At 66.8% G+C, this 103,642-nt stretch carries 97 protein-coding genes and 1 tRNA gene; 30 read left to right on the forward strand and 68 right to left on the reverse strand.

What is annotated here, in order from left to right; translation table 11 throughout:
• Positions 1–53: 53 nt before the first annotated feature.
• The 4 genes from FM104_RS11685 to FM104_RS11700 all read right to left on the reverse strand — a co-directional run bounded on the left by FM104_RS11685 (position 54) and on the right by FM104_RS11700 (position 6,072).
• Complete coding sequence (locus tag FM104_RS11685; protein ID WP_087132425.1) at positions 54–941, reverse strand: bile acid:sodium symporter family protein; 888 nt, start codon at positions 939–941, stop codon at positions 54–56.
• Between the two features lie 150 nt (positions 942–1,091).
• A complete protein-coding gene (locus FM104_RS11690) occupies positions 1,092–3,857 on the reverse strand; it encodes a multicopper oxidase domain-containing protein (protein ID WP_256971634.1) in 2,766 nt (921 codons plus the stop codon).
• Complete coding sequence (locus FM104_RS11695) at positions 3,854–5,245, reverse strand: hypothetical protein (RefSeq protein WP_143738364.1); 1,392 nt, start codon at positions 5,243–5,245, stop codon at positions 3,854–3,856. Before FM104_RS11695 ends, FM104_RS11690 begins: the two co-directional genes overlap by 4 nt.
• Before the next feature lie 173 nt (positions 5,246–5,418).
• A complete protein-coding gene (locus FM104_RS11700; RefSeq protein ID WP_087132427.1) occupies positions 5,419–6,072 on the reverse strand; it encodes a hypothetical protein in 654 nt (217 codons plus the stop codon).
• A gap of 58 nt (positions 6,073–6,130) precedes the next feature.
• Here FM104_RS11700 and FM104_RS11705 point away from each other — a divergent pair, with 58 nt between their 5' ends.
• Positions 6,131–6,460 (forward strand): DUF2249 domain-containing protein, encoded by a 330-nt coding sequence (locus FM104_RS11705; protein ID WP_087132428.1) that lies wholly within the window; start codon positions 6,131–6,133, stop codon positions 6,458–6,460.
• A 94-nt stretch (positions 6,461–6,554) separates the two neighbouring features.
• On the opposite strand, the gene FM104_RS11710 is transcribed toward FM104_RS11705, so the two are convergent.
• Both FM104_RS11710 and FM104_RS11715 read right to left on the reverse strand, forming a co-directional pair.
• Positions 6,555–6,635: transfer RNA gene (locus FM104_RS11710), tRNA-Tyr, on the reverse strand.
• A gap of 86 nt (positions 6,636–6,721) precedes the next feature.
• Positions 6,722–7,642 (reverse strand): carbohydrate kinase family protein, encoded by a 921-nt coding sequence (locus tag FM104_RS11715; protein ID WP_087132429.1) that lies wholly within the window; start codon positions 7,640–7,642, stop codon positions 6,722–6,724.
• A 105-nt stretch (positions 7,643–7,747) separates the two neighbouring features.
• Between FM104_RS11715 and FM104_RS11720 the strand changes: the two genes are divergently transcribed.
• Positions 7,748–8,353, forward strand: coding sequence for a hypothetical protein (locus tag FM104_RS11720; RefSeq protein ID WP_087132430.1), 606 nt, complete (start codon positions 7,748–7,750; stop codon positions 8,351–8,353).
• A 147-nt stretch (positions 8,354–8,500) separates the two neighbouring features.
• On the opposite strand, the gene rpoC is transcribed toward FM104_RS11720, so the two are convergent.
• Together rpoC and rpoB are read right to left on the reverse strand one after the other, a co-directional pair.
• Positions 8,501–12,376, reverse strand: coding sequence for a DNA-directed RNA polymerase subunit beta' (rpoC, locus tag FM104_RS11725; protein ID WP_087132431.1), 3,876 nt, complete (start codon positions 12,374–12,376; stop codon positions 8,501–8,503).
• A gap of 45 nt (positions 12,377–12,421) precedes the next feature.
• Entirely contained in the window at positions 12,422–15,922 is a 3,501-nt protein-coding gene (gene rpoB, locus FM104_RS11730) for a DNA-directed RNA polymerase subunit beta (RefSeq protein WP_087132432.1), read from the reverse strand.
• 212 nt (positions 15,923–16,134) lie between these two features.
• Between rpoB and FM104_RS11735 the strand changes: the two genes are divergently transcribed.
• The 4 genes from FM104_RS11735 (at position 16,135) to FM104_RS11750 (ending at position 18,856) form a co-directional block, all read left to right on the forward strand.
• Positions 16,135–16,647 carry a hypothetical protein gene (locus tag FM104_RS11735; protein ID WP_087132433.1) on the forward strand — a complete coding sequence of 171 codons (513 nt, stop codon included), beginning with the start codon at positions 16,135–16,137 and terminating at the stop codon, positions 16,645–16,647.
• Positions 16,648–16,657: 10 nt separating this feature from the next.
• Positions 16,658–17,524 (forward strand): spermidine synthase, encoded by an 867-nt coding sequence (locus tag FM104_RS11740; protein WP_087132434.1) that lies wholly within the window; start codon positions 16,658–16,660, stop codon positions 17,522–17,524.
• Between the two features lie 246 nt (positions 17,525–17,770).
• Positions 17,771–18,301 (forward strand): hypothetical protein, encoded by a 531-nt coding sequence (locus FM104_RS11745; RefSeq protein WP_087132435.1) that lies wholly within the window; start codon positions 17,771–17,773, stop codon positions 18,299–18,301.
• Positions 18,302–18,367: 66 nt separating this feature from the next.
• Positions 18,368–18,856 (forward strand): SprT-like domain-containing protein, encoded by a 489-nt coding sequence (locus FM104_RS11750; RefSeq protein ID WP_087132436.1) that lies wholly within the window; start codon positions 18,368–18,370, stop codon positions 18,854–18,856.
• Positions 18,857–18,950: 94 nt separating this feature from the next.
• Here the strand turns inward: FM104_RS11750 and FM104_RS16635 are convergent, their stop codons facing one another.
• The 9 genes from FM104_RS16635 to FM104_RS11795 all read right to left on the reverse strand — a co-directional run bounded on the left by FM104_RS16635 (position 18,951) and on the right by FM104_RS11795 (position 28,158).
• Positions 18,951–19,568, reverse strand: a complete 618-nt coding sequence (locus FM104_RS16635) for a DUF3054 domain-containing protein (protein WP_087132437.1) — start codon at positions 19,566–19,568, stop codon at positions 18,951–18,953.
• Positions 19,569–19,645: 77 nt separating this feature from the next.
• A complete protein-coding gene (locus tag FM104_RS11760; protein WP_087132438.1) occupies positions 19,646–20,341 on the reverse strand; it encodes a 2-phosphosulfolactate phosphatase in 696 nt (231 codons plus the stop codon).
• A 214-nt stretch (positions 20,342–20,555) separates the two neighbouring features.
• Positions 20,556–22,040 (reverse strand): FtsX-like permease family protein, encoded by a 1,485-nt coding sequence (locus tag FM104_RS11765; protein ID WP_087132439.1) that lies wholly within the window; start codon positions 22,038–22,040, stop codon positions 20,556–20,558.
• On the reverse strand, positions 22,037–22,798 hold the full coding sequence (locus tag FM104_RS11770) for an ABC transporter ATP-binding protein (protein WP_087132440.1): 762 nt from the start codon (positions 22,796–22,798) through the stop codon (positions 22,037–22,039). Before FM104_RS11770 ends, FM104_RS11765 begins: the two co-directional genes overlap by 4 nt.
• A 271-nt stretch (positions 22,799–23,069) precedes the next feature.
• Positions 23,070–23,705 carry a response regulator gene (locus FM104_RS11775; RefSeq protein ID WP_087132441.1) on the reverse strand — a complete coding sequence of 212 codons (636 nt, stop codon included), beginning with the start codon at positions 23,703–23,705 and terminating at the stop codon, positions 23,070–23,072.
• A 19-nt stretch (positions 23,706–23,724) separates the two neighbouring features.
• Positions 23,725–24,927, reverse strand: coding sequence for a sensor histidine kinase (locus FM104_RS11780; protein ID WP_087132442.1), 1,203 nt, complete (start codon positions 24,925–24,927; stop codon positions 23,725–23,727).
• A gap of 199 nt (positions 24,928–25,126) precedes the next feature.
• Positions 25,127–25,918 carry a class I SAM-dependent methyltransferase gene (locus tag FM104_RS11785; protein WP_087132509.1) on the reverse strand — a complete coding sequence of 264 codons (792 nt, stop codon included), beginning with the start codon at positions 25,916–25,918 and terminating at the stop codon, positions 25,127–25,129.
• A gap of 123 nt (positions 25,919–26,041) precedes the next feature.
• Positions 26,042–27,226 carry an AMP-binding protein gene (locus FM104_RS11790; RefSeq protein ID WP_087132443.1) on the reverse strand — a complete coding sequence of 395 codons (1,185 nt, stop codon included), beginning with the start codon at positions 27,224–27,226 and terminating at the stop codon, positions 26,042–26,044.
• Between the two features lie 20 nt (positions 27,227–27,246).
• Complete coding sequence (locus FM104_RS11795; RefSeq protein ID WP_087132444.1) at positions 27,247–28,158, reverse strand: 1,4-dihydroxy-2-naphthoyl-CoA synthase; 912 nt, start codon at positions 28,156–28,158, stop codon at positions 27,247–27,249.
• 75 nt (positions 28,159–28,233) lie between these two features.
• Between FM104_RS11795 and FM104_RS11800 the strand changes: the two genes are divergently transcribed.
• Complete coding sequence (locus FM104_RS11800; protein WP_256971635.1) at positions 28,234–28,962, forward strand: peptidylprolyl isomerase; 729 nt, start codon at positions 28,234–28,236, stop codon at positions 28,960–28,962.
• Between the two features lie 184 nt (positions 28,963–29,146).
• Positions 29,147–30,124, forward strand: a complete 978-nt coding sequence (locus FM104_RS11805) for an o-succinylbenzoate synthase (RefSeq protein WP_087132445.1) — start codon at positions 29,147–29,149, stop codon at positions 30,122–30,124.
• A 38-nt stretch (positions 30,125–30,162) separates the two neighbouring features.
• Here FM104_RS11805 and FM104_RS11810 read toward each other — a convergent pair whose 3' ends face one another.
• Positions 30,163–30,780 carry a TetR/AcrR family transcriptional regulator gene (locus FM104_RS11810; RefSeq protein ID WP_087132446.1) on the reverse strand — a complete coding sequence of 206 codons (618 nt, stop codon included), beginning with the start codon at positions 30,778–30,780 and terminating at the stop codon, positions 30,163–30,165.
• A 122-nt stretch (positions 30,781–30,902) separates the two neighbouring features.
• On the opposite strand from FM104_RS11810, the gene FM104_RS11815 reads away from it, so the two are divergent.
• Together FM104_RS11815 and FM104_RS11820 are read left to right on the forward strand one after the other, a co-directional pair.
• A complete protein-coding gene (locus tag FM104_RS11815; protein WP_087132447.1) occupies positions 30,903–33,854 on the forward strand; it encodes an MMPL family transporter in 2,952 nt (983 codons plus the stop codon).
• Entirely contained in the window at positions 33,851–35,899 is a 2,049-nt protein-coding gene (locus tag FM104_RS11820; RefSeq protein WP_087132448.1) for a YhgE/Pip family protein, read from the forward strand. The genes FM104_RS11815 and FM104_RS11820 overlap by 4 nt, the downstream gene beginning before the upstream one ends.
• Positions 35,900–36,473: 574 nt before the next feature.
• On the opposite strand, the gene ccsB is transcribed toward FM104_RS11820, so the two are convergent.
• From ccsB to FM104_RS11855, 7 genes are all read right to left on the reverse strand, one after another.
• Positions 36,474–37,472, reverse strand: coding sequence for a c-type cytochrome biogenesis protein CcsB (gene ccsB, locus FM104_RS11825; RefSeq protein ID WP_087132449.1), 999 nt, complete (start codon positions 37,470–37,472; stop codon positions 36,474–36,476).
• Positions 37,473–37,474: 2 nt separating this feature from the next.
• Positions 37,475–39,304 (reverse strand): cytochrome c biogenesis protein ResB, encoded by a 1,830-nt coding sequence (gene resB / locus FM104_RS11830; RefSeq protein ID WP_087132450.1) that lies wholly within the window; start codon positions 39,302–39,304, stop codon positions 37,475–37,477.
• Complete coding sequence (locus FM104_RS11835; protein WP_179206776.1) at positions 39,285–40,055, reverse strand: cytochrome c biogenesis CcdA family protein; 771 nt, start codon at positions 40,053–40,055, stop codon at positions 39,285–39,287. The genes resB and FM104_RS11835 overlap by 20 nt, the downstream gene beginning before the upstream one ends.
• Positions 40,052–40,672 (reverse strand): TlpA family protein disulfide reductase, encoded by a 621-nt coding sequence (locus FM104_RS11840; protein WP_256971636.1) that lies wholly within the window; start codon positions 40,670–40,672, stop codon positions 40,052–40,054. The genes FM104_RS11835 and FM104_RS11840 overlap by 4 nt, the downstream gene beginning before the upstream one ends.
• A 75-nt stretch (positions 40,673–40,747) precedes the next feature.
• Positions 40,748–41,371 (reverse strand): histidine phosphatase family protein, encoded by a 624-nt coding sequence (locus tag FM104_RS11845; RefSeq protein ID WP_087132451.1) that lies wholly within the window; start codon positions 41,369–41,371, stop codon positions 40,748–40,750.
• A 9-nt stretch (positions 41,372–41,380) separates the two neighbouring features.
• Positions 41,381–41,686: a winged helix-turn-helix domain-containing protein gene (locus FM104_RS11850; RefSeq protein ID WP_256971637.1), complete on the reverse strand. Its 306-nt coding sequence runs from the start codon at positions 41,684–41,686 to the stop codon at positions 41,381–41,383.
• A complete protein-coding gene (locus FM104_RS11855) occupies positions 41,667–42,533 on the reverse strand; it encodes a hypothetical protein (RefSeq protein ID WP_143738365.1) in 867 nt (288 codons plus the stop codon). The genes FM104_RS11850 and FM104_RS11855 overlap by 20 nt, the downstream gene beginning before the upstream one ends.
• A gap of 106 nt (positions 42,534–42,639) precedes the next feature.
• Between FM104_RS11855 and aspS the strand changes: the two genes are divergently transcribed.
• Positions 42,640–44,433: an aspartate--tRNA ligase gene (gene aspS, locus FM104_RS11860; RefSeq protein ID WP_087132453.1), complete on the forward strand. Its 1,794-nt coding sequence runs from the start codon at positions 42,640–42,642 to the stop codon at positions 44,431–44,433.
• 129 nt (positions 44,434–44,562) lie between these two features.
• Here the strand turns inward: aspS and FM104_RS11865 are convergent, their stop codons facing one another.
• Complete coding sequence (locus tag FM104_RS11865) at positions 44,563–45,387, reverse strand: sulfite exporter TauE/SafE family protein (RefSeq protein WP_087132454.1); 825 nt, start codon at positions 45,385–45,387, stop codon at positions 44,563–44,565.
• A gap of 26 nt (positions 45,388–45,413) precedes the next feature.
• On the opposite strand from FM104_RS11865, the gene FM104_RS11870 reads away from it, so the two are divergent.
• A complete protein-coding gene (locus tag FM104_RS11870) occupies positions 45,414–45,971 on the forward strand; it encodes a GNAT family N-acetyltransferase (RefSeq protein WP_087132455.1) in 558 nt (185 codons plus the stop codon).
• A gap of 89 nt (positions 45,972–46,060) precedes the next feature.
• On the opposite strand, the gene FM104_RS11875 is transcribed toward FM104_RS11870, so the two are convergent.
• The 9 genes from FM104_RS11875 to FM104_RS11915 form a co-directional block, all read right to left on the reverse strand.
• The gene (locus FM104_RS11875) at positions 46,061–46,816 is read right to left on the reverse strand and encodes an amino acid ABC transporter ATP-binding protein (protein ID WP_087132456.1); all 756 of its coding nucleotides are present in this window, start codon (positions 46,814–46,816) and stop codon (positions 46,061–46,063) included.
• Positions 46,813–47,604 (reverse strand): amino acid ABC transporter permease, encoded by a 792-nt coding sequence (locus tag FM104_RS11880; protein ID WP_087132457.1) that lies wholly within the window; start codon positions 47,602–47,604, stop codon positions 46,813–46,815. The genes FM104_RS11875 and FM104_RS11880 overlap by 4 nt, the downstream gene beginning before the upstream one ends.
• A gap of 30 nt (positions 47,605–47,634) precedes the next feature.
• Positions 47,635–48,456, reverse strand: a complete 822-nt coding sequence (locus FM104_RS11885; protein ID WP_087132458.1) for an ABC transporter substrate-binding protein — start codon at positions 48,454–48,456, stop codon at positions 47,635–47,637.
• 147 nt (positions 48,457–48,603) lie between these two features.
• Complete coding sequence (locus FM104_RS11890) at positions 48,604–48,903, reverse strand: Dabb family protein (RefSeq protein WP_087132459.1); 300 nt, start codon at positions 48,901–48,903, stop codon at positions 48,604–48,606.
• A complete protein-coding gene (locus FM104_RS11895) occupies positions 48,900–49,163 on the reverse strand; it encodes a glutaredoxin family protein (protein ID WP_087132460.1) in 264 nt (87 codons plus the stop codon). The genes FM104_RS11890 and FM104_RS11895 overlap by 4 nt, the downstream gene beginning before the upstream one ends.
• Positions 49,160–49,456, reverse strand: a complete 297-nt coding sequence (locus FM104_RS11900; protein WP_087132461.1) for a rhodanese-like domain-containing protein — start codon at positions 49,454–49,456, stop codon at positions 49,160–49,162. Before FM104_RS11900 ends, FM104_RS11895 begins: the two co-directional genes overlap by 4 nt.
• Before the next feature lie 84 nt (positions 49,457–49,540).
• Complete coding sequence (locus FM104_RS11905; protein ID WP_003792170.1) at positions 49,541–49,639, reverse strand: 30S ribosomal protein bS22; 99 nt, start codon at positions 49,637–49,639, stop codon at positions 49,541–49,543.
• Positions 49,640–49,758: 119 nt separating this feature from the next.
• On the reverse strand, positions 49,759–49,950 hold the full coding sequence (locus tag FM104_RS11910) for a helix-turn-helix domain-containing protein (RefSeq protein ID WP_087132462.1): 192 nt from the start codon (positions 49,948–49,950) through the stop codon (positions 49,759–49,761).
• Between the two features lie 89 nt (positions 49,951–50,039).
• The gene (locus FM104_RS11915; RefSeq protein WP_087132514.1) at positions 50,040–50,456 is read right to left on the reverse strand and encodes an ArsR/SmtB family transcription factor; all 417 of its coding nucleotides are present in this window, start codon (positions 50,454–50,456) and stop codon (positions 50,040–50,042) included.
• A gap of 106 nt (positions 50,457–50,562) precedes the next feature.
• Between FM104_RS11915 and FM104_RS11920 the strand changes: the two genes are divergently transcribed.
• From FM104_RS11920 to FM104_RS11930, 3 genes are all read left to right on the forward strand, one after another.
• Positions 50,563–51,981, forward strand: a complete 1,419-nt coding sequence (locus FM104_RS11920; protein WP_373407850.1) for a TrkH family potassium uptake protein — start codon at positions 50,563–50,565, stop codon at positions 51,979–51,981.
• Between the two features lies 1 nt (position 51,982).
• Positions 51,983–52,645 (forward strand): potassium channel family protein, encoded by a 663-nt coding sequence (locus tag FM104_RS11925; RefSeq protein WP_373407851.1) that lies wholly within the window; start codon positions 51,983–51,985, stop codon positions 52,643–52,645.
• Positions 52,646–52,751: 106 nt separating this feature from the next.
• Positions 52,752–53,822: an alpha/beta hydrolase gene (locus FM104_RS11930; RefSeq protein ID WP_087132465.1), complete on the forward strand. Its 1,071-nt coding sequence runs from the start codon at positions 52,752–52,754 to the stop codon at positions 53,820–53,822.
• Positions 53,823–54,010: 188 nt separating this feature from the next.
• On the opposite strand, the gene proC is transcribed toward FM104_RS11930, so the two are convergent.
• Complete coding sequence (gene proC, locus FM104_RS11935; protein ID WP_087132466.1) at positions 54,011–54,850, reverse strand: pyrroline-5-carboxylate reductase; 840 nt, start codon at positions 54,848–54,850, stop codon at positions 54,011–54,013.
• 76 nt (positions 54,851–54,926) lie between these two features.
• On the opposite strand from proC, the gene FM104_RS11940 reads away from it, so the two are divergent.
• Both FM104_RS11940 and FM104_RS11945 read left to right on the forward strand, forming a co-directional pair.
• Positions 54,927–55,898, forward strand: coding sequence for a cation diffusion facilitator family transporter (locus FM104_RS11940; protein ID WP_087132467.1), 972 nt, complete (start codon positions 54,927–54,929; stop codon positions 55,896–55,898).
• 7 nt (positions 55,899–55,905) lie between these two features.
• On the forward strand, positions 55,906–56,796 hold the full coding sequence (locus tag FM104_RS11945; protein WP_179206777.1) for an alpha/beta hydrolase: 891 nt from the start codon (positions 55,906–55,908) through the stop codon (positions 56,794–56,796).
• 7 nt (positions 56,797–56,803) lie between these two features.
• Here the strand turns inward: FM104_RS11945 and tadA are convergent, their stop codons facing one another.
• Positions 56,804–57,259 carry a tRNA adenosine(34) deaminase TadA gene (tadA, locus tag FM104_RS11950; protein WP_087132469.1) on the reverse strand — a complete coding sequence of 152 codons (456 nt, stop codon included), beginning with the start codon at positions 57,257–57,259 and terminating at the stop codon, positions 56,804–56,806.
• 111 nt (positions 57,260–57,370) lie between these two features.
• On the opposite strand from tadA, the gene FM104_RS16535 reads away from it, so the two are divergent.
• Both FM104_RS16535 and upp read left to right on the forward strand, forming a co-directional pair.
• A complete protein-coding gene (locus FM104_RS16535) occupies positions 57,371–57,520 on the forward strand; it encodes a hypothetical protein (protein ID WP_179206778.1) in 150 nt (49 codons plus the stop codon).
• Between the two features lie 9 nt (positions 57,521–57,529).
• Positions 57,530–58,162 carry a uracil phosphoribosyltransferase gene (upp, locus tag FM104_RS11955; protein ID WP_087132470.1) on the forward strand — a complete coding sequence of 211 codons (633 nt, stop codon included), beginning with the start codon at positions 57,530–57,532 and terminating at the stop codon, positions 58,160–58,162.
• Between the two features lie 188 nt (positions 58,163–58,350).
• Here upp and FM104_RS11960 read toward each other — a convergent pair whose 3' ends face one another.
• From FM104_RS11960 to nadE, 4 genes are all read right to left on the reverse strand, one after another.
• On the reverse strand, positions 58,351–59,121 hold the full coding sequence (locus FM104_RS11960) for a GNAT family N-acetyltransferase (RefSeq protein WP_087132471.1): 771 nt from the start codon (positions 59,119–59,121) through the stop codon (positions 58,351–58,353).
• Positions 59,122–59,134: 13 nt separating this feature from the next.
• Entirely contained in the window at positions 59,135–62,638 is a 3,504-nt protein-coding gene (locus FM104_RS11965; protein WP_256971638.1) for a TM0106 family RecB-like putative nuclease, read from the reverse strand.
• A 201-nt stretch (positions 62,639–62,839) separates the two neighbouring features.
• Entirely contained in the window at positions 62,840–63,523 is a 684-nt protein-coding gene (locus tag FM104_RS11970) for a hypothetical protein (RefSeq protein WP_143738367.1), read from the reverse strand.
• 157 nt (positions 63,524–63,680) lie between these two features.
• Positions 63,681–64,493: an ammonia-dependent NAD(+) synthetase gene (gene nadE, locus FM104_RS11975; protein WP_306298521.1), complete on the reverse strand. Its 813-nt coding sequence runs from the start codon at positions 64,491–64,493 to the stop codon at positions 63,681–63,683.
• Positions 64,494–64,564: 71 nt separating this feature from the next.
• Between nadE and FM104_RS11980 the strand changes: the two genes are divergently transcribed.
• Positions 64,565–65,134, forward strand: a complete 570-nt coding sequence (locus FM104_RS11980; RefSeq protein WP_087132474.1) for a phosphorylase family protein — start codon at positions 64,565–64,567, stop codon at positions 65,132–65,134.
• A gap of 8 nt (positions 65,135–65,142) precedes the next feature.
• On the opposite strand, the gene FM104_RS11985 is transcribed toward FM104_RS11980, so the two are convergent.
• The 3 genes from FM104_RS11985 to FM104_RS11995 form a co-directional block, all read right to left on the reverse strand.
• On the reverse strand, positions 65,143–68,178 hold the full coding sequence (locus FM104_RS11985) for an AAA family ATPase (protein ID WP_087132475.1): 3,036 nt from the start codon (positions 68,176–68,178) through the stop codon (positions 65,143–65,145).
• The gene (locus FM104_RS11990) at positions 68,178–69,362 is read right to left on the reverse strand and encodes an exonuclease SbcCD subunit D (RefSeq protein WP_087132476.1); all 1,185 of its coding nucleotides are present in this window, start codon (positions 69,360–69,362) and stop codon (positions 68,178–68,180) included. Before FM104_RS11990 ends, FM104_RS11985 begins: the two co-directional genes overlap by 1 nt.
• A gap of 99 nt (positions 69,363–69,461) precedes the next feature.
• On the reverse strand, positions 69,462–69,770 hold the full coding sequence (locus tag FM104_RS11995; RefSeq protein WP_087132477.1) for a GNAT family N-acetyltransferase: 309 nt from the start codon (positions 69,768–69,770) through the stop codon (positions 69,462–69,464).
• 337 nt (positions 69,771–70,107) lie between these two features.
• On the opposite strand from FM104_RS11995, the gene FM104_RS12000 reads away from it, so the two are divergent.
• Together FM104_RS12000 and FM104_RS12005 are read left to right on the forward strand one after the other, a co-directional pair.
• Positions 70,108–70,797: a winged helix-turn-helix domain-containing protein gene (locus FM104_RS12000; RefSeq protein WP_087132478.1), complete on the forward strand. Its 690-nt coding sequence runs from the start codon at positions 70,108–70,110 to the stop codon at positions 70,795–70,797.
• A 62-nt stretch (positions 70,798–70,859) separates the two neighbouring features.
• Positions 70,860–71,813, forward strand: a complete 954-nt coding sequence (locus FM104_RS12005; protein ID WP_087132479.1) for a DNA-3-methyladenine glycosylase family protein — start codon at positions 70,860–70,862, stop codon at positions 71,811–71,813.
• Between the two features lie 23 nt (positions 71,814–71,836).
• Here FM104_RS12005 and FM104_RS12010 read toward each other — a convergent pair whose 3' ends face one another.
• The 4 genes from FM104_RS12010 to FM104_RS12025 form a co-directional block, all read right to left on the reverse strand.
• Positions 71,837–72,592, reverse strand: a complete 756-nt coding sequence (locus FM104_RS12010) for an iron ABC transporter ATP-binding protein (protein WP_087132480.1) — start codon at positions 72,590–72,592, stop codon at positions 71,837–71,839.
• Entirely contained in the window at positions 72,589–73,623 is a 1,035-nt protein-coding gene (locus FM104_RS12015; protein WP_256971646.1) for an iron chelate uptake ABC transporter family permease subunit, read from the reverse strand. Before FM104_RS12015 ends, FM104_RS12010 begins: the two co-directional genes overlap by 4 nt.
• Before the next feature lie 83 nt (positions 73,624–73,706).
• Complete coding sequence (locus FM104_RS12020; RefSeq protein WP_087132482.1) at positions 73,707–74,696, reverse strand: ABC transporter permease; 990 nt, start codon at positions 74,694–74,696, stop codon at positions 73,707–73,709.
• A 52-nt stretch (positions 74,697–74,748) separates the two neighbouring features.
• Positions 74,749–75,759, reverse strand: a complete 1,011-nt coding sequence (locus tag FM104_RS12025; protein ID WP_087132483.1) for a siderophore ABC transporter substrate-binding protein — start codon at positions 75,757–75,759, stop codon at positions 74,749–74,751.
• A 99-nt stretch (positions 75,760–75,858) separates the two neighbouring features.
• On the opposite strand from FM104_RS12025, the gene FM104_RS12030 reads away from it, so the two are divergent.
• A complete protein-coding gene (locus tag FM104_RS12030) occupies positions 75,859–76,632 on the forward strand; it encodes a siderophore-interacting protein (protein ID WP_087132484.1) in 774 nt (257 codons plus the stop codon).
• A gap of 128 nt (positions 76,633–76,760) precedes the next feature.
• Here FM104_RS12030 and FM104_RS12035 read toward each other — a convergent pair whose 3' ends face one another.
• Together FM104_RS12035 and FM104_RS12040 are read right to left on the reverse strand one after the other, a co-directional pair.
• Positions 76,761–78,221, reverse strand: coding sequence for an MFS transporter (locus tag FM104_RS12035; protein ID WP_087132485.1), 1,461 nt, complete (start codon positions 78,219–78,221; stop codon positions 76,761–76,763).
• Positions 78,222–78,309: 88 nt separating this feature from the next.
• Positions 78,310–79,644: a M20/M25/M40 family metallo-hydrolase gene (locus tag FM104_RS12040; RefSeq protein ID WP_256971640.1), complete on the reverse strand. Its 1,335-nt coding sequence runs from the start codon at positions 79,642–79,644 to the stop codon at positions 78,310–78,312.
• A 153-nt stretch (positions 79,645–79,797) separates the two neighbouring features.
• Between FM104_RS12040 and FM104_RS12045 the strand changes: the two genes are divergently transcribed.
• Genes FM104_RS12045 through FM104_RS12055 form a run of 3 tightly spaced genes read left to right on the forward strand, consistent with a single transcriptional unit; the run spans position 79,798 to position 84,319 of the window.
• On the forward strand, positions 79,798–81,261 hold the full coding sequence (locus tag FM104_RS12045) for a GH1 family beta-glucosidase (protein ID WP_087132487.1): 1,464 nt from the start codon (positions 79,798–79,800) through the stop codon (positions 81,259–81,261).
• Positions 81,258–82,481 (forward strand): MFS transporter, encoded by a 1,224-nt coding sequence (locus FM104_RS12050; RefSeq protein WP_087132488.1) that lies wholly within the window; start codon positions 81,258–81,260, stop codon positions 82,479–82,481. The genes FM104_RS12045 and FM104_RS12050 overlap by 4 nt, the downstream gene beginning before the upstream one ends.
• 29 nt (positions 82,482–82,510) lie before the next feature.
• The gene (locus tag FM104_RS12055) at positions 82,511–84,319 is read left to right on the forward strand and encodes a sulfatase (protein WP_087132489.1); all 1,809 of its coding nucleotides are present in this window, start codon (positions 82,511–82,513) and stop codon (positions 84,317–84,319) included.
• A 73-nt stretch (positions 84,320–84,392) separates the two neighbouring features.
• On the opposite strand, the gene FM104_RS12060 is transcribed toward FM104_RS12055, so the two are convergent.
• Together FM104_RS12060 and thrC are read right to left on the reverse strand one after the other, a co-directional pair.
• Positions 84,393–84,995, reverse strand: a complete 603-nt coding sequence (locus FM104_RS12060; RefSeq protein ID WP_087132490.1) for a TetR/AcrR family transcriptional regulator — start codon at positions 84,993–84,995, stop codon at positions 84,393–84,395.
• A gap of 102 nt (positions 84,996–85,097) precedes the next feature.
• A complete protein-coding gene (thrC, locus tag FM104_RS12065) occupies positions 85,098–86,516 on the reverse strand; it encodes a threonine synthase (RefSeq protein WP_087132491.1) in 1,419 nt (472 codons plus the stop codon).
• 349 nt (positions 86,517–86,865) lie between these two features.
• Here thrC and FM104_RS16775 point away from each other — a divergent pair, with 349 nt between their 5' ends.
• Positions 86,866–87,222, forward strand: coding sequence for a DUF4870 domain-containing protein (locus tag FM104_RS16775; protein WP_256971647.1), 357 nt, complete (start codon positions 86,866–86,868; stop codon positions 87,220–87,222).
• A gap of 45 nt (positions 87,223–87,267) precedes the next feature.
• On the opposite strand, the gene FM104_RS12075 is transcribed toward FM104_RS16775, so the two are convergent.
• From FM104_RS12075 to folE, 4 genes are read right to left on the reverse strand one after another with little or no spacing between them, the layout of a single operon-like run.
• The gene (locus FM104_RS12075; protein ID WP_087132492.1) at positions 87,268–88,032 is read right to left on the reverse strand and encodes a dihydrofolate reductase family protein; all 765 of its coding nucleotides are present in this window, start codon (positions 88,030–88,032) and stop codon (positions 87,268–87,270) included.
• Complete coding sequence (gene folP / locus FM104_RS12080; protein WP_256971641.1) at positions 88,025–88,885, reverse strand: dihydropteroate synthase; 861 nt, start codon at positions 88,883–88,885, stop codon at positions 88,025–88,027. The genes FM104_RS12075 and folP overlap by 8 nt, the downstream gene beginning before the upstream one ends.
• Positions 88,886–88,944: 59 nt before the next feature.
• On the reverse strand, positions 88,945–90,084 hold the full coding sequence (locus tag FM104_RS12085) for an NAD(P)/FAD-dependent oxidoreductase (protein WP_087132494.1): 1,140 nt from the start codon (positions 90,082–90,084) through the stop codon (positions 88,945–88,947).
• A 33-nt stretch (positions 90,085–90,117) separates the two neighbouring features.
• Entirely contained in the window at positions 90,118–90,771 is a 654-nt protein-coding gene (gene folE, locus FM104_RS12090; RefSeq protein WP_256971642.1) for a GTP cyclohydrolase I, read from the reverse strand.
• 95 nt (positions 90,772–90,866) lie between these two features.
• On the opposite strand from folE, the gene FM104_RS12095 reads away from it, so the two are divergent.
• Positions 90,867–91,367 carry an NUDIX hydrolase gene (locus FM104_RS12095; RefSeq protein ID WP_087132495.1) on the forward strand — a complete coding sequence of 167 codons (501 nt, stop codon included), beginning with the start codon at positions 90,867–90,869 and terminating at the stop codon, positions 91,365–91,367.
• Between the two features lie 40 nt (positions 91,368–91,407).
• Here the strand turns inward: FM104_RS12095 and FM104_RS12100 are convergent, their stop codons facing one another.
• From FM104_RS12100 to arsB, 5 genes are all read right to left on the reverse strand, one after another.
• Positions 91,408–92,229, reverse strand: coding sequence for a hypothetical protein (locus FM104_RS12100; protein WP_143738369.1), 822 nt, complete (start codon positions 92,227–92,229; stop codon positions 91,408–91,410).
• Between the two features lie 99 nt (positions 92,230–92,328).
• Positions 92,329–92,655, reverse strand: coding sequence for a hypothetical protein (locus FM104_RS12105; protein ID WP_087132497.1), 327 nt, complete (start codon positions 92,653–92,655; stop codon positions 92,329–92,331).
• Positions 92,656–92,715: 60 nt separating this feature from the next.
• Positions 92,716–93,123: an arsenate reductase ArsC gene (locus tag FM104_RS12110; RefSeq protein ID WP_087132498.1), complete on the reverse strand. Its 408-nt coding sequence runs from the start codon at positions 93,121–93,123 to the stop codon at positions 92,716–92,718.
• Positions 93,120–93,482 (reverse strand): ArsR/SmtB family transcription factor, encoded by a 363-nt coding sequence (locus tag FM104_RS12115; RefSeq protein WP_087132499.1) that lies wholly within the window; start codon positions 93,480–93,482, stop codon positions 93,120–93,122. Before FM104_RS12115 ends, FM104_RS12110 begins: the two co-directional genes overlap by 4 nt.
• The gene (gene arsB / locus FM104_RS12120) at positions 93,479–94,576 is read right to left on the reverse strand and encodes an ACR3 family arsenite efflux transporter (RefSeq protein ID WP_256971643.1); all 1,098 of its coding nucleotides are present in this window, start codon (positions 94,574–94,576) and stop codon (positions 93,479–93,481) included. The genes FM104_RS12115 and arsB overlap by 4 nt, the downstream gene beginning before the upstream one ends.
• A gap of 166 nt (positions 94,577–94,742) precedes the next feature.
• Between arsB and FM104_RS12125 the strand changes: the two genes are divergently transcribed.
• Positions 94,743–95,762 (forward strand): zinc-dependent alcohol dehydrogenase family protein, encoded by a 1,020-nt coding sequence (locus FM104_RS12125; RefSeq protein ID WP_087132501.1) that lies wholly within the window; start codon positions 94,743–94,745, stop codon positions 95,760–95,762.
• Between the two features lie 264 nt (positions 95,763–96,026).
• Here the strand turns inward: FM104_RS12125 and FM104_RS12130 are convergent, their stop codons facing one another.
• The 7 genes from FM104_RS12130 to FM104_RS12160 all read right to left on the reverse strand — a co-directional run bounded on the left by FM104_RS12130 (position 96,027) and on the right by FM104_RS12160 (position 102,480).
• Positions 96,027–98,078, reverse strand: coding sequence for an ABC transporter ATP-binding protein (locus tag FM104_RS12130; protein ID WP_087132502.1), 2,052 nt, complete (start codon positions 98,076–98,078; stop codon positions 96,027–96,029).
• Complete coding sequence (locus FM104_RS12135) at positions 98,075–99,808, reverse strand: ABC transporter ATP-binding protein (protein WP_087132503.1); 1,734 nt, start codon at positions 99,806–99,808, stop codon at positions 98,075–98,077. The genes FM104_RS12130 and FM104_RS12135 overlap by 4 nt, the downstream gene beginning before the upstream one ends.
• Before the next feature lie 2 nt (positions 99,809–99,810).
• Positions 99,811–100,431 (reverse strand): TetR/AcrR family transcriptional regulator, encoded by a 621-nt coding sequence (locus FM104_RS12140; RefSeq protein ID WP_143738371.1) that lies wholly within the window; start codon positions 100,429–100,431, stop codon positions 99,811–99,813.
• 53 nt (positions 100,432–100,484) lie between these two features.
• The gene (locus tag FM104_RS12145) at positions 100,485–101,045 is read right to left on the reverse strand and encodes a histidine phosphatase family protein (RefSeq protein ID WP_179206779.1); all 561 of its coding nucleotides are present in this window, start codon (positions 101,043–101,045) and stop codon (positions 100,485–100,487) included.
• 19 nt (positions 101,046–101,064) lie between these two features.
• Positions 101,065–101,442 carry a fluoride efflux transporter CrcB gene (crcB, locus tag FM104_RS12150; RefSeq protein WP_087132506.1) on the reverse strand — a complete coding sequence of 126 codons (378 nt, stop codon included), beginning with the start codon at positions 101,440–101,442 and terminating at the stop codon, positions 101,065–101,067.
• On the reverse strand, positions 101,439–101,987 hold the full coding sequence (locus tag FM104_RS12155) for a fluoride efflux transporter FluC (RefSeq protein ID WP_256971644.1): 549 nt from the start codon (positions 101,985–101,987) through the stop codon (positions 101,439–101,441). Before FM104_RS12155 ends, crcB begins: the two co-directional genes overlap by 4 nt.
• A 151-nt stretch (positions 101,988–102,138) precedes the next feature.
• The gene (locus FM104_RS12160; RefSeq protein ID WP_256971645.1) at positions 102,139–102,480 is read right to left on the reverse strand and encodes a VOC family protein; all 342 of its coding nucleotides are present in this window, start codon (positions 102,478–102,480) and stop codon (positions 102,139–102,141) included.
• A 448-nt stretch (positions 102,481–102,928) separates the two neighbouring features.
• Here FM104_RS12160 and FM104_RS12165 point away from each other — a divergent pair, with 448 nt between their 5' ends.
• Positions 102,929–103,381: an HIT family protein gene (locus FM104_RS12165; protein ID WP_087132519.1), complete on the forward strand. Its 453-nt coding sequence runs from the start codon at positions 102,929–102,931 to the stop codon at positions 103,379–103,381.
• Positions 103,382–103,642 lie beyond the last annotated feature (261 nt).

The following is a 103,642-nucleotide window of genomic DNA, read 5'->3' on the forward strand; positions in this document are numbered from 1 at the left end:
CATTTCTATGTCACGACGCTCGCTCAGAACCCAAGCTCATCGGTGAATCGAGGCTAAGAAGACGCACCTGCCGCGACGGCAACCGGGCTCGGCGTGCGCTCACGGATGAGGAATCCGAATCCGAACGCGATGAAGAACATCAGCACGCCGTAGATGGCTGCGGGCAGGCTCAGCTCCATCGAGCCGAGCACCGACTGCGCGATGACGATCGCGAGCGTGGCGTTGTGGATGCCGATCTCGAACGAGGTGGCGATCGATTCGCGCGCGCCGACCTTCAGCATCCGCGGCACCCAGTATCCGACCGCGAGACTGATCAGGCAGAACACGATCGTGATCAGTGCGAGACCGGCGAAGTTCTCGACTAGCAGCGTCCAGTTCGATGCGACCGCACCGCCGATCACCACGACGAGGATGATGACGCTGGCGATGCGCACCGGCTTGTCCATCCCCTTCGCGAACGACGGCCAGAACCTGCGCACCAGCATCCCCACCGCCACCGGCAGCAGCACGATCGCGAAGACCTCCAGCGCCTTCGACCACTGCAGCCCGAGCTGGTCGTCGAACGGCTGGAAGTAGCCGATCGCGAAGTTCGTGATCAGCGGGAGGGTGATCACCGCGATCACCGAGTTCACCGCGGTCAGCGAGATGTTCAGCGCGATATCCCCGCGGAACAGGTGGCTGTAGAGATTCGCCGTCGTGCCGCCCGGTGACGCGGCGAGCATCATCATGCCCACCGCCAGCACCGGCGGAAGCTGGAACAGCAGCACGAGGCCGAAGCAGATCGCCGGCAGCAGAAGCAGCTGGCACAGCAGCGCGATCATCACCGCCTTCGGCTGCTTCAGCACCCGCGCGAAGTCGGCGAGAGTGAGGCTCAGCCCGAGGCCGAGCATGATGATCCCCAGTGCGACGGGGAGTCCGATGGTGGTCAACGCTGATCCCATGGCCTCAGTGTGGCCGAAGGTTCAGCAGTTGTCACGCACCCGCGGTCGAAGCGCGCCCGACCGGGGCCGGGCAGCGCGTCGGAGTGCCACTTGGTCACCATGTCCCGTCGGATGCGACCATATGCGACACCGATGCAACCAGAAGCGGGCTCAGTCCACGGCGAACAGCCCGTGAGCCCCGCGCTCGGCATCGATCATGTAGTGCGTCACGAAGGGATAGTGACCCGCTTCGGGGAACGTCAGCTCGACGAATCCGCCCTGCGCGACCGCCAGCGGCAGCACCTGGGCTCCGGTGTCGACCGCCCGGTTGATGAGGTACGCGCCTTCTGACCAGACCGTGTCGAACTGCCCGCCCACGACGTGGAAGCTGCTGGGGCGCTCGACTCCGGCATCCAGCACCCACACCCGCACCCGTTCGCCGACCTTCGCCGGCAGCGGCGCGTGGTCGTACTGGTTCGCGTAGCCGTTGAACGTCACGAGATCGGGGTTGCGGGTGGCGAGACGGTCCATGTCGACCTCGCCGCCGTCGTGGCCGCCGAGATAGTACTCGCCCTGCACGAGCACGTAGCTGCGGTCGACGACGGGCAGATCGTCGGGTTCGATGATGACTGCGCCGTACATGCCGTTTGCGATATGTGCGCTCATCGGCATCGTCGAGCAGTGGTACATCCAGATTCCCGAACGCGTGGCCCTGAACGTGTAGGTGACGCTCTCGCCCGGTGCGATCGTGCGCATCGGCTGATCGGGCGCGAGAGACCCGGCGTGGAAGTCGATGGAATGCCCCATCGTTCCCTTGTTCACGAGGGTGACGACGAAGGTGTCGCCCACTCGTCCGTGCAGCAGCGGCCCGGGAGCCGTTCCGTTGTACGTCCACAGCGTCTGGGTCACTCCCGGCGCGACCTCGAGCTTCTCGTCGCGGGCGACAAGAGTGACCTCGCGGGTGGTCGGAGAATCGGATGCCGGCAGCGGCGCGAGCTCGGCATCGTAGGGAGTGAAATCAGGGCCGGGCTCACCCATCAGATCGATCGCACCTGGCATGGCGTGATCGGAGTGGTCGCCCTGCTGGTCGCCGTGCTCACCGGCATCCGAGTCTTCGACTGTCGTGCCGCCGTCCCCGCCGGTCGCGACGACCTGCATCGTCATGCCCATCTGGCGGTGGCCGATGATCGAGCACCAGCCGTCGAGGTTCGCGGTGATGACACCGACGTCGATCGTCTCCGATGCGCCGGGTGCAAGGCGCGTGCCGCCGATGCCGTTGGCGAAGACGAGGTCGTGCACCTGCTCAGTGTCGGTGTTGGTGAGTTCGATGATCAGGCGGGTGCCGACCGGCACTTCGATGCGGCTCGGCGTGAAGCGCATGTCGGCGGCTTCGACCTGGACGGTCTGCACCGGAGCATCCGCATCGCCGGTGGGAGCAGCGCTCCACCCCAGGCCGACCGGATCGGCGATCGCCATGCCCGCCGAGACGAGCACGACGGCGAGCAGCCCGGCGACGGCCTGGCCCGCGCGACGGCCCTGGGGGTGTGCGCTCGTCTCCCCCTTCGCCTGCGTCTCCCCCTTCTCCTGCGACGTTGGATCACTAACGTCGCTTCCCGCGGTCGGGAGCCGGCGTTTGTGATCCAACGTCGGAGTGGCAACGGCCTTGGCTCGGCGCTGGGCACGCATCGCGCGCAGCATCACGACCAGGAACGACGCCATAGCGATGAGGTACAGAATCGATGCGACCACGCGCATGAGGCTCGACACCGGAAGCACGCAGACGACGAGCGCCGCGTTGGCGACCGTGACCCGCAGCGGGCCCGCCGCATCGAACACCGCGTTGCCAGCGCGAACGGGGCCGGGGCCACCGCCGAGGACTACCGGAATCAGGTAGCTGAGCGCACCGACGAGCACCTGAGCCGCGAAGCCCGCAGCGAGGTACGGCACTACCTGGCCGAAGAGGGCGGCGAGGGCGGCGAAGCCATCGCCGTTCAGCGTGGTGAATCCAGCGGTGTCGATGGCTGCGACGACCGCGCCGACGACGAGCGTGGCCACCGCACCCGCCCACCAGACGAGCGCCATGCCGACAGACAGAGCGGCGAAACTGCGCGGCGCCTTCTGCCGTGCGGCGCGGAACAGCGAGACGCCGATGATGATGAGGCCTGCGAGGTAGGCGGCGAGCCCCAGCGCGACACCGGGCAGCCATCCGACCGCAGCCGCGACGGCCGCGACGACCACGCCACCAGCGAGTGCGGGCAAGGCACGGGCGGCGCCGAGCGCGGCGTGTTCATCGGCACGGGTTCGCAGGATCGTGGGCCACAGGGTGACGACGGTGCCCGCAACCGTGATTCCGATCCAGCCGAGGAGGTTGAACAGTGCGTGCGCGAGTACGAGGTTCGGGGCATCGTCGCCACGGGCGAGCCAGGCTCCGAGGCCAGCGCCCATCGTCAGCATCGCCGCCGACACGATGTAGTAGCGAGTCGTGCGCCCGAACTTGCCCGGCATGCTCGACCGCGCCCGGCTGATCAGACTGACGGCGTGCCAGATCACAGCGGTGATCAGGGATGCGGCTCCCACGAGCGTCACCGGCCAGACGGCGATCATCACACCGGTGATGACGGCAGCGGCGCCCGCATTCGCGAGAATGAGGCGAATGTTCTGATTGCGGCGCCCGGCCACGGTGAGCGCGCTGCGCAGCAGAGCGAGGGAGAAGTACTGACTCCACACGAGAATCGCGTGGGTGACGGCACCGAGCAGCAGCAGGTGGATCATCAGCCACCCCGGCATCGGCACGAAGCGGTGGATCACCGTCGACACAGCCGCGAGCAGCAGCCACGCCAGCGTCGGAATGTCGCGCATCGGCCAGAATCCGCGCTTCTTCACGACGGCGGAAGGCGTGCCGGGGGCACCGGGTGCGCCGGTGAGGTTCGGAGTCATGAGGCGGGTCCTTCAGGGTTCGCGCGTGGGGCGGAGGGCTTCTCACCCATCGGAGGAGGTTTCAGCAGCATCCGTCCTCCGATGCCGGAGTCCTCCTCCGCTGCGCGCGGGATCAGTGCGGCGGATGCTGCGCGCCCCGCCACTTTCGCCCCCGTGCGCGCCTTCGGCACCCCGAGCAGCGCGCTGGTGACAGCCGTGAGCATGAACAGCAGCAGTGCGATCACGCCGAGCATTCCCCCGATCTGCCAGGCCACCGGCAGTCCGAGGCCGTCGCCGATCCACACGCGCACGATCAGTGCGACCTGGAGCAGCGAGATGGGCACCCAGAACGCGGGCCGATACGGCAGTGGAACGCGCAGCACCGCCGGCAGGATCGTCGTCGCGTGCGCCATGATCATCGAGAAGGTGTACCCGAGGAAGACCGCGTGAATCACCGCGTCGTAAGCGGTCTGCTCGGTCGGCGAGCCGAGCAGCAGAACGAGGCCCGCGACGGCGAGCCAGACGTAGCCGGCGAGGATGCACGCGGCCATGTACCGGGTCACCCCGCTCGCCCGGATGGTGCGGCGCGCGACGTCGTGCACGATCAGCCAGCCGGTCAGTGAGAGCAGCGTGATGCCCAGCAGGATCGCGCCGGCATCCGGGAACACGAGCCCGACGACGAGAGCGCCGGTCACGCCCCAGGCGTGGACGAGGAGTCGGATGCCAGCCTGCGGCCCCATCGTGATGCGAGCGAGCTCTACCCGCTCGGCGGCGATGGTGAGCACTAGGAAGCCGATCATCCAGGGGATGATGCGGGTCATCGTGTCCTGCCCGATCCACAGCACCGCGCCCGCGAGCGCGAGACCGGCTGCGAGCAGTTGGGTGAGGAGGGCGGCGTCGTACTGGCGGCGCCAGAGCGGAACGTACAGCAGGGTGAAGGATGCTGCGCCCGCGGCCAGCACGATCTTCGCGACCACCAGCGGGATGGGCATGACCACCAGCAGGATGCCGCCGATTCCCAGCAGGGCTGGCGCGATGTAGCCGTAGGCGCGGCCGAGCGCGGTGGCACGCTCGAGGCTGATCAGCGTGCCGACGAAGCCGAGCACGAGCAGCATCCCGTGCACATCGGGCAGGCGCTCAGTGGTGACGGGTGCGGGCAGCCCCAGCAGCATCATTCCCGCGTCGAGCCCGGCGAGCAGAGCGAGGCCCGCCGGCAGCATCCAGATCAGGCGCCACGGCGTGCTTCGGCGGCGGACACCCGCCATGCGCGCTCCGCCGTGCGCGCCGACACCGCCGCCACGCGTGCCCGCGCCCGTGCCGCCGCGCGCGCCCGCGCCGCTACGAGAGCCCGCACCTGTAGCGGCACTCGCGCTCGCAGCATCCGCGCCCACACCTGTAGCGGCACTCACGCCCCCAGCATCCGCACCCACACTCGCCGAGAAACCACTTCCCGCATGAGAAACCACGTCTGGGGTGGTTTCTCGTGCAGGAAGTGGTTTCTCGATAGAAATGACGGGCTCGGCAGGAGTGGCCGGCTCGGCAGGGGCGCGGCCCTCGCTAGAGGCGCCGCTGTCGGGGCGGGTCACGAGACGGCCCGCAGGTGCAGCACGCAGGCGCCGGCTGCCTGGAAGGGCTGCAACTCGGCATCCGTTCCTTCTACACGTGATCGTGCGATGCCCTCGACCAGGCCCTCGTGCACCGCGCACACCACATCGGAGCGGCGGGCAGCCGCGGCGAGCAGCGGACAGCTGTGTAGCAGGATGCCGTCGGCGGTGGCATCCGGCGCGAAGCCCTGCTCGCGCATGACCTCCAGCACGAGTTCGTGCGCATCGGCGGCAGCATCCGTGCGCTCTGAGGCGACCTCGGCGCCCCAGCGCACGCCGGCAGCGCGCGCCTGCGCGACAGGGTCAGCGGCGACCTGCGCGAGGGAATCGGCGAGTGCCAGCGCGAGCCCCGCGTAGGGGTTGACGGCGTAGGCCGGCGGGGCCTCCCAGCGCCAGCCAGGCCGACCCCGGCCCTGCGCCTCAGCGCGGATGCGGCGCAGGCGCCCGTCGATGCGAAGGCGCTCGAGGTGCTCGCGCACGGTGTTCTCGTGCAGGCCCGTCGAGGTGACGATCTCGGCGGTAGATGCTGATCCGCGGCTCTCGACTTCACGCAGAATCCGCTCGCGCGACGACGATGAGCGACCGCTCCCGCCGACACGAAGATTATCTCCGGCGTCCCGATGGTTTTCCACGGTCTCTAGTGTAATAAAATAAGAAGTGAATCCTGCACTTCTAGAGACGGAGATAATCATGGGCCACATCGACATCCACCGTTCGCGCTCCGAGGCGACCAACCAGACGCCCACCAACGAGTCCGCCACCGCCGGCTGCACCTGCGGCGAGGTCGACGAAGAGCTCCCCGAGCTCGACGTGCAGACCATCCCGCACGCCGTACGTCACGCGGCGATCTTCGGAGCGATCGAATCGCTGCGCCCTGGCTCGGCCATGGTGATCTCGGCGACCCACAACCCCGTGCCGCTGCTCACCCAGCTTTCGGCCAAGCACGGCCCGACCTACAACACCCGCTACCTCGACGAGGGGCCCGAGCGCTGGCGCATCCTGGTGCGCAACGTGGCGTGACTTCGGTCACGATCGCGTACGCCCGCACGAATGACTGAGGGGCCCCGACCTATCAGGTCTGGGCCCCTCAGTGTTCCGCGTGTTTCCGGTGCGGTGGCAAGTACAGGATTCGAACCTGTGAAGCTCTCGCGGCTGATTTACAGTCAGCTCCCTTTGGCCACTCGGGCAACTTGCCAGGACACCCCCGTCCGGCTTTTCCAGTCAACCGGGGGCGCGAAGACCAAGCATACCGGTCGTCGGCGGTGTCAAGAAATCGAACCGTCAGCTGCCGAAAACGCCACGCTGCGACTCCGCCAGCGACGCTGGAGTGCGCAGCAGACCACCCTCCGCGCGACAGGTCGCCGCGGCAATGAGCATGGCCCGATCAAGCAGTTCCTGCCACCCGGCATCTGACGTCGGGGTCCCCTCGGACAGCCCTGCAGCGACCGCAGCGAGGGTCGCATCGCCCGCACCCACGGTGTCGACGATTGCCCCGGGCAGCGTAGCGATCGGAGCGCTAAAGATGCCCGCATCCGAGTCGAGCACCGCACCATCCGACCCGGCCGTAGCGAGCACGGCGGTCACGCCCAGCCCGCGCAGGCGGCCCCGGAGTGCATCGAGATCGCCGTCGTACAACAGCGCCGCGTCGTCCGCTCCAACCTTCACGAGTTCTGAGCGTGCGGCGAGCCGCTCGAAGCCGCGCACGAACTCGGCACGATCGCTCAACATTCCAGAGCGGGGGTTGGGGTCGACCGCGACGCGCGCATCTCCCAGCGCATCGAGGAGCACGTCGACCTCAGCGGGAACATCGAACGGAAAGCAGCTGATGGCGACGATCCCGGCATCCGCAATCGCTTTCCGCGCGGTGCCGTCGTAGCGGATGCTGCGCCGCTGCGCCGCCTCGTTGAACACGTACTGCGGCTCACCGCTCGGCGACCGGGTCACGACCGCACGGGACGAACCGCGCGGGGCCCGGCTGGAGATCAGCGTCACGTCGTGGTCCTGCAGGTACTCGCGGATGTGGTCACCGGGCTCGTCATCGCCCACCATAGCGATCAGCGTCGTGGTCACACCCAGTCGGCGCAGCCCCACTGCGACATTCAGAGCGGCTCCGCCGACCAGTTCGCGGATGCCGGCAGCATCCCGGATCTCGTCGATCAGCGCATCGCCGATGACGACGACTTCGCGGTTGTCTGTGCTCACCTTGCGAGACTATCGCGTGTACCCCTTTGGCTGCCTCGTGAAGCTAACCGGGTGCGCAACCGCGCGTCGGTCGCGTGTGTCTGACGATGGCGGTACGGTGACGGCATGAAGGCGCGACTTCTCAGTGCGACCGCGGTGCTCATGATGGCCGTTGCCCTCGTCGGATGCGGCCCTATGGGCGACGCGCCCACGACACCGCCTGGGCCCAGCTCTTCGGCATCCGCGTCGCCCGACGGCGAGACCACGCCGCCGAGTGGTGGAACCGCGAGCCCCACGCCGACGCCCACCTCAACCCCCATCGCTCTGCCGACCGACTGCCGGGCGATCCTTTCGCAGGCCGTGCTCGATCAGTTCGCGGACGTGCCGCTCAACGATCCCGCATTCGACCTGTCGGGTCCACGCGAAGACGGCTCACTGCTGTGCGTCTGGGGCGACCCGGCTGCCGATACGACGAACTTGACCACCGAGATCACACGGATCGATCGTGGCCCTGCCCTAGACATGTTGAACATGCTCGTCGCCGACGAAGGATTCACCTGTTTCGCCCCCGATGGCGGCACGCGCTGCGAGAAGACCTGGCAGAACACGCAGTATCCCGTCACCGACGGACGCACCCTGTTCTGGCGCGACAGTGTGCTCATCGACACCCGGTACTCCAACCTCGCGCCCGACGGCTATACGTCCAGCATCATCGAGCACGTCTTCGGCTGACCCTGCGACGGGGACGGAGAAGGCCCCGAGTTCCGAAGAACCCGGGGCCTCTCAGTGGATCAGCTCAACCTCAGCTGTGTTCGCGACTTCGTCGCTCGACAACTTTCAATCGGCTCGGCCGAACGAGCAAGCTCGTCGGCTCGACAATCAGTTGTACGTACCGGGGGTGATGTCGTCCGTGGAGAACGCGTCGAAGTCGACGTAGCCGAAGTCGCCCTCAGCGTACGCGCCGTCGGATGCGAAGATCCGGTTCGGGTAGCGCTCACTCTTGGCTTCTTCCGTCGCCTCGACAGTGATGTCGCGGTATCGGTTCAGACCGGTTCCGGCAGGAATCAGCTTTCCGATGATGACGTTCTCCTTGAGGCCGACCAGCGGGTCGCGCTTGCCTTCCATGGCGGCCTGCGTGAGCACGCGGGTCGTCTCCTGGAAGGAAGCAGCCGACAGCCACGACTCCGTCGCAAGCGACGCCTTCGTAATACCCATCAGCTCGGGGCGACCCGATGCCGGGCGCTTGCCCTCGGACACAGCCTCGCGGTTGATCTGCTGGTAGCGCTTCAGGTCGACCATCTCGCCCGGAAGCAGCGTCGTGTCAGCGTGGTCGACCACGGTGACCTTCCGCAGCATCTGACGCACGATGACCTCGATGTGCTTGTCGTGGATCGGCACACCCTGCGAGCGGTAGACGCCCTGCACGCCGCTGACGAGGTAACGCTGCACCTCGCGGGCGCCCATGACGCGCATGACCTCCTTCGGGTCGAGGGTGCCGACCAGAAGGGGCTGACCGACGGTGACATGCTGGCCGTCCTCGACGAGAAGCGTTGCACGCCTCAGCACCGGGTAGACCACCTCTTCGTCACCGCTGTCGGGCGTCAGGATGACGCGCTTGCCCTTCTCGTTCTCTTCGATCGCGATGCGGCCATCGGCCTCGGCGATGGGAGAGGCACCCTTCGGGGTGCGCGCCTCGAAGAGCTCCTGCACACGCGGCAGACCCTGGGTGATGTCATCAGCCGAAGCCGAACCACCCGTGTGGAAGGTACGCATCGTCAGCTGGGTTCCAGGCTCACCGATCGACTGCGCAGCGATGATGCCGACAGCCTCGCCGATGTCGACGGTCTTGCCCGTCGCCAGCGAACGGCCGTAGCACTGTGCGCACACACCGACAGCGGAGTCGCAGGTCAGCACCGAGCGCACCTTGATGGTCTCGACACCCGCCTCGACCAGCTTGTCGATGAGCACGTCGCCGACGTCTTCACCAGCAGTCGCGACGACCTCGCCAGCCGAGTTGACGGCTTCGGATGCCAGGGTGCGAGCGAACACCGAGTTCTCGACGTTCGGGTCGCGCACCAGCTCGCCCTGCGAGTTCGGAGCAGCGATCGGGAGCTCGAGGCCCTTCGACGTGCCGCAGTCCTCTTCGCGGATGATGACGTCCTGCGAGACATCCACCAGACGACGGGTCAGGTAACCCGAGTCGGCGGTACGCAGAGCGGTGTCAGCCAGACCCTTACGGGTACCGTGCGTCGCGATGAAGTACTCCGCCACCGACAGACCCTCGCGGTACGAGGAGATGATCGGACGGGGGATGATCTCACCCTTGGGGTTGTTCACCAGACCGCGCATACCCGCGATGTTGCGGATCTGCAGCCAGTTACCACGGGCACCCGACGTCACCATGCGGTTGATCGTGTTGTCCTCGGGGAAGTTGGCGCGCATCGCGGCCTGGACCTCGTCAGTTGCCTCGGTCCAGATCTTGATGAGCTCCTGGCGGCGCTCAGCATCCGTCGTCAGACCCTTGTCGTACTGCGACTGAACCTTCGCGGCCAGCTTCTCGTAACGACCGACGATCTCCTTCTTGTTCGGAGGAGTGAGGATGTCGCTGAGAGCAACCGTGACGCCCGAGCGAGTCGCCCAGTGGAAGCCAGCATCCTTGATGCGGTCCAGCGTGGCGGCCGTCTCGACCTTGGGGTATTCCTCGGCCAGCTTGTTCACGATCTGCGACAGCTTGCCCTTGTCGGCCTGCTCACGCACGAACGGGTAGCCCTTGGGGAGCGCGCCGTTGAAGATCGCCTGACCGAGCGAAGCGTCGAGGAGCCCGTGACGCTCGTAGCCCTCCGGAGCCTCGCCCTCAAGGAAGGTGAGACCGGGAACGCGGATGCGAATCTTCGCCTGAAGGTCGAGGGTGCCCTCGTCCTTCGCCAGGATCGCCTCGGAGACCGAGCCGAACGCACGACCCTCACCGGCTGCGCCCTCCTTGACCGTGGTCAGGTGGTGCAGACCGATGATCATGTCCTGCGAAGGCAGGGTGACCGGACGGCCGTCAGACGGCTTGAGGATGTTGTTCGACGCCAGCATCAGCACGCGGGCCTCGGCCTGAGCCTCGACCGACAGCGGCAGGTGCACAGCCATCTGGTCACCGTCGAAGTCGGCGTTGAACGCCGCGCAGACGAGCGGGTGCAGCTGGATGGCCTTGCCCTCGACGAGCTGAGGCTCGAAGGCCTGGATGCCCAGACGGTGCAGGGTAGGTGCGCGGTTCAGCAGCACGGGGCGCTCGCGGATGATCTCCTCGAGCACGTCCCAGACCTCGCCACGGGTGCGCTCGACAGCGCGCTTGGCGGCCTTGATGTTCTGCGAGTGACCGAGGTCGATCAGACGCTTGATCACGAACGGCTTGAACAGCTCCAGAGCCATCTGCTTGGGCAGACCGCACTGGTGCAGCTTCAACTGCGGGCCCACCACGATGACCGAACGGCCCGAGTAGTCCACGCGCTTGCCGAGCAGGTTCTGACGGAAACGACCCTGCTTGCCCTTCAGCATGTCGCTGAGGGACTTCAGTGCGCGGTTTCCGGTACCGGTGACGGGGCGACCACGGCGGCCGTTGTCGAACAGTGCGTCGACGGCCTCCTGCAGCATCCGCTTCTCGTTGTTGACGATGATCTCGGGGGCACCGAGGTCGATCAGACGACGCAGACGGTTGTTGCGGTTGATGACGCGGCGGTACAGGTCGTTCAGATCGCTGGTGGCGAAGCGGCCACCGTCGAGCTGGACCATCGGGCGCAGCTCCGGCGGGATCACCGGAACGACGTCGAGGACCATGGCGGCCGGGCTCATGCCGGTCTCCAGGAACGAGTTGACGACCTTCAGGCGCTTGATCGCGCGAATCTTGCGCTGGCCCTTGCCCTCAGAGATCTGCAGGTGCAGGTTCTCGGACTCGGCCTTCAAGTCGAAGGACTCCAGGCGACGCTTGATCGACTCGGCGCCCATGTAGGCCTCGAAGTACTGACCGAAGCGGTCCTGCAGCTCGTAGAAGACGTCGTCCTCGGGACGAAGAGCACCCACCTCGAGCGTGCGGAAGTCCTCCCACACGCGCTCGAGCTTGGCGATGGCCTCGTCGGCACCCTTGCGGGTGAGAGTCATCTCCTTCTCGGCGGCGTCCTTGACCTTCTTCTTGGCATCCGCCTTGGCACCCTCTGCCTCAAGAGCAGCGAGGTCCTCTTCGAGCTTGGCCAGGCGCTCCGCGATCTTGGCATCGCGGCGGTCGCCGAGCGTCTTCAGCTCGAGACGGATGTTGTTCTCCTGCGTGGCGAGGTCGCGGTGACGAGCATCCTCGTCGACCGAGATCACCATGTAGGCGGCGAAGTAGATGACCTTCTCGAGGTCCTTCGGCGCCATGTCGAGCAGGTAGCCGAGCCGCGAGGGCACACCCTTGAAGTACCAGATGTGCGTGACGGGAGCGGCGAGCTCGATGTGGCCCATGCGCTCACGACGGACGGAGCTCTTGGTGACCTCCACGCCGCAGCGCTCGCAGACGATGCCCTTGAAGCGGACGCGCTTGTACTTGCCGCAGGCGCACTCCCAGTCGCGGGAGGGTCCGAAGATCTGCTCGCCGAAGAGGCCGTCCTTCTCAGGCTTCAGCGTGCGGTAGTTGATTGTCTCTGGCTTCTTGACCTCACCGTACGACCATCCGCGGATGTCGTCAGCGGTGGCGAGGCCGATTCGAAGCTCATCGAAAGTTGTTGATTCGAGCACTAGTTCTCCTGTGTAGAAAATCTGTCGCTAATCGAAAGGACCGGGTCAGATCTCGTCGATCGATGCGGCTTCGAAACGGCTGGAGATGTTGATGCCGAGCTCTTCCGCTGCACGGAAGGCCTCGTCATCGGTGTCTCGCAGGTTGACTGCGGTGCCATCGGCCGAGAGGACCTCGACGTTCAGGCAGAGCGACTGCATCTCCTTCAAGAGCACCTTGAAGGACTCGGGGATGCCGGGCTCCTGGATGTTCTCGCCCTTGACGATCGCCTCGTACACCTTGACGCGGCCGAGGATGTCGTCGGACTTGATCGTGAGGAGCTCCTGCAGCGCGTATGCGGCGCCGTAGGCCTCGAGGGCCCACACCTCCATCTCACCGAAGCGCTGTCCACCGAACTGCGCCTTACCGCCGAGCGGCTGCTGGGTGATCATCGAGTACGGACCCGTGGAACGTGCGTGGATCTTGTCGTCGACGAGGTGGTGCAGCTTCAGGATGTACATGTAGCCCACCGAGACAGGTGCCGGGAACGGCTCGCCGGAGCGACCGTCGAACAGCAGCGTCTTGCCGGATGCGCCGATCAGGCGATCGCCATCACGGGTGACCCGCGTGGAGTCGAGCAATCCGGAGATCTCGTGCTCACTGGCACCGTCGAACACCGGGGTCGCAACCTTGGTGTTCGGAGCGACGTCGCGCGCTTCCTCAGGCAGCTTCACAGCCCACTCGGGGTTGCCCTCGACCTTCCAGCCCTGCTTGGCGATCCACCCGAGGTGGGTCTCCAGCACCTGGCCGAAGTTCATGCGGCCCGGGATGCCGAGCGGGTTGAGCACCACGTCGACGGGCGTGCCATCCGCGAGGAACGGCATGTCTTCGACGGGGAGAATCTTCGCGATGACGCCCTTGTTGCCGTGACGGCCGGCGAGCTTGTCGCCCTCAGTGATCTTGCGCTTCTGGGCGATGTAGACCACGACGCGGCGGTTGACGCCCGAGCCGAGCTCGTCGTCGCCCTCTTCGGCGTTGAACTCCTTGACGGCGATGATCGTGCCCTGCTCACCGTGCGGCACCTTGAGCGACGTGTCGCGAACCTCGCGGCTCTTCTCGTTGAAGATCGCGCGGAGCAGACGCTCCTCGGCCGACAGCTCGGTCTCGCCCTTGGGCGTGACCTTGCCGACGAGGATGTCGCCGGGGCGAACCTCGGCGCCGATGCGGATGATGCCGCGCTCGTCGAGGTCCTTCAGCAGCTCGGGGCTGACGTTGGGGAGGTCACGGGTGATCTCCTCCTTGCCGAGCTTCGTGTCGCGAGCGTCGACCTCGTACTCCTCGATGTGAATCGAAGAGAGGGTGTCGTCCTTCACCAACTCCTGGCTGAGGATAATCGCGTCCTCGAAGTTGTGGCCTTCCCACGGCATGAACGCGACGAGCAGGTTCTTGCCGAGCGCAAGCTCGCCGTTCTCGGTGGCGGGGCCGTCTGCGAGGACCTCGCCGACCTCCACGCGCTCACCGGCGTTGACGACGACGCGCTGGTTGTAGGACGTGCCCTGGTTCGAGCGGTCGAACTTGCGCAGGTGGTATTCCTGCGTGCCACCCTCGTCGAGCATGACGACGATGCGGTCTGCAGAGACCTCGCTGACGACACCGGCCTTGGCTGCGGTGACGACGTCACCTGCGTCGATGGCGGTGTAGCCCTCCATACCGGTGCCGACCAGCGGCGAGTCGGAGCGGAGCAGCGGCACAGCCTGACGCTGCATGTTGGCACCCATCAGGGCGCGCTGGGCGTCATCGTGCTCGAGGAACGGAACGAGCGAGGTCGCCACCGACACCATCTGGCGCGGGGAGACATCCATGTAGCCGATCTCCTCGGGGAGGAACAGGTCGACCTCACCGTTGCCGCCACGGGGGCGGGCGAGAACCTGGTCTTCGCTGAAGCGGTTCTTCTTGTCGAGCGGGGCGTTCGCCTGCGCGATGTTGAAGTCGACCTCTTCGGATGCCGTGAGGTAGTCGATCTGGTCGGTGACCACGCCATCGGAGACACGACGGTACGGCGTCTCGATGAAGCCGAAGGAGTTGATGCGCGCGAAGGTCGCGAGCGCACCGATCAGGCCGATGTTCGGGCCTTCCGGCGTCTCGATCGGGCACATGCGGCCGTAGTGCGAGGGGTGCACGTCACGGACCTCGACGCCGGCGCGGTCACGGCTCAGGCCACCAGGGCCGAGGGCCGAGAGGCGGCGCTTGTTGGTCAGGCCCGCGAGCGGGTTGTTCTGATCCATGAACTGCGACAGCTGCGAGGTGCCGAAGAACTCCTTGATCGCGGCGACGACGGGGCGCACGTTGATCAGAGTCTGCGGGGTGATCGCCTCGATGTCCTGCGTGGTCATGCGCTCGCGGACGACGCGCTCCATGCGGGACAGACCGGTGCGGACCTGGTTCTGGATGAGCTCGCCGACGGCGCGGATGCGACGGTTGCCGAAGTTGTCGATGTCGTCGGTGGCGATCCGGATGTCGGCCTTCTTGCCCGAGCGGATGCCTTCGAACGACTCGTCGCCACGGTGCAGGCGCACCATGTACTTGATCGTCGCGACGATGTCTTCCACCGTCAGAACAGAGTCCGTCAGCGGGGCTGCGAGGCCGAGCTTCTGGTTGATCTTGTAACGACCCACCTTGGCCAGGTCGTAGCGCTTCGAGTTGAAGTAGAAGTTGTCGAGCAGCGCGCGGGCGGCCTCAGCGGCGACCTGCTCGCCTGGACGCAGCTTGCGGTAGATGTCGCGCAGCGCGTCTTCCTTGGTGAGGATGGTGTCCTTCGCCAGAGTCTCCTCGATCGACGGGAAACCGGCGAACTCGGTGAGGATCTCTTCGCTGGTCATGCCCAGCGCCTTGAGGAAGACCGTGACCGACTGCTTGCGCTTGCGGTCGATGCGCACGCCCACCTGGTCGCGCTTGTCGACCTCGAACTCGAGCCATGCACCACGGCTCGGAATGACGCGTGCGGTGACGATGTCCTTATCGGACGTCTTGTCCGGCGTCTTGTCGAAGTAGACACCGGGCGAGCGCACGAGCTGCGAGACGACGACGCGCTCGGAGCCGTTGATGATGAACGTGCCCTTGCCGGTCTGCAGCGGGAAGTCGCCCATGAAGACGGTCTGCGTCTTGATCTCACCGGTGAGGTGGTTCATGAACTCGGCCTCGACGTACAGCGGAGCGGCGTAGGTCTTGCCACGCTCCTTGCACTCGTCGATCGAGTACTTCTCCGGCTCGAGATACGGGTTCGTGAAGCTCAGCTGCATCGTTTCGCCGAGGTCTTCGATCGGAGAGATCTCCTCGAAGATCTCGCCGAGACCGCTGTTCTCGTTGACGTCGGTGCGACCGGCCTTCTTGGCTTCGGCGACCCGGGCCTTCCAGTCGTCGTTGCCGACCAGCCAGCCGAAGGATTCGGTCTGGAGGGCGAGAAGGTCAGGGACCTCGAGCTTGTCGGAGATCTTGGCGAACGAGAGGCGGGAGACTCCGCGTCCGTTCTTGTTGGTGGTGGATGTGGATGCGTTGCGAGCAGCAGCCAAGGGAGTAACCTCCGTGTGCCCCGTGCGAGGGGTGGTCGATTCCTGGACGTCAGTGAAGTGCGCTCGTGAACTCAACGAATGCCGACCACCATATGAGGGCATGGAGAAGCGAGCGCAACTACCAACTATATGCCGAGAATCGCGACATGGCAAGCTCAGTCCTTGACCAATTCGGGAAGCTGCGGTATTGGCACCCTCTGCGACACTGAAGCATGCGCGTTCTGCTGAAGTTCACCATCGACTGCGATCCCGACACCGCGTGGCATGCCGTGCATTCACCGAAAGCAGTGTCGCAACTATATGCGCCCCTGCTGCAGATGCGCGCGGTGCAGGCTACCGGGTTTCCCGAGGCCTGGGCTCCCGGCGATGAAGTGCCGGTGCAGCTCGCGGCGTTCGGATGCATCCCGGTCGGTCGACAGCTGATTCATGTCAGCGAGCGCGTCGTGGAAGAGCCCGACGGTCAGGTGCGGATCTTTCGAGACAGCGGCATCCCCCTCACCGGCCCTCTCAGCGGCCTCGTTGTCTGGGACCATCAGATGGCCATCTCTCCCGCTCCTGGCCAGCCGCACCGAACCCTCTGGCGCGACCGACTCACCTTCGATGGCCCGACCGCACCCCTGCTCTGGCCGGTGCTGTGGGCGAGCTGGCAGGCTCGCGGGTTGCGCATGCGCTCCCTCGCCCGGGCATGGAGCACCGACCCGGATCTCGCGCCGAGCAACCTCTAGGCTCGATCCCATGGGACGAGTGCGTGGACGCGATGTCGAGAACCCGCGCGCGCGGCTCGACCACGGTGGCGTGGCCGAGATCGCCCCGTCGGAATTCACGCACGGCTTCGAGCTGGTCGTCGATGGAACACCGCAGTCGCACGTCGACCTCGATGACCCCACGCATCTGCACTTCGAGTACATCGTGCGCATGGGCGCCGTCATCGATCAGCTCGGCGGATCGCGCTCACCGCTCAGCGTCGTGCACCTGGGTGCGGGGGCGCTGACTCTCCCGCGCTATATCGATGCAACACGCCCTGGTTCACGCCAGCAGGTGATCGAGCTGGAGGGCCCGCTGGTCACGCTCGTGCGCGAGCACCTGCCGCTTCCGCGTGGCGCGGCTATCCGCATCCGCATCGGGGATGCCAGGGAGGGACTCCGCCGTCTCCCGCCAGCCCTGGTCGGCAGCTGCGATCTCGTCGTCTCCGATGTCTTCTCGGGTGCGCAGACGCCCGCACACCTCACCAGCATCGAGTTCTATCAGGAGATCGCCGCACTGCTCTCCCCCACCGGCGTGCTGCTGGTGAACGTCGCCGACAGCCCGGGGCTCGCCTTCGCCCGCCGCCAGGTCGCGACGGTGCAGACGGCGTTCCGCGAGGTCGCGGTGCTGGCTGACGCACAGGTGCTGAAGGGCCGGCGGTTCGGCAACCTCGTGCTGGCAGCATCCGCCACCGACCTTCCGACCGAATGGCTGCCGCGGATGCTGGCTGCCGGCCCGCACCCCGCGAAGATCGCTCAGGGCGCCGAGGTCGCGGCATTCGCGCGCGGTGCGGCGATCGTCACAGATGCGGATGCTGTGGCATCCCCACGCCCCGACGCGAATCTGTTTCTGCGCTGACGCGACGCTTGCGCCGACGCACAGTCTGGGCCGGCGCACAGTCTGGGCCGGCGCACAGTCTGGGGGCCGACACGCCAGTTGTAGGACCGGATGCTGGAAAGCGTCCGGCAAGTGTGCAAAAGACCCCTAACGTGTGAGCGCGTTCGGGTTGGAATGCGCCTCGCTTGCCCGAGCCAGGGCGTGCCTCAGTCGCTTCTGACGCGGGCAGGGCAGACTGGGAAAACACTGCGGAGAGGAGCATCAGTCGTGAGCATGATCCGAGGGTACGACCCCGATTCTCTTCGTGAAATCGTCGATCAGCGAGAGTGCATGATGCGCCTCGAGGAGATCGAAAACCAGCGCAGTCTTCCCGCGCTGCTCGAACGCGTCTGGCTGCTGAAAGTGCTCGACCGTCTCGATGAGGCGCTGGAACTGGCCGATGAAGCCGTGCGCCAGGCGCGCATGGCGGGCACGCGCAAGGATGTGCTTCGCGCCCGCGTGCTGCACGGCACGATTCTGCAGAACCGCGGCGCGCACGCTGCTGCCGAGCAGGAGCTCGCCACCTGCGCGAACGAAGCCGAAGGTCAGGGCTGGGCGGGCATCGCCGCGTTCGCGCACCAGCATCATGGCAAGAACGCCTACGAGGCACGCGATTTCGATCAGGCGCGAGAGAGCTTCAAGCGCTCGCTGTTCCTGCGCCGCGAGGCCGGCGCCGATGACAGCGCGCTCGAGACGGCCCTGCGGGCGATCGAGGCCGCGGAGTTGCGCAGCTCGGCAGCATCCGGCGTTCTCGTCTGAGCGCATCGACGACGCTTTCGCCGCGGGTTCGCGCCGAATGTCGGCGGTGAGATCTACTCTGATCTCATGGCAGATCTGATCCGGGTGCGCGTCTGGGCCGAGGCGCTGATCAGCATGCACCTCGACGAGACGTGGACTTTCGATTTCGATCACGCCAAGCGCCGGGCCGGGCTGTGCGACTATCGCCGCAAACGCATCAGCGTCTCGCGCTATCTGGCTGCGCGATTCGACGACGACGACATCCACCAGACGCTGCTGCACGAAGTCGCGCACGCACTTGCCGGGCACATGGCGGCGCACGGCCCGGCGTGGAAGAAGATCGCGCGTGAGATCGGTTACGTCGGCGGCACCACCCACGAGGGCGAAACCGCTGTCGAGCTCGCCCCGTGGATCGGCACCTGCGCGGCCGGGCACATCGTCTACCGGCATCGACGTCCTGGGCGCGAGACCTCCTGCGCGAAGTGCTCGCGAAAATTCGATCGCCGATATCTGTTCGAGTGGCGACGGCGCGAGATCACGCCCGCTGATCGCCTCGCCGCACAGCTGCCGCGCTGAAAGCGGCGTGCTCTGGCGGGCAGCGTGTTCTGCCGGCCGGCGTGCTCTGCCGGGCAGAGACGTGCTCTGCCGGGCGACGACGTGCGTGGCGCCGTCAGGACTCGGGTCGCTCCGAGGGATCGGTGGGGTCCGAAGGCTCGGTGGGGCCTGAAAGATCGATGGGGTCCGAAAGCACGGTGGGGTCTGCTGACTCGATGGGGTCTGCTGGTTCTGAAGGGTCGTACGGTTGCGCACGCCCGTCTGTTCCGATGGGCGCCGTCGGCTCGTAGCGGTCGCGCCGTTCCGTCCGCCCGCTCGGTTCCGGGTACTCGTTTGCTTCCGGGTGCCTGTTTGGTTCGGAGGATGGTCCTCGGGCGGTCCGGCGGCGACGCACCAGCATGGTGATCAGCCGCCAGCCGATCAAGAACAACCCGATCGTGAGCGTCGCCACGATGATGAAGGGCACCGCGGCGGTGTCACCGGAGGCGACGCGCAGCAGCATCCCACCGGCGACGGTCACCACCCACACCACGACTCCCCAGCCGAGCGACCAAGGCCTGCGCGGGCGCGCGGGAACGAGGGCGGCAAGCACGTGCCCGACGACCAGTGCCACGAGGAACGGCCACGCGGTGAGCAGGAAGCCCAGCGGATTCTCGTCGTGCGATGCTCGTCCGATCGCGGCGAAGATGAGCACCAGAATGGCGTCGAGAACGAAGGCGGGCAGGTACCTCATGCACTGACCCTATGCCGGGTTGGGGCTGGCATCCGACGGCTCGCGGCGAACAACCGACGCGGTGCCGAAGACGGGCCTCACTCGAACGGAACGAAGATGTCGCCACTGAGCTGAGGAACCGTGTCGGACCCGTCCAATTCCGCAGCCTCGTCGATCGTCGCGGGGCGAACTCCTGCGGCCTGCATGTGCTGCGTCGATGGCACCCCATCGGCCAGTTCGCGGGCGGATCCGCTCGCTCCGAGCAGGTGGCGCAGCGCACGACGCAGCGCGCGGAAGGATTCGCCGGCAACGACGGCCTCGGGTGACACATGGTCGATGCCGAGATCGGTCAGCGCTGCGATGATCGCCCCGGCGCCCAGCTGATCTTCGACCGCAAAGCGGACTTCACCCGATGGCGTCAATTCGCCGGCCGCGATGACGGCCACCGAGGTGCGTGCCGCACGCCTCTCCTGGATGGTCATCGCCGCCCGTGCGACGGCGGAAGCATTGCGGATGCTGCCGAGCAGCACGGTCGGTTCCCACGGCTCGGCATTCCCCGCAGACTGTGCACTGAGGGTGGACGCCGTCGCCGTCACCGATCCGCCATTCTTCGAGAACTCGGCGGCCTCTGCCAGCGTGATGCGGCGGTCGGTTGTGATGACATCCGCCATCGTCGACGAGAATCGCAGCACGTCCACGACGATGATGACATCCGCGCGGGCGAGGCGTGCCAGCCCGGCGGAGCCCCATTCGAAGCGGACCTGATAGGACGATTGCGCGAACGGCGATGGCATCCAACCAGCCTATTCCGCCCCCGATACCGCGCACCCCGCGCACCCCGCGCACCCCGCGCACCCCGCGCACGGACGGCGGGAGTCTGTACAACTGGCAGGAGATTCCGCGGCGTGTCGCCTGCCAAGCGTACAAACTCCCGCCATCCGTGCCAGGGTGCGATGCCAGAGTCCGTGCCAGGGTGGCGCGAAGGGGTCGCCGCAGACGGTCCAAGCCTCAGTCGGCCGCCAGCGCCTCCACGGGCGCGACGCGCGTCGCAAGTCGGGTCGGGGCGACCGCGGCGACGACCGTCAGCACCGCAGTCGCGACGACGATGATCACGACCGGCAGCCATGGCACGGCCGGGTACACCATCCCGGCCGGCTCATAGTCGGGCAGCACCGGAACAGATCCCAGCAGCGACTGCGCCGCGACCCAGCCGTATCCGATGCCGAGAACCAGACCGGTGACAGTCGCCGCCACGGTGATGTGCAGCGCCTCCAGCAGCACCATCCTGCGCACCTGCACACCGGTCAGACCGATCGCCCGCAGCAGCCCCAGCTCGCGGCGACGTTGCACGACCCCGATCGTCAGCAGGTTGACGAGACCGACGGCGGCGATCACGGCCGACACCGCCACGAGCACCATCATCACCGCGGCGAAACCGTCGAGCGCGGCGAAGCTCCCTGCCGCCTCGCCTTCTTCCATCTGACGGCTCAGCAGCACTTTCGTCGACTCCAGCGCGACCGCGAACATCGTGACGAGGGTGACGCCGATCACCACCCCCATCGCCATTCGACTGGAGCGCTCGGGGTAGCGCAGGGCATTCTCGGCTGCCAGCCGTGCGGTCGCCGATCGGCCGAACAGCCGCCCGACGAGCCGCAGAACCGGAGGCATGACCAGCGTCGCGCCGAGGGAAAGCCCGGTGAACGAGAACACCCCGCCAGCGAACGCGATGACCACACCGACGGGCGAGACGAGGCCCGCGAGCACACCCAGCACGAGCAGCGCGATGCCGACGCCCAGCAGCACGAGCGCACCGACGTGGCGAGCCGGACGGCCTGCCACCTCTGCATGGCTCCGTTCAACGGAGCCGCCGAGAGCCTGCAGCGGAGTCACCGCGAGCACCCGGCGGGAGCCGATCCAGGCGGCGAGCCAGGTGGTCAGCGCGACCCCGACGGCCGGAAGCAGAACAGCGGCCTGGAGGATGCTGGCATTTTCGGGCGCTCCCTCGAGAAACTGGCTGCCGACCAGCATCCCGACCCAGGAGAGCAGCACCCCGGAGACGAGCCCGAGGCCGGCTCCGACAATGCCTACGACCAGTCCCTGGCCCGAGACCTCCGCCCGCTGCGAGCGCGCGGATGCCCCGATGAGCCGCATGAGCGCGATCTGCCGGGTGCGCCCCGCGACGATGGTCGAGAAGGTGTTGGCGGTAACGGTCGCTGCCACATACATCGCCACAGCTGTGAGCAGGAAGGACAGGATGCCGACCACGATCGCGAGCGTCTCGCTGCGGCCGATGAAGGAGTCCGCCTGCAGGTAGTCGCCGATGTAGGCAGTGATCTCGACGAGACCGACACCGAACGCGGCAGAGAGTGCGGCGACGAGGATGCTGGCCCCCATGCCGCGATCCCGCAGCCACGCGAATTTCGCGACTCGGGGACGATCGACGTCGACGGAGGCGGGGGCGGGGCCGACGGAGCCGGCCACGAGCGCGGTCATGCGGCCACGTCCGCAGCGAGCATGTATGCGGCGATCTGCTCGGCGCTCTGGCGAGGATGGTCTGCGACGATCCGGCCATCGCCGAGGAACAGCACCCGGTCAGCGTGGCTGGCGGCGACGGCATCATGCGTCACCATCGCGATCGACTGACCGTGATCACGACTCGCGGTCGCCAGCAGCTGCAGCACTTCGCGGCCAGAAGCGGAGTCGAGGTTGCCCGTGGGCTCGTCGGCGAAGACGAGGTCGGGGGCGGTGGCGAGCGCACGGGCGATGGCGACGCGCTGCTGCTGTCCGCCGGAGAGCTCATGCGGGCGGTGGGTCAGTCGCGACGCGAGTCCAAGGCGCTCGATGAGGCCGTCGATGCGGGCGCGCTCGATGGCGCTCGGTCGGCGACCATCGAGGTCGAACGGCAGCAGGATATTGGCCAGCGCATCGAGCGTCGGCACGAGATTGAACGCCTGGAAGATGAACCCGACCCGGCGGCGACGCAGAACCGTCATCTCGAGGTCGCCGAGGCCGGTGATGTCGGTGTCGCCGATCCACACGCGGCCGTCGGTGGGCGTGTCGAGTCCAGCCATGATGTGCATGAGCGTCGACTTGCCCGAACCAGATGGGCCCATGATGGCGGTGAACTGGCCGCGGCGGATGCCGACGCTCACGTCGGTGAGTGCTCGCACGCCCGCGGCGCCCGCGCCGTATGACTTGGTCAGGTGCTGAACGCGGGCGGCGAGGCCGAGGTCTGAGGTGGTGATCTCCATGTCATCGACGCTATTTCTCGGCATCCGCCCCGCACATCGCCCGAGCGGATCATCTCGCGTACATCGGCAGGATGATCCGCGGCATCCGACCCGCTCTCCGGCCGCCGACCTTCCAGCCCGCGCACGGATGGCGAGAGAAAAAACGGATGCAGGGAGAAACGCCGTCAAAATGACCTCCATCCGTACAAACTCCCTGCATCCGTGCAGGGGTACGGAGTTTCGGGGCGGGTCCGGTCGGGCGGGGCCGGCCAGGCCGGTGAGGCCCAGCCGATCAGGCCAGGCCGTGCTCGAACGCGAAGACCACCAGCTGCACCCGGTCGCGCAGCGACAACTTAGCGAGAATGCGGCTGATGTGCGTCTTCACCGTCGCCTCGCTGAGGTACTCGCGGGCGGCGATCTCAGAGTTCGACAGACCCCTCGCGGCGAGCGCGAAGATCTCCCGCTCACGGTCGGTGAGGTCGCCGTACTCCGGCGGAACCGGCGTCGTCGCCTGAGTGAAGTGCGCGAACAGCTCTCGGGTGGCGGATGCTGCGATCACGCTCGATCCGGCATAGACCGTGCGAACCGCGGCGAGCAGGAATTCGGGCTCGGCGTCCTTGAGCAGAAAGCCGCTGGCGCCCTGCTGGATCGCCCGCGCCGCGGACTCATCAAGGTCGAACGTGGTCAGCATCACCACGCGCGGCGGGTCGGCCTTCTTCAGCAGCTGGGCGGTGGCGGTGAGGCCGTCCATCACCGGCATCCGAATGTCCATCAGCACGACATCGGGCGCCGTCCGCGCGACGACGTCGAGAGCCTCCTGCCCGTTGCCTGCTTCGCCGACCACATCCATGTCGGGCTGCGAGGCGATCAGCATGCGGATGCCGGCGCGGAACAACGCCTGATCGTCGACGAGCACGACCCTGATCATCTGTCTCCTCTTGCGGTGGTCATCCGGCGGCTGCGGGGGGCGAAGCGCCGATCGGAAGCGTCGCGGTGACGACGAAGCATCCGGCATCCCGCTCGGCCACGAGCGTACCGCCCGTGAGCTGCGCGCGTTCGCGCATTCCCACCAGCCCGTAGCCGGGGCCGGTGCCCACCGCCGCCTCGCCGGCCGCGTTCCGCACCTCGATCTCGACCCGATCCGACCACCATGACAGGCGCACATCGACCCCGCCCTCGCCGTGTCGCAGCGCATTCGTGAGCGCCTCCTGGAGGATCCGGTAGACGGCCAGCTGGATCGCCGCCGGCGGCTCGCCCGGGGGCATCGGATCGACGGTGACACGCGGTTCGATTCCGGCGTGGCGCACCTGCGCGAACAGGGTTTCGAGGTCGGCCAGCGTCGGCTGCGGTCCGTCGCCCTGGCGGTGTCTCAGCTGGGTGAGCAGCATCCGCACGTCCGACAGCGCGCTGCGCGCGGTCTGCGCGATCGTGCCGAGGGCTTCCTGCGCGAGTTCGGGGTGAGCGGATGCCGCGTAGCGCGCACCATCGGCCTGCGCGACCACGACTGCCAGTGAGTGCGCGACGACGTCGTGCATGTCGCGGGCGATGCGCACGCGCTCCTGCTCTTCCGCGGCTACGGCCTCGGCCCGCAGCTGAGCTTCGCGCGTGGTGCGACCGCGCCGCACGCTGCGCCAGAGCAGGCCAGCGCCCCACGACAGCGCGAGCGCGAAGAAGACGGTGACGGCGATGAGGATGCCGATGGCGATGTTCTGCCACTGGGCCGCGGGATCGCTGGATGGCGCAACCCCGGTGACGATCGGCACATACAGTCCGGCGACTCCTCCGGCGATGAGCACCGATGCGCCGCCCATCCACATGATGCGTCTTGAGCCCCAGGCGCTTGCGCCGAACAGCACGCCGAAGATGGCGACGTCGATGAGCCCGGGCCACAGACCGCCCGCCATCTGCAGCAGCGCTCCCACCCAGGCGAGTCCGAGCGCGAGCGGTGGAGACAGCCGAGTGATCGCGGCGGCGGCCCAGAGGATCACGCCAACCACGATGTACAGCCCGATCGCAACGCGCGAGTCGACGAGCCAGCCGCTCACCGTGTTCGAGGCAACCACCAGTGTGAGCGGCACAGTGATCACCAGACCGAGCACTGCCCCGACGATGTCGAGCACAAGCAGATGCGGGGGTACGGGGCGAATCACGTCTTCACGCTACGGGACGGCGTGGGTAGCCGGCATCCGCCGCGAGATGTATCTGGGGCTGTCTGTCTCTGGTTGTCTGTCTCGGGCTTCGGCGCGCGTCACGCCTCACGCTCCGCGTGCCCCGAATCGCCGCATCCGGCGCCCTGAAGCGACCACATGCGACACGCGAACCGAACTCGAGTCGAGCAGAGGCCGCGAATCACACTCGGCAGAGGACCTCACCGTGCGGCACCAGAAACCACCCGTCGCCATCGTCGGCCCACGCGCGCCACGCCTCGCTGATCCTCTGCAACTGCTCCCGGGTCGCCATGCCGGTGTCGAGCAGCTGCGCCGCGAGGGCCGAGTGCAGGATGCGGTCGGCCCACATCCCGCCCCACCATTGCCGCTCCGCATCGGTCGCGTAGCACCAGGTGGATGCTGTCGCGGTGACGTCGGTGAACCCCGCAGCCCTCGCCCAGGCCAGCAGGCGCCGGCCGGCATCCGGTTCTCCGCCGTTCACCCGTGCCGCATCGCGGTACAGCTGCAGCCACTCATCCAACTCGGGCAGCAGCGGAAACCAGATGAACCCCGCGTAGTCGGCGTCGCGTGCGGCGACCAGTCCGCCGGGCTTGGTGACCCGCCGCATCTCGCGCAGCGCCTGCACCGGGTCGCCGACATGCTGCAGCACCTGATGCGCATGCGTGACGTCGAAACTGTCATCAGCGCAGCCGAGCGAGTGCACGTCTTCGATCGAGAAGCTGGTATTCGTCGCGCCTGTTTCGGCGGCGAGCTTCTGCGAGAGCGCGAGCGCCTGCGCGTTGATCTCCGTGGCCGTGACGTGCGAAACACGGCTGGCGAAATCGACGGAGATCGTGCCAGGGCCGGCACCGATGTCGAGCAGTCGAGTGTCGGCCGTGAGGTGCTCGGCGAGGTACGCCGCCGAGTTATCGACGTTGCGGGTGTTGTGCGAGCGCAGCACCGAATCGTGGTGCCCGTGCGTGTAGACGGCCATGCGCGTCAGTCTGGCAGGGATTGCCGGGACGATCGCGTGCACAACTCCTCACAACCGGGGCGGGCGGCGCAGAAGACCGGCCGAACACCGGCATCCGCACGCACTTCTGAGGAGCCGCGTGCGTCAGTCGATGATGATGGGACGCGAGCGCGGGGTGGTGTCGCCGGAGTCGCCGTCCGGGGGCGGCGGCACGTCGTGGATCATTCGGCGCAGCAGCTCGCGATCAGGTTTGCCGGATGCCAGCATCGGCATGTCGTCGCCGAGTTCCAGCTGCACCGGGCGGGCGTGCTTGCCGATCTCGGCTGCCACGCGCGCTCGCGCGTCGTCCAGCATCCGCCTGCCGTCGCCGCTTGCCGGGGTGGCGAAGATGATCGACGATTCTCCCCAGCGCTCATCGGGCATACCGAGGACGACCGCCTGCTCGAGCCCCGGAACTGTGCGCACGATGCGCTCCACCCGGTCGAGCGAGATGTTGATGCCGCCCGACACGATCACGTTGTCGAGCCGGCCGTGCACCTCGACCTCACCGTCGAGGATGAATCCGCGATCGCCGGTGCGGTACCAGCGCTCGCCCTGGTCGTCTGTCATAAAGATGCGGTCGGTCAGCGCCGGGTCTCCGAGGTAGCCGCTGGCGAGCATGGGTCCGCTGATGCGCAGCTCGTCATCGACCTGCGCGACCCGCACACCGTCCAGCGGCACACCGTTGTAGACGCAGCCGCCGCTGGTCTCGCTGGATCCGTAGGTGTGCACGAGCGGCACGCGCAGGTCCATGGCGCGCATCCGGATGCTGTCGGAGAGCGCCTGCCCGCCGACGAGGATCGCGCGGTGCGCGCGCAGCGCCGCCACGACCGCCGGATCGGCATCCGCCGCATCGATCAAGGTGGCCAGCTGGGCGGGGACGAGCGAGACGTAGAGGTCATCGCCGGCAGCCTGCGGGGTTGCCTCGACGAAAGCTTCTGGGGTTAGCCGGCCATCGACGAACGTCGGATCGGTGCCGGCGAGCAGCGATCGCACCAGCACCTGCAGCCCGGCGACGTAGCCGGCGGGCAGCGCCAGCATCCACTGGCCGTCACCGATGCGCGACGCTGTCGCCGACGCACTCGCCTGCAGCGCGTCGGCGCTGAGGATCACGCGCTTGGGCACACCGGACGATCCGGAGGTAGCGACCACGGCGGCGGTTCCGTCCGGAACGACATCGTCGGGTCCTGGAATGAAACCGAGCGCCAGTGGGCGGATGCCGTCGAGCGCAGCCGGCAGCGCCGCGCGCACGGCCCGAGGGTCGTCGGCGTCGATCGGATGCAGCCTCATGGGTCCGGGCATCAGAGTGGTCAGTAGTGCCAGGGGTAAGGGGACCAGTCGGGCTCGCGCTTCTCGAGGAATGAGTCGCGGCCCTCGACGGCCTCATCGGTGCCGTACGCCAGACGCGTGGCCTCACCGGCGAACACCTGCTGGCCCATCAGCCCGTCATCAACCGCGTTGAAGGCGAACTTCAGCATCCGAATCGCCGTCGGCGACTTGGTGAGGATGGTGCGCGCCATCGCGATCGCCTCGCGTTCCAGCTCGGCGTGCGGCACGACCCGGTTGACAGCGCCTGCCTGCAGAGCGCGCTCCGCCGAGTACTCCTCGGCGAGGAAGAACACCTCGCGGGCGAACTTCTGGCCGGTCTGGCGTGCCATGTACGCCGACCCGTAGCCGGCATCGAAGCTGCCGACATCGGCATCCGTCTGCTTGAACCGGCCGTGCTCGGCACTCGCGATCGTGAGGTCACAGACCACGTGCAGCGAGTGCCCGCCGCCGGCTGCCCACCCGGGGACCACCGCGATGACGACCTTCGGCATGAAGCGGATCAGCCGCTGCACCTCGAGGATGTGCAGGCGTCCCGCGCGGGCGGGATCCTGCACGGCGTCGGCCTCATCGGAGTACTTGTAACCGTCGCGGCCGCGGATGCGCTGGTCTCCGCCGGAGCAGAATGCCCAGCCGCCGTCCTTCGCGCTCGGCCCGTTGCCGGTGAGGAGCACCACGCCGATGCGCGGATCCTGACGGGCGCCGTCGAGGGCACGGAACAGCTCATCGACGGTGTGCGGCCGAAAAGCGTTGCGCACCTCCGGACGATCGAATGCGATGCGGGCGATGCGCCCATCGTTCGAGACGTGGGCGGTGATGTCGGTGTACGCGTCGGCGCCGGGCGCCAGCATCCACTCGGCCGGATCGAACAAGTCGGAAACAGATGCGTTGGTCACGGCACCAGCCTATTGCCGCTTTCTGCCGAACCGGCTGTCAGCGGGCTCTTGTGCACGCTCGCGTACGATCGTCGCGTGCCTTCGCTCTTCGAATCCGTCACCCGTCCATCCCGCCTTCGCCGACTGCTGCTCGTCGCGAGCATCGGCGCGGCGCTCGCCCTCACTGGCTGCGCCTCGACGCCAGGATCCACGCCCGCCGAACCTGCGGCCACGCAGCCATCGGATGCCGCAACCCAGCCGGCAGCATCCGGCGAGTGCGCCTACCCGACCGCCAACGAGCGCCCGTCGGCGAAGCCGGTCACAGCGCCTGATGCAGACCCCAGCCTGTCGGGCGAGGTCGCGGCGACCATCACCACGAGCGCGGGCGACCTCGCGGTGACTCTGGATGCTGATGCTGCTCCCTGCACCGTGAACAGCTTCCTGTCGCTGGCCGAGCAGGGCTATTTCGACGGCACGACCTGCCACCGCCTCACGACTGAGGGCATCTTCGTGCTGCAGTGCGGCGACCCCACAGCAACCGGCACCGGTGGCCCCGGCTATTCCTTCGCCGATGAGCTCGACGGCTCAGAAACGTATGAGGCCGGCACGCTCGCCATGGCGAACGCCGGGCCGGACACCAACGGCTCGCAGTTCTTCGTCGTCTACGCCGACACCCCGCTTCCGCCGGCGTACACGGTGTTCGGTCACCTCGATGAGGCGAGCACCAAGATCGTCGCCGACATCGCAGCCGCCGGCACCGAGTCCGGTGCCCCCGATGGCGCTCCCAAGACCCCGGTCACCCTGGAATCAGTCACCGCGAACTGACTCCGGTCGCAAAAAGTCCCGCCGCGCGCACCGCGAAGCGGGACTTTTTGCGACTTGAGCGGCGGTCCGGCTCGCTCAGGTGCGCTCGCTATTCGCCTGCGCGGCCCACGCGCCAGCGCCACCAACGCACGCGAAGCGCACCTCAACGCACGTGAAGCACACCCCAACGCGGCATGATGGACGCATGACGCCTCCGCTCGCAGACATTCTCGACACGGCGCGAGTCGTCGCCCTCCCGATGCACACTCGGTTCCGCGGGGTCGACGTTCGCGAGGCGGTGCTGTTCGAGGGCCCGCAGGGCTGGGCTGAGTTCTCACCTTTCGTCGAATATGCGGATGCTGAGGCGCAGACCTGGCTCGCCGCGGCGATCGACTTCGCCTGGAACGAGCAGCCCGCTCTCCTTCGCGACCGCATTCCGGTGAACGCCACAGTTCCTGCGATAGCCGCCGAGCAGGTCGCCCAAGTGCTCGCCCGGTTCGACGGATGCCGCACCGCGAAGGTCAAGGTCGCCGAACGCGGCCAGGTGCTCGCCGACGACATCGCCCGGGTCCGTGCCGTGCGCGAGGTCATGGGCATCGAGGGGCGCATCCGCATCGACGCGAACGGCGCGTGGAATCTCGACGAGGCCGAGCACGCCATCCATGCCATGGCCGAGTTCGACATCGAGTACGCCGAGCAGCCCTGCGCCACGGTTCCCGAGCTCGCCGAGCTGCGCTACCGCGTCAAGCACAAAGGAATCCTCATCGCAGCGGATGAGAGCATCCGCAAGGCCACCGATCCGCTCGCCGTCGCCGAGGCCAAGGCAGCCGACCTCATCGTCATCAAGGCGCAGCCGCTTGGCGGCATTCGACGAGCGCTGTCGATCGTCGCCGAGACCGGTCTGCCTGCGGTCGTCTCGAGCGCCCTCGACACCGCAATCGGACTTTCGCAGGGCGCAGCTCTGGCAGCATCCCTTCCCGCTCTCGACTTCGACTGCGGACTGGGGACGGCGTCGCTGTTCGCCGACGACGTCGCCGACGCGCGTGCGGTGGGCGGGTCGGTGTCGGTTGCACGCGTGATTCCGGATGCTGCCGCGCTGGACCGGCTAGCCGCACCCGCCGACCGGCAGGACTGGTGGCGTGCACGGCTGACGCGCTGCCACGCGCTGCTGGCCGCGAACTGACGCGAGCGACGCACACGACCCGTGGCGATGGGGCCCTTTCAGGCCATCAGAACCTGCACAAGACGCCCGATCGCCTCGCCACTGGTGTCATGCAACTGGGTGTCGTCTTCGCCGGCCATCGCACCGCGGACGGCCATCCCCTCCCACACGATCATCAGCACGCGCGCCACGAGCTGCGGGTCCATCCGCAGCGTGATCGCGCCTGAATCGACGATCTCGCGAATGATCTCGGAGATGCTCGCCACCATCTCGTGCTCCTGCGCGAGGAATGCGGCACCGAATGCCTGATCCCGCAGCGCGCGAATGCGGATCTCGCTCATCAGCATCACGCTCAGACGGTCATCGCCACTGGCATCCATGATCCGCTGCACGAGCTCCACCGGCTCGTACCGCTCGAGCGCACCGTCGGCCGCCAGCGCCGTCACCTGCTCACGCACCGCGCCGAGCCGGGCTTCCGCAACGGTTCCGGCGAGAGTGAGAAAGAGCTCGTCCTTCGACTCGAAGTTGGAGTAGAACGCTCCGCGCGTGAAGCCAGCGCGCTCGCAGACGACCTCGACGGTCGCGCCTTCCAGCCCGACTTCGGCGAAGACCAGCGCCGCCGCGTCCAGCAGACGAGCGCGCGTGTTCTCGCGGCTGCGCGTCGGTGGTGTCGTCATGAAAGCCTCCTCTGCTCACTCTCGCAGGTTCACATCCTGTGCACAGCATCCGATCCCGTGCGTCCTTTACGATACATGTACGTACTGAATACATTCATGTATCGAACTTCGTCGGAGGAAGCGTGTCCACTCTCCTGTCATCGCTGGGTCGCTGGTCGTTCCGGCACCCCTGGCGCGTGCTCGTCAGCTGGCTGATCGTGCTCGGCATCGCCGGCGGCGGCGCCCTCGCACTCAGCGGCGGGACGGACAACAGCTTCTCCATCCCGGGCACCGAATCGCAGGCCGGCCTGGAGCAGCTCGAGCGCACGTTCCCGCAGGTCAGCGGCACGAACGCGCAGTTCATCGTCGTCGCGGCGCCCGGAGACAACATCACGGATGCCGAGTACAAGGACGAGATCGACAGCGCCGTCGACAAAATGGGACGCCTCGATGGCGTGCTGGCGGTCACCTCGCCCTACGACGAGAACATCGACGGCATGGTCAACGACGCCGAGACTGCGGCGATCGTGCGGCTGCAGTTCGATGGGCAGGTCAGCGACGTGCCCGAATCGATCAAGGACACGCTGCAGGACTCGGTCGACGCACTCGCCGCGTCTTTGCCCGACGGCTCGCAGACTGCCCTCGGCGGTGACCTGTTCGCTGTCTCCATCCCGACGATCACCCTCACCGAAGGCGTCGGTCTGCTGATCGCACTGCTGGTGCTGATCGTCACCTTCCGCTCGTTCGTGATCGCGGGCCTGCCGCTGCTGACAGCGATCCTCGGCGTGGGCATATCGATGGCCGGCATCTTCGCCGCCACCGCCTTCGCCTCGGTCTCGTCGACCACGCCGCTGCTCGCGCTCATGCTCGGGCTCGCGGTCGGAATCGACTACGCGCTCTTCATCGTCGCGCGCCACCAGGACCAGGTGCGCGACGGCGTCGACCCAGAGGAATCCACGGCACGCGCAGTCGGCACTGCCGGTTCTGCTGTCGTGTTCGCCGGCATCACCGTGCTCATCGCCCTGATCGGACTCGGCTTCGCCGGCATCCCGTTCCTGACGACCATGGGTATCGCGGCCGCCGTCGCGGTCGCGATCGCCGTCGCCATCTCGGTGACGCTCACCCCGGCGCTGCTCGGCTTCGTCAAGGGTCGCGTCATCGGCCGCCCGAAGCGCGTGAAGAAGGCCGCGAAGCAGGCGGATGCTGCCGCCGAAGGCTCCGAGCCAGCGACGGTCCCCGTCAAGCGCGGGTTCGCCGCACGCTGGGTCGCCGGCGTCACCCGCCGCCCGATTCTCGTCACGCTTGCCGTCGTGGTCGGACTCGGCGTCGTCGCCATCCCCGCGCTGAGCCTCGGACTCGCACTGCCGAACGCCGGCGTGCTGCCGCAGAACTCCGAAGCCCGCGTGAACTACGACGTCACGGCAGAAGAGTTCGGTCCCGGCTTCAATGGCCCGCTGATCCTCACCGGCACGATCGTCACCTCGACCGACCCGCTGACGCTCATGCAAGACCTCGGCGACGCCGTCGAGAAGGTTCCCGGTGTGCGCGAGGTGGCGCTGGCCACCCCGAACGAGACCGCCGACACCGGCATCGTGCAGATCATCCCAGAGACCGCTCCCGACGACCCGGCGACCTCCGACCTCGTCCGCGAGCTGCGCTCGCACCACGACGAGTGGCTCGACGAATTCGGCATCGATCTGAAGGTCACCGGATTCACGGCCGTCGCCATCGACATCTCCGATCAGCTCGGCGGCGCACTGCTGCCCTTCGGGCTCTTCGTCATCGGCTTGTCATTCGTGCTGCTGGCCGTCGTCTTCCGCTCGATCTGGGTTCCGATCACCGCGGCCATCGGCTACCTGCTGTCGATCATCGCGTCGTTCGGCGTCGTGGCAGCGGTATTCGAGTGGGGCTGGCTGGCCGACGCGCTGCATGTCGCCCGCACAGGACCGATCATCGCGTTCATGCCGATCGTGCTGATGGGTGTGCTGTTCGGCCTGGCGATGGACTACCAGGTGTTCCTCGTCTCGCGCATGCGCGAAGACTATGTGCATGCCCGACGAGACCCGCAGAAGGCGCAGGGACGATCGGCGCGCGACATCGCGATCGATTCGGTCCGCACCGGGTTCACCAGTTCTGCTCGTGTCGTGACGGCAGCCGCGCTGATCATGTTCGCCGTGTTCGTGGCGTTCGTGCCCGAGGGTGACTCCTCGCTCAAGCCGATCGCGCTGGGACTCGCCGCGGGTATCGCGATCGATGCCTTCCTCGTGCGGATGACGCTGATCCCCGCAGTGATGGCGATCCTCGGTGACCGCGCCTGGCGCATCCCGCAGTGGATGGAGCGCCTCCTTCCGCACGTCGACATCGAGGGCGAAGCCGTCGAGCGCGAGCGCGAGCTGGAGCAGTGGCCCGGAGACGACAGCATCCTCGCCGCCGACGACCTCACGCTCGAAGCTGCCGGCATCGACGGCGCCCACCTGCGCCTGGCGCCAGGTGAGGCTCTCATCGTGACGGGAGCATCGCCGCGTGCGCTGCGCACGCTTGCGCTGGCTCTCGCCGGACGCGTGAAGGCGGATGCCGGGATGCTGCGCGTCGCCGGTCATCTCATGCCGGGGCGTGCCGCCTGGGTGCGTGCGCATGTCGGCATCGCACTGCTCGATGCCACGGATACCGCGGGCCAGCTCACCGAGGCGCTGCGCGGCAGCGCGGGCCTGGTGATTCTCGACGGCACCGATCGGCTCTCGGCGGCCGAGCGCGATCAGCTTGCTGCGCGTCTGCGCGATGCGGGCTCGAAGATGGCGGTGCTGATCACCTCCGCCAACCCGGATGCGGCGCAGGCGCTGCTCGCGGAAGCGGGGCGCTCCACGGCATCCGTCACCGACCTGCGCTCACCCGCCTCCGACCCGCGCGCTGGCGCCGCCGACCCGCACGCTGCCACCACAGCCCCGCGCGCTGACACCGCCGACACCCCGCTTTCGCGTCGAGACCCCAAGGTATCGACGTCCACAGCCGGGGTTCTCGACAACAACACGGGGTCTCGGCGCACGCAGCCCCATGACGGCACGACTTCCATCGACACCTCCGAGGTGAAGGCATGACTCTCCCCATCGAACGCGCACGCTCGCGGCGGCCGATCACCTGGCTGACCATCATCGGCGTGCTGCTGCTGCCGGCGCTGATCGGCGGCATCCTCGTCACCGCGCTGCAGAACCCGACCGACCGTCTTGAATCGATGACGGCCGCGGTCGTGAACCTCGACGAGCCCGTGACCGTCGATGGCCAGTACACGCCGCTCGGGCGCCAGCTCGCCGCAGGACTCGTCGAGGGTTCGGACGAGGTCTCGTCGAACCTCACCTGGGTGATCTCGAACGAGAAGGACGCCGCGAAGGGCATGGCCGACGGCAGCTACCAGGCGATCGTGACGATCCCGAAGTCGTTCTCAGCGGATGCCACGTCATCGGGCGTTGCTCTGAAGAGCGGCGAAGCCGGCGACGCCGAGCAGGCCAAGATCACTGTCACCACGCCACCGGATGGCCGCGTTGCTGATGGCATGATCTCGCAGCAGATCGCGTCGGTCGCCGCATCCACGATGGGCACGATGATCAGCGAGGCGACCGTCGGCAACGTGCTGGTCGGCTTCGCCACCATCGGCGACCAGATCGGCGAGGCGGCCGACGGGGCCGACAAGCTCACCGATGGCGCATGGAGCGCGGCGGACGGCGCGGCGGAGATTCCCGACGGCGCGACCAAACTCGCCTCCGGCGCCAACGGTCTCGCCGACGGCGCGACCCAGCTCGCTAACGGCCTCGGCACGATCTCGAGCAAGTCGCGCGAAGCCGCAGCCGGCGCCGCCCAGCTCGGTCAGGGACTGAACACAGGTGCGGCGACGCTCGAGCGCGATGGACTCGTTCCCGCGCAGCTCACCGAGGCCGCGGGCCTCGCCGAGAAAGCCAGCGCGGGTGCCGCCCAGGCAGCCGGCGGGGCCGCGCAGGCCAGTACCGGCGTGCAGCAGGGAATCGACGGACTGGCGCCCGGTCTACGCGAGCTTGCAGGCTCGTGCGACGTGGCAGCTGACCCAGAGTTCTGCGGCAAGCTGTCGGCGATGGCGGGAGCGGCGGAGAGCCTGCAGTCCCCCGCGGCCACCGCTGCCGAGCTCGCCACGACGGCGGCGCAGGCAGCCGATGGCGCACGCCAGGCCTCGGCCGGCACGGCATCCGGTCTCGCCGCCCTCAACGCCGTGGCGCCCAAGCAGATCGCAGACCAGATGCGCACGGCAGGTTCTGCGGCGACCCAGCTCGGGTCGGGTCTCGTTCAGCTCGCCGACGGTGTCGCCGACTCGGCGACCGGTGCACGCGGTCTCTCCTCCGGAGCGACCCAGCTCGGCGACGGCGCGAACGCGCTTGCCGACGGAGCAGGCACCCTCGCGGACGGAATCAGCACGTTGGCAACCGGCACGGGCGACCTCGCCGATGGACTGCACACGGCGTCGACCTCGCTGCCGTCGTTCGACGATGAGCAGTCGACGTCGCTGGCGTCGGTCATCGCCGATCCGGTGAAGAACGCGTCGTCAACCGACGATCTGTTCGGTCCGAGCACGATCCCGCTGCTGTCGGTGCTCGTGCTCTGGTTCGGTGCGCTGGCTTCGTTCATCGCGCTGCGCGCGGTACCGGGGAGCGCGCTCACCTCTCGACGCTCGTCGATCGGCATGGTGCTGCGCGGGTTCTGGCCGGCTGCGGCGATCGGCGCCGGGCAGGGCGTTCTCGTCGCGCTGATCGTGCAGATCGTCGCGGGCTACGACGCCGCCACGTGGTGGGGTTTCGCCGGGTTCGCGGTGCTCGTCGGAATCGGCTTCGCCGCGATCAACCAGGCGCTCCTCGCCGTCCTCGGCGGCATCGGACGCTGGATCAGTGCACTCGTGGGCGTGGTCGCTCTCGCAACGAGCCTGATCTCGACGGTGCCCGGCTGGCTTGCAGGGCTAGGAGCGGCGATGCCTACGGCGCCCGCACTGAGCGGATTGATCACTCCGAGCGGCAGCGCCGCAGCCGGAATCGTCGTATGGGCCGTGCTGTCGATCGGCGTCGCGACCCTGGCTGCCGCTTCTCGTCGCACGACCAGCGCCAAGGCGGTGCTCGCCGCGGCGTAGGCGGTGCTGGCCGCGCCGTAGCCGGTGCTGGCTGCGGCGTAGCCGGTGCTGGCTGCGGCGTAGTCGGTGCTGTTCCCGTCGCAAATGATCCCGCCTCAGTTGCATCCCCGCTGTTCCCGTCGCAAATTGTCCCGCCTGCGAAGCGATCGAGCGGGACAAAATGCGACGGGAGCAGGGGTGCAGTACCGTCGTCCGATGCCGCGAGCTGCCCTGCCGTTCGCGTGGCGCATATTGCCGCATCACGGCGAATGCAGCTACACGACGCGACCCGAACACGAGGATGCAAAAGTCAGCAGCCATTCCTGGCTCCAGTTGCGCCATAAAAGACGTCCGCATCGGCAGTGCCATCCGATCTGCTCGTTCAGGTGGCGCAGATGGCCGCGTCCCGAGGAATGAATCGGCACAATGCGGCACGTGAACCCGGATACACCATCGAGCGCACGGGTTCAGGTGTCGCAGATGGCCGCGTCCTGAGGCCTGACGCGGCACGATGAGGCACCCGAGTCAGGAAGTTCGCCTCAGCCCCGGTCAGCTGTGGCAGGCGGCGCCTCGCAAAGCGCGCACTGACACGAACTCAGCTGAGGCCGGAGTAGGCGTGCAGTCCCTTGAAAAAGACGTTCACGATCGCGAAGTTAAAGATGACCGCGGCGAAGCCGGTGATCGACAGCCATGCCGAAGGGTTTCCGCGCCAGCCGCGCGTTGCCCGAGCGTGGATGTAGCCGGCGTAGAGCACCCAGATGATGAACGTCCAGGTCTCCTTCACGTCGAAGCCCCAGTACCGGCCCCACGCGTCCTGCGCCCAGATGGAGCCGGCGATCAGAGTGAACGTCCAGAAGATGAAGCCGACGACGGTGAAGTGGTAGGCCATGTTCTCGAGCCGCACCGTGCCAGGCAGCGTCCGCAGGAATCCGGGGCCGGTTTTCGCCATGCCCTCGGCGATCCGGCGCTCGCGCCGCGACTGCATCAACTGCATCACCGACAGCGCGAAGGCGAGTGCGAACAGCGCCGTCGACAGCGACGCGACGAAGACGTGGATGACCAGCCACACCGACTTCAGCGGGTCGACCAGCGGCGTCACATCGACGTAGAAGTTCGCCGCCGCGGCACCCAGCAGCACGAGCACCAGGCCCGAGATGAAGCTGCCGAGATACTGCAGGTCGAGCCTGGTGAGCATCACCAGGTACACGAGCATGATCAGCAGGGTGCCGATCATCGCGAACTCGTACAGGTTCGCCCACGGCACGCGCCCCGCCGCGACTCCGCGCGTGACAGTCGCCGTGAGGTGGAACAGCCAGCCGAGCACCGCCAGCGACGTACCGATGCGCGCGAGCACGAAACGCTGCTTCTTCATCGGTGCGCCATCAGAGCCGACAGCCCCAGAAGCGCTGCCCGCGTCAGAGCCCAGCTCGACGGCATCCGCTCCGCCGCCCGCTCCGACCCCGACGAGAACCTTGGCCTCGGCGCTCACCGCTGATCGACGGGCGAGGTCGAACGCGTACGCGATGAACGATCCGGCGTAGATGGCGATCGCCGTCCACAGTGTGAGGATCGAGATCGAATCGAGGTCAGGCATTGTCATGCTCCCTTCGCGGGGATGTCCCGCCGCGGCGTCGTTCCATCGAGCAGCCGTTCGTGGCCGCGGGCGAGGTCGTCCACGGCTGCGGCCAGGGTGGGGTCATCGCCGCGCGCCAGGCCAGCGTACTCCAGGTGCACCCCATCAGCGGATGCTGTCGCCTTCACCCACATCCGACGGCGGGGCACGAAGAGTGCGAGGCCGAGTCCGGTCAGTGCGAGCAGCGCGAAGACGAGCACCCACAGGGCCGAATCGTCATGGTGGATCTGCAGCGAGACGTAGCGCTTCACCGACTGCAGGGTGTCAGCGGCGCCCGCTGGCGACGCGTCTTCGAAGGTGATCGTGCCCATGTTGTTCGGCAGGTCTGCCGTCTCGCCCGGCTGAAGCTGAATCGACTTCAGGTCGGTGGTGCGACCGGTGAGCTTGGTCAAGTCGTTGGTGTCGAGCTGGTAGACCGAGCGCGGCGTGCCGTCGTCGATCCCGAGGTCGCCCTCGTAGACGTCGAGCGTCAGCAGCGGCAGCTGCAGTGCACCATGCGCCGAAGCGAAGGCTCCGGATTCGAGCTTTACGGCGGTCGGATACAGGAACCCGAGCATGCCCACCTGCTCGGACAGACCATCGGGAATCTTGATGACGCCCATCGACGTCATCGAGCTGTCCTGCGGCAGGAACTCGACCGGCTGACTCAGCACCTTCACGCCCTCGGCGTTGCGCACCGTGATGGTGGGCGCGTAGCCGTTGCCGAGCAGGTAGATCTTGTCGCCGCCGATGACGAGCGGGTGGTTGACCTTCACGGTTCCTTCGCGCGTGGAGCCATCCGGCTCGCGCACGCTGAGGTTGGCGGCGAAGTTGCCGGCCTGGCCCGCACCGGGCTGGCCGAAGTCTTCGTAAGTGATGTCGAAAGAATCGAGCGTCAGCGCGTACGGATCGAAGGAATCGTCGGCGACGAAGCGGCCCCGATTCATCGAGTTGTAGTCGATCAGAGTGTTGACGAAACTCGCCCCCTCGACCACGACCTTCTGACCGGTGTACGCATAGCCGCCGCCGATCGCCACGGTGATGAGCACGCCGACCAGAGCGATGTGGAACACCAGGTTTCCGGTCTCGCGCCAGTAGCCGCGCTCCGCCGACACCGACCGGGTGCGGCCGCGGTCGTAGCGGGCGACGCGGTAGCCGAGGGCCTTCAGCTGCTTCTCGGCGACGCCAGCGGCGCGGGATGCTGCGGCATCTGCATCTGCATCTGCATCTGCATCCGCATCCGCATTCGTGCCGCCGTCAGGCACCCAGGTGCGGGCGACGTGATCATCCAGCCGCGCCAGGCGCGCGGGCGTGCGCGGCGGCTGAGCCCGCAGCGCCTTCGCGTGGTGCTTGATGCGCGGGATGATGCAGCCGATCAGCGAGATGAACAGCAGCAGATAGATGGCCGAGAACCACGGCGACGAGTACACGTCGAACAGGCTCAGATTGTCGAGGACCGGGAACAGATCCGGGTTCTCTGCCTTGTACTTCAGAACGCCGTTCGGGTCAGCGCTGCGCTGCGGAAAGATCGACCCGGGTATCGCCGCGATCGCGAGCGCGAGCAGCAGCACTAGGGCGACGCGCATCGAGGTCAGCTGCCGCCATCCCCAGCGGGCCCAGCCCACGAAGCCGAGCTTCGGCTGGTTGATCTCGCCAGAGCCGTTTTCGACGTAATCGATGTGGTCGGAAGGGCGCAGCGGATCGGATGCTGCCGACGAGCCGGTCCGGTCCGCCTGCGCCGGCACGTCGCCGAGCGCCGAGGTGTCGGAGTTCTTCTTGTTCGTGTTCTTCTTGTCAGAGCGGGAGGACGACACTCTGCATCACCGCCGTCAGTCTCGACATGATCTCGGTCCAGATCCCGGTGGCCATGAGCAGGCCGAGCAGGATCAGCAGTGCACCGCCGATGATATTGACGGTGCGGATGTGCTTGCGCATGAAAGTAGTGGCCGATGTCGCCCAGCCGAAGCCCAGAGCGACGAGCAGGAACGGGATGCCGAGGCCCAGCGAGTAGGCCACGCCCAGCAGCGCCGAACGCCACGGGTCGCCCAGCGACCAGCCGACGCTGATGATCGCCCCGAGCGTGGGGCCGGTGCAGGGCGCCCAGCCGATGGCCAGCGTCACGCCCAGCAGCGGTGCGCCGATGAGTCCGGTGGTGGAGTTGACCTGCATCTTGAACTCGCGCTGCGCGAAGCCGAAGCGCCCGAGGAAGACGAGCCCCATCGCAATGATGACGACGCCGAGGATGCGGGTGATCAGCTCGCCCCACTCGATGAAGAAGGCGGCGGCTGCGCCGCCGAGCACGGTATAGGTGACGAAGACGACGGTGAACCCCGCGATGAAAAGCAGCACACCCAGCAGCATCCGTCGGCGAGACGTGCTCTGTACCCGTGCACCGGGCGAAGAGCCGGTCGAGGCGCTCACTCCCGCTGACCCGCCGATGAAACCGAGATATCCGGGCACGAGCGGCAGGATGCACGGTGAGAGGAACGAGACGAGCCCGGCGAGCATGGCCAGCGGAATCGCGATCCAGAGTGCGCCGGCGCCGATCACGGCATCCGGGCTCACGCCTTCTCCTTGAGCACGTCCTGAATCAGCGTCGACAGGATCGATACGCCATCGATCGGCCCGATGATGCGGGCCGCGACGCGACCCTGCTTGTCGAGCACCAGTGTGGTCGGCGGAGCCTTGACGGGTGTGACCTTCGCGAACGCCAGCTTTGCATCGCCGCTGGTCGCGTCGATCAGGCTCGGATAGGTGATGCCGTAGGTCTTGTCGAAGGCCTTCGCGGTGTCGGCCTGGTCGTAGATGTTGACGCCGATGAAGTGGACGTCGTCTTGCTGATGCTTCTGCCAGGTCGCTTCGAGGTCGGGGGCTTCGAGCCGGCACGGCCCGCAGCCTGCGTACCAGAAGTTCACCACGGCGACATCGCCGCGGATCTCGTCGCTCGAGAAGCTGTCGCCGTTCTCGGTCACTCCCCCGAAGTCGACGGCCTCGCCGCGCTGCTCTGCGGGGATCACGACGACGCGGGAATCGGCAGAGGTGTACGCGTTCTCGCCGCCGTTCAGGTATGCCTCGGTGGCCGGATCAGCAGCGCAGGCGCTCAAGCCGATGGCGAGCACCGCGGCGAGCGCTGCACCGACGACGCGCCGGTCACGACGAGGCGAACGAGCAGGCAGGGACACGCTGGGAATCGTACGCGCATTTCCTATGGGCGCTCTGAAACGGTGTTGATCACCCGAATGCCACCGGTCACCAGGTCAGACCGCCCCGAGATCAATGCCTTCCGCGGCCGGCTCGGCGTAGTCGACCTCGCGCCACACATCGCCGACGCGTTCGAAGCTCGTCACACTCGACAGCGCGCAGCGCCGCGTGCGCGGGTCATGCCGCAGGGGCAGCCCCGCGATCGACAGGTGGGTGATCCAGATCGGCGCCTGGTGCGAGACGAACACGACGTCGCCCCCATCGGCGTCATGCCATCGTTCGTCCATCGCGGCCAGCATCCGCTCGGCGATCGAGACATAGGCCTCGCCCCAGCTCGGCAGCGACGGGCGGCGCAGATGCCGCCAGTTGAGCGGGTTGCGCAGCGCACGCGACATGCGCTTGCCCTCGAAGACGTTCGCCGGCTCGATGATGCGCGCGTCGAGCGTCGGCACGAGCCCGAAGAGCTCGGTGAACGGTTCGGCCGATTCCTGCGTGCGCTCCAGCGGCGAGCACCGCAGCTCTGCGACCGGACGACCGAACGAGGCGATGTGCTCGGCCGCGGCACGCGCCATCTGCCGCCCCGACTCGCTGAGGTAGTAGTCGGGCAGCCGCCCGTAGAGAACGCGGGCGGGGTTGTACACCTCACCATGGCGCACCAGGTGGAGACGGGATGCTGGCATCCGGCCAGTCTAAGAGGAGCCGCCGAGGTCGGTGATGGCCCGAAGCGCACCCACGTGCTTCTCCAGCGCCTTGCGGCCCTTCACCGTCGAGCGCACCCAGGTGCGCGGGCGGGATCCGACATACCCCTTCGTGACCTTGACGTAGCCGAGCTTCTCGAGGTGCGAGAGCCCTTTGCTCACCGCCGAGTCGTCAGACTCGATGATGTCGCGCAGGGTCGAAAAATCGAGCTCGACATCATCGCCGAGCGCCGCCATCACCGACAGGCGCACCGGGGTCAGCAGCGCCTCGTCGAGGTCATGCCTCGGATGCGCCACGGCTGCGTCCGGGGAGAAAAGCCGACACGATAAGGGATGCTGCGACGAGCACCCCGACGCCGATGGCGACGGCAGGGGTGATGAGGTCTGTGGCGATGATGAGCGCGGCGAGCAGGAACATCAGCAGGGCGGCGACGCCACCAGCGATCCACTGCGGCCGCCGCCATTCGTAACCGGTGTGCAGGATGCCCCACGCCGATGTCTGCGCCGCCAATGCGACGATGACCGCCAGCATCCCGATCATCGTCACGATCCATGCCGCTGTCGGCCACAGTGCGACCGCACTAGCGAGACCGAGATAGGCACCGAGGACGATCGTCGTGATCTGCCCCGGTCGCGGGAGCAGACTCGATGGCTGCTGTTCGGCCTCTGCAGCCGGCATCCGCCGCAGGGCACTCAGCGGGCGGATACTGAACAGCACCAGCGTGACGGCGAAGGCGATCAGTGCCATCCACCACGGGTAGCCGATGCCGAGGATCCCCCACGCGAAGAAGACGACGAGCAGGGCGATGAAGGCGCCGATGGCGAGCCACTGGCGACCGGTCGTCCGCAGCCGCCCGCCGAAGCGCTCACTCGCACCGGTGATGAGACTGGAGGAGATGATCAGTGGCGGGAGGATCAGCGCCATGGTGGTGCCGCCGTGGGCGCTGGCGCCGGCTTCGATCGACCCGGTGTAGACGAACACCGCCATGTACGCCGCCATCATCACCGCATAGGCGAGCTGCAGCAGGGCGTGGCCTCGGGGCACCTGCGCGGTGCGGGCACGGATCTGCTCGACGCTGCGCAGCATCCGCTCTTCGCTGCCGTCTGCACTCTCGTGGCTTTCGCTTTCCCGTTCACTTTCCATCTGGCAAGCATGTGCCGATCGCCAAGCATCCGCAAGCCCTCTCCGGTTCGCTGTCCGGCGCTCGCCTAGAATGGCGAAGTTCCCTTTCCCAACCTGGAGGAATTCCGTGCTTCGCACCCACACGGCAGGCTCACTCGACGCCTCGCACATCGGTCAGACCGTCACTCTCTCGGGCTGGGTCGATCGTCGCCGCGATCACGGAGGCGTCGCCTTCATCGACCTGCGTGATGCGTCGGGCATTGCACAGGTGGTCATCCGCGACGAAGAGGTGGCGCACCCGCTGCGCAGCGAATTCGTGCTGCAGATCACCGGCGAGGTCTCGCGTCGTCCCGCGGGAAACGAGAACCCGAACCTGCCGACCGGCGAGATCGAGCTGATCGCGACCGACGTCGTCGTGCTCAACGAGTCGGCACCGCTGCCCTTCCAGGTTTCCAGCGGTCTCGCCGAGAGCGACCCGATCGGTGAAGAGGTGCGCCTCAAGCACCGCTATCTCGACCTGCGCCGCCCCACCGCGGCGAACGCGATGCGACTGCGCTCCGACGTGTACAAGGCCATCCGCGATGAGCTGCACACGCGCGATTTCATCGAGGTCGAAACCCCGACGCTCACCCGGTCCACGCCTGAGGGCGCGCGTGACTTCCTGGTGCCGGCTCGCCTGCACCCCGGCAACTGGTACGCGCTGCCGCAGTCGCCGCAGCTGTTCAAACAGCTGCTGATGGTGGGTGGCGTGGAGAAGTACTTCCAGATCGCCCGCTGCTACCGCGACGAGGACTTCCGCGCCGACCGCCAGCCGGAGTTCACCCAGCTCGACATCGAGATGAGCTTCGTCGAACAGGAAGACGTCATCGAGATGATGGAGTCCCTCATCGTCGCGATGTGGAAGACCATCGATGTCGACGTGCAGACCCCGCTGCCGCGAATGACCTACGCCGAGGCGATGGCCAAGTACGGCTCCGACAAGCCCGACCTGCGCTTCGGTCTCGAGCTTGTCGAAGCCACCGAGTACTTCTCAGACACCCCGTTCCGGGTGTTTCAGTCGGAGTACGTCGGCGCGGTGCTGATGCCCGGTGGCGCCTCGCAGCCGCGCAAGGTGCTCGACGCCTGGCAGGACTGGGCCAAGCAGCGCGGCGCACGCGGCCTCGCGTACGTCCTCTTCAACGAAGACGGCACGCTCGGCGGACCCGTCGCGAAGAACCTGTCCGAGGCCGAGCAGGCGGGCCTTGCCGAGCTCGTGGGAGCGGCGCCCGGCGACTGCGCGTTCTTCGCCGCCGGTTCCGCGAAGGACTCGCGCGCGCTGCTCGGCGCGGCACGCGTGGAGATCGGCCGTCGGCTCGAACTGCTCGACCCGAACCAGTTCGCATTTACGTGGGTTGTCGACGCGCCGATGTTCGAATCGGCGTCGGATGCTGTGGCATCCGGTGATGTCGCCGTCGGCGCCGGCGCCTGGACGGCCGTCCACCACGCGTTCACCGGCCCGAAGCCCGAGTTCGAGAACACGTTCGATACCGACCCGGCATCCGCTCTCGCCTACGCGTACGACATCGTCTGCAACGGCTCGGAGCTGGGTGGCGGCTCGATCCGCATCCACCGCGAAGACGTGCAGAAGCGCGTGTTCAAGGTGATGGGCATCACCGAGGAAGAAGCCGACGAGAAGTTCGGATTCCTGCTCGAGGCGTTCAAGTTCGGCGCTCCCCCGCACGGCGGAATCGCGCTGGGCATGGACCGCGTGATGCAGCACCTGACCAAGACCGACTCGATCCGCGAGGTCATCGCGTTCCCGAAGTCGGGCGGCGGGTTCGACCCGCTCACCGAGGCGCCCGCGGCCATCACTCCCGAGCAGCGCGCCGAGGCCGGCGTCGACTTCGTCGCGGAGGATGCCGAGGACGGCGCCCCCGCCTGACACCCCGCCTCACCTGACACCCCGTCTTATCGTCGAGACCCCGTCGTATGCACGTCGCTACGACGGGGTCTCGACGTTTACCCGGGGTGTCGGGGAACGACGGGCGGATGCTGTCGCCGGCGGCAACGATTAGAGCGCTGCGAGCAGGGGTGAGACGTTCTCGTTCCACACATCGAACCCGAGCTTGCCGATGAGTGCGATGACGACGATGAGAAAGACGATCCGGATGAACTTCGCGCCCCCGGTGATCGCCATGCGCGATCCCAGATAGCTGCCCGCGACATTCGCGGCGGCGAGGATGCCACCCAGCAGCCACAGCACGGCCCCGTGCGGGATGAACAGCAGCAGCGCGCCGGCGTTGGTGGCGAGGTTCACGATCTTCGCCTTCGCGCTCGCCTGCAGGAAGTCATAGCCCAGCAGTGACACCAGTGTGATCACGAGGAAGGTGCCGGTACCCGGTCCGATGAGTCCGTCGTAGAAGCCGATCACGAGTCCGGCGGCGCCGGCCGCGATGTGGTGCTTGTGCCCGCTGAACCGCAGCCGGGTGGCCGCGCCCAACTGCGGCTTGAACACCGTGAACAGCGCCACAGCGAGCAGGGCGATCACGATGATCGGCTTGAACGCCTCGGCAGGCAGCACGATCGCCGCCGCCGCGCCTCCGAAAGAGCCGACGAGCGCGATCAGCGCCATCGGGATCGCGGTCCGAATATCGGGTTTCGCTCGTCGATAGTAGGTAGTGGCGCTGGTCGCCGTGCCGAACACCGACGCGAGCTTGTTCGTCGCGAGCGCCTGCACAGGAGAGATGCCTGGAATCAACAGCAGGGCCGGCAACTGCAGCAGACCGCCCCCGCCGACGACGGCATCGATCCACCCCGCCCCGAACGCCGCGATGACGATGAGGATGAGCATGCCCCAGGTGAGCTGCTCGAGGCCGAGTACCGCGCCGATTTCCATTGCTCTTAGAATGCCAGACTGGGCGCATGCTCGATGCCCTTGTTCTCCCCCAGGTTCTCCCCTCGCGCGCGGATTCCGAGGCTGACGGACCAGTCATCCTTCGACGCGCGACAGCCGCGGATGTGGAGGGGCTCATCGCGCTGCTGGCAGATGACCCGATCAGTGCATCCCGCGGGGATATCGCCGCTCCCGATGACCATGCGCGGTACGCGGCGGCGCTCAGGCAGATTCTCGGCGACCCGTCGAACGATCTGCTCGTGGCCGAGAGAGCGGATGCCGTCGTCGGCACATTCCAGCTCACCCTCATTCCAGGTATGGCTCGTCGCGGATCCTGGCGATTGCTCGTCGAGGCTGTGCGGGTGCGCAGCGATCTTCGCTCGGCCGGGATCGGCTCGGCCATGATGCGCTGGGTGACCGATGAGGCAGCATCCCGACTCGGCGCCGATCTCGTGCAGCTCACCTCGGATGCCGCCCGCGTCGAGGCGCACCGCTTCTACGAACGACTGGGGTTCGCCGGCTCGCACCTCGGCTTCAAGTACCCCGTGCGCCCGTCCTCGGCAGGGGTTGCCGAAGTCGAAGGCTGACACCCCGGTTTAACGCCGAGACCCCGTGCTGCAGTCGTCTGCAGCACGGGGTCTCGATGCTTACACGGGGTGTCGGCGGCGCCGAACGATCAGAGCACGCGGGAGAGGAAATCCTGTGTGCGCTGGTGCTGCGGATTTCCGAGCACCTCGTGCGGTTCGCCCTGCTCGACGATGACACCACCGTCCATGAAGATCAGGCGCGAGCCGACCTCACGGGCGAAACCCATCTCGTGCGTGACGACCAGCATGGTCATGCCTTCTTCAGCCAGCGAGCGCATCACCTGCAGCACCTCACCGACCAGTTCGGGGTCGAGCGCCGACGTCGGCTCGTCGAAGAGCATCATGTCGGGGTTCATGCACAGCGCGCGCGCAATGGCGACGCGCTGCTGCTGCCCACCCGAGAGGTGGCTGGGATACGCATCCGCCTTCTCCGACAGGCCGACCCGCTCGAGCATCTCGTAAGCGACCTGCTCCGCCTCTTCCTTCGAACGCTTCTTCACACGTCGCTGCGCAACCGTGAGGTTGCCGAGCACTGTCATGTGCGGAAACAGGTTGAAGCTCTGGAACACCATGCCGATGCGCTGGCGCACCCGGTCGATGTCGGTGTCCTCATCGGTGACGTCGATGCCTTCGATGAGGATGTGGCCGGCCGTGGGCTCCTCCAGCAGGTTCACCGAGCGCAGCAGCGTCGACTTGCCCGAGCCCGACGGCCCGATGACGCAGACCACTTCGCCCGCGAGCACCGTGAGGTCGATTCCCTTGAGAACTTCGTTGTCGCCGAAGCTCTTCACGAGTCCCTGCATATCGATCGCAGGGGCGTGAATATCGATCAGATCCGTGCTCATCGTTCCCTCGCCATCCGTCGCTCCAGCCACGCGGTGAACCGCGTGAGCGGGATCGTCACGATCAGATACATAATGGCCGCCATGATCAGCGGCGTCGCGTTCGCGTACATCGTGTTCGCATCGCGCGCGAAGCTGGTGAGCTCCTTCGACCAGATGAAGGTTCCCGCAATGAACAGCAGCGAGGTGTCCTTCAGCAGCAGGACGAACTCATTCGTCAGCGGCGGAATGATGATGCGGAACCCCTGCGGCAGAACGATGAAGAACATGGTCTTCATCGGTGACATGCCCAGCGATCGCGATGCCTCGGTCTGTCCCTTGGGCACCGCCTGGATGCCCGAGCGGATCACCTCCGCCATGTAGGCGGACGCGACCAGGATGAGACCGATCAGCCCTGCGCCGACCGGGCCGCCCGGCGGCTTGATGCCGAACGCGATAGGCAGGATGAATGCCATCGCGAAGATCGTCAGCAGCGCGGGCAAGCCGCGGAACAGTTCGATCCACGCGGTGGCGAACCAGCGGAACGGCGCGATGACCGACAGCTTCAGCAGGGCGAAGACGATGCCGAGCAGGATGCCGCCGGTGAAGGCGATCAGCGTGAACAGGATCGTGTTGCGCAGCGCAACGATGATGATGTCGGGAAACAGCTTCGCCGCGACTTCAAGATCGAAGAACTGTTTTCCGAGTCTGGCCCAGTCCGTGAATATTGCGATCAGCACAACCAGCACGAGGAAGATCCCGTACATCGAATACCGGTAGAGCTTGGTTTTAGTCCTCCGCCTCAATGCCATCTGAGCGGACCTCCTATCTGCCCGCGGCGCTTACTTGGCCGCGAAATAGGTGTCGTAGATGGTGTCGTAGTCTCCGCTGTCGCGCAGCTCCTTGAGCGCCTTGTTCACGGCGTCGCGCAGTTCATCCTTCTCGCCCTTGGCGAAAGCGAACCCGTAAGACTCTTCCGTGTTGTACTCCTCGACGATCTTGTAGTCGGAGTCGGCCTTCTCGTGCTCGATGTTGACCGGCTGGTCCTGCAGGATGGCGTCGATCTGTCCTGCCTGCAGCGCGGGCCACAGCTCAGCATCGCCGGGGTACTGCACGAGCGTCGCGTCCTTGGCGTTCTCCTTGGCGTAGCTCTCGCCCGTCGTACCCTGCTGCACACCGAGGTTCTTGCCGGCGAGGTCGTCGATGCTCTTGATACCCGAATCGGTGCTGGTCAGCAGCGACTGCAGCGAGTCGTAGTACGGGTCGGAGAAGTCGATGTTCGCCTTGCGCTCGTCAGTGATGGTCATCGCCGAGGCACCCATGTCACAGGTGCCCGCGATCAGAGTGGTGCCCGACTGCAGTCCGTCGAAGCTGACATCCTGCACGCTGAGCTCCAGACCGAGCTTCTGCGCGATCGCGTAGGTCAGATCGATGTCGAATCCGGTGTACCCGCTGCCGTTGTCGCCGCCCTCCATCTCGAAAGGCACGTACGGCACCTCCGAGCAGACCGTCAGCGTGCCGTCGGTGACGAGACCGTAGTCGGCGCCGGCCGGCGTTTTGTCGCCGTCATTGCCGGGAGAGGTGTCTCCGCTGGCGCAGCCGGTGAGAGCGAGCATGGAGGCAGCCGCGATAGCGGCGCCGATGAGCAGGGGACGGCGGTTCATGGCCACTCCTTTGTGACAGGGGCTTGTTGCCCAGGTACGGGTATATCTCATCTTGACATGCAGCCACCGCCATCGCCCACCGTCAGCGAAGCCTGCGTGATCACATTTGTATTGCGAAGCAGGACAGCCGCTTCGCAATAGGGGCGCTCAGACCTCGAAGTCGACCGCCACGCGCGATGCGACGACGGACCGGATGTACGCCCCGACTTCCTGGTGCGCCGGATGCACCTGGTAGGCCTCGAGATCGTCGAGCGTGTCGACATCAGCGACGAGCGTGACGTCCCAGTTGACGTCCGGATGCACGATATTGGCGCCGGCCGTCACTGCGCGTAACTCAGGAATGACCCCGAGCAGCGCGTTCAGCCGGCGCGAGACCTCCGCAGCCTGTTCGCCGCGCACGGCAGCATCCTCTTCGGCGAGCTTCCAGCTCACGACGTGACGGATCATTTCATTGCCTCCTCGAGCGCATCGCGCAATCGGTCGGAAGAGACGCGCCAGTGCGCGTGCAGTTCGCCATCGATCAGGATGACGGGGATCTTCTCCCACCACAGTTCGTAGAGCGCCGGATCGTCGGCGATCGAGCGCTCGACGATCTCCAGCCGCTCGGCGGCAGCATCCGGCAGCTCGGCAACGACCGCATTCACGATCTCCGCCGCGACATCGCACAGATGACAGTCGGGCTTGCCGATGATGGTGACTGTGGTCACGGCTGCACGACGGGGCGTCCTTGAGCGATCCACTCGCCCGTGCCGCCCTCGACATTCGTCGCATCGTGGCCGCGCATCGAAAGCGCTTCGACCGCACGTCCGGAGCGTCCGCCAGCCTGACAGATCACATCGAAGGCCTCAGCGGGAAGCTCGGCCAGGCGATCGCCCAATTCGGAGAGCGGCAGGTTCACAGCACCCGGAACGTGGCCCGCGGCGTACTCATCGCGCTCGCGCACATCGATCAGGGGCACGCCTGTGCGGCCGGCGAGCTCTTCAACGGTGATGGTCTTCATGGCATCCTCTGGCGATCCGTTTTCTTTCCGGGCTCCACAGACACGAAGCGCCCATCCGAAGATAGGCGCTTGGTGTCGTGCCGCTTACTTCTTGTTGCGGCGCTGGTGGCGAGTCTTACGAAGCAATTTGCGGTGCTTCTTCTTCGCCATGCGCTTGCGGCGCTTCTTGATGACTGAACCCACGGAAACCTCACTAAGTCAGGGGTTGGATGCCACAAAGGCGGACACCCGGGTACGGGCACGGAAAATGCCTCGAACGATTCTAGCAAACGGTCGAGCCCCAACCCGACCGAGCGCTGTGATCATCCTACGTCGGCTATTGGCTTGTTCATCGCATCGGCCACCGCCGACTCCGGCACGCGGTAGCTGCGGCCGAAGCGAATCGCGGGCAACTCGCCAGCGTGAACCAGCCGATACACGGTCATCTTGGACACGCGCATCAGCTCGGCGACCTCGGCCACCGTCAGGAATCGAACATCTTGAACGTCGGGCATCCCCCGTACCCCTTTCTGCTGATGCACAGCATATGGGGTAGGTGCGACGCCTGTAAACCGATGGGGCGGATGTTATTGCTGTGAACGAGTCAGACGCCGCGGCGCTTGAACGCCGAGGCGACGGCATATTTCGCGGATGCTGCCGCACGGCCGACCACTTCGGCAGCGTGCGCGGCACTGCCGGGCAGCGGCCCAACCGGGTACTCGATGTCGGGCGCCTGGTCGCCATAGGCGTCGACGAGGAACGGCACGAGCCAATCGTCGATCTGCTCCAGCGGCTCGACCGCCAGACTGTAAAAACGCCGCTGACCGTCTTCGCGCACGGTGACAAGCTCCGCATCGCGGAGCACCTTCAGATGCTTCGACACCGTGGGCTGACTGATCCCGAGCTCACCGACGATCTCGGTCACGCTCGTGCCCCCATCACTCTGCGACGACTGGCTCAGCAGCAGCCGGAGGATGTCGCGCCTCGTGCCGTCAGCGATCACGTCGAAGATGTCGGTCATGCCATCAGGGTAGTCGGCGCGAGCACGGAGTACCATGACGAGGGCTTGACGAAGAGCGTCGCGCGAGTAAGAACATGCAGCAGAAGGGGGATCGATGTCGGGCATGATGTCGGCATCCTTCACGCAGCATCGCTTTCGAGGAACTGCCCGAGGGATCAGGCACATCGTCACCTCGTCGCCGTCGCGGTTCGCGATCGTCATCTTCGCCGCGCTGATCCTGCTGTTCACCGGGCTGCTGTCGTTGCCGATCGCGTCGGCAGACGGCACGGTCACTCCGCTCAGCGACGCGCTGTTCACCGCGGTCTCGACGATCTGCGTCACCGGTCTCACCACGGTCGACATGAGTTCGCACTGGTCGCCCTTCGGTCACGTCGTCGTGTTCGTCGGCGTGAACATCGGTGGACTGGGCGTGCTCACCCTGGCATCTCTGCTGGGCATGGTCATCTCCAAGCGTCTGGGCCTTCGCGCCAAACTGCTGGCTGCCGGCGACACCAACCCGCTGCGCGCTCACGGCGGTGTCGTCAACGAGAGCCAGACCGTGCGCCTGGGCGAGGTCGGCCAGCTGCTGACGACAGTCGCACTCTCGGCGCTCATCATCGAAGGCACCCTCGCGGTACTGCTGTATCCCGCTCTGGTGATGGCCGGAGTGAATCCGATCTCAGCCCTGTGGGAAGCGCCGTACTTCGCCGCCATGGCCTTCACGAACACGGGCTTCGCGCCGAACGCCGGCGGCGTCGCCATCTTCGCCGATGACTACCTCGTGCTGACTCTGCTGATGATCGGCGTCTTCCTGGGCAGCATCGGCTTCCCCGTGATCTACACCCTCGCCAAGCACGTCTGGCACGTGAAGCGCTGGTCTCTGCACTCCAAACTCACCCTCATCACCACGACCCTGCTCTTCGTGCTCGGCGCCGCGGTGTTCCTCATCCTGGAGTACGACAACCCGGCCACCTTCGGTTCGATGGATGCCGGGGACACGACTCTGCAGGCATTCTTCTTATCGGCGATGACACGGTCCGGCGGTTTCAACGTCATCGACATGTCGGATCTGAACGGGTCGTCGATGCTCGCCGTGTGCATGCTGATGTTCGTCGGCGGCGGATCAGCATCCACCGCCGGCGGCATCAAAGTGACCACCCTCGCGGTGCTGTCCATCGCCGTCTGGTCCGAGGCGCGCGGTCGGCAGTCCGTCGAGGCGTTCGGGCGCCGCATCCCGAGCGACGTGCAGCGCGTGGCGCTCAGCGTCGTCGCCTGGGGCGCGACCATCGTGGCGCTGTCGACGGTGGCGATCGCCCAGATCACGAAGGCCCCGATCATCGATGTTCTCTTCGACGTCATCTCCGCGTTCGGCACCGTCGGGCTCTCTTCAGGCCTGACGGAGACGCTCCCGGATTCGGCCTCGTACGTGCTCGCCGCCACGATCTTCATGGGGCGCGTTGGTACAGTGACTCTCGCCGCGGCAGTCGCCGCGACATCACGTTCGCAGCTCTACTCGCTGCCAGTGGAAAGGCCGATCGTTGGTTGAGATGGTGCGGGGAGACGCCCCGGTGCTCGTGATCGGACTCGGTCGCTTCGGCGCCGCCTGCGCCGGAGAACTCGACCGCCTCGACCGCGAGGTGCTCGCGATCGACGGCAGCCTCGAACTCGTGCAGAAGTGGTCGGAGCGGGTCACGCACACCGTGCAGGCCGACGCGCGCAACATCGACGCGCTGCGCCAGATCGGCGCGCAGGACTTCCAAGTCGCCGTCGTCGCCGTCGGGTCCCTCATCGAGGCATCCGTGCTGATCACCGCCAACCTCGTCGACCTGAAAGTGCCGCAGATCTGGGCGAAGGCGGTCTCGCAGTCGCACGGCAAGATCCTCGCTCGCGTCGGCGCGAACCACGTCATCTACCCCGAGCGCGAAGCCGGTGAGCGCGTCGCGCACCTGGTCAGCGGTCGGATGCTGGACTTCATCCGCTTCGACGACGACTTCGTGCTGGCGAAGATGTATCCGCCGAAGTTCATCCGCGGCATCGGACTGAACGAATCGGGTGTGCGCACGAAGTACAAGGTCACCGTCGTCGGCGTGAAGAGCCCAGGCAAGCCGTTCCGCTACGCCGAGGCCAACACAGTCGTCACCAACCACGACCTCATCATCGTCTCAGGCACCAGCAGTGACATCGAGCGGTTCTCAGACCTGGATCGCTAGCCCGCCCTGACGCCAACCTGAAAGCCGATTCACATTCGGAACGGGTGAGGACTAGAGTCGTGCTCAGCACGCGGCACGGCCGCCGCGGCGGAACGAAGGAGCCGCGATGAGCACCCCAGAGAAGACCCTTTTCGATGGCATCAGCGCACGTGTGATCAGTACATCGCGCGTCGCCGCGAACGTGCTCGAGAGGGACGGTGACGACGCATCCGCTCCGGCCCAGAAGACGGTCGTGCTCGTGCACGGCAACGTCTCATCTGCCCTGTTCTGGCAGGAGATCATGCTGCTGCTCCCCGCCGATCTGCGGGTCATCGCGGTAGATCTGCGCGGTTTCGGCGGCAGCGAATCCGTGCCGGTGGATGCGACCCGTGGACTGCGCGACTTCAGCGACGACATCGCCGACGTACTGGCCGAGCTCGGCGTGCCGTCGGCGCACCTGGTCGGCTGGTCGATGGGCGGCGGCGTCGTCATGCAGTACGCACTCGACTACGCCGTGCAGAGCCTGACCCTTCAGGCGCCGGTGTCGCCTTACGGCTTCGGCGGCACGCGTCGCGATGGATCCCGCCTCACCGATGACGACGCCGGATGCGGTGGCGGCGGCGCCAATCCTGATTTCGTCGAGCGGCTGCAGAACAAGGATCACAGCGACGAGGCGCCGACCTCACCGCGCAACGTGTTCCGATCGAGTTACGTCTCGGAGGGTTTCCAGACGCCGCACGAAGACCTGTGGGTGGCGTCGATGCTCACCACGTCGACAGCAGTGGGCAACTACCCGGGAGACGGCATCGCGAGCGAGAACTGGCCCGGTTTTGGGGCCGGTGTGCGCGGCGTGCTCAACACCATGGCGCCGGGGTATTTCAATGCATCCGGAATCGTCGATCTCGCGGTGAAACCGCCGGTGCTGTGGGTGCGCGGCACCGCGGATGCCATCGTGTCGGACGCCTCCTTCTTCGATCTGAATCACCTCGGCGCACTCGGGGTCATCCCCGGCTGGCCCGGCGCAGACGTCGCCCCGGCACAGGAGATGGTGTCGCAGACACGAGACGTGCTCGACGCCTACGCCGCCGGCGGCGGGCGGGTCACCGAGTTGAGCTGGGAAGGCGTCGGCCACTCGCCGCACCTGGAGCGCCCCGAAGAGTTCTGCACCGCGCTCGTCGCGCACATCGCGTCGGCCTGACAGCATCCGCATCTCGCCTCGGCCCGCTCCCGTTGGCGAGAACAGGCGATCACGCGAGATCAGGCTGTTTTCACCAGAATCAGCCTGATCTGGGCGAATCGCCTGTTCTCAGCGGGCGTCGGGAGCGCACAGCGGGCGTCGGGAGCGCGCAGCGGGCGTCGGGCGCGCGCAGCGGGTGTCGGGCGCGCTCAGCTGCCCGTCGCGAGCTCGTTCGCGCGGGCGAGTGCCGCTGCCGTGGCGCGGGCGAACATCTCATCGAGTCCGGCTTCCTGCATGACGGCGACGGCGCGCTCAGTCGTTCCCTTCGGGCTCGTGACGCGGCGGCGGAGTTCCGCGGGCTCCTCGCCGGATGCTTCCAGCAGGGCGGCCGCGCCGATGAATGTCTGCTCGGCCATGAGGCGCGCATCCGCATCCGAGAAGCCCATGCCCTGCGCCGCTTTCGCGAGCTCTTCGATGAGCAGGAAGACGTAGGCGGGGCCCGATCCGGAAACCGTCGAGAGCGGATCGATCTGCGATTCCGGCACCTCGATCACCGCGCCGACGGTCTCGAACAGCGCGCGCACGAGCGCCATATCGTCGGCATCCGCCGCTGCCCCGGCCGCAAGCCCCGTGACGGCGCGTCCGACGGTGGCCGGAGTGTTCGGCATCGAGCGGATCACGCGAACGCCTTCGCCGAGGCCTGCTGCGAAGGTGTCGAGAGTGACGCCGGCCGCCAGGCTCACGACGATCGCATCATCGCGCAGCGACGGCGCGATCTCACGCAGCAGGTCGGGCACCATCGCCGGCTTCACGCCGACGAGGAGGATGCGGGCGGATGCTGCGGCATCCGTGTTCCCTGCCGGATTCTCCTCCAGCGCGACGCTCGTGACGCCGTCGAGGGATGCCAGAGCATCCGCCTTCTCTCGGGAGCGATTCGTGGCGACGATGCCGCCTTCTACTGGAACACCGGACGCGACGACGCCGTGCAGGATCGCACCGCCCATCGAGCCGGCACCGAGGAACGCGAGAGAAGGAAGCGAGTCGACCATGGGGCAATTCTACGAGTCGCGGCACGCCGATTGTCGGGCCCCTGCCCTCGAGCAGGGTGCACCGTAGACTCGGGCTATGAGCGCATCCGGCGGCAATAAGGCGATCATCGCGGCATTCCTGGCGAATATGGGCATTGCCCTCGCCAAGTTCGTGGCGTGGGCGCTGTCGGGTTCCGCCTCGATGCTTGCTGAGGCCATCCACTCGGTCGCCGACTCGGGCAACCAGCTGCTCCTCCTGCTCGGCGGACGCAAGGCCAAGAAGGAGGCTGATCGCGAGCATCCGTTCGGCTACGGCCGTGAGCGCTACGTCTCGGCATTCGTCGTATCGATCATCCTGTTCTCGGTCGGTGGCCTGTTCGCGATCTACGAGGGCGTGCAGAAGATCGCGGATCCGCATGAACTGGATCCGGCCTGGTGGTGGCTGCCGCTGGTCGTGCTGGTGATCGCGATCGGACTGGAGTCGTTCTCGCTGCGCACCGCGGTCAAGGAGAGCAACGAGGTGCGCAAGAAGGGCCAGTCGTGGGTGTCGTTCATCCGCCGCTCCAAGGCACCCGAGTTGCCCGTCGTGCTGCTGGAGGACACGGGCGCCCTCGTCGGCCTGACCTTCGCGCTGTTCGGGGTCGGACTCACACTCATCACCGGAAACCCGCTGTTCGATGCGCTCGGCACGCTGATGATCGGCATCCTGCTGATCGTGATCGCGGTCATCCTCGGCATCGAGACCAAGAGCCTGCTCGTCGGCGAAGGCGCGGGCCGCGCTGACCACGACTTGATCGTCGAGGCGATCTCCGGCGGGCCCGACGTGCAGAGGCTCATCCACATGAAGACGCTGTACCTCGGTCCGGATGAGCTGATGGTCGCGGCGAAGATCGCACTGAAGGCAGACAAATCGGTGCGCGAGGCAGCATCCGATATCGACGAGATCGAGAAGCGGATTCGGGATGCCGTGCCAGCCGCACGCGTCATCTATCTGGAGCCGGACGTCTACCGACCCTCCCTCGACCCGGAGCCGCCAACAGACGCGTTCGTCTTCAAGTCCTCGGACTGACGCCGCGGTGACCGATGAGTTCCGCGCGGCGCTGGCGCGAACCGACCTGCCTGTCGAGCTGCGGCACAAGCTTCGGGCTGTGCAGAATGTACTCGACGGCGATGATCAGGCGACGTTGCAGTCGTTCTCGCTGATCAACGACGAGCCGTATGCCGTGATCTCTTTCGGCGACGTCGACGCCGCCGACCTCGTCGTGTATCTGATGCACGGGATCGACACGAGACTCGACGTTCTGCCGGGTTGGGCGGATGCCGGTCAACGCGTCTGCGCAGATGTGATCCGCAGCTGTGTGGCGCGCGGCGAGCCACGACGCATCGCCACGATCGTGTGGTTCGGCTGGGATTCCGGCACGCACACGTCAGCTCTGGCCACCAAGCACGCCACGGTGGGTGCCGCTCAGCTCGCCATCGATATCGATCGGGTGGCGTTGCGCAATCCGCACGCGCAGATCGCTCTCGTGACCTACTCGTACTCGTCGACGCTGCTGGGTGAACTGTTCGCGCTGAACATCGCCGAGCATGTGCGAATCGCGTTCTCGATCGCCTCGGCCGGGGTCACGCACGCAGCCAGCACGGCGCTCGCCGATGCCATCGCTCAGGGCAGGCTCACGCTCTACGCGACCGAGGGGGCGAACGACAGCATCGCGCCACTCGGCCGGCTCGGCGCGCACCCGGTGGATCCGCGCGACATCCGCGGCGTCATCGGATACGACTGCGACGGCGGCGAAGCACCGGGTGTCGATGGTGGCATCGTGATCGGCATCCCGGTCGACGGACACGCGTCGCAGACATCGATCGACGAGCACGGCAGCAAACATCCGGGATATTACGACGAGCGCGCGCAGGGGTACCTGACACTCGTCGCGCGACTAGCGGATGCTGCGATAGCGGTGCGCTGAGGCGGGGTCAGCGGCGGGCTTCGAAAAAGCCGCGGAGCAGGGCTGTGGCAGCATCCGCTTCGACGCCGCCGATGACTTCGGCACGGTAGGGCAGTCTCCGGTCGCGCAGCAGGTCGTACATCGAACCCGCGGCCCCGGCTTTCTCGTCCCAGGCGCCGAAGACCACGCGGCCGATGCGCGCCTGCAGGATGGCTCCTGCGCACATGACGCAGGGCTCGAGTGTGACGACGAGCGTGTGGTTCTCCAGATTCCAGGAACCGACGTTCGCTGCCGCCGTGCGCAGAGCGATGATCTCGGCGTGGCCGGTGGGATCGTGATTCTGCTCGCGCAGGTTGTGGCCCTCGCCGATGATGCCTCCGACGGCGTCCATGACGACCGCGCCGACAGGAACGTCGCCCGCCGCACCCGCTTCTGCTGCGAGCGCGAGCGCGCGCTTCATCGCGTGGTCATCGGCTGCGGTCATGGGATCCTCCGTCGATCGAGCCTAGTCTTCAGCATCCGCCTCTCGGAGGATGCTGAAATCTCACCCCTGCGGCGGAGGTGGACGACCGAGCATCTCCGTACCGTTGCAGATATGGAAAACCCTGCCCTTTACATCATCCTGGTCGTCTCGCTCCCGGCGCTCCTGGTGGGCGTTCTGACCACTCTCAATGCCAAGAAGACCAACGCCTCATGGCGCGCCCGTCGCGAAGCCCGCGCGCACGCGAAGGTCGCGGGCCAGTAACCTGTATCCATGCGCGTTCATGTGGCCGATCACCCGCTCATCACTCACAAGCTCACGGTGCTGCGGGACGAGAGAACTTCGTCTCCGGTGTTCCGGCAGCTCACCGAAGAGCTGGTGACTCTGCTCGCCTATGAGGCGACGCGGAATGTGCGGGTCACCCCCGTGGAGGTGACGACACCGGTCACGAACACGATGGGCGTGAAGATCTCGGAGCCGCGACCGATCGTCGTTCCCATCCTGCGTGCAGGACTCGGGATGCTGGAGGGCCTCGTCAAGCTGCTCCCCACCGCAGAGGTCGGATTCCTCGGCATGGTCCGCGACGACGAGACGTTCGAGCCGACGACCTATGCCGAGCGCCTGCCCGACGACCTCAGTGATCGGCAGTGCTTCGCCATCGATCCGATGCTCGCCACTGGCGGCTCTCTCGGTGCGGCGATCCAGTTCCTGTTCGACCGGGGCGCGAAAGACGTCACCGCGATCTGCCTGCTCGGCACGCCCGAAGGCGTCGAGGCCATCCGCAAGCTCGTCGGCGATCAGGATGTCACGCTCGTGCTCGGTGCACTCGACGAGCGTCTTGACGAGAAGGGCTACATCGTGCCCGGGCTCGGCGACGCCGGCGATCGCCTGTACGGCACGGTCTGATTCATCGAGCGCTGCGCTCGGCTGTGCCCGGGCCGCGTAGCGTAGACGCTCACCACATCCGCCACAGTTTTTCGCATCCGCGCCATCGATCGATGTAGCGGGTGCGAAAAAGTGGCGCGGATGCTCTTGGGCGGGCCCTCGAGAGGGTCACGGGCGGAGGCGGGCCGACCACCTTGGGCTGTTGTGCGTCAGGATACGGCGAGGGCGTAACCGCGCTCGTCGCCGAAGTGCTGAAAGCCGGCGCGAGCGAGGATCGGCGCGGATGTCGCGTGTCGCCCCTTCACCAGGGCTGTGGTGGCACCCATTGCTGCGCCGATCACGAGCCTCTCGGCGAGCACCGCGCGGTACGCGCCGCGCCCGCGGGCCTCGGGCAGAGTGGCCGCTCCCCAAAGCCGCACGAAGCCGTCGACGATCGTGCAGCCGCCCGTGCTGACGGGCACCCCGTCGAGGCGCGCGAGCACCCGAGCGCCCTCCCCGGAGGCGAGTGCCGTGGTCACCTCTGCGAGCTCTTCCTGCATTCCCTCATCGTTGAGCGGCTGCTGGTCCCAGACCGGCACGTTCACCGTGTCGACTTCGCGCACCTGTTCGATCGTGTGCACGAGCTCGGCAGTGATGTTCCTCGGCACCTCGATCGGCAATCCTTCGACTGGCCGGGCGAACACGGCCACCGTATCGACGTGCACGGCGCCACGGCGGATCAGCTCAGGTTCGAGATCGGGTTCGTCCGCCGAATTCGTCCAGAAAGTGATCTCTTTCTCACCCCAGGCACGAGTGCGTTTGATCGCATCGTCGAGCACGGCCGCGGCATCCCGCGCCGACTTCACCTGCGAAATCCGAACACCGCCGCCGAGCCGTGCCGGATATCGGACGAGCCGCACATCGGTCACCTCTTCTTCACCTCCGCGGGGAAACCACACCCACGCGGCCGATGCCTGCATGATCTCTGCCACGCCGTGCATATCGGCGTCTCCCTCAGTCGCGGTCGGCGCCGACGAGGTGAGCGAAGGCGCTGAGTCGTGCGACGCCCTCGGGAGTCCAGGGCAGGTCGTCGAGCAGCGCCGGTGAATGCACCAGATACGCCACGCTCTTCGCGCGCGAGATCGCCACGTTCAGGCGGTTCTGCAGCAGCAGGAATTCCGGTCCGCGCGGAGCGTCCCTGCCGCTGGATGCAGCCAGCGAGGTGATCGAGACGACCGCCTCCTTGCCCTGGAAATTGTCGACCGTACCGACAGGCACGTCGCCGAATCCGGCAGCCGAGAGCTCGTCGTGGATGAGCTGCTTCTGCGCGTTGTACGGGGCGACCACGATCACATCCGACTGCTCAAGGGGGCGCGATGCAGCATCCGCCATTCCATCGACGTAGCCGCGGCCGATCAGGTCGCGCACGATGCCGACCACCTCGGCAGCTTCCTCAGGCGACTGGGTCGCGTTGCCGCGGTGTCGGACGGGCACGATGTGCAGGCCCGGTTCGATGCCATCGACCACACGTCGCTCGGTGCCCGCAGCGGATGCCAACCGTGCCTCGTACGCCAGCCGGGAGACGGGCGCGGCGACCGCCGGATGCATGCGCCACGACTCGGCGAGGAAGTAGCCGTGAGCGGGATCGATGACCGAGGACCCATCCATCACCCACCCGAGCGCAGAGGTGTCGACCGGCTCGGGATGCGTACCCTGACTCACCTGCGGAAGCTGCTGCGGGTCGCCGAGCAGCAGCAGTCGCTTCGCTCCGGCGGCGACGGCGATCGTCGAGGCGAGTGAGAACTGGCCCGCTTCGTCGATCACCAGCAGATCGAGGCCTCGCCTGTCGACCCGGCGGGTGTTGCTGAAGTCCCAGGCGGTACCGCCGACGACGGCACCTCCCTGAGTGTGCTCGGCGAGGAACGATGCCATTCCGTCCTTGCGGATGACCGTGTACGCGGGCGGTGCAGCATCCCGATCCTTCGGCGCCTTCGCGACCTTCGCCGCCGGAACCCCGTCGGCGACGACCCGCTCCAGAAGACTCTCGACTATGGCGTGCGACTGCGCGACGACGCCCACGCGGTACCCGTGCTCGTTCACGAGTCGCGCGATCACCTGCGAACCGGTGTACGTCTTTCCGGTGCCGGGAGGACCCTGCACGGCCAGGTAGCTGTTATCGAGGTCGAGGATGCCGCACACGATCGTCGCGATCATGTCATCGCCGGCCGCGGGCAGCGGGGCTCCTGAAACGGTGCGCGGTGCGATGCGACGGAGAGTATCGGTGGCCGCGTCGGCGGGGAAACCGGGTGCTGCGTGATGCACGGATGCTGCCCATTCGTCGATCGCGCCCTGCTGCGTGGCGACGTGCGGCGGGGCTGCGGGCGCGAGAGCCACCGGCAGATCGTCCCAGATCTGACCCTGCACAGTGCGCTCCCGTACGACGTATCCGTCATCGAGCACCTCGACCACCTCGACCTCGTGCGGCATGTGCATCACGCGCGAGGGGCCAGGAGCATCGAAGGGGGTCGGCACTGCGTAAAGCGCGAACGGGCGACCGCCGACGCCGATCGTGCTGCCGGGTGCAACCTCGCCCCGCAGGCTCAGCAGCCGGGTCTGCGTGCGCTGCCCCTCGGCGATACCCCAGTCGTCGTCGATCGTGCTTGATTCCGCATCGATGCGCAGGACATCACGCGTGGATTCCCAGATCGAGACGGGTTCGCGCAGCCGCTGGAAGTGCCCTTGCCAGAAGCTCTTCGCCTCGCGGGGGTAGTAGTCGATCGCAGCCGCGGCCACCCGGAACGTCTCGCCGCTCTGGCCTTCCTGCTGGGCACGCAGCGCCTCGGCTTGCAGCGCGAGCGACAGCGGCGACGGCTCATAGGCACGGGTCTCGGGATCGTCCGGCGGCGCGGGCAGCACCCCCTCCTGCTTCGCCAGTCCGATCAACCAGTCGCGCAGCCGCCGGGTCGAGACGCAGTCATAGCGGTTGTAATCGGCGAGGTCGTCGAGGATCTGCTGCGCCTCGGCATCCTGCCCCGCATCTGCGAGCGCCCGAGCCTGCACATACTGCACGATCGAGTCGTCGCCCTTCTGCACGTCACTGGTTCGCACCTCGGCCCCCATGTAGAGCGGCTCGAGCTTCTTGATCGAGTAGGAGCGCGATCCGATGCGAACGGAACGCAGCACGATCGGATACAGATCGACGAACACCCCCTCACGCAGCAGCCGGTCGACATCTGCCTCACCGACGCCGTAGCGCGCAGCCATCGCCGAGAGATGCGAGGTCTCGTACGGCGCGTAGTGGTAGATGTGCAGGTCAGGATGAGACTGACGACGCAGCTTCACGAACTCGAGGAAGTCGAGCAGGGCCTGCCTCTCGTCGGCGAAGGTGTGCGCCCACAGTGCCGAGTACTGCTCGTCGTTGTCGATCCAGCCGAACAGGTAGTCGATGCCCCACTGCGGCTTATCACCGGGTGACGCAACAGTCTCGGTGTACAGCGGATCGCCCTCGAAATCGAAGAACATGTCGCCACGACTGGGTCGGGGCATCAGCCCGATCGCCCGCGCGGAGACGAGCTCATAAGGTGGGGCATCGTGCGGGTCTAGTGCAAGACCCGCCTGCAGCCTTGCCTGCGCGCGGAGCGCGGTGAAGGTGTCGGCATTCATCCCGTCGGGAGCATCGGATGCCGCTGCCAGATCGTCGATGGTGCGGATGCCGGCGGCGCGCAGCCGCTGCCGCTGGACCGGCCGCATGCGAGCGACCATCAGCAGGTCGCGATGCGCGATCACCTCTTCTTCGCAGGTGGCGCAGCGACCGCAGGCGGTGATCTGCAGATGGCCACGGTCGTCTCCCCAGGCGAGCGCCGCTCCGGCGTCACCACTGCCGAGATCACGGTCGGTGATCAGTGCGCGCAGCCGCGCACGACGAACATGGAACAGGGGAAGGATGTCGTCGACCCGGTGCGTGCTGGTCGTGCCGTCACCGAGCAGCAGGTCGACCTCGTCGGAGCGCGGGATACCCAGCCGATCGAGCTGGTCGACATATGCCGCCAGCTGCATAAGCGCAGTCGCCCGCGCGGTGCGCGCCAGCTTCGAGTCCTGCACCCGCCAGTGGCCGTCTTCTCCACGCGCGATGAAGTCGGCGAATCCGACGAACTCCGGAGTTGCGAACGCCGCTTGGAAAACGAGGGAGGCCGCCGAGCGCAGCGCCCGCTCGGTGTCGGCAGCCACAGCGTCGAGCGCTTCAGCATCCGTCGAGCGAACCTTGGGCAGCGCGACCACACCAGCGCCGCCGTCCACAGACTCCCCGAGTTCCGCGAGGTATCGATCCAGCACGGCGACCTCGTGCGCGTCGCCGAGCTTCGCCGCGCGGGCGAGCGTCGCGTCTTCCGGTTCGACCACGGCGGGCACCCGGCCGAGTTTGGCGTCGATCGCCCGCATCCAGGCGAACTCGCACTCCGCGGCCGCCTTCAGATCACTGGCACTCCACACCACTCGGTTCTCTGCTGCGATGACCCGCACGATGCCCCTCTCCGTTGCCTGCGACCTGGACTGCCTTCGAGACTATCGGCGGGGTGCGACATCGCTGGCGTGACGTGACGTCACCCGCCGCATCCGCACACGGGGCGCCGCACCGCGCGCGTTCGCGTGGCCGATATGGTCGCATCCGCAACGCCGAAGCGACCGTACGCAGCACGTGAACGCAGAGACACCGTCGCGTCCTCAGCGGATGAGGGCGGCCACGTCACAGACGAGCTTCGCGCGTGCCACCATCGTCTCGGGCCGGGGGTCGTCGAGAGCGAGCAGGATGACCCGATCGTCTCCGATCGTCAGGGCTGCGAGCAGGTCGTCGTGCTGCGCGACCCGCTCGCGAGCCGCGGGCATCCAGCTCGGCTCCGGCGCCGCTTGCTCACCTGCCCAGCGCGGCACGACGAACATCGAGTCGGCCGCTGCCCCGAGCGGAACCCACCAGCGAGCGTCTCCCGTGCGCGCCGCGGTTCTGACGACTTCGCGGCGCCGCGGTGCCCGCCGAGAACCATTCGCTGCCCGCAGCACCCAGGTCTCCGCGTGCACTGCCACCCCGTCCGTATCGAAGTGGACCCTGCCACGAGCGGCTTCGACGCGCCATCCGCTCGGCAGGGCGAGGGAGAGATCCCGAGAGTCCGCCAAGCCGTCGGGTTCCCACGTCGCATCCCGTCGCGTCTGCGCCCACTCCGCGCGCGCTCCGGCGACGCGGCGATGCATCGCCTCAGCCCCACCCCGCGCCGCCCAGAGGAAACCACCAGCCGTCCCGATCACCAGCACCACGACCACAACGATCGTGCGCACGATGCCCGTCGTCAGCCCCACTGCGACGCCGCCTGCGACGACCGTCGCGACGGCGGCAATGGGGACGATCCCTGCCACTCGCGTCCATGTGCGCTGCCTCAGATGCGAGTTTGCGTGCACCGATTCAAATCCGGTCATCGCGCGGGGCTTCGTCGAAGGCTGGCAGCATCACTCCCGCGCTCATTGCAGCCGCTCGCGCGCGACGCGCGCACCGCCAGCGACGCCGACACCGCCCTCACCGCCACCACGAATCGGCCGGTGTCACGGGCAGGTGCCGCTTGTGCCGACTCGCCAGGTACTTGCTCTCGATGCGCGCAGCCACATCATCAGACACCTCGTGACCTTCGAGATAGTCGTCGATCTGCTCATAGCTCAGGCCGAGCTCGTCTTCGTCGGAACGCAGCGGCTGGCCGTCGAGCAGGTCAGCGGTCGGCACCTTGAGCGTGAGCTGGTCAGGAGCTCCGAGGTGCTGCAGCAGCGCCCGCCCCTGCCGTTTGGTGAGACCGGCGAGCGGCAGCACGTCGGCTGCGCCGTCGCCGAACTTCGTGTAGAAACCGGTCACGCCCTCGGCGGCGTGGTCGGTGCCGATCACCAGCATCCCCTCGTGTCCGGCGAGCGCGTACTGCGTGACCATGCGGATGCGGGCCTTGATGTTGCCCCGGTTGAAATCGCTGATATCAGTGTCGAACACGTTCTCGATATCGGTCTCGATGCCATCCACTCCGTGCTCGATGTTCACCTCGACCGAGCGGTCGGCTGCGATGAAATCGATCGCCGCTTCGGCATCCGCCGCATCGCGCTGCACTCGGTACGGCAGCCGCACCGCGAGGAACGCCGCTTCTCCCCCGTCTGCGCGCACTTTCTCCGCAGCGAGCTGTGCGAGTCTGCCGGCGAGAGTCGAGTCCTGCCCGCCGGAGATCCCCAGCACGAAACCCTTGGCACCGGAGGCGCGCAGGTAGTCGATGAGGAAGTCGATCCTCGTCTCGATCTCGCGGGCGGGGTCGACCTCGGGCTTCACTCCCAGATCGCCGGCGATCTGCTGCTGCATGCTCACGGCGCAATCCTCTCGTCGAATGGCGGACTCATGGAATACCAGTGTCCACCTGACAGGATGGATGCGTGAAACTTCTCGTCGCAGCCCTTGATTCCGAACTCCAGGCTTTTCCCACCGAACTGCCTGGTTTCGACCGGCTCGTCACCGGTCCGGGCAAGCTGATGGCCGGCGTAGGGTTGGCCCGCGCGCTCGATGCGAATCAGTACGAGGAGATCGTCGTCGTCGGCACGGCCGGCGCGGTAGACGATGCGGTCGCGTCGGGAATCTACGACGTGGGCGCCGCCATTCAGCACGATGTGCAGGATCTGGACGGTGTCGTCGGGCAGCACATCTCGCTGCCGCCGCGCGTGGAGACCGGGCGCGACGGGGTCACGATCGCCACCGGCGACATCTTCGTCGACGATGCGGATGCTGTCGCCCGAATCCGCTCCCTGGGCGGCGTGCTGGTCGACATGGAGACGTTCGCGCTCGTCTGGGTCGCACAGCAGTTCCACGTGCCGATCCGCGTGCTGCGCGTGGTGTCTGATCGCGCACAGGACGGCGCGACTGCGGTCTGGGACGACGTCGTCGCCGCCTGCAGCGCCCAGCTGTGGGAGTTCTTCGACGCGGAGTACCCGCGCTCTTCGGCGGCGTAAATCCGGTCTCAGCCCGCTGATCGCGGCGCGTCGATCATGCTGGGGCCGTCGGGCAGTGCGCGCACGGTCAGCTGCGCCGGAATCTGCTCCTGCATCGCCTCGACGTGGCTGATCACGCCGACAGTGCGACCGCCCTGGCGCAGTTCGTCGAGAGTGCGCATGGCGGTGTCGAGCGTGTCGGCATCGAGCGAGCCGAAGCCCTCGTCGATGAATAGCGTGTCGAGGCGGATGCCGCCCGCGCGCGCTGTGACTACCTCGGCGAGCCCGAGCGCAAGGGCGAGCGACGACAAAAAGGTCTCCCCGCCGGACAGTGATTTCGCTGGCCTGGTGTGTCCGGTGAACGCATCGAAGACGACGATGCCGAGGCCGGATGCTGCCCCTCGTGCGGCCAGCGCGTCGGAGTGGCGCAGCTGGTAGCGGCCGTCGGACATGTCATGCAGGCGGAGGTTCGCCGAAGCGACGATCTCCTCCAGTTCAGCAGCGAGCACGAACGTCTCAAGATTCATCTTGCGGGTGTTGCCCGCCCGTCCGGCGAGCGCGTCGGCGAGGCCGCGCAGCACCTCGAACTCCTCAGCATCCGCCGCCGACGACGCATGCTCGGCTCCCGCCGCCGCAACGATGGCGCTGAGGCTGGTCTGGATGCCGCGGGCACGACTGTCGGCGTCGACGGCAGCCAGCCACGAGACCCGCGCCTGCGCAGCGGCCTCGTGTGCGGGTGCGAGATCGATGCGCTCATCGGGCAGGGCCCGCATTTCGAGGTCGAGGAGCAGGGCGCGCTCCTTCTTGCGCTCTGCAGAGTGCTCTGTCACGCGCTGATCGAGACCGTCGATCTCTGCAGCCGGCAGCATGGCCGACTCGGCTTCGGCCGCGCTATCGAACACCGACAGCACGATCGCGTCGTCACGCTCGGCTGCTGCTTCTGCGGCCGCGACCGTTCGCGTCGCGTGTTCGTCGATGGCGTCGGCGGCCACAGATGCCACGGCGATCAGCGCCTGCGTCTCGGACACTCTGTCTGCCACGGACGCGTGTGCACCGCGCGCGTCGGTGATCAGTCGTTCGGCTTCGCTCGTTCGTTGCTCGACCAGCGAGAGCGCCGTGCGCGCGGCACCGAGCGCCTCGGATGCTGCCGAGTGACGCGCATCGAGATCACCGATCCGCTGCTCGATCTTCGAGACCTCATCGGCGAGCGCGTCCGCCACCTTCGCGTCACTGATGGCTGCCGCGTGGGCGGCTCGGGCAGCATCTTCTTCGGTGGCGGCCTGTTCGACCGTGCGTCCGCCCGCGCGCTCGGCGGCGACGGCATGATCGGCGGTCAACGTGCCCAGGTGCTGCGTGGCGTCGCGCTCGGCTCGCGCTGCGGCATCTCGCACGGACTCAGCGGCCGAGACGTCATCCGCCGACACCGGGTCAGCGTGTGCTGCGGGCGAGGGATGCTCTACCGCACCGCAGACCGCACACGGTGCGCCGACGGTGAGAGCGGCAGCCAGTTCGCCTGCATAGCCGTCGAGACGCCGTTTACGCAGCTCGGCGAGCTGCGCTTGCGCGTTCGCGTGTGCTGCGGATGCATCGGCTTCGACGACGCGCGCGGCAGACAGTTCGGATGCCAGCCGCGCAGCATCCACGGCCCCCGCATGGCGTTGTGCTGCCTGCTCGGATTGCCGAGCCAGGTCGTCTGCGCGGTCGCCGGACCGGCGAGCGACGTCGCGTTCTGCGGCGAGCGTGGCCAGTTGTTCCGGGAGGCTCGCACGCTCGGCATCGACCTCGTTCAGTGCCGCGGATGCTGTCGCAACAGCTGCCGTGGCCTCGGCCAGGTCGGCCGTGCGATCGGCTGTCTGAGCTTCGAGTTCGGCAGCCCGCTGCCAGGCCCCGACCTCCTGCGTGCGCAGGGACGCCCACTTCCGCAGGTGCTCGGCGTCGGCAGCGTCGTGACCAGTGCTGGCCCCGTCGGCGTCACCGGACGAATCCGACAACGGCACGCCCCGTTCGGCGGCCGTGTGCACAGCGTCCTGCCGCGCGGCGTCCGCGCTCGCCAGCGCGGATGCCGCCTTCACTGCGGCGGCGAGAATGCCCCGCAGTCCTTCGGCAGCACGAGCGCGATCACGCTGCCGCGCAGCTTCTGCGATCTCGGACGCCTGCGCCTCCAAGGCTGCGAGCGCGATGCGTGCCCGGTCTCGGTCGTCTTGCGCCTGCCGCTGCTCTTTCCTTTCGACGAGCGCCGAGTCTGCCGCGGAGAGCATCTTCTCGGCAGTCGCACGCTCGGTGCCCAGCCGCTCGACCTGATAGTCGGCCCGCGCGATCGCGTGGTGCAACTGGGCGAGACGCTCATCGGTCGAAGTCAGCGGCGCATCGACAGCGTGCTCACCGCCGAGGTCTGCTTCGGCGACGACCCGCTCGGCCTCATCGAGTCGCGCGTCGACGGCCGCGCGACGGCCGCTCAGCGCCTGCTCAGCAGTGCGGCGGCGCTCTTCGAACCGCGCCTGATAATCAGAGAACCGCCCCGTGCCGAACAGTCGCCGCAGCAGTGCCTGGCGCTCTTTGCTGTCGGCGAGAAGAAAGTCGGCGAACCGGTTCTGCGCCAGCAGGATCACCTGCAGAAACTGCTCCTGGCTGAGCTGCAGAATCTCATCGAGGGCGTTCGCGACATCGACCACGCGCGCTGCGCGCCCGACCCATCCGTCGTCGGTCAGCTCCTCGAGCAGCGCCGATGGCGCCTGGGTCGTCATGCCGCCGCCGCGCTTGGCCGGACGGTCGTATGCCGGTGAACGCGTCACTCGGAAGTGCCCCGCCACCGTGCTGAACTCGACGACGACGGCGGTCTGATCCTCGGGTTCGCAATGATCGCTGCGCAGCCGCTTCTCGCCCCCGTCATAGCGCGGAACGCCACCGTAGAGACCGAAGCAGATCGCGTCGAGGATGCTGGATTTGCCTGCTCCGGTGCGGCCGGCGATCAGAAAGATGCCGTCATCGGCGAAGGCATCGAAATCGACGCTCTGACGCGCACGAAACGGCCCGAATCCCTCGACCTCCAGCCGGTGCAGATGCATCAGACGAGCGCCTCGGCACGCACCCGATCGTCGAGCACCTCACGGATCAGCTCGGCCTCACGCTCACTGGCCCCCTGCCCGGCTCGCACATGCTCGAGAAAAGCCTCGATGCGCTCGACGTCGGTGACGGCGGTGCGCAGGCGCTGCGAATAAGAGCGGTCGTCGACGGCATCCGCCCCCTCGGGCTGGTGCTGCACCAGCGCACAGAACGGAAACCGCTCGCGCAGCCGCCGCATCGGCTCATGCTGCGGCACCGCATCGGTGTAGACCGCGCACACCCAATCGTCGAGGTGCTGGGCCACATTGTCGTCGGCGAGGATCTCATCGAGCGTCCCGGTCAGGGTCACCAGTGCGCGCGGCACGGGCAGCGCGAGCCACGCCACGGATGCCACGCCATCGGCGTCGAGGTCGACCAGCCAGGAGCCGCGTTCTTTGTGCTGCTCACCGAAGCTGTAGTGCAGCGGAGCGCCCGAGTAGCGCACCCGATTGCTCAGCTGCTGGCGACCGTGGATATGCCCGAGTGCCACATAGTCAGGGCCGTCGAATGATGTCAGCGGCACCATGTCGAGCCCGCCCTGGCGCACTTCGCGCTCCAGCCCCACGGTGACATCGACACCGGCTGCGAAGCAGTGCGCGATCGCCACCGAGCGCCCGGTGTTCGCGGCCATGCCCTCGCGCACCAGCGCCATCGCGTGGTGCATCACCTGCGCCTGTGTGCGCAGCGGCGGTGGCGCGACCTCAGCATCCGCGTCGCCGCGTTCTGACCAGTGCTGGCGAACGATGGCCGGCTCGAGGTACGGAATGCCGAAGAACTGCACCGGGCCGTGCGCATCGTGCACCGTGACCGGTGTCGCGATCGCGAGCGGATCGGTGAGCACGTGGATGCCGTCGCGCAGCAGCCGCGAATGGAAGCCGAGCCGCGCGGCGGAATCGTGGTTGCCGCTGGTCATGATGACCGTCGCGCCGGTTTCATGCAGGGCGACCAAAGCATCGTCGAGCAGCGTGTAGGCCGAAGCGGCCGGTGTCGCGGAGTCGAACACGTCACCCGCGATGATCACGACATCGACGCCGTGCTCGCGCACCTGTGCGACGAGCGCGTCGAGCACCTCGGCCAGCGCCGCGAGCGTGGAGTGCCCGTGGAAAGTGCGGCCGATGTGCCAGTCGGAGGTGTGCAGGATTCGCATACTCTCAACGTACGGAGAGCCTCCGACATTGGTGCCCAGGCGTGCCGCGAACCCTGCTGTCGGGCAGGGTCCATCCACCCGCTGCGACAGCGGCGGCCCTCACCTCACGCGCAGCAGGCCCTGCTTCTCGGGGTGGGCGTCGAACCATTCCGCGACGTACCAGCAGACCGGATCCACCAGGCGACCGCCCATAGCCTCGATCTCGGCGACCGCACCCTCGACGACCATCGCCGCATACCCATGACCGCGGAAAGTCGGGATGGTGAAAGCACGGGTCAATGCCACCGTGCGGCCATCGTCGCGGTAGTCGAGCACGCTCACCAGTACGCCGTCGCGCGTGAGTGTGTAGCGCGCGGCATCCTTCTCATCAGTTAGCACGAAATCAGCGGATTCAGCAGGAGATGTCACACGCCCAGGTTACGTCGTGTGACAGACGCCGGATCGACACGTTTTGACACCGGGCGATATTTTCCGTCATAATCCCCCCATGACCACCAACGCACACCCTTTGTCCGCCCAGGAGGCGAACGGGAGTGCCGGCATGATGATGGCCGGCAGCGTTGGCATGTGTTGCCGAATGTGTTGCTAAGGCGCAACAGCCCTCTTTGACTCGTCTTTCCGCTATCTGCGGAGTCTGAGTCCTGAGCACCACACCCGCGTGCTCCATTTTTCCGGCTCCGCCGGTCAATCGCGCTTTGCACTCTGAGCTCATTCGGCTCACGCATCCTCAAAGGAATTCATCATCATGTCGAATACCGCACTCCTCGAACGTCCGGTCACCGCCCCTGTTCGCGTCATCTCACGCCAGGACGCCGCCGCCGATCTTCCCTCCGTCCGCTCCCCCCGCGGCTTCGCCCTCTACGTCGGTCTCGACGAGATCAAGGCCGCTGAAGCCGGTGTGAGCCTGCCCCTTCTCGTCGACGCTCTGCGCCGCACGATCGCCGAACTCGCCCCCGGCGCCGAGACTCACGCCACAGTGGCGCTCGCGCCGCAGGCATCCGGTGGCCGCGACCTCGATGTCGTGCGTCTCGCGCTGCATGAGCCCGGGGCGATCGCCCGCGCCACGGCATCCGCTGACAACGAGAAGGACGAGGAATCCGGCGTCGTCGTCGACATCTCCCGCAAGCGGGTGCTACTCGACGGCGAGTCCGCCGCCTTCACCTACAAGGAGTTCGAGCTGCTCCAGTACCTGGTGCTGCGCGAAGGCCGCACGATCGAGCGCAGCGAGCTTGTCTCGGCGCTGTGGCAGGCATCGTCTGACGAAGAGGCTCCCGGTGAGCGCACGATCGATGTGCACGTGCGTCGTCTGCGCGCCAAACTCGGTCGCTATGAGGACATCGTCCGCACGGTGCGCGGCGTCGGCTACCGCTTCGATCGTCATGCCGATGTCGCCATCCGCTACGGCCACGGCACCCCCTCGCCCGACCGCTTCTGATCCGGCGGTCGACCCTGGCAGAGATTGTCGGCGGCCACGCGTAGGGTGATCGCATGGTCGTAATGGCGGATGCTGCGCAGCGGGAGAGCACCGCCGACGGCGCACCGCAGGAGAGCCGATATCGCCCCGCGCATCCCGTCGACCTCATGCGGACGGTCGGCATGCTGCGCCGCGGTCACACCGATCCGACGATGGTCATCGACGGCTCCCGACTGTGGCTGGCGATGCGGACGGATGCGGGTCTCGCCACGCTCTGCCTGCGCGCCGATGCGGACGGCATCCTCGCGATCGCCTGGGGTCCTGGTGCTGGCGATGCGCTCGACAGCGTGCCGCGGCTCTGCGGTGCGGATGATGACACGGATGGCTTCGACGTGTCGCAGCATCCGCAACTCGCGGAGGTGGCGCGACGACACCCCGGCATCCGGATGACGCGCACCGATCGCATCTTCAACGCCCTGGCATGCGCGATCCTCGAGCAGAAGGTCACCGGCATGCAGGCGTTCGGCGCCTGGCGCTACCTCGTCACCCGCTACGGCGAGCGCGCGCCCGGCCCCACCCCGAGGCCGATGTTCGCGGCGCCCCCGCATGAGACGTGGCGCACAATACCGTCCTGGGCGTGGCATCGGGCCGGTGTCGAACCTCCGCAATCGCGCACTCTCGTTCGGGCCGCGATGCGCGGAGCGAGTATCGAACGGGCACTGCGCTCGGCAGCATCCGATGGCGAGAGCCGCGACCGGGTACTGACCAGCCTGCCCGGAATCGGCGTGTGGACGTCGGCCGAGACGCGCATGCGCGCGCTCGGCGACCCGGATGCCGTCAGCGTCGGCGACTACCATCTCGCCCATGAGGTCGGCTTCGCGTTGACCGGCAGCCGCACCGATGACGACGGGATGCTCGAGCTGCTCGCCCCGTGGTCCGGTCACCGACAGCGCATCATCCGCCTGATCTTCGCCTCGGGTGCACGCGAACCGCGGCGCGGCGCACGAATGGCGCCGGAAGATCATCGCCGTCGGTAGACCGTCAGGGGCCAACCGCCCGCTCAGTAGTAGACGGCGAGAGGGCCATGCGGGCCCGCGATCACCTGCACCGGCGTCTCGAAGATGCGGGTGAGCACAGCATCCGTCATGATCTCCTCGGGCGAACCGAACTCGACGACGCGGCCGTCTTTCATCGCGCAGATGCGGTCGGCGTAGTGCCCGGCGAAGTTGATGTCGTGCAGCACGATGACGATGGTGCGGCCCAGTTCATCAGCGGCGCGGCGCAGCTGCGCCATCATCGTCACCGCGTGCTTCATGTCGAGGTTGTTCAGCGGCTCATCCAGCAGCACCACCTCGGTGTCCTGGGCGAGCACCATCGCGACATAGGCGCGCTGGCGCTGACCACCCGAGAGCTCGTCGAGGTAGCGGCCTTCCAGCGCCCCCAGGTCGAGAAAGTCGATCGCGCGGCTGATGACCTCCTCATCCGCCCGGTTCAGGCGCCCTTTTGTGTGCGGGAACCGCCCGAACCCGACCAACTGGCGCACGGTGAGCCGGGTGATGAAGTGGTTCTCCTGCCTCAGCACCGAGACGATCTTCGCCAGATCTGCCGATTTCGTCTTGGCGACGTCGTAGCCGGCGATCTCGATCGCTCCGGCATCCATCCCCATCAACCGACCGACCATGGTCAGCAGCGTCGATTTGCCGGCGCCGTTCGGTCCGATCAACGCCGTGATCCCGCCAGCGGGAATGATCAGGTCGACTGGCCCGATCGCGACCTCGCTGCTGTACTCGCGGCGAACCCCTTCGATGGTGATCACAGCCGCCCCTTTCTGAGGATGACGAAAAGAAAGACGACGCCGCCGACCAGTTCGATGATGATCGAGACGACGCCCTCGGCGTAGAAGAAGTTGCGCATCACGAAGTAGGCGCCCGCGATGATGGTGAACGCGGTGAGCACGGCGACGGGCAGCACAAGCCGGTGATCGTGCGAGTCGGCGAATTGATAGGCCAGCGTCGCGACGAGGAAGCCGAGGAACGTCATCGGCCCGACGAGAGCCGTCGACGTGGCCATCAGCACCGCGACCAGGAACAGCACGATCATCAGCTCACGCCGGTGGTTGACTCCCAATGAGTTCGCGGTATCGGCGCCGAATGCCATGACATTGAGCCGCCTGGCACGCATCCACAGCAGAGCGGATGCCACCAGGCACAGCGGTATCGCCAGCGGAAGGTACTGGGCGTCGGCGTTGGAGATGTTGCCGAACAGTCGCGCCGCGAGCACATCGAACTCGCTCGGGGTGAGCAGTCGCTGCATGAAAGTGGCGATCGCACCGAGTCCGCCGCCGATGATGATGCCGATCAGCAGCATGACCTGCAGGTTGGCGTAGCGTCCGGTCAGCAGCCAGCCGTACAGCAGCATCGCAAGGGCGACCATGATCGCGATCTGCAGCCCGAACTGCCACAGCCCTTGGAAGGCGACCAGTCCGGCGATGCCGAACAGGTACACCGAAGAGGTCTGCACCGCGCGGTACAGCGACTCGAAGCCCATGATCGACGGGGTGATGATGCGGTTGGTCGTCACCGTCTGAAAGCTGACTGTCGCGACGGCCTGACAGAGGGCGACGATCAGCATCACCGTCACGTTCGTGAAGCGCAGTTCGGCGATGCGCCAGAACCCATCGGTGCCGAACGGCATCGGGTTGCCCCAAGCCAGCAGGCCGACGCCGAAGCTCACCGAGAGCAGAATCAGCACGGTGAGCACGATCACGTAGCGGCGGCGCTGCGCGGGGGACGAGAATGCTCCACCGCTGCGCGATGCGCCGCGCCGCGTCGGCTCGCCGCGCGGCATCCTCCCCGCACCGGCCATCCGCTTGACGACGCTGACTCGCTCGACCACCGGCATCCGCTCTCTTCTAAACATCCGCCACCGCCCTAACCACGACGACGCTGCTTCAGCAGGAGGAGCACGAAGACCACCGCGCCGACGACACCCAGAATCAGCGAGACGGGCACCTCGAACGGCATGATGATGGTGCGCCCGATGAGGTCGCAGACCGTGACGATCGCGATGCCGAGCAGGCACACCCACGGCAGGTTGCTGCGCAGGTCATCGCCGCGCACCATCGAGACGATGTTGGGCACGATGAGTCCGAGGAATGGCAGATTTCCGACGATCACGGTGACCACGCCTGTGACCACGGCGATGAGCACGGTGCCGAGCAGGATCACCCGGTTGTAGTTCAGACCGACGTTGGTGGCGATCTCCTCTCCGAGGCCGGCGACGGTGAGCCGATCGGCGACGATGAAGACGATCACCCCCACGATGGCGACGATCCACAACATCTCGTACTGGCCGCGCAGCACCGACGTGAAGCTGCCCGCGAACCAGACTCCCAGGCTCTGCAACGTATCGGTCGAAAGGGCGACGTAGGTGGAGATCGCGCCCACCACTGCGCCCAGCATGATGCCCACGATCGGCACGATGAGCGAGGAGCGAAGTGAGACACGGCGCAGAAAGAGGAAGAACACCATCGTGCCGATGAACGCGGCGACGACCGCGCCGGTCATGCGCATCGGGATCGATGGGTGCGGCACCAGGATCATCACCGCTAGCATGCCGAGGCCCGCCCATTCGGTGGTGCCCGTCGTCGTCGGTTCGACGAATCGGTTCTGGGTGAGCAGCTGCATCACCAGGCCCGCCATCGCCATGGCGGCACCCGCGAGCACGAGGGCGACGGTGCGCGGAACCCGAGTGATCTGGAACATCTCGGCGCCGTCCGGGGCACCGGCGATGTCGTAGACCCCGGTGAACAGCGAGGCGACGAGCAGGGCCGCGACGACAAGGATGCCGATCAGCAGCTTGACGTCGAAGAGCCGCCCGGCGGTGGCGCGGGGCGGCGTGGCAGTCAGTGTGGCTGTCATGACAGTGCGGGCGGCGGCAGCATCCGGTGCGGGATGCTGCCGCCGGGGCGCATCAGTTCTTCGCGGCGTTCTCCGTCGACTCCTCGAGCGCGTCGGCGAAGTCGTTCAGGAAGGTCGTGTACGTCTGGATGCCCTCGTTCAGGTAGGTGTCGGTGGGCATGTACACGATCTGGTTGTTCTTGACGGCGGTGACTGATGCCAGCGCTTCTGAGCCCTCGAGGATCTCGGCGGCCTGCACATAAGTGGGATCGTCTGCGGCGAAGACGGCGTCGCGGTCCATGACGAGGATCCAGCTCGGGTTCGACGTGGCGATCGCCTCGACCGAGATGTCATCGCCCTGGTGGTCATCGGTCGCGCCCTCGACTTCTAGCGCCGGAGCGAGCCCCAGCAGGTCGAAGATCGGGCCGAGCGCACGGCCGACACCCGGCGCGACATAGCCGATCTGACCCCCAGACGTGGTCACAGCCATCACTGTGTCCGCATCGCGATACGACTTCTTCGCACGCTCGACGGCGGCGTCGAAGTCGGAGGCCAGCTGCTTCGCCTCGGTCTGCTTGCCGAAGATCTCACCGAGAACGGTGACCTGGCGCTTGAGTTCCTGGTCGAGCGGCTCACCTTCGCGAGGGTCCAGGGCGAGCACGGTCGCGTCGGGAACAAGCTTCGTGAAGTCCTCGTGGTATTGCGTGAACCGCTGGCCGTTGATGATCAGGTCGGGATCTGCAGCGACAACCGCTTCGAGGTCGGGTTCGCGATGCGAGCCGAGGTCGATGAGGCCCTTGTCATTCACGTAGTTCACTGTTGCTGGCATCAGTGAGACAGCCGCTGCGCTGAGTTCGATCCCCCAGTCGGAGAGCGTCTGGAAGGTGCGGTTGTCGGTGGCGACGACGGATGCTGGCGGAGTCGCGATCTCGTGCGTGCCGTTGTTGTCCTCGATCGTCACGGTGCTGGTGGCCGGGGCGACGCCCTGCTCGGGTTCGGCCGCGGCCGAGCCGGCGCAGCCGGCAAGCGCCAGGAGAGAAACAAGACCAAGGCTGGTCCCGGCGAGGATGCGGGGCACGGACATAGGGGGGAACTCCCGTTCTGTTCGGAGATGCGCGAATGCGCCGAGTGAGGCCGAGTTAGGGCGACCTATCCTCGACCGAAATTAGGTTAGCCTTACTTCATGAGCAATGTGAAATCGGGTTTCGTCATGGAGCGTCGCAGCCTCGATCTGCGCTTTCGGTCGGTGCGGTTGAGCGCCAGGGAGTGGCTCGCGCCTGCCTACGTGCGGGTGCGGCTCAGCGGTGCAGATCTCGCCGGCTTCGACTCGCTGGGCTCCGACGACCACATGCGCCTGTTCTTTCCCGAGGGCGATGCGGCTCCGGCCTCGGTCGAAGAGATGCGCGCGTGGCCGAGCCGTGAGTACACGCCGCTGGCCTGGGGCGAGGACTGGCTCGATGTCGAGTTCGCTGTGCATGGCGATGATGGCCCAGGCGCGCGCTGGGCAGCATCCGCACCCCTTGGATCGATCGTCGGCGTCGGCGGGCCGCGCGGATCAGCCGTGATCGTGGGTGACCCCGGTTCGTGGATGCTGGTGGGCGACGAGACGGCGATTCCTGCCATCCGTCGCTTCGCCGCGATGATTCCGGCCGGGGTGCCCGCGCGGATCGTCATCGAGGTCGCCACGGCGGCCGATGAGGTCGAGATCGATGCGCCTGTCGCGGTGCAATGGCTGCATCGGGGTGAAGCCGCGGCCGGCTCGGCGCTGATCGCGTTCCTGGAAGGACTCGGCGAAGCGGATGCTGTCGGCCCGGACCCGTTCTGCTTCATCGCCGCCGAGCAGCAGATCGTGAAGCCCGGCCGCGCACTGCTCGCGCGCTGGGGTGTCGACGTCTCGCAAGCCGTGGTCAAGGGCTACTGGAAGCGCGGCGAGCTGGAGTATCACGCGCCGCACTGATCTGTGAGCTCGCCGAGTGCACGGCATCCCGCCGAGTCCACGGGAACGCGGCGTCGATAAGCCGTGCACTCGACGGCATCCGGTGCGCTCGGCGTCAAGCGGCGCGGCAGGGCGCGGCGCAGCGCGCGTCAGTTGATCGCGGCGGGGGTTTCGTCGAGCACGCGATCGGTGAATGCCTGCTTGGGTACAAAAGTGAGCAGCACCGCGGCGGCGAGCGCCGTGGCGCCGCACACGATCCACACGGTCAGGTAGCCGGTGAATGACCCCGCGGTGCCCTCGACGCCGCCCGCCGTTCCGACGACGCCGTTGAGCAGTGCGATGCCGAATACGCACGAGGCGATGGCGCCGCCGACAGTCTTCACCGAGTTCGTCAGACCGGTCGCGACGCCCGTCTGCGTCGATGGGGCGGCGGATGCTGCGGCCGCAGGCAGCGCCGCCACCAGCGCACCGGAACCGAGCCCGACGATCACCATGTTCGAGATCAGCTGCAGATAGCTGTCATGGAACGGCAGGAACAGCAGGAATCCGATGCCGACGAGGGTCGATGCCCCCATCAGCGTGAGACGCGGCGTCGTGGCCCGTGCGATCGGCGAGAACAGCAGTGCGCCCGTGATCATCGCGATCAGGTAGATGCCGATGATGAGCGAGGTCGCGAATCCAGTCGTGCCGAGGCCGTAGCCGTAGACCTCCGGATCGGTGCGAGCGAATGTCGACAGCGGCGCCTGCGCACCGAGCACGCTGACGCCGAAGAGCCCCGCGGTGAGGAACACCGGCCCGAGGGCGGGCGAGCGGAACATCCGCACATCGATCAGCGGGTCGTCGTGGCGCAGTTCCCACAGCACGAACGGAATGACCAGCAGGATGCCGAGCAGCACCACTCCCCAGGACCAGAAGCTGGTGAGCCCGCCGGGCAGGCGCAGCAGGCTGAGCCCGCCGGTGAACGCGATGAGGGCGATCGAGATGAGCACGAGGCCGACGGTATCGAGTGCGCCGCCCGTGGTCTCTGGCGACTCCTTGACGCCGAAGAGGATGACGAAGAAGCTCACGATCACCAGCAGCCCCGGGATGAGCAGCACGATCGTCAGCGGCAGCACATCGATGAGCGCACCGCCGACGAGCGCGCCGCTGATCGCGCCGGCTTCGAGCGCGGCCACCAGCAGACCGGCGGCCCGCGCGGTGAGGATCGAACGCCCCTCCATCTTGCGCGAGCGCGACCAGATGAGAGCGATCTCCAGCGGCAGCCACACCACATAGAACCCCATCAGCGCCCAGCCGATGAGAAACACGACGAACGAATCGGTGAACGGCAGGATGAGTGCGGCGACGGCGGTGATCGCTGTTGAGACGAGCAGCATCCGCTTGTGCCCGATCATGTCGCCCAGCTTCGCGAACGCCGGCACGACGAGCGCCGACAACATGAGCTGCGTACCTTCGAGCCAGTTGACGTCGGCGTCGTGGATGCCGAGATGCCGGGCGATATCGGTGAGCATCGGCGTGTAGTAGCCCTGCAGCACACCGCTGGTGAACTCCACGAACGCGAGGAATCCGACGACGGAGGCGAGCATGCCGAGCGTCACAGAGCGCGTCATCGCGCCTCTCTTTCAGAAGTCGTCCCGGGCCCTTCGACAGGCTCAGGGACCCAGGCGGGCTCAGGGACCCAGGCAAGCTCGGGTGTGATCACTGTAGCCGCTGGAGAAGCTCGCGGTGGAACCTCTCGCCGCGCTCCAGAGCTGCGATCTCGACGTTCTCGTCGACGCCGTGAATCGACGCGCGCTGCGCATTGGACATCTCCAGCGGCGCGAAGCGGTACACCGCCGGGGAGAAGCGGTGGAAGTGCCGCGAATCGGTGGCGGCCATCATCACGTAGGGCACGGCCGGTGCATCCGGATGCGAGGTGCGAAGCGCGTCGGCGATGAGCGCGAACTGCGCGTTGCCGGTCGAAGATTCCGGTGACGGTTCGCTGCCCTCCAGCACCTCGATCGCCACCTCCGGGTCGGCGATGCGGTCGCGGACCTGCATCACGGTGCGGTCAACGGTCTCCCCCAGCGCGATGCGCAGATTGACGGTGGCCGCGGCCTGCGAGGGCAGAACGTTCGTCGCCGTTCCGCCGGATTGCATCGTGACGGCGACAGTGGTGCGCACGAGGGCAGCGGGTTCTCCGCCGAGGGCGGCGAAGAGGCGCGCGGTGAGAAACGGCACCGCACCGAGCACGCGGAGCAGGTATCGAGCGGGGCCCGGGGTCTGACTCGCGAGCTGCGACAGCATCCGCGACACTGCACGGGGCGTGCGCGCACGGAACGCCCCCGGGGTCAGCCGGGTGCTGGCGCGCGCGATGCGCCCGACGGTCGTGAGCGCGGGCGGTGCGGATGCGTGACCTCCGTCGCCGCGCGCAGAGAGACGGATGCTGAGCACCCCCTTCTCCCCCACCCCGACCATTGCCGATCGACCGGGCACGAACGGCAGCGGCGAATCGACGACGGCCCCACCTTCATCGATGACGATCCACGGCGTGATTCCGCGCTCCTGAAAGGATGCGCTGATCGCCTGGGCAGCCATGCCGAACGTCTCCTCATTGCCGCCGAAGGAGAGATAGACGTCACGTGCAGGGGTGAAGCCATCGGCGAGCAGATTCTCGACAGCTTCGAGAATGACGATCAGCGGCCCCTTGTCATCGAGGGCGCCGCGCCCGTAGACGCGTCCATCGGCGATCCGCCCCTCGAACGGCGGATACGTCCACCCGTCGGATTCGTCGACCGGCACCACGTCGTAGTGCGCCATCAGCACCGCCGGTGCGTCATCTGTGCTGCCCGCACCCCGCCAGTGGAAGAGCAGACCGTAGTCGGTGTGGCGCTCCAGCGTCAGGTGCGCGTGCACGAGCGGGTACTGCTCGGCAATGAGACGCTCGAACGCCGCGAACGGCTCGTGTCCGCGCTGCTCGAGCTCGGCCGACACGGTGGGCAGTTGGATCATCTGCGAGAGTCGTTCGGCGATGCCGGGGCGGATCGTGGCCATGGCGCCCAGCCTATGCTTATGCGCCATGTTGCAGTATTCGCGCCGCGGCACGATACTTGAGCAACTGAGACAGATGACCCACTTGGTGGGGCATGCCCCCTGCGGGCGACCACGGTCGAACCGGCGAAGACGCCGGAGAAGAGAGCTGCGACGATGCCGAGCACCCCGAACCCCCTTACCCTCGCCGCCCGCTTGACGCCCGGGTTCCAAATGGGAGCTGCGACCGCAGCCGCGCAGATCGAGGGCGGCTCCCATGAGGGCGGCCGGACAGACAGCATCTGGGACGCGTGGTCTCGCGTACCGGGCAATATCGCCGACCGCAGCGACACCTCTGTCACCGCAGACCACTTCCACCGCTATCGCGAAGATGTCGCACTCATGCGCGAACTCGGCCTCGATGCCTACCGGTTCTCGTTCTCGTGGACGCGCCTGCAACCGGGCGGCGCGGGAGCGATCAGCGCCGCTGGCGCCGAATTCTACGATCGTCTTCTCGACGAGCTGCTCGAGGCGAACATCTCACCGATGGCGACGCTGTTCCACTGGGATCTTCCGGTCGAGTACACGCACGGCTGGCTCGATCGCGACACCGCCCAGCGCTTCGGCGAGTTCGCCGGCCTTGTCGGCGAGCGCTTCGGCGACCGCATCGACAAGTGGGTGACCTTGAACGAACCGGCCACCGTCACACTCAACGGCTATGCGCTCGGCCTGCATGCCCCCGGGCAGTCGCTGCTCTTCGATGCCCTGCCCACCGTGCACCACCAGCTGCTCGGCCACGGGCTCGCCACTCAGGCGCTGCGCGCGGCGGGCGTGCGCGGCGGGATCGGCATCACGAACACGCACACACCGGTGATCCCCGCCTCGGATGCCCCCGAAGACCACCTGATGGCGGCGCTGTTCGACGTCGTGCACAACCGCGTCTTCGCCGATCCGGTGCTGCTCGGGCACTACCCGCAGGTGCCAGACGAGCTCGCCGACCTGTTCGGCGCCTTCTCTGCCGTCGACGAAGCCGACCTTGCGACCATCCACCAGCCGCTCGACTTCTACGGCCTGAACTACTACATGCCCTCACTCATCGGCGCGGGCGCCGGCGATGGCGAGAGTCCAGACGGCACCAGCGAGGCGATGACGGCGCTGCCATTCCATCTGAAGGAACTCGACGGTTACCCGCAGACCGCATTCGGCTGGCCGATCGCCCCCGAGTACTTCGCCACCGCGATGGGCGAGATGCGGGAGCGCTATGGCGAGGTCCTGCCGCCCGTGTACATCACCGAGAACGGGGCGAGCTTCACCGACGAGGTGGCGGCCGACGGCTCTGTCGACGACCCCCAGCGCATCGCGTACGTGCACGACCACCTGTCGGCGATTCTCGATGCCACCTCCCCTGGCGGAGTGGCCGAAGGCATCGACCTGCGCGGCTACTTCGTCTGGTCGTTGATGGACAACTGGGAGTGGGCGGCGGGATTCCAGCAGCGGTTCGGGCTCGTGCACATCGACTTCGACTCGCTGGTGCGCACACCGAAGGCCTCATACCGCTGGCTGCAGCAGGTGCTCGCCGCACGTCCCGCTGCGCCGACGCTCGGGCAAGAAGCCGCATCCGGGCAAGAAGCCGCACAATGAGCATCGTCGCGGATGCTGAGCAGGACACCACCCCTCAGCATCCGGTCTCCGTCGCATGGCTCTTCGGCTTCGCCCTGGCGTGGTTCGGCTTCTGGCTGGTGGTGATGCTGCCCGGCCAGTTCATGGTCGTGAAGCTGTCGAGCGTCATCGCGCCACTCGAGAAGGTGGCCGTCGGCTCGTTCCTCATCGCCGAGATGGCCGTGGTGATTCTGGTCGCCGTGCCGCTCATCGGCACGCTCTGCGACCGCACCAACCCCCGCTTCGGCCGCCGGCGCACCTGGGCGCTGGGCGGGTTCGTCGTCGCCACTGTGCCGTTCGCGGTGATCGGCACGCAGACCTCGTTCCCCGTCGTGGCGGTACTGCTCGGCGTGGTCGCGCTCGGCGAAGCGACGGTGCTGGTCTCGCTGTCGGCGATGATCGCCGATCAGGTGCCGCAGCGTCAGCGCGGGCGCGCATCGGCGGCGGCCGGTGTGCCGCAGGTCATCGCGCTAGCTGCCGGGATGGTGCTCGTGACGATGCTCGTCACCGACATCGCGCAGAGCTGGTTGCTGATCGGTGTGCTCGCCCTCGCAGCACCGCTCCCCTTCCTGCTGCTGATGAAGGAGCCGCAGCTTCCGCTGGTCGAAGACCGCCCAGCCGTCATTCGAATCCCGCTGACGTCGGGCGCATACCGGGACTACTACTGGGGAATGCTGTCACGGGTGCTGGTCAACGCAGGCAACCTCGTCGGCACTACCTATCTGCTGTTCTTCCTGTCCGACGTGCTGCTGATCGAAGATGCTGATGGTGCGCTGACGATCCTCATCCTCATCTACCTCGCCGGGTGCGGCATCGCCTCCTGGCTCGGCGGCGTGCTGTCGGATAAGACCCGCAACAGACGCGTGCTCGTCGCGGTCTCGGCTGGCCTGCAGGCAGCATCCGCTCTGCTGCTGGCATTCTCGCCGACCTGGACGAGCGCGATCATCGCGGCCGTGCTGCTGGGGATCGGATACGGCATCTTCCTCTCCGTCGACCAGGCGCTGATGACGGACCTGCTGCCGAACCCCACCACGCGTGCTCGCGACCTCGGCATCCTCAATTCGGCGCAGCACCTGCCGATCGCCCCGCTGCTGGGCTGGCTGGTGCTGAGCTTCGCGGGGTACAGCGAGCTCTATGCCGTTGCCGCCGTGATCATGGCGATCGGCGGCGTGGTGGTCTTCCGCATCCGCTCCGTGCGCTGACCCGCACAACCACTGCTGAAGGAGAAATAGTGAAGGCCATCGTGGTCCTGTTCGACACCCTCAACCGTCGTTTCCTGCCGCCGTACGGCGCGGAGGGCATCCATGCGCCCAACTTCGACCGCCTGGCCGATCGCACCGTGCGCTTTGATAACTGCTACGGCGGCAGCATGCCGTGCATGCCGGCACGGCGCGAGATGCACACCGGACGATACAACTTCTTGCATCGCAGTTGGGGGCCGCTCGAGCCGTTCGATGACTCGGTGCCGGAGATGCTCGGCGAGGCCGGTGTCTACACGCACCTGGTTACCGATCACCAGCACTACTGGCTCGACGGCGGCGCGACCTATCATCCGCGCTTTCGCACCTTCGAGTTCTTCCGCGGGCAGGAGGGCGATGAGTGGAAGGGGCAGGTCGCCGATCCCGATATGAGCGACATCGCCCCCTATTCGAGCAACCATCAGCTGCGGCGACAGGATGCCGTGAACCGGCAGTACCTGACCGACGAGAGCGAGCATCCGCAGACGAAGACCTTCGACGCCGGGCTGCACTTCATCGACGTCAACAAGGACGAAGACGAGTGGATGCTGCAGATCGAGACCTTCGATCCGCACGAGCCCTTCTTCAGCTATGACAAGTACCACGCGCTCTATCGGGGCAGCGCGGATGGTGAGGATGCGTGGACGGGCCCGGAGTACGACTGGCCGGACTACAAGCGCGTGGATGAGTCGCCGGCGCAGCTGCAGCATCTGCGTGATCGCTATTCGGCGCTGCTGTCGATGTGCGACGACTCGCTGGGTCGGGTGCTGGATGCCATGGACGAGCACGACATGTGGGACGACACGATGCTCATCGTCTGCACCGACCACGGTCTGCTGCTGGGCGAGCACGAGTGGCTGGGCAAGAACGTGCCGCCGTTCTTCGACGAGACGATCCACACGCCGCTGTTCGTCTGGGATCCTCGGGTGCAGCGCGCCGGCGAGCACTCCGATGCGCTCGTGCAGACGATCGATTTCGGGCCGACGCTGCTCGATCTGTTCGGGGTCGACCTCACGGCGGATATGCAGGGCCGTCCGCTGCGCGAGGCGTTCGGGACGGAGCTGATTCGCGAGGGTGCGCTGTTCGGCGTCCACGGCGGGCACGCGAACGTCACCGACGGCAGATACGTCTATATGCGCTCGTGCGTGACGCCTGACAACCAGCCTCTGACCGAGTACACCCTCATGCCGACGCACATGCGCGGGCGCTTCGGCGCCGACGTGCTCGTGCACGCCGAGCTCGTGCCGCCGCTGCCGTTCAGCAAGGAGATGCCAGTGCTGCGGGTGCCTGCGTTGGCGCCGACGAACCCGGTTGCCTTCGGCTCGATGCTGTTCGACCTCGAGACCGATCCGGGCCAGGCACGATCGCTGGTCGACGATGAGCTCGAAATGCGGATGGCGTCGCTGCTGGTGCGGCTGATGCGAGAGAATGATGCGCCGTCGGAGCAGTACGTGCGGCTCGGTCTGCCCGAGTCGGGGCCGGTGGGCGCGGAGCATCTCGTACTCGGAAGAGCGGATGCTGGCGGAGCCGGCGCTGCGGGCGCGCCCGGTGCCGCCGACGCCGCAGTCTCCGCCGAGGAGTTCGCCGGAACGACGATCGCCACCCGCACCGTGCGCGAACTGCTGGATGATCCGGCAGCGCGTGAGGTGCTGCGCGCGGTGCTCGGCCCGATGGTCGATGGGCCGCTGCCTGCCGAGGCCTATGACATGACACTCGTGGACATCGCAACCGTCACAGTCGGCATGGTGCCCGTCGAGGCGCTGCGCGCGGTGTCGGCGATGCTCGAGGAGTCGCGCGCCTGAGTCTGCCTATGCGAGTGGCCCTTCGACAGGCTCAGGGACCCAGCGCACGAACGGCCCTTCGGCAGGGTCCGCGCTACTCGGCGGGTGCGGCGAGCGCGGCGAGCGCCTGGGCCGCTGCGCTGATCGCTGCACGCGCGGCCTCGTCATCGCGATCGACCAGCCAGCTGAGCGTGAAGCCGTCGGAGAGGGCGATCAGCATCCGCGCCACGGTACTGACCGGCAGCATCCACTGCGATCGGGTCGCTTCCGCCGCCCACCGCAGCGAAATCTCGGCGATCTCGGCGTACGCGGTGTACTGGCGCCGCGCGTATTCCATGCGCTCGGGCGTGCGCAGTGCGTGGTGAGTGAGTTCGAGCATCGCCTGCTCGTGCGCGGGGTTCTCACGCAGGTGCGCGAAGTAGCCGGCAAGCCCGGCTTCGATCAGCTCGCGCAGAGTGCCGGCTTCCATGTCCGTTCCCGGCACGACGGCGAGGCGTTCGCGCTCGACCATGGTGAGGATGAGTTCGTCGATGAGCTCGTCGCGGGAGTCGAAAGCGTAGTGAAAGCTCGCCAGCGACATCCCGGCCTCGGCGACGATCGCACGCGTGGTCGCCTGACTGAGCCCTCGGGCTGCGACGACTCGCAGCGCAGCCTCGATCAGTGCGCGTCTGCGCTCGTGCACGGGTGTGTGTGCCATGAGGCTCCTGACCCTCGATATGGGTCACCTGACCCAGTTCAAAGTCTACTCAGCACGCGGGTCCCGCTCAAGGTCCGCCCGTCGGGCAGCTGCCCGCGGAGCTCAGCGCAGCGCGTGCTCGACGATATAGGCGCGCAACGCGGCCTCGTCGTCGGCCATCTCAGTCACGTGTTGCGGAGCATCCATCATCAGTCGCACCTCCGGTGAGAACTCCAGGTCGACGCCGATGGCTTCGGTGATCGTCTCGGCGAACTTCTCTGGCTTCGCGGTCTCGAGGACGAGCATCGGCACGTCCTGCTCGACGAAGGAACGGGCGACATGCACGCCGTCGGCCGTATGCGGATCGATGATCTGCTGAGCGTCCTCGTAGACCGAGCGGATCGTGGCCAAGCGGTCGGCGTGGGTCGAGGTGCCGCTGACGATGCCGAATTCATCCTCGAAGCGCGGCTGCTCGGCGGTGAAGTCGAAGAAGCCATCCGTGTCCAGCGACTTCCATGCATCGGCTACGCCCGAAGCGTCCCGTCCGACCAGGTCGAAGATGAAGCGCTCGAGGTTCGAGGCCTTCGAGATGTCCATCGACGGGCTCGAGGTCGCGTGGGTGTCGGCAGCGGAGCGCGGACGATACACACCAGTGCGGAAGAACTCGTCGAGCACGTTGTTCTCATTCGCCGCGAGCACGAGGCGCCGGATCGGCACCCCCATGCCCTTCGCGAAGAAACCGGAGAGGATATTGCCGAAGTTGCCCGAAGGAACCGTGAACGACACTTCGAAGCCGCGACGGAACTGCGGTTCGACGGCATCTGTCACACGCAGCCATGCCCAGAAGTAGTAGACGGACTGCGCGGCGATCCGCCCGAGGTTGATCGAGTTCACGGCGCCGAGGTTCTGTGCCCGCTTGAAGTCGAGATCGCCGGAGAGCTTCTTGACCAGATTCTGGCAGTCATCGAAGACGCCGGACACGGCGATGTTGCGCACGTTGGCATCCTGCAGCGTGTACATCTGCGCGCGTTGGAATGGGCTCATCCGCCCCTGCGGTGAGAGCATGATCACCGAGATGCGGTCTTTGCCGCGGAGCGCATACTCAGCCGCAGATCCGGTATCACCCGAGGTCGCGCCGATGATGTTCAGCACGCGGTCCTGCTTCTCGAGCACATACTCGAGCACCTGGCCGAGGAACTGCATCGCCATGTCCTTGAACGCGAGCGTCGGGCCCTCAGACAGACCGACCAGCGTGATGCCGTCGCCGATCGAGCGAAGCGGCACAACATCGTCCGGGAAGTCGGCGTATGCCGCCGCCGTCATGCGGTCGAGGTCTTCCCGCGGGATGTCGGTGGCGAACAGCGCGAGAACCTCGGCGGCGAGCTCAGGGTATGTCAGCCCGCGCCAACTCTCCAGCGTCTCTGCACCCACCTGCGAAAGGGTCTCGGGAATGGCGAGCCCGCCATCGGGCGCGAGCCCCTCGAGCAGCGTCTCGCTGAACGACTGCGGCTGCATACCGCCGCGGGTGGAGATGTACTGCACGGGAGAACTCCTCGGGGTCGGCGCTCGGGGGTTCTATTCTCGCAGGATCTGACGCCTCTCGAGACCGAATGACTGCACTGCGGCGGGGCATCCCGTAAGATGCCGATCGATGGGGTAGCTCTGCTGTGACCGCATCCCTGACGAAAGGCCAATGATGACCGATCCGACCCCCGACGGCGTTCCGAACCAGCCTCAGCCCGGCCAGCCTCAGCCCGGCCAGCCGCAGCCTGGTCAGCCTTACGCTGGCCAGCCGCACCCAGGTCAACCGCAGCCTGCCCAGCCTCAACCTGGCCAGCCGTACGCCGGCCAGCCTCAGCCCGGCCAGCCGCAGCCAGTACCAGCCGCCCCACTGACCGCACAGGAAGATAATCAGTGGGCGATGCTCTCGCACTTCCTGAACATCATCCTGCTGATCCCCGCGCTGATCATCTACATCGTCTTCAAGGACCGCGGCCCGCGCGTCGCAGTCGAGAGCAAGGAAGCGCTGAACTGGACGATCAACGTCAGCGGCGCCGTCATCATCCTCAACATCCTGGCGGCGATCCTGGGGTTCATCCCGATCATCGGGCTCATCATCGGACTGCTGGTGGTGCTGCTGGTCTGGGCCGTGATCATCGTCAACATCATCTTCTCGATCATCGGCGGGCTGAAGGTCAAGAACGGCGGCAGCTACCGCTACCCGGTGAACTACCGCTGGATCAAGTGACCGAACCGCTGGGGTGCGCACTCATTCGTGCCCACCCCAGCGGTCTCAGTCGCGCACGTAGTGCAGCAGCAGTTCATCCCCTGCCCGCAGCACGGATGACAGTGTCATCGCCGTCGGAGCAGCGGCCGCGCTCGCAGTGATGCGCCCGGCATCGCCGGCCTCCAGCGTCGGAGCGAAGGTCAGGTGGAGTGCGTCCACGGCCCCGGCCACGAGCATCGCCCCGAACAGATGCGGCCCGCCTTCGGCATGGATGCGGTGCAATCCTCGTGCGGCGAGGTCTTCCCGCATCCGCATCGGGTCGACGTCGTCCTCGCCGACGTCGACGACGTCTGCGACTTCGGCGAGCGCAGCTCTGCGCCCCTCCGCGGCAGATGCCGCGGTGTACACGATCGGGCGGACGGGCGCGTCGGCGAACATCTCCGACGTCGGGTCCAGATCCAGGCTGCGGCTGACCAGCACGAAAGTCGGATGCGGCGGCAGGCCGGCATCCACCCGCCAGGCCACCGACTCGGCGTCGACGCGCATGGCGGAATAGCCCTCATTGCGCGCCGTGCCCGCGCCGACCACGACGACGTCGGCGCCACGACGCTGAAGGTCGAACAGGCGCCGGTCAGCGGGATCGCCGAGCCCGCCGGAAAGCCCATCGCGCGTTGCCGCGCCGTCGATGCTCGACACGAAGTTGGCGCGCAGCCAGGTGCGGCCGCCAGGAAACCGCAGATGCTCGAGCAGTTCGTCATCGTCGAGAGCGGATGCCGGGTCGGGCCACACGCGGTCGATCGCCGCGTCTTGAGAACGTCGTGGCTCAGACATTGCGCGTCGGGTGCATGTTGTGTTCGAGGCGCACGGGGGCCCGCATACCGAGAATGGCTTCTGTCACACGAACAGCATCCACCGTCTCAGCGATGTCATGCATGCGCACGATCCGCGCGCCGCGCATGATGCACGCGGTCATCGCCGCCAGAGATCCAGCGAGACGCTCTCCCTGCGGTCGGTCGATCGACTCTCCGATGAAGTCCTTGTTCGACACCGCGGCCAGCAGCGGCAAACCGATCGCGGCGATCTCATCGAGCCGACGGGTGATCTCCAGCGAGTGCAGCGTGTTCTTGTCGAGGTCGTGACCCGGGTCGATGATGATGCGCTCACGCGGCACGCCAGTGGCTTCTGCGCGCGCGACTCTCTCGATGAGAAAAGCACGCACTTCGGCGACGACGTCGTCGAAGTGCGCTGGGGGCTTCTCGACCCGCGGCGGACCGACACTGTGCGTGATGACCACGTGCGCCTGGCTGCGCGCGAGCACCTCCGCCATGCGCGGGTCGCCGAGGCCGCTGGTGTCATTGATCACTGCGGCGCCCGCATCGATGGCACGCTCGGCGACATCCGCCCGATTGGTGTCTACCGAGATGACGATGTCGGGTCGGGCGGCCGTGATCGCGCTGACCACCGGCACGACGCGCTCGATCTCGTCCTCCACCGAGACGACGGGCCCGCGCCCGAATGGCACGCCGCCGACGTCGACCCAGTCGGCGCCCAGGTCGGCGGCGCGCAGCGCGCTCTCCACCGCCCGGTCCAAGGCGAAGGTCGCACCCTTGTCGTAGAACGAGTCCGGGGTGCGATTCACCACGGCCATCACCGCGACCTGACGCGCGAAGTCGAACTCGCGCATGCCTATTCGTCGCACGCCAGCCGTGGTGCTGTCCGCTCGCGGGTTCGCTGACACCTGGGTCATCGCGCCGTCCCGACGCTGTCTCTGACGGCATCCGACGAGTCCCAGTCGTTGGCGTGCATCGCCGCGCTCACGACACCGTCCTTGACCCAGTACGCGCGGAACGCGCCGCCGTCTGCGACGTCGAGGTCTCCCTCGATGTCGACCCGGTCGTAGCCGTCAGGCCCGACGCTGCCGAAGTACTCCATGCCCAGATCGTACTGATCGGTGAAGAAGTAGGGCAGGTGGGTGTACTGCTCGTTTCCGCCGGCAAGGTTGTGGGCGGCGACCTTGCCCTGCTCGATCGCGGTGTCCCAGTGCTCGACGCGGATGCGTCGGCCGAGCACCGGATGCTGCTGAGTGGCGACGTCGCCAATGGCGTAGATGTCCGGGTCGGAGGTGCGCAGGTTCTCATCGACGAGGATGCCGCGGTCGATGGACAGCCCTGCCTGCTCGGCAAGCTCGGTCGAGGGGATCGCCCCGATGCCGACCACCACGACATCCGCGGCAGTGAGAGCAGCTTCGTCGACCGAGGTGCTCAGCCGCAGGTCGACCCCGTGGTGGCGGTGCAGGTCGGCGAACGACTGCGCGATCTCGGGCCCGAGCACCCCCAGCAGCGGCAGCTCCGAGACCTCGAAGATCGTCACCTCGGCGCCGCGCTGACGGGCGGCGGATGCGACTTCGAGGCCGATCCAGCCCGCGCCGACGATGACGACCTTCGCGCCGGGCACCAGTGCCGCGCGCAGCCGCGCGTTGTCTTCGACGGTGCGCAGGTAGACGGGATCCGCGACCCGGTCCGCGACGTCGAAGTGACGGGCGGATGCTCCGGTGGCCAGCAGCAGCTTGTCATAGCTCTGCTCGGTGGAATCGCCCCCGGCGACCGGTTCGGTGCGCAGTGTGTGCGCGGTCGGGTCGATCGACACGACCTTCACGCCGCGCTCGAGGCGCACGTTGTTCTCGCGGTACCAATCCTCGTCGTGCACCTGTGCACTGTCGGCCTCCTTGTCGCCGATGAGCACTTCTTTCGACAGCGGTGGACGCTCGTACGGCAGGTGGTCTTCGGCAGCAAAGATCACCACGTCTCCGTCGTAGCCCTGGGCGCGAAGTTCTGTGGCAGCGGTGGCCCCGGCGAGCCCGCCTCCGACGATGGCGATAGTCATGCTGATTCCTTTCCGATCAACGTCGTGGATTGTTCAGCGCGTGCGATCCGCGGCGAGCGCGAAGAACTCGGCTCGCGAGCGGGCATCGTCGCGCAGCGTTCCGCGCAGCGCCGACGTCGTGGTGTTCGCGCCGGTCGCGCGCGCACCGCGCAGCGTCATGCAGCTGTGTGCAGCTTCGATGACGACGCCGATGCCTCGCGGCTGCAGGCGAGCCGCCAGAGCATCCGCGATCTGCACCGTCAAGCGCTCCTGCGTCTGCGGTCGGCACGCGTAGTGGTCGACCATCCGCGGGATCTTCGACAGCCCGACCACCCGTTCATCTGGCAGGTACGCGACGTGCGCCACGCCGGTGAACAGCAGCAGGTGGTGCTCGCACAGGGAGCGAACCGGAATGTCGCGGATCAGCACCAGCTCGTCATAGCCCTCGGCGTTCGAGAAGGTGGTGAAGTCGAAGGGCTCCGGTGTCAGTAGCTCGGCATAGGCTTCGGCGAAACGGCGTGGCGTGCGTGCGAGATCGGGAGTCTCGGGCGCATCCGCGTCGATGCCGAGCGCCTGCAAGAACAGCCGACCTGCGCGTTCGGCAGCGTCGAGATCGACCGGCCGCGGCGCGGCTTCGATGCGCGTGCGCTTCGGCGCAGTGGGAGAGAGCACAACCTCATCGCTCTCGGGAACAATCGTCATCGTCATCGCCGACCTCCTGTGCGTCTGCCTCCATCAGACACCCGATTGCGTTCTAAATGCAAGTCCAATATATTTTAGAGATCGAGCAGACGAAGGATGGCATGAACGAGCGCGCGCAGACAGTTTCGGATTCGGGGGCCCCTGCCCCGCACACCTTCGCCCTGATTCCCGCGGCATACGTCTATCTGCGCAGTGCGCAGGGCGTGCTGCTGCAGTTGCGACAGAACACCGGATACATGGACGGATGCTGGGCCGCCGGCGCGGCTGGCCATATCGAGCGCGGCGAAACGGCCGTGCAGGCGGCCATCCGCGAGTTGCGCGAAGAGCTGGGCGTCACCGTCGAGCCCGCTGCCCTCCACTGGGTGGCTGTGATGCAGCGCACCGACGGCACCGAAAACCCCCGCGAGCAGCGCGTGGACTGGTTCTTCACCTGCGACGAGTGGCGCGGCGAACCCACGATCGCCGAACCCCAGAAATGCGGCGGGCTCGCCTGGCATCCGCTCGACGACCTGCCGCAGGAGATGCCGCCGCATGAGCGACGCGCGTTAGAAGCTGTCGACGCGGGCGGGTCTACTGCGCTGCTCTCCTTCGGGCCCGCCTGACGTTAGCCTGGCCGCAACGCGCTCCGCGCCGACAGCCCGTTCACAGTTCGGTCCTGCGGTTGTTCACCTCGTACCAGGCCAGCCCGTACTCGTCCGCGATACGGGCTGCGACTCGTTCGGCCTTGTCAACAGATCCCTGATCACTGGCGTCTGATGTGAGCCATACGGCCACACCGTCGTCGCTCACTTCGACGACTTCGACGAGCTCCGTCTTCTCGAACTCCTGCCACCACTGCACCCATTGCGGATAGGCGTTCTCTTCTGGTGAGAGCGCGGTATTGACCGCTCTCGAGCCGACGCGGAATCGGGGCTTTGCCTCCTTGTTCACCAAGACGACGCGCAACCGCTCCGGGTTGTGCTCGGCGATCGCTTGGGAGGCGGCAGTGAAGCTCTCGACACTATCGAGGGGGACGGTGAGGCTGCCCCGATTCGTGGATACCGGAACCCCCAGCTCCGATTCGATCCACTCCGCCAGCTCGAGCCCGGCAGCGCCAGCATCTGTGTGATCGGATCCGGTGTCGCCGCCGATTGCGATCTGCATGTCGGCCCAGATTCCGGAGCTGCTCTCGCGCAGCATCCGCTCCGCGCCGTCTGCGGCACCCACGTCACCCGCGACCGTGGCGACGAGCCCCTTATCGTCGAGGACGATCGTGCCGAACGGATGCGCCGCATCGACCGCACGCAGGTCTGCCAGCACCTGCAGCGCCTTCGGCTGCGGAGTGCTCGACAGCGAAAGATGCTGCGTCTCGATCGAGACGGACACGTCTTTGAGATGCTGAACAATCGCCTGGGAGACGTCGAGGGCACCGCTCGCGCGCAGGCCGTCGCCTTGCAGCGTGACGTTGAGGCGTCCGTCTGCCACCGGCGGAATCCTGACGGTCACCGATTCGCCGGTCGCGCCGACATCACGTGCCACAGCAATGACAGACCTTCCGATGGTCGGGCAGGCGCCACGGATGTGCTACATCATGACGGTTGCCGCGTCGGCCTTCACATGAAACTCGAAGTACACGGAGGCAGTCGCCATCTGCACCTGGCCGCATGCCGCCTTGACGACAGCATCGAGCACCTTCTCATCAGCGGGAATCGTGACCTTCATCGACGCTGTGGTCGTGAACGGCAGCGGCCTCTGGACACTGGCCGTCACGTCAATTACGCCGGGCACGCCAGCGAGCGCGTCGCGATACGCATCGACATCTTCTTCCGACTGCGCGCAGGCCGTGAGCCCGAGGCTCAGCGTGCAGATCGCAGCGAGCGCGACAATAGGTCTGAAAAACTTCTTGAACATGGATCCCCCGCGCCCAGACTATCGGCGCTGCGGGGTACCGACGGACACGCGGCGGGCGGCTCAGACCAGTTCGTCGACGAGCAGCTCGATGCGCTTTCGGATGTCGTCGCGGATCGGGCGCACGGCCTCGATTCCCTGACCGGCAGGGTCGTCGAGCACCCAGTCCTCGTAGCGTTTGCCGGGGAAGATCGGGCAGGCGTCACCGCATCCCATCGTGATCACGACATCCGACGCCTTCACGGCCTCGGTCGTCAGCACTTTGGGTGCTTCGGTGGTGATGTCGATGCCCAGTTCTGCCATCGCCTCGACGGCGATCGGATTGATTTCAACGGCCGGCAGGGAGCCGGCCGAGCGCACCTCGATGCGACCGGCAGCGATCTCACGCAGAAATCCCGCAGCCATCTGCGAGCGGCCGGCGTTGTGCACGCAGACGAAGAGGACGGACGGGGTGGCGGATGCTGCGGTCATGACTGCTCCTGGATGAGATCGTCGACGAGCAGCGCGAGCAACGCGGTGACTGCGCTTCGCCGCTCGGGGGTGATTCGGTACCAGACCCACGTGCCACGACGCTCCGATACGAGCACGTCGACGTCTTTGAGGACCTTCAGGTGGTGAGAGACCGTGGGCTGGGAGAGATCGGCGAGGGCCGAGAGATCGCACACGCAGCACTCGCCGCGCGGGTCGGCGGCGATCGCCGACAGCATCCGCAAACGCAGCGGATCGGCCAGCGCCTTCAGAATCGCGGCGACCGCTGACGCGGCTTCCTGACCGATCGCATGAGTAGCGACGGGTGCGCAGGCTGCATCCACGAGAGGGAGGGGCTTCATGACGGTATCCGATCTGCTGCGGGCGACGCCGCGGCTGTCCGCGGGTCGACGTGGAACCAGCTTCGCGCCAACCAGAGCGAGACGTAGACCAGCCCGACGAGGATCGGCACTTCGATGAGCGGCCCGACGACGCCGGCGAGGGCCTGCCCCGATGCGGCGCCGAAGGTGGCGATCGACACGGCGATGGCGAGTTCGAAGTTGTTGCCGGCTGCGGTGAAGGCCAGCGTGGTCGAGCGTGCGTAGCCGAGGTTCAACGCTCGGCCGGAGAGGATGCCGGCGAACCACATGACCGCGAAGTAGACCAGCAGCGGCAGCGCGATGCGGCCGACATCCCACGGGTGCGACGTGACCTGTTCGCCCTGCAGCGCGAACAGCAGAACGATGGTGAACAGCAGCCCGTACAGAGCCCACGGTCCGATCCGGGGCAGGAACTTCTCCTCGTACCAGGGGCGCCCCTTGCGACGCTCGCCGATGAGTCGGGAAGCGAAGCCGGCGGCGAGCGGGATGCCGAGGAAGATCAGCACGTTCAGTGCGATCTGACCGACCGAGATCTCGAGCCCCTGGGTGTCGAGCCCGAGCCACCCGGGCAGCACCGAGAGATAGAACCAGCCGAGCAGCGCGAACGCGATCACCTGGAAGACGGAGTTGATTGCGACCAGCACGGCCGCAGCCTCACGATCGCCGCAGGCGAGGTCGTTCCAGATGATGACCATCGCGATGCAGCGGGCGAGGCCGACGATGATGAGGCCGGTGCGGTACTCGGGCAGGTCAGGCAGGAAGACCCAGGCGAGGGCGAACATCATCGCCGGGCCGATCAGCCAGTTGAGCACCAGCGAGGCGAACAGCAGTTTTTTGTCGCCCATGACTGTCGCCACGCGGCCGTAGCGCACCTTCGCGAGCACCGGGTACATCATCACCAGCAGCCCGAGCGCGATCGGCAGCGAGATACCGCCTACTTCGAGACGCGCAAGAAGGTCCGAGACGCCGGGGATGAAACGCCCCGTGATGAGGCCTGCCACCATGGCGAGCCCGATCCACAGCGGCAGCCAGCGGTCGAGGGCGGAAAGGCGATCGGGGGCGGCGGGTGCGGCCACTCCTGCTTGTATCGACACTTGTCTATATTGACGGAACTCGATTCAGTGGGCAAGTTCAGCGCTACAGCCACGAGATATCGTGCTCGGCTCTTCCCCCGACCCACCACAGTGCCCAGACTGGAGGAAAGACAGCGGATCCTCGTCCGCCGAACAGAGGGAGCAGCACATGCGCGGAGTAGTCATGCACGGACCCGGTGATGTACGGGTCGAAGAGCGAGAGAAGCCGACGATCACCCGCCCGACAGATGCGGTGATCAAGCTCGCCGCCACGTGCATCTGCGGCTCTGACCTGTGGCCGTACCGCGGCGCGGACAAGGTCGATGCCACGCCGATGGGCCACGAGTACGTCGGCGTCGTCGAGCAGATCGGCGACGCCGTGAAGAACGTGCGCGTCGGCGATTTCGTGGTCGGGTCGTTCATGGCATCCGACAACACCTGCGAGATCTGCGCAGCCGGGTATCAATCGCGATGCGTGCACGTCGTGCCGATGGGCCGCGTCGGCACGCAGGCCGAGTACGCGCTGATCCCGCACGCGGATGGCACGCTGGTCGCGACTCCCGGCCAGCCGGATGCAGATCTCATCCCCTCGCTGCTGGCCGCCTCAGATGTGCTCGGCACCGGGTGGTTCGCCGCCGTCGCGGCCGAAGTCGGGCCCGGCAAGACCGTTGCCGTCGTCGGCGATGAGGCAGTGGGCCTGCTCGGCATCCTCGCCGCGTCGCAGCTGGGGGCGGAGCGGATCATCGCGATGGGCCGGCACGCCGACCGGCAGGAGCTGGCGCGGAGATTCGGTGCGACGAACATCGTGGAAGAGTGCGGCGACGCCGGCGTGGAGAAGATCAAGGAGCTCACCGACGGCCTCGGTGCGCATTCGGTCATCGAGGCAGTCGGCACCCAGGAATCGATGATGCAGGCGATCCATTCTGCGCGACCGGGCGGACACGTCGGCTTCGTCGGCGTCTCGCACGACGTGTCGCTGCCGGGACGCGAGATGTTCTATTCGACTGTGCACCTGCACGGTGGCCCCGCACCGGTGCGCCGGTTTCTCCCCGATCTCATCCAGCTCATCTGGGACCGCAAGATCGATCCGGGAGCGGTGTTCGACCTCACGCTGCCGCTCGAGCAGGCCGCCGAGGGCTACCGCGCGATGGACGAGCGCCGCGCGACCAAGGTCCTGCTGACCCTCTGACCCGTCTGACCGTCTGCTGGCCGGCGGCTCGGCCCGGGTCCCGTGGCTCCGGTCGCAATTTGTCCCGCTCACCTGGGAAACGGGCGGGACATATCGCGACCGGAACGGCATGATGGGGCGGTTGCCGGCGGTCGGGGGCTCAGCCCAGGTCCCGCGGCTCCGGTCGCAATTTGTCCCGCGCATCCGCGAATCGGGCGGGACATATTGCGACCGGAACGGCATGGTGCGGCGGTCGCCGGAGGGCGGATGCTGCGCAGCATCCGCTCAGGACGTCGAGCCGCTTCCGGGGGCGGCGGGGTCTTCGAGCACCACCGCATCCATCGGCGCGTCGAACTGGGCGTTGTAGAGACGCCAGTACGCGCCTTCGGCCTCCAGCAGCTGCTGGTGATCGCCCTGCTCCACGATCGCACCGTTCTCCAACACCAGGATGAGATCGGCATCGCGAATGGTCGAGAGCCGGTGCGCGATGACGAAGGCCGTGCGGTCTTCGCGCAGCCGTGACATCGCCCGCTGAATCAGCAGCTCGGTGCGAGTGTCGACCGATGAAGTCGCTTCATCGAGGATGAGCAGTCGCGGATCGGCGAGGAACGCGCGCGCGATCGTCACCAGCTGCCGCTCCCCCACGGAGAGGTTCGTGGCCTCGTCATCCAGCACCGTCTCGTAGCCATCGGGGAGCATGTGCACGAACCGGTCGACATACGCCGCCGTCGCCGCCTCGACCATCTGCTCCTCGGTCGCGTCCGGGCGGCCGTACATGATGTTGTCGCGAATGGTTCCCGCGAACAGCCAGGTGTCCTGCAGCACCATGCCGGTGCGTGCACGCAGATCATCCCGGGTCATCTGGCGGGTGTCGACAACATCCGCCCCGCTTTCGGACGAGCCCAGCGCGATCTTTCCGGAATCGACGTCGTAGAACCGCATGATGAGATTCACCAGGGTCGTCTTGCCGGCGCCGGTCGGGCCGACGATCGCGACCGTGCTGCCAGGGCGGGCCGACAGGCTCAGCCCCTCGATCAGCGGCTTCTCTTCGGAGTAGCGGAACGAGACGTCGTCGAACTCCAGGTGGCTGGCGTCGGACGGCACGGTGGATGCCGGGTCAGCATCCGCCGTCTGCTCGGGCTCATCGAGCAGTTCGAAGACCCGCTCGGCGCTGGCGACGCCGGACTGCAGCAGGTTGACCATCGAGCCGAGCTGACTGAGTGGCTGCGTGAACTGGCGCGCGTACTGGATGAACGCCTGCACGTCGCCGATCGACATCGCCCCGCCCGCGACCTGGAGGCCGCCGACGACGGCGATACCGACATAGACGAGGTTTCCGACGAAGGTCATGCTCGGCATGATGATGCCCGAGATGAACTGCGCACCGAAGCTCGCCTTGTAGACGCGACGGTTCTCTTCGCTGAACGCCGCCTCGACGGCCTGCTGGTGACCGAACACCTTGACGACCGCGTGCCCGGAGTACGTCTCCTCGATGCGGGAATTGAGGATGCCGGTCTGCTTCCACTGCTCGACGAACAGCTTCTGCGAGCGTCGGGCGACGAGCACCGTGATGAGGATGGTGAGCGGGATCGTGACCAGCGCGATCACCGCAAGCAGCGGTGAGATGAGGAACATCATCAGCAGCACGCCGATCACGGTGAGCAGCGAAGTGATCACCTGCGACAGCGTCTGCTGCAGCGACTGGCCGATGTTGTCGACGTCGTTCGTGACGCGGCTGAGCAGCTCGCCGCGCTGCACGCGGTCGAAGTAGCTCAGCGGCAGGCGGTGGATCTTGTCTTCCACCTGCAGACGCAGTCGGTGCATCGCGCGCTGCACGACCACGTTCAGAATGCGCGCCTGCACGAGCGAGAAGAGGCTGGCCAAGACGTAGACCGACACGACGAAGAGCAGGATCAGGCTGAGCTGCCCGAAGTCGATGCCCTGGCCCGGCACGAAGTCCATCGCGCGCAGCATGTCTGCCTGATCGCCGTGCCCTGACGCGGAGAGCTGCTTGATGACGTCGGCCTTGCTGACGCCCGACGGGAACTGCAGCGAGATGAATCCGGCGAACACGATGTTCGTGCCCTCGCCGAGCAGCTTCGGTCCGATGACCGTGAGCCCGACACTCACCACACCGAGAGCGATGACGAGGACGACCTTCGAGAGATCGCGTCGCAGTGTCGCGAGCAGGCGCTTCGCCGAGGGCAGGAAGTTCTGCGCCTTGGCCACGGGCGCGCCGCGCATCGCGGCGCCGCCCATCGGACCTCGGCCGCCGGGCGGACCTCGGCCGCCGGCCGGAGCGGCGGGGGCTGCGGGGGTGCGCTTCGGGTCGCTCATGATGCCGCCTCCACGCTCTCCTGAGATTCGACGATCTCGCGATACGTCTTGCTCGTCTCCAGCAGATCTCGATGCCGCCCTATCCCGACGATCTCGCCGTGATCGAGCACGACGATCTGATCGGCATCGCGGATCGTGCTGACGCGCTGCGCGACGACGAGCTGCGTCACGTGCGGCAAGTGGGTGTGCAGCGCCCGGCGCAGAGCGGCATCGGTGGCGACATCGAGAGCCGAGAACGAGTCGTCGAAGATGTAGATCTCGGGCTGCTTCACGAGTGCGCGGGCGATGGCGAGACGCTGGCGCTGACCGCCGGAGACATTCGTGCCGCCCTGGGCGATCAGCTCTTCCAGGCCGAGTGGCATCGCCTCGACGAAGTCGCGGGCCTGGGCGATCTCCAGCGCGTGCCAGAGGTCGTCGTCCGTGGCATCCGCATTGCCGTATCTGAGGTTCGATGCGATCGTGCCCGAGAACAGGAATGCCCGCTGCGGCACCAGTCCGATGCGCCGCCACAGCTCGTCGGGGTCGAGTTCGCGCACGTCGGTGCCATCGACGCGCACGGCGCCTGCCGTGACGTCGAAGAGCCGCGGCACGAGGCCGATCAGGGTGGATTTACCCGCGCCGGTCGAGCCGATGATCGCGGTGGTCGTGCCCGGTTCGACGGCGAAGCGGATGCCGCTGAGCACCGGCTTGTCGGCGCCGGGGTACGTGAACTCGACGTCATCGAAGACGATCGCGCCGTTCGTGAGTTCCGGTGTCGCGGGCGACGTCGGGGCGATCACCGAAGTATCCGTGCGCAGCACTTCGCTGATGCGGTTCGCGCAGACCGCGGCGCGCGGGATCATCACGAACATGAAGGCGGCCATCATCACGCCCATCAGAATCTGCATCAGGTACTGCAGGAAGGCGAACAGGGTGCCGATCTGCGCATTGCTGTTCTGCACCTCAGACGCGCCGAACCAGATCACGGCGACGCTCGAGATGTTCATTACGAGCATGATCGCCGGAAACATCAGGGCCATCAGGTTTCCGGCGCGGATGCCCATCTCGGCGACGCCCTCGCTGGCGGTCTCGAAGCGCTTGCGCTCTTCGCACTCGCGGACGAAGGCACGGATAACGCGGATGCCGGTGAGTTGCTCTCGCAGAATCTGATTGACCCGGTCGATGCGCTTCTGCATCTGCTGGAACGCCGGCACCATGCGCACGACGATCAGGCTCACCAGAATGAGCATGATCGGGATGCTGACCACCATCAGCCACGACAGGCCGACATCCTGACGGACGGCCATGATCACCCCGCCGATCGCGAGCATGGGTGCCGAGATCATCAGCGTCGACGTCATCTGCACGAGCATCTGCACCTGCTGCACGTCGTTCGTATTGCGCGTGATCAGCGATGGCGGCCCGAACTGCCCCATCTCCTGCTGCGAGAAGCCGACCACGCGGTGGAACAGTGCGGCGCGCAGATCGTGGCCGATACCCATCGCCAGTCGCGATCCGAAATAGACGCCGACGATGGCGCACGCGACCTGCACGAGGGTGACGATCAGCATCATGCCGCCGGTGGACCAGATGTAGTCGATGTCGCCGGTGACGACGCCGTTGTCGATGATGTCGGCGTTCATCGTGGGCAGCTGCAGTGAGGCGATCGACTGCGCGAGCTGGAACACGACGACCGCGATGATCAGCGGCCAGGCCGGCTTGAGGTAGGTGACCAGGAGTCTCCAGAGCATGGTCAGTTCTTCTTTCCGTCATCCGCCGTGCTGCGGCGCGGTCTTCCGGCGATGCCGTAGAGCGCGAAGTCGACGAGTTCTTCGTCGCTGAGCGCGGCGCCATCGCCGAGCTGCGGTGCGGATGCTGCGATCACGAGCAGGCGGATGAGAGCGCCGAGCTTGCGAGGAGGAATCTGCAGCTGCGCAGCATCCGCCGTGAAGATCTGCGCTGCGGTCTCTTCGAACCCGCCGCTCGGGCGGCGCTTCATGTACTGCCGCGCTTCGCCGGGGTCGAGCAGCGACAGCATGGCGAACATCCCTTTGGCGCGACCGCGTGCGTGCCGGATGACCGCGTGCAGCCGCTCTTCGATGCTGAGGCCTGCGGTACTGATCTCAGGCACCAGCGTGTCATTCGCGTGGTCGAAGAAGACGTCGACGACGGCGCGGATGAGCGCGTCTTTATCGCCGTAGGCGCGGAAGATCGTGCCCTCGGCGATGCCGAGATGGTCTGCGAGCTGCTTGGTCGTCACCGACGATCCCTGTTCGATGAACAGCGGGATCGCCGCGGTCGCGATCATCTCGCGACGCTGCTCGATCGTCATCGGACTGGCGCGGCCGCCTGGGCGCTTCTCGGTCTTCTGCACATCGAGAACTCTAATGAGTGAGCACTCACTCCGCAAGAGCGATGTGGCGAACGTCAGGCCCGATTGTCGACGGAGACGACCCGCCAGCCGTCAGAGTCATGCGCGATCTCCGCCCACGACCCGGTCTCCGCTTCGACGTGCAGGCCTGGCTGGATGCGCTCGAGGAGCGGGCGGATGACCGCATCGTGCGTGACGATCGCGACCGCTCCGACACCCGACTCGGCGAGGGCGTCGAGTCCGCGCAGAGCGCGATCGAGAACGATCTGCTCATCTTCCACACCCGGGGCCGCGCTCACGCTGCCCCATTCCGCGATGACCTCGGTCTTCACCTGGCCCGTCCACGGGCCGTAATCGCGATCGTTGAAGGCCATGTCGATTTCGTGCGCCATGCCACTGGCATCCGCAATGATCTGCGCCGTGCGCATCGCGCGCTGCAGAGGACTCGAGAGCACCCGTGCAAGCTCGAACGGAACGAGGGCTGCCGCAGTCGCCTGCACTTCGCCGATGCCGGTTTCATCGAGTTCGGGATCGGCGAGGCCTCGCAGGCGCCCCTCGGCGTTGAGCGCGGTGCGTCCGTGTCGCACCAGGAGAACCCGGGTGGAATTGGTGGTCATATCGACTCCTGTCTTGTGGTCAGGCGAGGCTTCCGAGCCAGAATCCCAGTGCGGCCAGGGCGGTTGCCCCCACCAGAACTCCGAGACCATTGGCTGTTCCCGCCACCCACTTCCGTTCTTGCAGAAGGCGGATCGTCTCGAAGCTCGCGGTGGAGAACGTGGTGTACCCGCCGAGGAAACCGGCACCCACGATCAGATGAACTGATCCGGGCAGCAGCTGGCTGGAGGTGAATCCGGTGAGCAGGCCGAGCAGAAGGGATCCGCTGAGGTTGAGCATGATCGTTCCCCACGACATCGTGCCGCGGGTTCGGGAGCGGATAACCCCGTCGAGGAAGAATCGGGATGCGCAGCCCAGTCCGCCGGCCGCGGCGATGCTGAGGAAGAGGAGCGGGGTCATGCGCGGCGCTCCGCCCGGGTGCGGTGCGTGGTCGCGGCGACCAGTATTCCGACCCAAGTCGCGACGCCCCCCAGCAGAACCGTGCTCAGCGCGTACCCGATGCCCAGCGCCGTCTGGCCTGCGTCGAGAAGCAGCACGGCGTCGGTGGCCAAGGCACTGTAGGTGGTGTATCCGCCGATGAGCCCCGTGCCGAGCAGCAGTCGAAGCGTACGGCGCCGGCCATGGTCGGGGCCGCGGCGCGCGAGGGCGTCGAGAAGGATGCCGAGTACAAACGCTCCGGTGAGATTTGCTGTGAGGATCGCCCAGGGAATGCCGCCTGCGGCTGGAAAGGCGAGCGTCAGCGCCTCGCGGGCCGCGACGCCGGCAACCCCGCCGGCGAACACCAGAGCCAACGACGACGCGCGCAGGTGCATCGGTTGCGGCTCACCAGCCGAGCCCTGGTCGACTTCGATATCGGAGTCGAGAGGGAGTGGGGTGATCGGGTCCTCTTCGGGAGCGCGGGACCGGATCGGATCGGCACCTGCCACCGGATCAAACGCGTTCATGGGGTCTCCTACCGTCAGTGCGCATACACGCTGTTCGGGTAGGGACTGTTGTCGGAAATCCGAGGTTTGGACCGGCGAGCCCCACCGCCGTGACATCGAGATGTCGTTCCGATCATCTCACGTCGATGATGTCGCATGATGTGGCATCCCTTTACGAGCCATGCTGGGCGACGTTGATCACCTGTCCATCCGGGCTCCGGACGAAGAACCGACGGATGCCCCACGGCTCATCGGTAACTGGATGCACAATCTCATATCCATGTCGTTGAGTCTCTTGGTATGCGGCATCCACATCGTCGACTTTGATCGTCATGACCGAGTCTTCCGGTGCCGTTGCGTCCCGGGTCACGACTTGGACGCATGCGCTTGAGTCGGCCGACGCAAAGCGCGCCACCCATCCCTGGTCCATTGCGTCTTCCGTCAGCCCGAGGAGTCCGAAGAACTCTCTCGCCCGCTCAACGTCTTCGGTGTGCAGATTGGTGATGGCTTCCATTGCTCTCATCACCCAAGTCTCACACCGCACGCGGTCCTACGGCGAGCAAGAAGAGTGTCCGATCTCACGAGAGTTGTCGGTTGGTGAGACAGAGCATCCCCGGAAAGACGGGCGAGTGGTGCGCTACCGAGACTTCCGGTTGTCTCACGAAACTTGTCGGGAATCGAGTTTCGCTCTCAGCTGCCTAAAAGGTCGGGCGCACCATTTCGGCGCAACAGGTTCCGGCAGAGGTTTTCGGCGGGTGCGCAACCGGCGTGTCGTGCAATCGTGTCGATGTCCGAAGTCGTCGGCACTTCTGTCCGAAGTCCTCAACACGCGTGTGCATCAGCCGATCCCACGGGGTGGGGCAACTGTCGCATATCCCATGGGTTATGAGACCGCCGAGGTTATGCGACACCGAGCAGCACTGTCGGCCGAGCTGGTCGGCCGCATAGGGCATCATGGGCCCATGATTGAAACCGGATCCGGAGACGCCGCCGACGAGAACTGCGTGTTCTGCGAAATTGTCGCGGGGCGGATCCGTAGTGACAAGGTTGCCGAAGATGCGAGCACACTGGCTTTCATGGACATCGATCCTGGAGCTGATGGGCACCTGCTTGTCATTCCCAAACAACACAGCGCCGACCTTCTTAGCGTTTCGCCCGAAGATTTGATGGCGACCACACTGGCCGCTCAGCGGATCGCGAAGGTGATGTATACCCAACTTGGAGCCGAGGGCGTGAATCTGCTCAACTGTTGCGGCACCGCTGGGTGGCAGACCGTCTTTCATTTTCACCTGCACGTGATTCCGCGGTACCGCGACAAGAGCAAGGATCGTCTGGAGTTGCCTTTCGAGCCGGGCATGCCCTCCGATGCCGATGCCAGAGCACGATACGCGCAGCTCCTGTCGGCAGTTGTGTAATCGCCCCGCCTCATGACCGTCGTAGACGATCGTTTCGCGGCGGCCATCTCTTCCAGCAGAGAGCGCAGTGACGCGTCCCAGGTTCTGTGCCGCCGCGAAGATAGCCACATACGCCCCCGCAAGTGTCTCGCAACCCTAGGGTTGCGAGACGTCTCATCTGCCTGAGTGTTGAGGACTTCGGACACTGACATGGTTCGCGAGTTTCCCAGGCTCGGCGATTCTCACAACTATGTCTCACAAGTGATTGACAAGATACGAGTA

Origin of the sequence: Microbacterium esteraromaticum (assembly GCF_900163815.1) — a bacterium.
In the GTDB taxonomy this organism is placed as follows: domain Bacteria; phylum Actinomycetota; class Actinomycetes; order Actinomycetales; family Microbacteriaceae; genus Microbacterium; species Microbacterium esteraromaticum_B.

Coding starts and splice junctions, on each gene's coding strand:
- FM104_RS11685 (WP_087132425.1), bottom strand. CDS start 941: ATGGGATCAGCGTTGACCACCATCGGACTCCCCGTCGCACTGGGGATC.
- FM104_RS11690 (WP_256971634.1), bottom strand. CDS start 3,857: ATGACTCCGAACCTCACCGGCGCACCCGGTGCCCCCGGCACGCCTTCC.
- FM104_RS11705 (WP_087132428.1), top strand. CDS start 6,131: ATGGGCCACATCGACATCCACCGTTCGCGCTCCGAGGCGACCAACCAG.
- FM104_RS11720 (WP_087132430.1), top strand. CDS start 7,748: ATGAAGGCGCGACTTCTCAGTGCGACCGCGGTGCTCATGATGGCCGTT.
- FM104_RS11735 (WP_087132433.1), top strand. CDS start 16,135: ATGCGCGTTCTGCTGAAGTTCACCATCGACTGCGATCCCGACACCGCG.
- FM104_RS11740 (WP_087132434.1), top strand. CDS start 16,658: ATGGGACGAGTGCGTGGACGCGATGTCGAGAACCCGCGCGCGCGGCTC.
- FM104_RS11750 (WP_087132436.1), top strand. CDS start 18,368: ATGGCAGATCTGATCCGGGTGCGCGTCTGGGCCGAGGCGCTGATCAGC.
- FM104_RS16635 (WP_087132437.1), bottom strand. CDS start 19,568: ATGAGGTACCTGCCCGCCTTCGTTCTCGACGCCATTCTGGTGCTCATC.
- FM104_RS11760 (WP_087132438.1), bottom strand. CDS start 20,341: ATGCCATCGCCGTTCGCGCAATCGTCCTATCAGGTCCGCTTCGAATGG.
- FM104_RS11765 (WP_087132439.1), bottom strand. CDS start 22,040: ATGACCGCGCTCGTGGCCGGCTCCGTCGGCCCCGCCCCCGCCTCCGTC.
- FM104_RS11770 (WP_087132440.1), bottom strand. CDS start 22,798: ATGGAGATCACCACCTCAGACCTCGGCCTCGCCGCCCGCGTTCAGCAC.
- FM104_RS11775 (WP_087132441.1), bottom strand. CDS start 23,705: ATGATCAGGGTCGTGCTCGTCGACGATCAGGCGTTGTTCCGCGCCGGC.
- FM104_RS11785 (WP_087132509.1), bottom strand. CDS start 25,918: ATGGCCGTCTACACGCACGGGCACCACGATTCGGTGCTGCGCTCGCAC.
- FM104_RS11790 (WP_087132443.1), bottom strand. CDS start 27,226: ATGAGGCTGCATCCGATCGACGCCGACGACCCTCGGGCCGTGCGCGCG.
- FM104_RS11805 (WP_087132445.1), top strand. CDS start 29,147: ATGACGCCTCCGCTCGCAGACATTCTCGACACGGCGCGAGTCGTCGCC.
- FM104_RS11810 (WP_087132446.1), bottom strand. CDS start 30,780: ATGACGACACCACCGACGCGCAGCCGCGAGAACACGCGCGCTCGTCTG.
- FM104_RS11820 (WP_087132448.1), top strand. CDS start 33,851: ATGACTCTCCCCATCGAACGCGCACGCTCGCGGCGGCCGATCACCTGG.
- ccsB (WP_087132449.1), bottom strand. CDS start 37,472: ATGCCTGACCTCGATTCGATCTCGATCCTCACACTGTGGACGGCGATC.
- FM104_RS11845 (WP_087132451.1), bottom strand. CDS start 41,371: ATGCCAGCATCCCGTCTCCACCTGGTGCGCCATGGTGAGGTGTACAAC.
- FM104_RS11855 (WP_143738365.1), bottom strand. CDS start 42,533: ATGGAAAGTGAACGGGAAAGCGAAAGCCACGAGAGTGCAGACGGCAGC.
- FM104_RS11865 (WP_087132454.1), bottom strand. CDS start 45,387: ATGGAAATCGGCGCGGTACTCGGCCTCGAGCAGCTCACCTGGGGCATG.
- FM104_RS11870 (WP_087132455.1), top strand. CDS start 45,414: ATGCTCGATGCCCTTGTTCTCCCCCAGGTTCTCCCCTCGCGCGCGGAT.
- FM104_RS11875 (WP_087132456.1), bottom strand. CDS start 46,816: ATGAGCACGGATCTGATCGATATTCACGCCCCTGCGATCGATATGCAG.
- FM104_RS11880 (WP_087132457.1), bottom strand. CDS start 47,604: ATGGCATTGAGGCGGAGGACTAAAACCAAGCTCTACCGGTATTCGATG.
- FM104_RS11885 (WP_087132458.1), bottom strand. CDS start 48,456: ATGAACCGCCGTCCCCTGCTCATCGGCGCCGCTATCGCGGCTGCCTCC.
- FM104_RS11890 (WP_087132459.1), bottom strand. CDS start 48,903: ATGATCCGTCACGTCGTGAGCTGGAAGCTCGCCGAAGAGGATGCTGCC.
- FM104_RS11900 (WP_087132461.1), bottom strand. CDS start 49,456: ATGAAGACCATCACCGTTGAAGAGCTCGCCGGCCGCACAGGCGTGCCC.
- FM104_RS11910 (WP_087132462.1), bottom strand. CDS start 49,950: ATGCCCGACGTTCAAGATGTTCGATTCCTGACGGTGGCCGAGGTCGCC.
- FM104_RS11915 (WP_087132514.1), bottom strand. CDS start 50,456: ATGACCGACATCTTCGACGTGATCGCTGACGGCACGAGGCGCGACATC.
- FM104_RS11920 (WP_373407850.1), top strand. CDS start 50,563: ATGTCGGCATCCTTCACGCAGCATCGCTTTCGAGGAACTGCCCGAGGG.
- FM104_RS11925 (WP_373407851.1), top strand. CDS start 51,983: ATGGTGCGGGGAGACGCCCCGGTGCTCGTGATCGGACTCGGTCGCTTC.
- FM104_RS11930 (WP_087132465.1), top strand. CDS start 52,752: ATGAGCACCCCAGAGAAGACCCTTTTCGATGGCATCAGCGCACGTGTG.
- proC (WP_087132466.1), bottom strand. CDS start 54,850: ATGGTCGACTCGCTTCCTTCTCTCGCGTTCCTCGGTGCCGGCTCGATG.
- FM104_RS11940 (WP_087132467.1), top strand. CDS start 54,927: ATGAGCGCATCCGGCGGCAATAAGGCGATCATCGCGGCATTCCTGGCG.
- tadA (WP_087132469.1), bottom strand. CDS start 57,259: ATGACCGCAGCCGATGACCACGCGATGAAGCGCGCGCTCGCGCTCGCA.
- FM104_RS16535 (WP_179206778.1), top strand. CDS start 57,371: ATGGAAAACCCTGCCCTTTACATCATCCTGGTCGTCTCGCTCCCGGCG.
- upp (WP_087132470.1), top strand. CDS start 57,530: ATGCGCGTTCATGTGGCCGATCACCCGCTCATCACTCACAAGCTCACG.
- FM104_RS11960 (WP_087132471.1), bottom strand. CDS start 59,121: ATGCACGGCGTGGCAGAGATCATGCAGGCATCGGCCGCGTGGGTGTGG.
- nadE (WP_306298521.1), bottom strand. CDS start 64,493: ATGCAGCAGCAGATCGCCGGCGATCTGGGAGTGAAGCCCGAGGTCGAC.
- FM104_RS11985 (WP_087132475.1), bottom strand. CDS start 68,178: ATGCATCTGCACCGGCTGGAGGTCGAGGGATTCGGGCCGTTTCGTGCG.
- FM104_RS11990 (WP_087132476.1), bottom strand. CDS start 69,362: ATGCGAATCCTGCACACCTCCGACTGGCACATCGGCCGCACTTTCCAC.
- FM104_RS12000 (WP_087132478.1), top strand. CDS start 70,108: ATGTCGAATACCGCACTCCTCGAACGTCCGGTCACCGCCCCTGTTCGC.
- FM104_RS12005 (WP_087132479.1), top strand. CDS start 70,860: ATGGCGGATGCTGCGCAGCGGGAGAGCACCGCCGACGGCGCACCGCAG.
- FM104_RS12015 (WP_256971646.1), bottom strand. CDS start 73,623: ATGCCGCGCGGCGAGCCGACGCGGCGCGGCGCATCGCGCAGCGGTGGA.
- FM104_RS12020 (WP_087132482.1), bottom strand. CDS start 74,696: ATGACAGCCACACTGACTGCCACGCCGCCCCGCGCCACCGCCGGGCGG.
- FM104_RS12025 (WP_087132483.1), bottom strand. CDS start 75,759: ATGTCCGTGCCCCGCATCCTCGCCGGGACCAGCCTTGGTCTTGTTTCT.
- FM104_RS12030 (WP_087132484.1), top strand. CDS start 75,859: ATGAGCAATGTGAAATCGGGTTTCGTCATGGAGCGTCGCAGCCTCGAT.
- FM104_RS12035 (WP_087132485.1), bottom strand. CDS start 78,221: ATGACGCGCTCTGTGACGCTCGGCATGCTCGCCTCCGTCGTCGGATTC.
- FM104_RS12040 (WP_256971640.1), bottom strand. CDS start 79,644: ATGGCCACGATCCGCCCCGGCATCGCCGAACGACTCTCGCAGATGATC.
- FM104_RS12045 (WP_087132487.1), top strand. CDS start 79,798: ATGCCGAGCACCCCGAACCCCCTTACCCTCGCCGCCCGCTTGACGCCC.
- FM104_RS12050 (WP_087132488.1), top strand. CDS start 81,258: ATGAGCATCGTCGCGGATGCTGAGCAGGACACCACCCCTCAGCATCCG.
- FM104_RS12060 (WP_087132490.1), bottom strand. CDS start 84,995: ATGGCACACACACCCGTGCACGAGCGCAGACGCGCACTGATCGAGGCT.
- FM104_RS12075 (WP_087132492.1), bottom strand. CDS start 88,032: ATGTCTGAGCCACGACGTTCTCAAGACGCGGCGATCGACCGCGTGTGG.
- folP (WP_256971641.1), bottom strand. CDS start 88,885: ATGCGCGAGTTCGACTTCGCGCGTCAGGTCGCGGTGATGGCCGTGGTG.
- FM104_RS12085 (WP_087132494.1), bottom strand. CDS start 90,084: ATGACTATCGCCATCGTCGGAGGCGGGCTCGCCGGGGCCACCGCTGCC.
- folE (WP_256971642.1), bottom strand. CDS start 90,771: ATGACGATGACGATTGTTCCCGAGAGCGATGAGGTTGTGCTCTCTCCC.
- FM104_RS12095 (WP_087132495.1), top strand. CDS start 90,867: ATGAACGAGCGCGCGCAGACAGTTTCGGATTCGGGGGCCCCTGCCCCG.
- FM104_RS12105 (WP_087132497.1), bottom strand. CDS start 92,655: ATGTTCAAGAAGTTTTTCAGACCTATTGTCGCGCTCGCTGCGATCTGC.
- FM104_RS12110 (WP_087132498.1), bottom strand. CDS start 93,123: ATGACCGCAGCATCCGCCACCCCGTCCGTCCTCTTCGTCTGCGTGCAC.
- FM104_RS12115 (WP_087132499.1), bottom strand. CDS start 93,482: ATGAAGCCCCTCCCTCTCGTGGATGCAGCCTGCGCACCCGTCGCTACT.
- FM104_RS12125 (WP_087132501.1), top strand. CDS start 94,743: ATGCGCGGAGTAGTCATGCACGGACCCGGTGATGTACGGGTCGAAGAG.
- FM104_RS12130 (WP_087132502.1), bottom strand. CDS start 98,078: ATGAGCGACCCGAAGCGCACCCCCGCAGCCCCCGCCGCTCCGGCCGGC.
- FM104_RS12135 (WP_087132503.1), bottom strand. CDS start 99,808: ATGCTCTGGAGACTCCTGGTCACCTACCTCAAGCCGGCCTGGCCGCTG.
- FM104_RS12145 (WP_179206779.1), bottom strand. CDS start 101,045: ATGACCACCAATTCCACCCGGGTTCTCCTGGTGCGACACGGACGCACC.
- crcB (WP_087132506.1), bottom strand. CDS start 101,442: ATGACCCCGCTCCTCTTCCTCAGCATCGCCGCGGCCGGCGGACTGGGC.
- FM104_RS12155 (WP_256971644.1), bottom strand. CDS start 101,987: ATGAACGCGTTTGATCCGGTGGCAGGTGCCGATCCGATCCGGTCCCGC.
- FM104_RS12160 (WP_256971645.1), bottom strand. CDS start 102,480: ATGGAAGCCATCACCAATCTGCACACCGAAGACGTTGAGCGGGCGAGA.
- FM104_RS12165 (WP_087132519.1), top strand. CDS start 102,929: ATGATTGAAACCGGATCCGGAGACGCCGCCGACGAGAACTGCGTGTTC.